This window comes from Loigolactobacillus binensis (assembly GCF_005405165.1).
Lineage (GTDB): Bacteria > Bacillota > Bacilli > Lactobacillales > Lactobacillaceae > Loigolactobacillus > Loigolactobacillus binensis.
In genome coordinates, this window is record NZ_BJDN01000003.1 from 57,672 (window position 1) to 163,012 (window position 105,341).

The 105,341-nt window shown below is 41.0% G+C and carries 95 protein-coding genes, 2 pseudogenes and 2 riboswitches (1 of these 99 only partly in view); of the genes and pseudogenes, 71 read left to right on the forward strand and 26 right to left on the reverse strand.

All coding sequences use genetic code 11. The annotated features are described in order from the left end of the window. From FFM78_RS02090 to FFM78_RS02145, 12 genes are all read left to right on the forward strand, one after another. Positions 1-1,914, forward strand: the 3' portion of a protein-coding gene (locus FFM78_RS02090) for a sigma-54-dependent transcriptional regulator (RefSeq protein ID WP_137636784.1). 909 nt of this gene lie to the left of the window's left edge; only the last 1,914 of its 2,823 coding nucleotides appear in the window; the start codon falls outside the window, past its left edge; it ends in the stop codon at positions 1,912-1,914. A 238-nt stretch (positions 1,915-2,152) separates the two neighbouring features. Beyond that, positions 2,153-2,551, forward strand: coding sequence for a PTS sugar transporter subunit IIA (locus FFM78_RS02095; protein ID WP_137636785.1), 399 nt, complete (start codon positions 2,153-2,155; stop codon positions 2,549-2,551). 18 nt (positions 2,552-2,569) lie between these two features. After that, the gene (locus tag FFM78_RS02100) at positions 2,570-3,073 is read left to right on the forward strand and encodes a PTS sugar transporter subunit IIB (protein ID WP_137636786.1); all 504 of its coding nucleotides are present in this window, start codon (positions 2,570-2,572) and stop codon (positions 3,071-3,073) included. 121 nt (positions 3,074-3,194) lie between these two features. Continuing rightward, positions 3,195-4,166: a mannose/fructose/sorbose PTS transporter subunit IIA gene (locus tag FFM78_RS02105; RefSeq protein WP_137636787.1), complete on the forward strand. Its 972-nt coding sequence runs from the start codon at positions 3,195-3,197 to the stop codon at positions 4,164-4,166. A 33-nt stretch (positions 4,167-4,199) separates the two neighbouring features. After that, on the forward strand, positions 4,200-5,006 hold the full coding sequence (locus FFM78_RS02110) for a PTS mannose/fructose/sorbose transporter subunit IIC (protein ID WP_137636788.1): 807 nt from the start codon (positions 4,200-4,202) through the stop codon (positions 5,004-5,006). 19 nt (positions 5,007-5,025) lie between these two features. After that, the gene (locus FFM78_RS02115) at positions 5,026-5,958 is read left to right on the forward strand and encodes a PTS system mannose/fructose/sorbose family transporter subunit IID (protein WP_137636789.1); all 933 of its coding nucleotides are present in this window, start codon (positions 5,026-5,028) and stop codon (positions 5,956-5,958) included. 104 nt (positions 5,959-6,062) lie between these two features. Then, a complete protein-coding gene (locus FFM78_RS02120; protein WP_137636790.1) occupies positions 6,063-6,458 on the forward strand; it encodes a DUF956 family protein in 396 nt (131 codons plus the stop codon). A 308-nt stretch (positions 6,459-6,766) separates the two neighbouring features. Then, positions 6,767-7,123 carry a DUF956 family protein gene (locus FFM78_RS02125; RefSeq protein ID WP_137636791.1) on the forward strand — a complete coding sequence of 119 codons (357 nt, stop codon included), beginning with the start codon at positions 6,767-6,769 and terminating at the stop codon, positions 7,121-7,123. A gap of 211 nt (positions 7,124-7,334) precedes the next feature. Further along, a complete protein-coding gene (locus tag FFM78_RS02130; RefSeq protein ID WP_137636792.1) occupies positions 7,335-8,039 on the forward strand; it encodes an MgtC/SapB family protein in 705 nt (234 codons plus the stop codon). A 17-nt stretch (positions 8,040-8,056) separates the two neighbouring features. Then, positions 8,057-9,004 carry a LacI family DNA-binding transcriptional regulator gene (locus tag FFM78_RS02135; protein ID WP_137636793.1) on the forward strand — a complete coding sequence of 316 codons (948 nt, stop codon included), beginning with the start codon at positions 8,057-8,059 and terminating at the stop codon, positions 9,002-9,004. A 103-nt stretch (positions 9,005-9,107) separates the two neighbouring features. Beyond that, positions 9,108-10,439: an SLC45 family MFS transporter gene (locus FFM78_RS02140; RefSeq protein ID WP_137636794.1), complete on the forward strand. Its 1,332-nt coding sequence runs from the start codon at positions 9,108-9,110 to the stop codon at positions 10,437-10,439. A 4-nt stretch (positions 10,440-10,443) separates the two neighbouring features. Next, on the forward strand, positions 10,444-12,123 hold the full coding sequence (locus tag FFM78_RS02145) for an alpha-glucosidase (protein ID WP_137636795.1): 1,680 nt from the start codon (positions 10,444-10,446) through the stop codon (positions 12,121-12,123). Between the two features lie 57 nt (positions 12,124-12,180). Here the strand turns inward: FFM78_RS02145 and FFM78_RS02150 are convergent, their stop codons facing one another. Continuing rightward, positions 12,181-12,696: a folate family ECF transporter S component gene (locus FFM78_RS02150; RefSeq protein WP_171001817.1), complete on the reverse strand. Its 516-nt coding sequence runs from the start codon at positions 12,694-12,696 to the stop codon at positions 12,181-12,183. 106 nt (positions 12,697-12,802) lie between these two features. Beyond that, positions 12,803-12,995: riboswitch (THF riboswitch) on the reverse strand. 149 nt (positions 12,996-13,144) lie between these two features. Here FFM78_RS02150 and FFM78_RS02155 point away from each other — a divergent pair. After that, on the forward strand, positions 13,145-13,774 hold the full coding sequence (locus FFM78_RS02155; protein ID WP_137636796.1) for an NAD(P)-dependent oxidoreductase: 630 nt from the start codon (positions 13,145-13,147) through the stop codon (positions 13,772-13,774). 151 nt (positions 13,775-13,925) lie between these two features. After that, positions 13,926-15,233: a C1 family peptidase gene (locus tag FFM78_RS02160; RefSeq protein WP_137636797.1), complete on the forward strand. Its 1,308-nt coding sequence runs from the start codon at positions 13,926-13,928 to the stop codon at positions 15,231-15,233. A gap of 174 nt (positions 15,234-15,407) precedes the next feature. Here FFM78_RS02160 and FFM78_RS02165 read toward each other — a convergent pair whose 3' ends face one another. The 4 genes from FFM78_RS02165 to acnA form a co-directional block, all read right to left on the reverse strand. Then, positions 15,408-17,345, reverse strand: a complete 1,938-nt coding sequence (locus FFM78_RS02165; RefSeq protein ID WP_137636798.1) for a M13 family metallopeptidase — start codon at positions 17,343-17,345, stop codon at positions 15,408-15,410. An 829-nt stretch (positions 17,346-18,174) separates the two neighbouring features. After that, positions 18,175-19,431, reverse strand: a complete 1,257-nt coding sequence (gene icd, locus FFM78_RS02170) for an NADP-dependent isocitrate dehydrogenase (RefSeq protein ID WP_137636799.1) — start codon at positions 19,429-19,431, stop codon at positions 18,175-18,177. Beyond that, positions 19,428-20,573, reverse strand: a complete 1,146-nt coding sequence (locus tag FFM78_RS02175; protein ID WP_137636800.1) for a citrate/2-methylcitrate synthase — start codon at positions 20,571-20,573, stop codon at positions 19,428-19,430. The genes icd and FFM78_RS02175 overlap by 4 nt, the downstream gene beginning before the upstream one ends. A 59-nt stretch (positions 20,574-20,632) precedes the next feature. Next, positions 20,633-23,245, reverse strand: coding sequence for an aconitate hydratase AcnA (gene acnA / locus FFM78_RS02180; protein WP_171001818.1), 2,613 nt, complete (start codon positions 23,243-23,245; stop codon positions 20,633-20,635). Between the two features lie 302 nt (positions 23,246-23,547). Here acnA and FFM78_RS02185 point away from each other — a divergent pair, with 302 nt between their 5' ends. Both FFM78_RS02185 and FFM78_RS02190 read left to right on the forward strand, forming a co-directional pair. After that, positions 23,548-24,228 carry a hypothetical protein gene (locus tag FFM78_RS02185; protein ID WP_223876981.1) on the forward strand — a complete coding sequence of 227 codons (681 nt, stop codon included), beginning with the start codon at positions 23,548-23,550 and terminating at the stop codon, positions 24,226-24,228. Positions 24,229-24,304: 76 nt separating this feature from the next. Further along, on the forward strand, positions 24,305-25,465 hold the full coding sequence (locus FFM78_RS02190) for a CynX/NimT family MFS transporter (RefSeq protein ID WP_137636802.1): 1,161 nt from the start codon (positions 24,305-24,307) through the stop codon (positions 25,463-25,465). 130 nt (positions 25,466-25,595) lie between these two features. On the opposite strand, the gene FFM78_RS02195 is transcribed toward FFM78_RS02190, so the two are convergent. Beyond that, positions 25,596-26,543 (reverse strand): L-lactate dehydrogenase, encoded by a 948-nt coding sequence (locus FFM78_RS02195; RefSeq protein WP_137636803.1) that lies wholly within the window; start codon positions 26,541-26,543, stop codon positions 25,596-25,598. A gap of 264 nt (positions 26,544-26,807) precedes the next feature. On the opposite strand from FFM78_RS02195, the gene FFM78_RS02200 reads away from it, so the two are divergent. Then, positions 26,808-28,658: a DUF2207 domain-containing protein gene (locus FFM78_RS02200; RefSeq protein ID WP_137636804.1), complete on the forward strand. Its 1,851-nt coding sequence runs from the start codon at positions 26,808-26,810 to the stop codon at positions 28,656-28,658. Between the two features lie 170 nt (positions 28,659-28,828). Here FFM78_RS02200 and FFM78_RS02205 read toward each other — a convergent pair whose 3' ends face one another. The 3 genes from FFM78_RS02205 to FFM78_RS02215 form a co-directional block, all read right to left on the reverse strand. Further along, complete coding sequence (locus FFM78_RS02205) at positions 28,829-31,576, reverse strand: cation-translocating P-type ATPase (protein WP_137636805.1); 2,748 nt, start codon at positions 31,574-31,576, stop codon at positions 28,829-28,831. A gap of 451 nt (positions 31,577-32,027) precedes the next feature. Beyond that, the gene (gene nrdI, locus FFM78_RS02210; RefSeq protein ID WP_137636806.1) at positions 32,028-32,492 is read right to left on the reverse strand and encodes a class Ib ribonucleoside-diphosphate reductase assembly flavoprotein NrdI; all 465 of its coding nucleotides are present in this window, start codon (positions 32,490-32,492) and stop codon (positions 32,028-32,030) included. Positions 32,493-32,567: 75 nt separating this feature from the next. Further along, positions 32,568-33,758: an MFS transporter gene (locus FFM78_RS02215; protein ID WP_137636807.1), complete on the reverse strand. Its 1,191-nt coding sequence runs from the start codon at positions 33,756-33,758 to the stop codon at positions 32,568-32,570. Between the two features lie 180 nt (positions 33,759-33,938). Here FFM78_RS02215 and FFM78_RS02220 point away from each other — a divergent pair, with 180 nt between their 5' ends. After that, on the forward strand, positions 33,939-34,316 hold the full coding sequence (locus FFM78_RS02220) for a winged helix-turn-helix transcriptional regulator (RefSeq protein WP_137636808.1): 378 nt from the start codon (positions 33,939-33,941) through the stop codon (positions 34,314-34,316). A 211-nt stretch (positions 34,317-34,527) separates the two neighbouring features. Further along, complete coding sequence (locus tag FFM78_RS02225) at positions 34,528-34,737, forward strand: DUF2187 domain-containing protein (RefSeq protein WP_137636809.1); 210 nt, start codon at positions 34,528-34,530, stop codon at positions 34,735-34,737. A gap of 116 nt (positions 34,738-34,853) precedes the next feature. On the opposite strand, the gene FFM78_RS02230 is transcribed toward FFM78_RS02225, so the two are convergent. Continuing rightward, on the reverse strand, positions 34,854-35,516 hold the full coding sequence (locus FFM78_RS02230; RefSeq protein WP_137636810.1) for a potassium channel family protein: 663 nt from the start codon (positions 35,514-35,516) through the stop codon (positions 34,854-34,856). Between the two features lie 194 nt (positions 35,517-35,710). Further along, positions 35,711-36,859: an RNA-guided endonuclease InsQ/TnpB family protein gene (locus FFM78_RS02235; RefSeq protein WP_137636811.1), complete on the reverse strand. Its 1,149-nt coding sequence runs from the start codon at positions 36,857-36,859 to the stop codon at positions 35,711-35,713. A gap of 422 nt (positions 36,860-37,281) precedes the next feature. Here FFM78_RS02235 and spx point away from each other — a divergent pair, with 422 nt between their 5' ends. After that, positions 37,282-37,683 (forward strand): transcriptional regulator Spx, encoded by a 402-nt coding sequence (spx, locus tag FFM78_RS02240; RefSeq protein ID WP_137636812.1) that lies wholly within the window; start codon positions 37,282-37,284, stop codon positions 37,681-37,683. 137 nt (positions 37,684-37,820) lie between these two features. Beyond that, complete coding sequence (locus tag FFM78_RS02245; RefSeq protein ID WP_137636813.1) at positions 37,821-38,063, forward strand: hypothetical protein; 243 nt, start codon at positions 37,821-37,823, stop codon at positions 38,061-38,063. Positions 38,064-38,112: 49 nt separating this feature from the next. Here the strand turns inward: FFM78_RS02245 and FFM78_RS02250 are convergent, their stop codons facing one another. After that, a complete protein-coding gene (locus tag FFM78_RS02250; RefSeq protein WP_137636814.1) occupies positions 38,113-38,538 on the reverse strand; it encodes an Hsp20/alpha crystallin family protein in 426 nt (141 codons plus the stop codon). 267 nt (positions 38,539-38,805) lie between these two features. Next, positions 38,806-40,578 (reverse strand): putative glycosyltransferase family protein, encoded by a 1,773-nt coding sequence (locus FFM78_RS02255; RefSeq protein WP_137636815.1) that lies wholly within the window; start codon positions 40,576-40,578, stop codon positions 38,806-38,808. A gap of 232 nt (positions 40,579-40,810) precedes the next feature. Between FFM78_RS02255 and FFM78_RS02260 the strand changes: the two genes are divergently transcribed. From FFM78_RS02260 to FFM78_RS02280, 5 genes are all read left to right on the forward strand, one after another. After that, on the forward strand, positions 40,811-42,244 hold the full coding sequence (locus FFM78_RS02260) for a C69 family dipeptidase (protein ID WP_137636816.1): 1,434 nt from the start codon (positions 40,811-40,813) through the stop codon (positions 42,242-42,244). 368 nt (positions 42,245-42,612) lie between these two features. After that, complete coding sequence (locus tag FFM78_RS02265) at positions 42,613-44,223, forward strand: peptide ABC transporter substrate-binding protein (protein WP_137636817.1); 1,611 nt, start codon at positions 42,613-42,615, stop codon at positions 44,221-44,223. Between the two features lie 54 nt (positions 44,224-44,277). Continuing rightward, positions 44,278-45,006: a gamma-glutamyl-gamma-aminobutyrate hydrolase family protein gene (locus tag FFM78_RS02270; protein ID WP_137636818.1), complete on the forward strand. Its 729-nt coding sequence runs from the start codon at positions 44,278-44,280 to the stop codon at positions 45,004-45,006. 315 nt (positions 45,007-45,321) lie between these two features. After that, positions 45,322-45,588: an AbrB/MazE/SpoVT family DNA-binding domain-containing protein gene (locus tag FFM78_RS02275; protein WP_137636819.1), complete on the forward strand. Its 267-nt coding sequence runs from the start codon at positions 45,322-45,324 to the stop codon at positions 45,586-45,588. An 84-nt stretch (positions 45,589-45,672) separates the two neighbouring features. Next, positions 45,673-45,903, forward strand: a complete 231-nt coding sequence (locus FFM78_RS02280; RefSeq protein WP_137636820.1) for an AbrB/MazE/SpoVT family DNA-binding domain-containing protein — start codon at positions 45,673-45,675, stop codon at positions 45,901-45,903. A 288-nt stretch (positions 45,904-46,191) separates the two neighbouring features. Here FFM78_RS02280 and FFM78_RS02285 read toward each other — a convergent pair whose 3' ends face one another. The 3 genes from FFM78_RS02285 to FFM78_RS02295 all read right to left on the reverse strand — a co-directional run bounded on the left by FFM78_RS02285 (position 46,192) and on the right by FFM78_RS02295 (position 50,249). Continuing rightward, positions 46,192-46,680 (reverse strand): glutathione peroxidase, encoded by a 489-nt coding sequence (locus tag FFM78_RS02285; RefSeq protein WP_137636821.1) that lies wholly within the window; start codon positions 46,678-46,680, stop codon positions 46,192-46,194. 266 nt (positions 46,681-46,946) lie between these two features. Beyond that, the gene (locus tag FFM78_RS02290; RefSeq protein ID WP_137636822.1) at positions 46,947-49,334 is read right to left on the reverse strand and encodes a phosphoketolase family protein; all 2,388 of its coding nucleotides are present in this window, start codon (positions 49,332-49,334) and stop codon (positions 46,947-46,949) included. A 120-nt stretch (positions 49,335-49,454) separates the two neighbouring features. Continuing rightward, entirely contained in the window at positions 49,455-50,249 is a 795-nt protein-coding gene (locus FFM78_RS02295; RefSeq protein WP_137636823.1) for a DeoR/GlpR family DNA-binding transcription regulator, read from the reverse strand. A gap of 300 nt (positions 50,250-50,549) precedes the next feature. Here FFM78_RS02295 and FFM78_RS02300 point away from each other — a divergent pair, with 300 nt between their 5' ends. The 10 genes from FFM78_RS02300 to FFM78_RS02345 all read left to right on the forward strand — a co-directional run bounded on the left by FFM78_RS02300 (position 50,550) and on the right by FFM78_RS02345 (position 58,756). Then, positions 50,550-51,020 carry a PTS sugar transporter subunit IIA gene (locus tag FFM78_RS02300; RefSeq protein ID WP_137636824.1) on the forward strand — a complete coding sequence of 157 codons (471 nt, stop codon included), beginning with the start codon at positions 50,550-50,552 and terminating at the stop codon, positions 51,018-51,020. Positions 51,021-51,037: 17 nt separating this feature from the next. After that, positions 51,038-51,337, forward strand: coding sequence for a PTS sugar transporter subunit IIB (locus tag FFM78_RS02305; protein WP_137636825.1), 300 nt, complete (start codon positions 51,038-51,040; stop codon positions 51,335-51,337). Positions 51,338-51,363: 26 nt separating this feature from the next. Continuing rightward, positions 51,364-52,632: a PTS galactitol transporter subunit IIC gene (locus tag FFM78_RS02310; protein ID WP_137636826.1), complete on the forward strand. Its 1,269-nt coding sequence runs from the start codon at positions 51,364-51,366 to the stop codon at positions 52,630-52,632. A 51-nt stretch (positions 52,633-52,683) separates the two neighbouring features. Next, entirely contained in the window at positions 52,684-53,742 is a 1,059-nt protein-coding gene (locus FFM78_RS02315) for a zinc-binding dehydrogenase (RefSeq protein ID WP_137636875.1), read from the forward strand. Between the two features lie 275 nt (positions 53,743-54,017). Then, positions 54,018-55,268 carry an NAD(P)H-dependent oxidoreductase gene (locus tag FFM78_RS02320; protein ID WP_137636827.1) on the forward strand — a complete coding sequence of 417 codons (1,251 nt, stop codon included), beginning with the start codon at positions 54,018-54,020 and terminating at the stop codon, positions 55,266-55,268. A gap of 143 nt (positions 55,269-55,411) precedes the next feature. Further along, positions 55,412-55,774 (forward strand): PTS glucitol/sorbitol transporter subunit IIA, encoded by a 363-nt coding sequence (locus FFM78_RS02325; protein WP_137636828.1) that lies wholly within the window; start codon positions 55,412-55,414, stop codon positions 55,772-55,774. 17 nt (positions 55,775-55,791) lie between these two features. Then, positions 55,792-56,376 (forward strand): PTS glucitol/sorbitol transporter subunit IIC, encoded by a 585-nt coding sequence (gene srlA, locus FFM78_RS02330; protein WP_137636829.1) that lies wholly within the window; start codon positions 55,792-55,794, stop codon positions 56,374-56,376. 2 nt (positions 56,377-56,378) lie between these two features. Then, a complete protein-coding gene (srlE, locus tag FFM78_RS02335; protein WP_171001819.1) occupies positions 56,379-57,401 on the forward strand; it encodes a PTS glucitol/sorbitol transporter subunit IIB in 1,023 nt (340 codons plus the stop codon). A 24-nt stretch (positions 57,402-57,425) separates the two neighbouring features. Next, positions 57,426-57,812 (forward strand): transcriptional regulator GutM, encoded by a 387-nt coding sequence (locus tag FFM78_RS02340; protein ID WP_137636831.1) that lies wholly within the window; start codon positions 57,426-57,428, stop codon positions 57,810-57,812. Next, on the forward strand, positions 57,812-58,756 hold the full coding sequence (locus tag FFM78_RS02345) for a sugar-binding transcriptional regulator (protein WP_137636832.1): 945 nt from the start codon (positions 57,812-57,814) through the stop codon (positions 58,754-58,756). Before FFM78_RS02340 ends, FFM78_RS02345 begins: the two co-directional genes overlap by 1 nt. 133 nt (positions 58,757-58,889) lie before the next feature. Here FFM78_RS02345 and FFM78_RS02350 read toward each other — a convergent pair whose 3' ends face one another. The 5 genes from FFM78_RS02350 to FFM78_RS02370 all read right to left on the reverse strand — a co-directional run bounded on the left by FFM78_RS02350 (position 58,890) and on the right by FFM78_RS02370 (position 64,702). Next, positions 58,890-59,588, reverse strand: coding sequence for an energy-coupling factor transporter transmembrane component T (locus FFM78_RS02350; RefSeq protein WP_137636833.1), 699 nt, complete (start codon positions 59,586-59,588; stop codon positions 58,890-58,892). Further along, the gene (locus tag FFM78_RS02355; RefSeq protein ID WP_137636834.1) at positions 59,515-60,924 is read right to left on the reverse strand and encodes an ATP-binding cassette domain-containing protein; all 1,410 of its coding nucleotides are present in this window, start codon (positions 60,922-60,924) and stop codon (positions 59,515-59,517) included. Before FFM78_RS02355 ends, FFM78_RS02350 begins: the two co-directional genes overlap by 74 nt. A gap of 2 nt (positions 60,925-60,926) precedes the next feature. Continuing rightward, positions 60,927-61,526, reverse strand: coding sequence for an ECF transporter S component (locus tag FFM78_RS02360; RefSeq protein ID WP_137636835.1), 600 nt, complete (start codon positions 61,524-61,526; stop codon positions 60,927-60,929). Beyond that, entirely contained in the window at positions 61,519-62,067 is a 549-nt protein-coding gene (locus FFM78_RS02365; RefSeq protein ID WP_223876982.1) for a YkoF family thiamine/hydroxymethylpyrimidine-binding protein, read from the reverse strand. Before FFM78_RS02365 ends, FFM78_RS02360 begins: the two co-directional genes overlap by 8 nt. Positions 62,068-62,225: 158 nt before the next feature. Beyond that, a riboswitch (TPP riboswitch) is annotated at positions 62,226-62,325 on the reverse strand. A gap of 436 nt (positions 62,326-62,761) precedes the next feature. Further along, positions 62,762-64,702: an NAD(P)/FAD-dependent oxidoreductase gene (locus FFM78_RS02370; protein WP_137636836.1), complete on the reverse strand. Its 1,941-nt coding sequence runs from the start codon at positions 64,700-64,702 to the stop codon at positions 62,762-62,764. A 131-nt stretch (positions 64,703-64,833) separates the two neighbouring features. Between FFM78_RS02370 and FFM78_RS02375 the strand changes: the two genes are divergently transcribed. From FFM78_RS02375 to FFM78_RS02460, 17 genes are all read left to right on the forward strand, one after another. Then, complete coding sequence (locus FFM78_RS02375; protein WP_137636837.1) at positions 64,834-66,048, forward strand: PucR family transcriptional regulator; 1,215 nt, start codon at positions 64,834-64,836, stop codon at positions 66,046-66,048. Positions 66,049-66,560: 512 nt separating this feature from the next. Continuing rightward, the gene (locus FFM78_RS02385) at positions 66,561-68,669 is read left to right on the forward strand and encodes a BglG family transcription antiterminator (protein WP_137636838.1); all 2,109 of its coding nucleotides are present in this window, start codon (positions 66,561-66,563) and stop codon (positions 68,667-68,669) included. Then, positions 68,670-68,972 carry a PTS sugar transporter subunit IIB gene (locus tag FFM78_RS02390; RefSeq protein WP_137636839.1) on the forward strand — a complete coding sequence of 101 codons (303 nt, stop codon included), beginning with the start codon at positions 68,670-68,672 and terminating at the stop codon, positions 68,970-68,972. It abuts the gene before it with no gap. A gap of 38 nt (positions 68,973-69,010) precedes the next feature. Next, a complete protein-coding gene (locus FFM78_RS02395; protein WP_137636840.1) occupies positions 69,011-70,294 on the forward strand; it encodes a PTS sugar transporter subunit IIC in 1,284 nt (427 codons plus the stop codon). Between the two features lie 21 nt (positions 70,295-70,315). Next, entirely contained in the window at positions 70,316-70,705 is a 390-nt protein-coding gene (locus FFM78_RS02400; protein ID WP_137636841.1) for a tetratricopeptide repeat protein, read from the forward strand. A 22-nt stretch (positions 70,706-70,727) separates the two neighbouring features. Next, positions 70,728-71,591, forward strand: a complete 864-nt coding sequence (locus FFM78_RS02405; RefSeq protein WP_137636842.1) for a class II fructose-bisphosphate aldolase — start codon at positions 70,728-70,730, stop codon at positions 71,589-71,591. Positions 71,592-71,610: 19 nt separating this feature from the next. Then, positions 71,611-72,240 carry a P-loop nucleotide/nucleoside kinase family protein gene (locus tag FFM78_RS02410; protein WP_137636843.1) on the forward strand — a complete coding sequence of 210 codons (630 nt, stop codon included), beginning with the start codon at positions 71,611-71,613 and terminating at the stop codon, positions 72,238-72,240. A gap of 90 nt (positions 72,241-72,330) precedes the next feature. Then, on the forward strand, positions 72,331-72,981 hold the full coding sequence (gene deoC / locus FFM78_RS02415) for a deoxyribose-phosphate aldolase (protein ID WP_137636844.1): 651 nt from the start codon (positions 72,331-72,333) through the stop codon (positions 72,979-72,981). 17 nt (positions 72,982-72,998) lie between these two features. Next, positions 72,999-73,643: a ribulose-phosphate 3-epimerase gene (gene rpe, locus FFM78_RS02420; protein ID WP_137636845.1), complete on the forward strand. Its 645-nt coding sequence runs from the start codon at positions 72,999-73,001 to the stop codon at positions 73,641-73,643. A gap of 202 nt (positions 73,644-73,845) precedes the next feature. After that, positions 73,846-74,649, forward strand: coding sequence for an SDR family oxidoreductase (locus FFM78_RS02425; protein ID WP_137636876.1), 804 nt, complete (start codon positions 73,846-73,848; stop codon positions 74,647-74,649). A 12-nt stretch (positions 74,650-74,661) separates the two neighbouring features. Then, the gene (locus tag FFM78_RS02430; protein ID WP_137636846.1) at positions 74,662-76,521 is read left to right on the forward strand and encodes a BglG family transcription antiterminator; all 1,860 of its coding nucleotides are present in this window, start codon (positions 74,662-74,664) and stop codon (positions 76,519-76,521) included. A 1-nt stretch (position 76,522) separates the two neighbouring features. Beyond that, entirely contained in the window at positions 76,523-77,029 is a 507-nt protein-coding gene (locus FFM78_RS02435) for a transcriptional regulator GutM (RefSeq protein WP_137636847.1), read from the forward strand. A 5-nt stretch (positions 77,030-77,034) separates the two neighbouring features. After that, positions 77,035-77,607 carry a PTS glucitol/sorbitol transporter subunit IIC gene (srlA, locus tag FFM78_RS02440; protein ID WP_137636848.1) on the forward strand — a complete coding sequence of 191 codons (573 nt, stop codon included), beginning with the start codon at positions 77,035-77,037 and terminating at the stop codon, positions 77,605-77,607. Positions 77,608-77,620: 13 nt separating this feature from the next. Beyond that, positions 77,621-78,649 (forward strand): PTS glucitol/sorbitol transporter subunit IIB, encoded by a 1,029-nt coding sequence (srlE, locus tag FFM78_RS02445; RefSeq protein WP_137636849.1) that lies wholly within the window; start codon positions 77,621-77,623, stop codon positions 78,647-78,649. A gap of 21 nt (positions 78,650-78,670) precedes the next feature. Further along, the gene (locus tag FFM78_RS02450) at positions 78,671-79,075 is read left to right on the forward strand and encodes a PTS glucitol/sorbitol transporter subunit IIA (protein WP_223876983.1); all 405 of its coding nucleotides are present in this window, start codon (positions 78,671-78,673) and stop codon (positions 79,073-79,075) included. Between the two features lie 12 nt (positions 79,076-79,087). Continuing rightward, positions 79,088-79,741: an HAD family hydrolase gene (locus FFM78_RS02455; protein ID WP_137636850.1), complete on the forward strand. Its 654-nt coding sequence runs from the start codon at positions 79,088-79,090 to the stop codon at positions 79,739-79,741. Between the two features lie 418 nt (positions 79,742-80,159). Continuing rightward, positions 80,160-80,918 carry a DeoR/GlpR family DNA-binding transcription regulator gene (locus tag FFM78_RS02460; RefSeq protein ID WP_171001820.1) on the forward strand — a complete coding sequence of 253 codons (759 nt, stop codon included), beginning with the start codon at positions 80,160-80,162 and terminating at the stop codon, positions 80,916-80,918. A gap of 244 nt (positions 80,919-81,162) precedes the next feature. On the opposite strand, the gene FFM78_RS02465 is transcribed toward FFM78_RS02460, so the two are convergent. Together FFM78_RS02465 and FFM78_RS02470 are read right to left on the reverse strand one after the other, a co-directional pair. Then, on the reverse strand, positions 81,163-81,453 hold the full coding sequence (locus FFM78_RS02465) for a PTS sugar transporter subunit IIB (RefSeq protein ID WP_137636852.1): 291 nt from the start codon (positions 81,451-81,453) through the stop codon (positions 81,163-81,165). A gap of 44 nt (positions 81,454-81,497) precedes the next feature. Continuing rightward, positions 81,498-81,968: a PTS sugar transporter subunit IIA gene (locus FFM78_RS02470; protein WP_137636853.1), complete on the reverse strand. Its 471-nt coding sequence runs from the start codon at positions 81,966-81,968 to the stop codon at positions 81,498-81,500. Between the two features lie 197 nt (positions 81,969-82,165). Between FFM78_RS02470 and FFM78_RS02475 the strand changes: the two genes are divergently transcribed. The 7 genes from FFM78_RS02475 to FFM78_RS02505 all read left to right on the forward strand — a co-directional run bounded on the left by FFM78_RS02475 (position 82,166) and on the right by FFM78_RS02505 (position 88,874). Next, a complete protein-coding gene (locus FFM78_RS02475) occupies positions 82,166-82,933 on the forward strand; it encodes a DeoR/GlpR family DNA-binding transcription regulator (protein ID WP_137636854.1) in 768 nt (255 codons plus the stop codon). Continuing rightward, a complete protein-coding gene (locus FFM78_RS02480; protein ID WP_137636855.1) occupies positions 82,934-84,289 on the forward strand; it encodes a PTS galactitol transporter subunit IIC in 1,356 nt (451 codons plus the stop codon). Between the two features lie 35 nt (positions 84,290-84,324). Further along, on the forward strand, positions 84,325-85,137 hold the full coding sequence (locus tag FFM78_RS02485) for an SDR family oxidoreductase (RefSeq protein WP_137636856.1): 813 nt from the start codon (positions 84,325-84,327) through the stop codon (positions 85,135-85,137). A 30-nt stretch (positions 85,138-85,167) separates the two neighbouring features. Then, positions 85,168-86,154 carry a tagatose 1,6-diphosphate aldolase gene (locus tag FFM78_RS02490; protein ID WP_137636857.1) on the forward strand — a complete coding sequence of 329 codons (987 nt, stop codon included), beginning with the start codon at positions 85,168-85,170 and terminating at the stop codon, positions 86,152-86,154. A 91-nt stretch (positions 86,155-86,245) separates the two neighbouring features. Then, positions 86,246-87,184: a hexose kinase gene (locus FFM78_RS02495; protein ID WP_137636858.1), complete on the forward strand. Its 939-nt coding sequence runs from the start codon at positions 86,246-86,248 to the stop codon at positions 87,182-87,184. After that, entirely contained in the window at positions 87,181-88,083 is a 903-nt protein-coding gene (locus FFM78_RS02500; RefSeq protein WP_137636859.1) for an aldose 1-epimerase family protein, read from the forward strand. The genes FFM78_RS02495 and FFM78_RS02500 overlap by 4 nt, the downstream gene beginning before the upstream one ends. Positions 88,084-88,232: 149 nt before the next feature. After that, positions 88,233-88,874, forward strand: a complete 642-nt coding sequence (locus tag FFM78_RS02505) for a histidine phosphatase family protein (protein ID WP_137636860.1) — start codon at positions 88,233-88,235, stop codon at positions 88,872-88,874. A gap of 112 nt (positions 88,875-88,986) precedes the next feature. Here FFM78_RS02505 and FFM78_RS02510 read toward each other — a convergent pair whose 3' ends face one another. Then, positions 88,987-89,322 carry a type II toxin-antitoxin system PemK/MazF family toxin gene (locus FFM78_RS02510; protein WP_137636861.1) on the reverse strand — a complete coding sequence of 112 codons (336 nt, stop codon included), beginning with the start codon at positions 89,320-89,322 and terminating at the stop codon, positions 88,987-88,989. Positions 89,323-89,351: 29 nt separating this feature from the next. Here FFM78_RS02510 and FFM78_RS02515 point away from each other — a divergent pair. The 10 genes and pseudogenes from FFM78_RS02515 to FFM78_RS02560 form a co-directional block, all read left to right on the forward strand. Further along, a pseudogene (locus FFM78_RS02515) lies at positions 89,352-89,720 on the forward strand (DnaB-like helicase C-terminal domain-containing protein); the annotation flags it as partial. An 87-nt stretch (positions 89,721-89,807) separates the two neighbouring features. Then, positions 89,808-90,032 carry a hypothetical protein gene (locus FFM78_RS02520; RefSeq protein WP_137636862.1) on the forward strand — a complete coding sequence of 75 codons (225 nt, stop codon included), beginning with the start codon at positions 89,808-89,810 and terminating at the stop codon, positions 90,030-90,032. Between the two features lie 694 nt (positions 90,033-90,726). Beyond that, on the forward strand, positions 90,727-92,787 hold the full coding sequence (locus FFM78_RS02525; protein WP_137636863.1) for a hydantoinase/oxoprolinase family protein: 2,061 nt from the start codon (positions 90,727-90,729) through the stop codon (positions 92,785-92,787). A 1-nt stretch (position 92,788) separates the two neighbouring features. Continuing rightward, positions 92,789-94,762 (forward strand): hydantoinase B/oxoprolinase family protein, encoded by a 1,974-nt coding sequence (locus FFM78_RS02530; protein ID WP_137636864.1) that lies wholly within the window; start codon positions 92,789-92,791, stop codon positions 94,760-94,762. Between the two features lie 29 nt (positions 94,763-94,791). Continuing rightward, positions 94,792-95,895: an ABC transporter substrate-binding protein gene (locus FFM78_RS02535; RefSeq protein ID WP_137636865.1), complete on the forward strand. Its 1,104-nt coding sequence runs from the start codon at positions 94,792-94,794 to the stop codon at positions 95,893-95,895. Next, the gene (locus FFM78_RS02540; RefSeq protein ID WP_137636866.1) at positions 95,895-96,971 is read left to right on the forward strand and encodes an ABC transporter ATP-binding protein; all 1,077 of its coding nucleotides are present in this window, start codon (positions 95,895-95,897) and stop codon (positions 96,969-96,971) included. The genes FFM78_RS02535 and FFM78_RS02540 overlap by 1 nt, the downstream gene beginning before the upstream one ends. Beyond that, complete coding sequence (locus FFM78_RS02545; protein ID WP_137636867.1) at positions 96,971-97,831, forward strand: ABC transporter permease; 861 nt, start codon at positions 96,971-96,973, stop codon at positions 97,829-97,831. The genes FFM78_RS02540 and FFM78_RS02545 overlap by 1 nt, the downstream gene beginning before the upstream one ends. Continuing rightward, entirely contained in the window at positions 97,821-98,627 is an 807-nt protein-coding gene (locus tag FFM78_RS02550) for an ABC transporter permease (RefSeq protein WP_137636868.1), read from the forward strand. Before FFM78_RS02545 ends, FFM78_RS02550 begins: the two co-directional genes overlap by 11 nt. A 17-nt stretch (positions 98,628-98,644) precedes the next feature. Continuing rightward, positions 98,645-99,673, forward strand: a complete 1,029-nt coding sequence (locus FFM78_RS02555) for a uroporphyrinogen decarboxylase family protein (protein ID WP_137636869.1) — start codon at positions 98,645-98,647, stop codon at positions 99,671-99,673. A 61-nt stretch (positions 99,674-99,734) separates the two neighbouring features. After that, positions 99,735-101,075 carry a M20/M25/M40 family metallo-hydrolase gene (locus FFM78_RS02560; protein ID WP_137636870.1) on the forward strand — a complete coding sequence of 447 codons (1,341 nt, stop codon included), beginning with the start codon at positions 99,735-99,737 and terminating at the stop codon, positions 101,073-101,075. Positions 101,076-101,339: 264 nt separating this feature from the next. Here the strand turns inward: FFM78_RS02560 and FFM78_RS02565 are convergent, their stop codons facing one another. Beyond that, positions 101,340-101,954 carry a TetR/AcrR family transcriptional regulator gene (locus tag FFM78_RS02565; protein ID WP_171001821.1) on the reverse strand — a complete coding sequence of 205 codons (615 nt, stop codon included), beginning with the start codon at positions 101,952-101,954 and terminating at the stop codon, positions 101,340-101,342. Between the two features lie 126 nt (positions 101,955-102,080). On the opposite strand from FFM78_RS02565, the gene FFM78_RS02570 reads away from it, so the two are divergent. Continuing rightward, the gene (locus FFM78_RS02570; RefSeq protein ID WP_223876984.1) at positions 102,081-103,991 is read left to right on the forward strand and encodes an oxidoreductase; all 1,911 of its coding nucleotides are present in this window, start codon (positions 102,081-102,083) and stop codon (positions 103,989-103,991) included. 261 nt (positions 103,992-104,252) lie between these two features. On the opposite strand, the pseudogene FFM78_RS02575 reads toward FFM78_RS02570, so the two are convergent. Then, positions 104,253-104,793, reverse strand: a pseudogene (locus FFM78_RS02575) (transposase); the annotation flags it as partial. Positions 104,794-105,341 lie beyond the last annotated feature (548 nt).

A 105,341-nucleotide genomic window follows, 5' to 3' on the forward strand; every position in this document is an offset into this window, starting at 1 on the left:
CAGGTACAGATCAGCGAAGATGTGGTCAAAGCACTGTTAGGCAGTGTCACTTATGGGAACGTTGGCCAGTTAAAATCGAATATTCAGTTGGTGTGTGCACAGGGTTTTTTACGCCATATGCAGTCCAATGATTCTATCATGATCACGGCGGAGGATCTGCCAGCCAGTATTCAATCTGGGATCGCAACGTTAGCGTCTAACCGAGAAGATCTTGGTGAAGTGACTAAGCTATTGGAGCCGGTGCTGGCCATTGGCCCTGACCAAACATCAGCAACGCTACAACAGGATGCCTATGAATTACCGTATAATTTATATGAAATTATTGGTGATAAGGCGGCGATTCTCAAATCAGAAGGCTTGGATCAAGATCACATCAATAATTTCATTACCACAGATATTAATTTACATCTAAAATCCTTTTATCATGAAACCGCGATTGATGAGCAGGCTGACAACAAGCTAGCCGAAATTGTTGATCGGGATATTATTGACCTCACTAAAGAGATTCAAGGGAAAGTGCAAGAATTATTAGGTTATACCTTTAAGCGGAATTTTGTATACGCGGTCAGTTTACACATCAGTTCCTTTGTTAAACGAATTCAGTCCGGTAAGTTAGTTCGGAACATCAGCGAGGATCTTAAAGGGATGGTGGCGGATTATCCTAAAGAGTTGGAAGCCGCGTCTATGATCAAGCAGGAGCTGGAGAATCATTATGATGCGCCGATCCCTAAATCAGAAGTGTATTACCTAACGATTTTATTGGCATCATTACGTTCAGTATCAGTTGCCGGTAAGGTTGGGGTCGTGGTGGCGGCTCACGGTAGTAGCACTGCATCCTCAATGGCTCAAGTTGTCAATAAGTTACTGTCAGCCGATAATTTGTTGGCCTATGACATGCCGATCGAAATGAGCCCGCAGATCGCTTATCAGGGAATCGTGGAGCGCGTGCGCCAGGCTGATAATGGTAATGGCGTCATTTTATTAGTCGATATGGGTTCGTTATCTACCTTTTCACAGCGCATTTATAAGGAAACCGGCATTCAGGTTAAAACCATTGATATGGTGACCACGGCGATGGTGCTGGAAGCGGTTCGGAAAACGGAATTGATTGACAACGACCTCAATATTATTTATAGCGAGTTAAAAGAGTTCCATGGTTATTCCAAAGTGAACGGTGATACACTACCGTCGGTCAAGGCTTTGGCCAATAAATCAGCGGCCACACAAAGTTTGCCGCGGGCAGTGGTGGCGATTTGTTCTACTGGCGAAGGCACCGCGATGCAGATCAAAAAAATCATTGAGCAACAGCTTAGTGAGCAACTGATTGATGATGTGACGGTGCTCCCGATTTCAGTGGTCAATATGCAGCAAACTCTGTATCAGTTAGGCCAGGAATACCATATCATTGCGGCGGCGGGCATTGTTAAGCCGGATCTACCCGTTCCTTTTGTTGATTTAGAACGATTGTTACAAGATGATGGCCATGACTTTTTTGAACAAGTTAGTGCTGCGATCGATCATGAAGAGCTACAGGCCAGCTCACCTAACTTAACGAAGGAATTGTGCGAGTCTTATATGAAGGATTATTTTTTGTATTTGAATCCCCACAAAATGATCGATATCCTTTGGCGCTATGCGGAAACGCTTAGCGATACACTGAAAACTAGTTTTACTGAAACTTTCCGGATCGGCTTGATTTTACATGTTGCTGGGGCCTTAGAGCGAACATTACTGCAACAAACGATCACTGCCAGCGCTGCTGAACGGGCAACGGTTAAACAATCCCCTTATTATCAGGGAATTCAGAAAAGTAACGCTGTTTTACAAGAACAATTACAGCTAAGGCTAAATGATGATGAAATTTATTATGTGGAACAGCTCTTTGATACACAAGCTCAAAAAAGTGTCTCTTAAAGAAAAATTAAGAAGCGATACACAATTATTACTGTGTATCACTTCTTTTTTATTTAAAATGATCCCCGCCATTTAAGCGTTTGTAAGCGATACACAAAAGTTGGCACGATATTTGCTTAATATATAAGTGTAGGACTTAGGACCTACGACTGAGTTGAAACATGCTGAAAAAAGTAGGTCACTGCGCCTAACTAAGTGACCTGAACGCTTTTTTCAGCACTCTGTGGGAGGTGACAATGTGATTGCAATCGTTGTTGCAAGCCACGGTAAGTTTTCTGAAGGTGTTTTACAATCTTCAAAAATGATTTTTGGCGATCAAGAGAAAGTTCAGGCGGTAACTTTTATGCCTAATGAAGGTCCTGCTGACTTAACGAAAAAGTTTAAGGCGGCGCTGGCGACTTTTGATCCCGACGATCAAGTTCTGTTTTTAGTTGATTTGTTTGGCGGATCACCGTTTAACGCAGCTAGCCGGATCGTTGCTGAAAACTTAGACAAGTATGCACTGATCACAGGCTTAAACTTGCCAATGCTTTTAGAAGCGTATACAGTTAGAGATAAGCCCGTTGCTGAAATCGTTTCCCACCTTGAGGAGACGGCTAAAGCAGGCGTTAAGCATTTGGAATTGACCGCGTTTTAATTAGGAGGCAAATAAGCGATGACGATGGAGATTTGTTTAGCTCGCGTCGATAGTCGCCTGTTACACGGCCAAATTGCTACGGTCTGGGCCAGAAGTGTTAAGCCTAATCGGATCTTGATCGTATCCGATGCAGTTGCGCATGATACCTTGCGCCGGACTTTGATCGTTCAGGCGGCACCGCCAGGTGTACGGGCCAACGTGATCACGTTGGCGAAAATGATTCAGATCTATCACGATCCGCGTTTTGATGTTTTTAAAACGTTATTACTGACGGAAACTGTGGAAGATATGGCCCGCTTGGTCAAAGGCGGTATTGATCTGACCCAGGTGGGTGTTGATGTTGGTAGCCTAGCATTTTTCGGTAATATGAAAATGATCACCGATTCAGTTGCTGTCGGCCCGCAACAAGCGGCCGCGATCCGTTATCTACATGATGACGCGGGACTGGAAGTCTATGCGCAAAAGGTACCCACTGATCGCAAGCAGAATTTAAACGATCTGCTTGGTAAAAATGGTTTTTAGGTAGAAGTAGGCGTGCACCTATTTTTATTTTAAACAATATTGACAGGGCTTTCCTGTCAAAGGGTAGGGGTAATTGCTACTCTAGCACTTATTATATTTTAATTTAGTAGGAGGTAAAAAGATGGTAGGAATTGTTATTGCCAGTCATGGTCAATTCGCCGATGGGATCTTGCAATCCGGAAATATGATTTTTGGAGAACAGGAAGATGTAAAAGCTGTTACATTAATGCCTAGCGAAGGACCAGATGACTTCAAGGCAAAGGCGCAAGCAGCAATTGCAACCTTCAGCGACCAAGATCAAGTTTTGTTCTTAGTCGATCTCTGGGGGGGCACACCGTTCAACCAAACGAACAACTTGTTCGAAGAGCATAAGGACAAGTGGGCGATCGTAGCTGGGTTGAACTTGCCAATGTTGATCGAAGCTTATGCATCACGGCTTTCGATGAACACAGCACATGAAATTGCGGCACATATTATCGAAACAGCTAAAGACGGGGTCAAGGTTAGACCAGAAGAATTAGCGCCTAAGGAAGCACCAAAGGCAGCTGCTAAAACTGGGGCTAGCGCAGGTTCTCCAGGTAGCTTAAAGTATGTTTTAGTGCGGGTCGATTCACGTTTATTGCATGGTCAAATTGCCACGGCTTGGACGAAATCAGTTAACCCAACTCGGATCATTGTTGTTTCCGATTCAGTTGCTAAAGATGACTTACGGAAGAACTTAATTCAACAGGCAGCGCCATCAGGGGTTAAAGCCCATGTGGTTCCCGTTGATCAAATGATCAAATTAGCTAAGGATGACCAGCATTTTGGTGGCCAACGTGCATTATTATTATTCGAAACACCAGAAGATGCATTGCGGGCTGTTGAAGGCGGTGTGCCATTCGATACGTTAAATATTGGCTCAATGGCACATTCAGTTGGGAAAGTTCAGCCCAACAAAGTTCTAGCTTTTGACCAAAAAGATATTGATACTTTTGGTGAATTGAAGGCCAAAGGAATCAAATTTGACGTTCGTAAAGTGCCAGGGGATTCTCCTGAAAACATGGATTCTATCCTGAAAAAAGCACAAGACGAATTACGCAAACAAGCTTAAACAAAAAAAGAAGGAAACGGAGGATTAATAGTCATGGATTTAAACTTTATTCAAGTGATATTAGTCATTATCGTAGCATTCTTTGCTGGTATGGAAGGTATTTTGGATGAATTCCATTTCCATCAGCCAGTTATTGCATGTACGTTAATCGGCTTAGTAACCGGACAGTTAGTACCTTGCATGATTTTAGGTGGTACTTTACAAATGATCGCCTTAGGCTGGTCCAACGTCGGTGCCGCAGTTGCACCTGACGCTGCCTTAGCCGCAGTCGCATCCGCTATTATTTTAGTATTAGGTGGTCAAGGTAAAGATGGTGTTTCATCAGCCATTGCCATTGCCGTACCTTTAGCCGTAGCCGGATTATTATTAACGATTCTTGCTCGGACAATCGCAACTGCTATTGTTCATATCATGGACCGTTATGCTGAAAAAGGTAGCTTCAGAGGAATTGAAACTTGGCATATTATCGCTATCTGTATGCAAGGTGTCCGGATCGCTATCCCTGCAGCATTGATCTTAGCTGTTGGTGCTGGCCCAGTGCGTGATATCTTAAATGCAATGCCTACTTGGTTAACTGATGGCTTATCCATTGGTGGTGGTATGGTCGTTGCCGTAGGTTATGCAATGGTTATCAACATGATGGCTACTGCTGAAGTATGGCCATTCTTCGCTATTGGTTTCGTATTAGCAACTGTTACTGATTTAACTTTAATCGGTCTTGGTGCTATTGGTATCTCCATGGCTTTGATCTACCTTAACCTTTCCGAAAAAGGTGGCTCAAGCAACGGTGGTCCATCTAATTCAGGTGACCCGCTCGGCGATATCATAGATAACTACTAACGAAAGGAGCGTATAAAAAATGGCAGATAATAAAATTGCACCAACAAAAAAAGTAGCCTTAACTAAAAGAGATCGTATCTCCGTTTGGTGGCGTTCAACGTTTATCCAGGGTTCATGGAACTACGAACGTATGCAAAATGGTGGCTGGGCTTACACGTTGATTCCAGCTTTGAAACGCCTCTATACAACTAAAGAAGACCGTGCTGCTGCATTGAAACGGCACATGGAATTCTTTAACACCCATCCATATTTAGCTTCACCGATCATCGGGGTTACGATGGCACTTGAAGAAGAACGTGCCAATGGCGCTCCTATCGATGACGTTGCTATCCAAGGGGTCAAAGTAGGTATGATGGGTCCTTTGGCTGGTGTCGGTGATCCAGTATTCTGGTTCACGGTTAAGCCAATCTTAGGTGCCTTAGCTGCATCATTGGCAATCAGTGGCAATATCATGGGTCCTATCTTGTACTTTGTTTTATGGAATGCAATTCGGATGGCCTTCATGTGGTATACACAAGAATTCGGCTACAAGGCCGGTGCTTCTATTTCTGATGATTTATCTGGTGGTCTGTTACAAAAAGTAACTAAGGGTGCTACTATCCTAGGTATGTTCATCTTAGGATCACTGATCAATCGTTGGGTTGTCGTTAAATTTACACCAGTTGTATCTTCGATCAAACAAGCAAAAGGGGCCTTCATTAACTGGGCTACTTTACCAAAAGGTGCTGCTGGTATCAAAGAAGCTTTGACCCAGCAAGCTGCTGGTTTGTCATTGGACAAATACAAAGTAACAACTTTGCAAGATAACTTAGATCAATTGATTCCAGGTTTAGCTGGCTTATTGGTTACTTTCTTGTGCATGTGGTTATTAAAGAAGAAAGTTTCCCCAATCATTATCATTCTTGGTTTGTTCGTAGTCGGTGTCGTATTACATGTATTGAAAATTATGTAATCGGTACTTCATTAAAGCCTGGGTCTTTGTACCCAGGCTTTTTTGATAAAATAGGCACAACCAAGTATAATTGAGTAAAATGAAAAAGAAATGGAGTTATCCTGATGGTACAATCAATCAACACGAAGGTCGATTTAGTTGTCGAAGCGACGTCCTTTATGGGTACAGCCCGTTATGGGAAAATTATGATCGGTGATAAAGGGTTTGAGTTTTTTAATAGCCGCAACGTTCGTGATTTCATTCAAGTCCCGTGGCCTGAAGTCGATTATGTGTTAGCCTCGGTTATGTTTAAGGGTAAGTGGATCCCACGTTTTGCAGTACGGACTAAACATAACGGTACGTACAGCTTTTCGGCTAAGAATACGAAGCAACTGCTTCGGGGCATCCGTGAACATGTTGATCCTAGCCATATGGTACGTTCATTAAGCTTTTTCGACGTGATCAAACGCAGCTTGGTGCGCCTATTCAACCGGATCACGCGCCGCGGCAGCAAATCATAGGATTCAGCTGAAAGGAAGAGTGTGACATAAGGCGCCCAGCTACTACTTCACAGTAGTAGTTGATTTTCATACTGAAAATCTTTGATGTTTCGGGCGTTGACCATTCTTATGGCACACATTTTAGCTATATTGTTCGGAAGTACAAAAAAGGAGTTGGACATAAATGACTTATGTTACGACTCTTTTTTTATTAGTTTTAAGTACGCTTAGTCAGTATGGTAACGCTTAAGTACCGCTGTAAATGGTATAATTAAAGTTAGATCAGGATCAGATAATCTTGTGAAATATTAAAAAAGTGGGGTAAACAAATGACTGAAGCGATTAATCATAAAATTGATCTACAGACGGCGGCCGTTTTCTACACGGGAACACCGCAGTCCGGGAAGGTTATTATTGGTGAAACAGGCTTTGAGTTTATTAATCAGAACAAGCAGCGGTTATCGTTACAATTGGTCTGGGCAAATATTGAACTAGTAACGGCTTCAGTTTCACTCCGCAAAAAGGTGGTTCGTTACTCGATTCAGACCCAGGATGGTTTGTTGTATAGTTTTTCTTCAAAAAATGCAAATGAGGTATTAAGGGCGATGCGGGTCTATATAGATGCGAAAAAATTAGTCAAAGCCAAAAGCGTGTTTGACGTTTTTCACGTACAACATAAAAGCTGAAGACCAGTGGCTGATTCTTGAAAAATTAGTTTCAAGCGCGATGTTCAGCGCGCTTAACTAACGCCATACCACGCGAAAGCTACTTGGCAATGCGGCGATCAGGCTGATTTGCTGAAGCAATATAAAAAAGAACAGTGACCGGGGTTTTAATAAGCTGGCGCGTTGTTCTTTAATTAACGGCCATGGTGGCTGAAAAGAAAGGGCGACGCCGATGGCACTCAAAGTCACAACTGTTGAAATTATCATCCGTTTACTGCTGGCAGTACTGATTGCCGGCGTGATCGGCTATGATCGCGAATATAAAAATCGTCCGGCCGGATTGCGGACGCATATTTTAGTCTGTGTCGGGGCCTGTGTGATCGCAATGATCCAACAAAAAATCGGGTTTCAGGCCATTCAATTTGCGCGGGCTTTTCCCCAGTATGCTGGGGTCGTGCGCGCTGATGAAGCACGCTTGATCGCGCAGGTGGTCAGTGGAATCGGTTTTCTCGGTGCGGGCACGATCATTGTGACCCGCCATTCAATTCTCGGGCTGACCACCGCTGCAAGTTTATGGGCGACAGCTAGTTTGGGCTTAGCGGTGGGAATGGGCTACTATGAAATTGCGATCATCAGCGCGCTGGTTGTGATCGGTGTGCTAACCTTTATGCAGAAGCTTATTCATGTCGATACCTTGAAAAAAATTGAAGTTAAATACCGCGACAAGCTGGCAACTAAAACGTATTTACAGCAATATTTTGCGACTAAGCACATTACGATCAATGATGTCAGTTTTAATACGGAACAAACAGCGCAAGGTGAAGTGTATATAAACGTCTATAAAATAAAAATACCACGTCAATTAGCTTATACGCAGATCGTGGAGGATATTTCGTTACGTTCGGATATTGTTAAGGTCCGGTTGATCAGTATTTAATTTAGAAGGGAAAAATTATGACTTTAAAGGATATTGCTAAGCAAACAGGTTATTCGGCGTCCACAGTATCGCGGGCTTTGAATCATGATCCTCGAATCAGTGCTGAAGCAACCCAGATCATTCAGAAGGTGGCAACAGCAACAGGTTATACCAAGGATTTTGCTGCCCTTAATTTGAATAATCGTGAATCCAATATTTTAGCGGTGGTTTTTCCACCGGAAAATTTGATGAACGTCAATAATCCGTTTTATGTCGAAATTATCAAACAAGCCAATTATATTGCTAGTAAGCATGGGTATATGGTTTCTGTGGTAATGGCCAAAAGTATGGCGGCTTTACAACGGGAGGTCAGTACCATGATCACCAGCGGTAAAGTGCGCAAATATATTTTGCTATATAATTTGCCCAAAGATCCGGTGACGCAGCATTTGAAAAAAAATGGTGTCCGGTTTGTCGTGATCGGTGACCCCCATGATGCAACGGTTACCTTTGTTGATAATGATAACTATGCCGTTGGTGTAGCAGTAGCTGAACAAAAATTTACGCAATTTCAACCGTTAGTGCCGGCCTACATCTACTCAAATCAGCGCTGGCAATACGAAGTCGATCGTTTAAAGGGGCTCAAGCATGTCTTTGCTAAGCGTGGGGTGGCGTTAACTGAGTTTACCTTTGACCAGCAAAATTTAGCGGCTGCTAGTCAGGCTTTTCGGCAACTACTTAGGCAGCATAATTTATTGATCATTTCCAGTGATGACTTGTTGATCCAGCTTTATGGGTTGTTACACCACCAACAGCCAGTACAGATCATCAGTTTCAATAATTCAGATTTTATTCAACCGATCAGCGAACATATTCAGTCGGTTGATCTGCAGCCGCAAAAAATGGGTGAAGTTGCGGCTAAAATTTTATTTAAGCCGGAAAATAAAAAAATTTCACAGGCGAATTACATTGACTTCAGGCTTTAGCATGAAGTTTTTTATTTTCTTTTTGTGCAATCGGTTGCACAAAAAGAAAACGTTTGCTATACTTTATTTTGCCGGCAACAATAATAAACAGGATGTGACAGAAATGGAAACAAAAGGATTACCAACATTACCTGCTAGTCGTATTTGGATGATGAACTTCGGCTTTCTGGGTGTTCAGGTTGCGTTTACATTACAAAGTTCACAAATGAGTCGAATTTTTCAAACCATTGGGGCTGATCCCAATAAATTAGGTTGGTTTTTTATTTTACCACCATTAGCAGGATTATTAGTGCAACCGCTTGTAGGTACATATTCTGATCGAACTTGGGCGCCTAAACTTGGTGGGCGGCGGTTACCGTATTTATTAGTTGGTGCGATTATGGCCGTGATCGTTATGTTATTGTTACCTAATTCGGGTAGCCTTGGCTTTGGTTATGGTTCACTGGCTGCCTTATTATTTGGTGCGATCACAGTCGCCTTTTTAGATGTTTCTTCTAATGTCGCAATGCAACCTTTTAAAATGATGGTCGGTGATATGGTCAACGATCAACAAAAAAGTTACGCGTACGGTATTCAAAGCTTTTTATCCAATTCCGGTTCCGTTTTAGCCGCTATTTTTCCGTTTATCCTGACCGCCATTGGTATTTCCAACGTCGCTAGTAAAGGCGTTGTGCCGAATTCAGTGGTTGTTTCCTTTTATATCGGAGCTGCTTTATTGATCGTCACGAGTTTGTTTAGTGTTTTTAAAGTAAAAGAGTATGATCCCCAAACGTATGCTAAATTTCATGGTATTACAGAAAATGACAACGCTTCCGGTGGTAATTGGCTGGAATTATTGAAGAAGGCGCCTAAGTCTTTCTGGACAGTTTCGTTGGTGCAATTCTTCAGTTGGATGGCTTTTCAATATTTATGGACTTACTCCGCCGGTGCGATCGCACAAAATGTTTGGCACACCAATGATGCCACTTCAGCTGGTTATCAAGCGGCGGGCAATTGGTACGGGGTTTTAGCTGCGGTTCAGGCGGTTGCCGCCGTTGCTTGGTCTTACTTATTAGCTAAATTACCACCGGCTAAAGCTAAAGTTGCTTATGCGACTAGCCTATTGTTAGGCGCGCTTGGGTTCTTATCGATCTTCTTGATCCACTCCCAATACTTACTGATCATTTCTTACATTTTAGTTGGTATTGCGTGGGCCGCGGTCAATACGTATCCGTTGACGATGGTGACTAATGATTTATCCGGTGTGCATATGGGCACCTACTTAGGCTTATTCAATGGTTCGATCTGCTTGCCCCAAATCGTCGCTTCACTGGCTTCCTTTGGCTTATTCCCATTATTAGGCGGTTCTCAAGTCAATATGTTCGTTCTAGCAGCAGTGATCATGGCGTGTGGTGCACTTTCAGTTGGTTTTATTCGTAACAAAAAGGAAGGTTAAGACAATGGTTAATACAAAATGGTGGAAAAATGAAGTGGTCTATCAAGTTTATCCGCGGTCATTTCAAGATACAAATAACGATGGTATCGGTGATCTAAATGGGATCACCCAACATTTGGATTATTTAAAGCAATTAGGGGTGACTATGCTTTGGATCTCGCCAGTTTATCGTTCACCGATGGTCGATATGGGTTACGACATTGCTGATTATCAAGCGATCGACCCTCAATTTGGGACGATGGCCGATTTTGATCATTTATTGGCGGAAGCTAAGAAGCGCGGTTTGAAGATCATTATGGATCTTGTCGTCAATCACACTTCTGACCAACATATGTGGTTCAAACAGGCCTTAGCTGATCCGCAAAGTAAATACCGGGATTATTATATTTTTAAAACCCCGGCTAATGGGCAAGTGCCAAATAATTGGCGTTCGATTTTTGGTGGTTCAACTTGGACTGAGGTGCCTGGTGAACCAGGCACCTACTATTTTCATACCTTTGCGCCGCAGCAACCGGATTTAAATTGGGAAAATCCCCAGTTGCGCAAGGCCATTTATCAGATGATCAATTGGTGGCTGGATAAAGGCATTAGCGGTTTTCGGGTTGATGCGATCACGCATTTGAAAAAAGATTTGGATTGGGCCAGTATCGAACCTGATGGCAAGGACGGTTTGGCCGCGGTGGTCAAGAAAGGCCAGAATCGACCGGGATTGGCTAAATTCTTGCTTGAGTTAAAGGCGCAAACTTTCGATAGATATGATGCGCTGACTGTGGGTGAAGCGTACGGGGTCGCCGCCGCTGATCTGCCTAAATTCATCGGTCCCAATGGTTATTTTTCAATGATGTTCGATTTTTCTTATTTGAATATCGAAATGAAAAATGTTGATGAATGGTACCGCGGCCGTTCTAACTGGACCGTGAAGGAATTAAAGACGACGATCTTTAATAGCCAACAAGCGACTAAAGCGGCCGGTGGATGGTCTGCCAATGTATTGGAAAGTCATGATCAACAACGAACGCTTTCAAAATTAGTACCAAACCCGAAATTTCAAACTCCGACGGCTGCTAAAGCATTGGCAACGATGTACTACTTCTTGCCAGGTGTACCTTTTATTTATCAAGGGCAAGAGCTAGGTATGAAAAATTTCCGGCGTCAGCGGATCGATCAATTTAAGGATATTTCCTCACTTAATAATTACCAAACGGGTATCAAGGAAGGATTATCTGCTACTGAGGCTTTGGCGATCGTTAACTTTAAGTCACGGGACAATGCACGAACCCCAATGCAATGGACAGATGCGACCTATGGCGGTTTCTCAACAACAACGCCTTGGTTGGAAATGGGTAATGATCGTGCTGGTATCAATGTGGCCGCCGAGGAACAAGATCCAGCTTCGGTTTTAAATTATTATCGGCAGATGGTGGCCTTACGTTTCCAGGCTCCTTATCAGGCAGTGATCGTTGACGGGGCTTTTGAACAAGTTACAAGTCCCGATAATGTTATCGCCTACCGCCGGCGGCAGGCTGAACAAGAATTAGTAATCGCAGTTAATTTAGGTGAAACTGCCGCAACGGTCACGCTACCTAAAGACTACCAGGTCGTTTTAAGTAATGTTGCCGTGACCGTCACGAATCAGCAAGTCGAACTACCGCCTTATGCTGCCGTTATTTTAACGACAAAATAAGCAAAAAAGCGCACCGCTTTGAAATAAAATTCAGACGGTACGCTTTTTTGCGCGTTGCTAGGCATATTTACGTAAAGTAGTGCGGACAATATTGATATTAAATAGCACCGTTAGTAAGCTGCTGTAGATCGGGAAGGTGATCAATTCTTGGACTAACCGACCGGATAGAAGAGGGAGCCACGGTGTTTGGTACATCAAGTGCAACCACAGGCTGTTTAGCCCCAAGTTCAACACCAGCGTAACGATCAAGCTGGCCCATAAAATTCGGCGTAAGCGTGGTGTTTTATGGTAAAAGGCGTAGCCAAAAACTAATCCCGTTAAAAAGGCGGTCAACACGAAGCCTGGGAAGAAAGTGAACTTAGGCATTAATAACATACCTAAAACATTGGCCAAGGCACTACTGCTAGCGGTGACCAGTGGTGGCACTAATGTCGCCATGATCGCGGTGATCAAGAAACTGAAGGAAATCTTGGTCAATAAGAATTGTAGTGAGAACATACTACCTAGGATCGTTTGCAAGGCGATCAAAACGCCAAGCAGCGCGATTTGACGCGCCTTTGAATGCTGTAACATGGCTATTACCCCCAAAACTATATTTGGCACTGCCAGTCATGAGCGTACTAAAAAAACCGCACGACCACTGGCTGCAACTGATTGTCGGACAAAAGCCACTGGTACGTGCGGCGAATGCGGACCCAAAACCGCAAATAAACAGCGTGTTTTTTCAAACACATTTAAACCGAATAAGATTTAAGCTTAAGTTGCCCATATTATTCGGTCAGCACCTATCCTTTCAGTGCCTGCAGTTCATTTTTCGTCCACCGCCCACATTCCGTTTCGGTGGCACTTAACGCTTTGGGTCCTACCCCGATAATTTAATTTCCATTATAGTTCAAGCCAGATCAATTTAAAAGGCTGAATCCTTAGGGTTAAGCGTTGAAAAATGGTACATTAGAAGTGTCATTAAAATACTGGTGTCCAGCCAGCACGGAAAATAAAATAAAGTTAGGGAGGTTTTTTCATGAAAATTGGGATTATTGGCGCCACAGGTAAAGCAGGCTCATTGATCGCTAGTGAAGCAGTTGAGCGCGGCTACCGGGTCACGGCTATCGTGCGCCATCCAGACAAACTCAAGCTTAAGGTGCCGGTTGTGGAGAAGGATCTATTTGCTTTAAGAACAGCTGATTTGACTGATTTTGACGTGATCGTTGACGCCTTTAATGCACCAGCAGGCCAAGAAGAACAACAGCAAACTTCGTTACAACATCTAGTTGAGCTATTACACGGTACTAAAGTGCGCTTATTGGTGGTTGGCGGCGCCGGTTCGCTGTTTGTGGATGATGCACAGACCACACGTTTGTATGAAACGCCTGATTTTAAGGCCGAGTGGAAACCAACTGCAGTCAATATGGGTAAGGCTCTGCTCAAGCTGCAACAAGTTACTGATGTTCAATGGAGTTACCTCAGCCCATCCGCTATTTTTCTACCTAATGGACCACGGACCGATCATTATACTTTAGGTCAGGATAATTTATTGACCAATGCCGCTGGTAAAAGTGAGGTCAGTTATGCCGATTTTGCGGCGGCCTTAGTTGATGAAATCGCTAAGCCGCAGCATGTGCAGCAACGTTTTACGGTGGTCAGTCAATAACTAGCGCCACGAATAAATAATGATCACTGCACCGTCGTGGGCCGAAAGTCTGCGGCGGTGTTTAAATTATAAGGTTGTAAACTAAATTAACTATGTTTTTTGGTTGTTATTAGCTTAAAATAAAGATATTAACTTTAGGGGATGATCACATATGAGTCAAGCAATCACGCCGGCCGCTCAGGCAAGCTTTAAAAAAGCATTTCAGGCGCAACCACAAGCAGCCGTTGTGCAGCGCGCAGTGATGAGCGTCGGCATTAACGCTGCCAGTGAGGATTCAACGGTACAAACTGACTTGGCGCGTACTTTTTCTGTAGAACTACCCACCGGTAAAGTGGCTAATCAAAAACACAGTGGCCGCTGCTGGTTATTTGCGACCTTAAATACCTTACGCCATGAAGTTGCGGTTAACTATAATGTGAAAGATTTTGAATTTTCGGAAAATTATTTATCGTTTTGGGATCGGTTTGAAAAAGCCAATGCCTTCTATGAAAATATTATCGCCACTGCTGAGCAAGCGGCTGACAGCCGGATCGTCACGTGGTTGCTGGATTCGCCTAATGGTGACGGTGGCCAGTGGGATAACGCCGCAGCCTTGATCAAAAAGTACGGTTTAGTGCCCAAGGCGGTAATGCCGGAAACTAAGGCCAGTGAGAACACGACTGAGTTTAATCAGGTGCTTAGCCTACGGTTGCGCAAGGATGCCGTTAAATTACGTGCGTTAGTGGCTGCCGGCGCTGACGTTGCCGCAGCAAAGACGGACATGTTGACGGTGATCTATCGCATGTGCGCCTATGCCTTCGGGACGCCAGTGGAACAGTTTACTTTCAGCTATCGTGATGATGATAAGAAGTATCACCGCGATGCTGACTTGACGCCGCAAAGTTTTGCCGCCAAATATTTAGGCCGCGACCTAGCTGACTACGTGACGGTGATCAATTCACCAGACAAGCCGTTCAATCAGCTTTATACTTTGCCGCGGGAAGATAATGTGGTCGGCGGGCAGCACGTGACGTTTTTAAACGTTGATCTGGCCACTTTTAAAGACTTGACCATTGCCCAATTGCAAGCCGGCGAGACGATCTGGTTCGGCAACGACGTTTTACAACAAATGAGCCGCTCGAAAGGACTGTTGGCTAGTCACTTATTCAATTACGATCAGTTATTTGCTACCGATCTACAATTAAGCAAAAAAGAACGGCTACAGTATCGCGAAGCCGTGGTCTCGCACGCGATGACCTTGACCGGCGTCGATCTAGTTGACGATCGACCAACCAAGTGGCAGGTCGAAAATAGCTGGGGTGAAAAAGTTGGCGCGGACGGTTACTTCGTGATGAGTGATCAATGGTTTGACGATTATGTTTATCATGTGGTGATCGATCAGAAGTTGCTCAGCGCAGAACTAAAACAAGTGTTGCAAAGTGAACCAACTGAATTAACGCCGTGGGATTCGATGGCGTAAGAAAATAGCGTTCTGTCAATGGACAGAACGCTATTTTTCCCACAAAAAAAGCAGCCACCAATGTAGTTGGTAGTGGCTGCTTGGCGTTCAATAAAGAACGCGGCGCGACTTATAAATGCGCGCGCAGACGCGAGGGTCTGCAGGTCTGGCACCTTAGTGGCCATTATAACATACTTACCAGATGCTGACACGCTTTTCCGGTGCTAAATACATACCGTCGCCGGGCCGAATGTTAAAGGTGCGGTGAAAATCAGCGAAGTTTTGCACCTGAACATTGGCGCGCAGTTTAGCCGGTGCGTGGACATCGATCGCCAACAATAATTGTTGATATTCTGGTTGCGCCTTGGTCCGCCAGATTTTAGCCCAATTAGTGAAGAAGGTGGTTAAATTAACATCTGGCTCACCTTTGGCGGCTTCTAAGGCACAACTCAAGCCACCAGCATCGGCAATGTTTTCCGAAACGGTGAGCTTGCCATTAACTTTGCTGCCAGCAAAAGGCAGACCATCAAACTCGGTGATCATCGCTTGGGCCAATGCCTTAAAATGTGCGGTATCCGCCGCAGTCCACCAGTTGTGTAAGTTACCAAATTCATCGAAAAGGGCCCCATTATTATCAAAAGCGTGGGAAATCTCGTGGGCGATCACGGCACCGATCCCGCCATAATTGGCGCTGGATGGTTGCTCTAAGCTATAAAATGGCGCCTGCAAAATCGCTGCTGGAAAAACAATGATATTGCGGAAAGGATGATAATAAGCGTTAACGGTGTTGGCGCTCATTTCCCATTCGGTTCGTTCCACCGGCTGATGCCATTTGCTGAAATTATCGGCAATGGCGATATGGGTGAAGCGCATTGCATTGACCAACAAGCTGGCGCCGGTGTTGACCGTGAATTTTTTGAATAAGGGCTTAATGGCATCAGGATAACCAACTTGAATGCCTAAATTATCCAACTTAACAATGGCCTTTTTACGTGTGTCCGCCGACAACCAATCATTATTTTGGAGCCGTTGCTTGTAAACACCGATCATTTTGATCACCATTTTATGGACATCAGCTTTAGCCGCCTCACCAAAGTATTTGTGGCCGTAATAATCGCCAACGACCTGATCGAATTGTCCGGCGGCTAAATAATAAGCACTTTTCTGAGGTTTCATTGCTTCCTTACTACCAGAAAGCGCGCGGCCGTAAATACCGCCAATTTCACGAAAATCATTACTCAGGTAACCACTCATGCTGCGCACTGTATTGACGATCAGCCAACTTTTCAGAAGATTGAAGTTTTCATTGGTAATGATCTCATCAAAGGCAGCGAAGAATTTCGGTTGAGAAACAATGATTTTTTCTGGCTGGGCACCGATCAATTCGGGAAGCAGACGGCCAAAATCAATTTGACTGCTATGTGCGGTGAATTCGCTGAAACTTTGGGGATTGTACATTTTACTATAATCGGCCGATTCTTCCGCACTTTTAACGTGGGGTGCTAAGCTTTTATCAAAAGCAATTGCTTGTTCTAAAATCAATTGTGCATCTGCAGCACTGTAGCCGGCCATTGTCAATAATTGCTGCATCATTTGCTGGAAGACTTGCAATAATTGTGGCCCGCTGGGATTGTCGGCCGCGTAATAAGTTTTATCCGGTAAAAACAGCCCCGGTGCGCCGGCAAAAAGTGCGTTGATCTTGGTATTTTTCATGTCGGCATCAACATCTAAAGCAAACGGCACCGGTAATCCGTCTAACAGCCAATCTTTAAGGTCGGCCTGCCAGTCCGCCAAATTATCGTACTTGGCGATCCGCCGTAAGTACGGTTGTAGTGGTGCGGCGGCTTGGACGTCCCGCTGCTTGAAGTCGGCCGCTAAAGTGTAATATTTGAGAAATTCATTTAATAATGGTTTATCTGGTGCGCCGGTGGCTTGCAGCGCTGCAAAATCGGCCATTAAAGTTTTTTCAATATTTTCCACTAGAACCTGGAACCCACCAGTGGCCGGCCGATCCGCTGGAATTTTGGCGGTTTTTAGCCAGGCAGCATTGATCGCGGCGTAAAAATCGTCTTGTAAACGGGTATTTTCATTGTGATCGCTGCTAGTACCAGCAGCAAATTGTAATTGTTTCATTTCAGCACCTCGTATTCTTAATACTGCCATCATACACTAACTTTTAGTGGTTGGTGTAGGATTAGTTTGTGTGCTGGCCAATTTTTAGTGACTACCACTGAAATGGAATGCGTGCGACTTGGACTAGCCGCTTTTTGACTTAGTCCAATCGACAGCGGAAAACGTGTTTTGCTTGGCAAATATGTTCAAATAACTGATACTTACTAAAATTAGTTATTAAGAATGAGCGCCAGTGATGCGCCAGCACCCCTGCCACTTTCTGGCTGTAGCTGAACATTGAAACGTTGTTTGTGAGCCAGTTATAGTGAAAGCATGCTGTCGCGCGCAGTAGAAAAATTTATTTCCAGTGTTGATTATAGTTAAGCTGTCACTTAACTTGAAAATTGCGAATTATTAAAGCCAGCAGACACACACCTGGTTGACTAACCAGACGATTAAATTGATCAATCATCAATGTTCTACCGTTGCCAAGGTGGAATGGAGGCGCTGGCGTATCAGCTGTGTCGAAGGTGCTTGATGACCGAATTGTGGTCATTTAGCACCTTGCGCGCTTGATAAGATCCATTTTCTTTTCCGACTGGTTTTTAATCGGAAAGAAAATTAGCTTGTCAATGCGCCACGCGTTCCATACGCCAGCGCCGGAATGGAACCCGTTCTGTCCTATTCTGACTAAACTGCAAATTCCTAAAAATTAGTTAAGACCTTTAACTGTGAGAGCTGCACGCCACTAACCGTACGTGAATCTAAGTTTTTGATCTGTGCTCAACTAGTAAGCGGCTAGGACAGTTGTCCTAGCCGCTTGATGTGGTTCATTAAATAATGCCTTAAGTTAAAGTTGCGTGATCAAGTAAGCACCAAAATCACTGGTACTCAGTTGGGTGGCGCCGGGAATTTTAGTGGCGAAGTCCCAAGTCACCTGTTTGTTTTTAATGGCCTTAGCGATCGTTTGCCGAATCTTGGCGGCAACTTCCGGCCAGCCAATGTAGTCAAACAGCAGTGCGCCAGATAAAATAAGCGACGTCGGATTTAATTTGTTTTGACCGGCAAATTGTGGCGCGGTGCCGTGGGTCGCTTCAAAAATGGCGGCGCCCGTTTCATAATTAATATTCGCACCAGGCGCGATGCCGATACCACCGACTTGAGCGGCTAAAGCATCGGAAATATAGTCCCCATTTAAGTTTGGCGTGGCCACAACAGCGAACTGTTCCGGTGCTAACAAGGCTTGCTGGAAGAAGTTATCGGTGATCACGTCTTTTATGATCAGTTTGCCGGCTTGTTGGGCCGCCTTGTAAGCGGCGTCGGCTGCAGCTTGGTCGTTCTTGGCCAGTTGGCGATACGTTTCCCAAGTGAAAACTTGATCGGCGTAGTCTGCAGCCACGGCGTATCCCCATTTTTTGAAGCCACCTTCAGTTAGTTTCATAATGTTACCTTTGTGGACCAAGGTAACGGACGGTAACTTTTGGGCTAACGCGTAGTCGATGGCACTTTTGACCAAGCGCTGGCTACCGCTTTTGGAGATCGGTTTTAGCGCAAAGGCACTTTCTGTGGGGAAACGAACCTTACTTAGTTGGTCATCGGCCGCTAAAAGCGCGCGTAATTTCTGGCTGGCTGCGCCTGGCGCATATTCAATGCCAGCGTAGATATCTTCGGTATTTTCCCGGAAAACGACCATTTCTGTTTTTTCTGGTTGTTTCAGTGGTGAGGGTGTACCGGCAAAATAATGAATCGGCCGGAAGCAAGCGTACAGATCGAGTTTTTGGCGTAAAGTCACGTTAAGGGAACGGTGACCGCCTCCGATCGGTGTTGTTAGGGGACCTTTGATCGCCACTAAATTTTCTTTTAATGCCGTCAAAGTAGCCGCCGGCAACCACTCACCAGTTGCCTTAAAGGCCGCCGCACCTGCCAGTAGTGGTAACCACTGAACGGCCTTAGTTGACCCATAAACACTGGCCACCGCGGCGTCAAATAGCGGTTGCGCAGCCGCCCAAATTTCTGGACCAATACCGTCACCAGCGATAAAAGGAATCAGTGGCTGCGCGGGAACTTTGAGCTGACCGTTTTGTTTAGTGATCGTTTGTGTTGTCATAGTGCGGCGCCACCTTCTTGTTTAAACGGCTGCGGTGCCAGATCGCTTAGTTGCAGTTCGCTGGGGATGGTTTGATCGTATTTGCCTGTATAGTGTGAGCTAGGGCGAATCAAATAACTGGCCGCTTTTTGTTCACGAATATGGGCTAACCAGCCGGCAGTGCGGCTAACCGCAAAGATCGGTGTGAAAATATCATGGGGCACACCTAGGCAATGGTAAATAATGGCGGCGTAGAAATCTACGTTAGGTTTTAATTTTTTAGCTTGCCACATGTAAGCCGCTACACTTTCGGCCAGGGTAAACATCGGCATCTGATCGTGCTGCTGCGCCATTGTTTGCGCATAATCATGCAGGTAATAGGCCCGGGGATCGCCATTTTTATAGATGCGGTGACCGAAGCCCATGATTTTTTCGTGGTTGGCGAGCCGAGCGGCTAAATAATCGGCTACCGGTTGGCCACTTTGACGGATCGCGTCTAATAATAGATAAACTTGTTCGTTGGCGCCACCATGTAGTGGACCTTTAAGCGTGCAAATGGCGGCGGTTAAGCAAGAATACTCGTCAGCGTTGGTCGAAGCAGCAACCCGCGCTGTAAAAGTCGATGCGTTGAATTCATGATCCGCATGTAGTAGGAGCACCTTGTTGAATAGATCGTTTTCTGCAGCAGTAGGCACTTTTCCAGTCAGCAAGTAAACAAAGTTACCAGCAAAGTCCAATTCGCGGCGCGCCTTTAATGGTTTTTTGCCCGCCCGCAAACGAACGATCATCGCAACAATCATCAAAACTTTTGCTTGAATGGCGGTCGCGTTACTTTCAGCTTTAGATTCCGTTGAACCTAGGAAAGAAACACTGGTTCGCAGTAAGCTCATTGGGTGCCGTTGAATTTTACTGATTTTTTTCAAAGTTGATAGAAAATCTGGCGCTAGTTCCATTTCGGCAAAAAGTGCGGCCCGAAAATTGCGCAATTCCTCTGCTGTGGGCAAACGTTGATGCCATAATAAGAAAACCACTGCTTCATAAGGCACGTTTTTGGCGATCAATTCGGTGATCGGATAACCAGCATAAGTTAACATATCATTTTTAGTCGAACTAATGGCAGTGTCCGCAATGACAACACCAGCTAAACCTTTAGGTAAATTCATATGGAACCTCCTTTACTAAGCAAGTAACGGTCAATTTTAAGTACATTATTTAGTAGTAACTAAGCCAGGTGCGCTTTGCGCCGCAAAACTAAAGGTAGAATCCCATCGTTTTCGTAATAAGTCATATCAGTGGGGGTATCAAAACGTAAGCGCGCGGTAAATTTGGTTTGGTGTCCAGCTGCATCTGTGGCGACAACGTGTGCGGTATGTTCGCTAAAGCTGATCGCAAAAGTTTCGCTGCCATTTAAGCCAAGCCTAGTGGCATTTTCACCAGCTTGAAATTGTAACGGCAATACGCCCATCATCACTAGGTTAGCCCGATGGATCCGTTCAAAACTTTCAGCGATCACGGCTTTAACGCCCAACAATTTCACACCTTTAGCGGCCCAATCACGGGATGACCCCATGCCGTAATCCTTACCAGCCAAGATCACTAAACCAGTTCCGGCGGCTTGATATTTAGTGGCGGCGTCGAAAATTGGGAGTTGTTCATTGGTTGGCCAGTAGCGCGTGTAGCCACCTTCCTTTTCCGGGGTGATCTGATTACGAATGCGAATATTAGCCAGGGTACCCCGCATCATAACGTGATGGTTACCGCGGCGCGAGCCATAGGAATTGAAATCCTTGGGGGCGACGTTTTGTGCCTGTAGGTATTTACCTGCTGGCGTATTTTGACCGATGAATCCGGCTGGAGAAATATGATCGGTGGTGATCGAGTCGCCAAACTTAGCTAAAACGCGTAACCCGGTCAATTCAGGCAGGCCTTGATGGTGGGTCAATTGCTGGAAAAACGGGGGCAAAGCAATATAAGTGGAATCGTTTTGCCAAGCGTAACTATTGCCAGTTGGGGCAATCAGAGCATTCCAAGTTTTGTTAGCCGTTAACAGCGAAGCGTATTCGCGTTTGAAAGTAGCTGCAGTCACATTTTGCTGGATCAAGGCACTAACAGCACTGGCGGCTGGCCATAAGTCCTTCAGAAAAACGGGTTGGCCGTCGTGATCATATCCTAATGGCTCTGTGGCTAAGTTGATCCGTAAAGTACCGGCCAAAGCATAGGCCAAAACTAACGGTGGCGACGCGAGGTAGGTATCTTTGACCAGCGGATTGACCCGGCCAGAAAAATTACGATTACCGGATTCGATCGCGGCAATTGGAAAATCAGTGGCAGCCACAGCAGCCTGCATTTCGGGCTTTAATTGCCCCGAATTACCAATACAAGTGGTACAGCCATACCCAACTAAATTGAAGCCAAGTTGATCTAGTGCTGACTGTAAGCCCGCCGCAGCGAGATAAGCAGTGACCACTTTTGAGCCGGGAGCAAAAGATGTTTTAACATAGGCTGGTACTTGTAAACCTGCTGCCACTGCCTTTTGGGCAATTAGCCCGGCAGTTAGTAATAAACTAGGATTAGAGGTGTTGGTGCAACTGGTGATGGCTGCGATTGCGAGATCACCACGCCGCAACTGAAAGTTTTGTTGATCAATGGTCACAGCCAAAGTTTCCGTGCTGGTAAATTGGTGTTTAAGTGCCGTTAGCGGTACTAAATCTTGTGGCCGGTTGGGTCCAGCTAAACTAGGTACGATCGTTGCTAAGTCGAGCGTTTCGGTTTCAGAATAATGACAATGTGCATCAGTTTCATGAAAAAGGTGATTCTGGTGGGCGTAGTCGCTGATCAATTGAATTTGTTCCGCACTCCGATTGGTCAACTTAAGGTAATTCAGAGTTTGTTGATCAATTGGGAAGAAGCTAGCTGTCGCGCCATATTCTGGCGCCATATTTGCAATGGTCGCGCGATCGGCAATTGACAATGCCGCCAAGCCAGGGCCATAGAACTCAACAAATTTACCGACTACGTTATGTGCGCGCAGTAATTTGGTGACGGTCAAAGCCAGATCTGTTGCGGTTGTGCCTTCAGGTAGTTGGTTGCTTAAGCGGACACCAACGACCTGCGGAATTTGCATAAAGGAGGCTTCACCAAGCATGCTGGCTTCGGCCTCAATACCACCAACTCCCCAACCCAATACACCCAGTGCGTTGACCATTGTGGTGTGTGAATCCGTACCAACTACTGTATCCGGAAAGGCCCAATGCGTACTGCCTTCAGTTGTTGTGCGAACCACACTGGCTAAGTATTCCAAGTTGATCTGGTGAATGATCCCAGTATCCGGCGGAACGATCCGTAGATTTTTGAAGGCTTGTTGGGCCCATTTGAGAAATTGATAGCGTTCATGATTACGGGCAAATTCTTTTTCAATATTAGTTTGAAATGCGGCGTCATCGCCGGCCCGATCAACTTGTACAGAGTGATCGATGATCAGATCAACGGGGACGTCAGGATTAATGGCCGCTGGATCACCACCAGTAGTAGCTAGTTGACTGCGCATGGCGGCTAGATCAACTAATGCAGGCACACCAGTAAAATCTTGTAGAATGACGCGCTCTGGTTTAAAGGCAATATCTGCTGCCGCTTGGGGCCAAGTGAGGAAAGGTGTTGGCGCCGCCTTTTGCTGGCGCAACGTCATTTCTAACAAAACCCGTAAACTATAGGGTAATTGGGTCACATCAAAGTGCTGTTCTTGTGCCCAAGCATTGATGTCATAATAGTGGTAAGTGGTTCCATTTGATGTAAAAGTTGCTTGATAAGCCGACACTAGCAAAACCCCCTGAATCATTTAATTTCGTAAGATTAAAAATAAATGAGTTATTGATTAATTAAGTCTAATTTAATCGGTTTCGGAAATAGAAGTCAATCAATATTATAAAATAGTTAGAAAATAAGCATATTCACATTTAAATTTAATTTAAATTAAAATTGAACCGCTAACTGTTGATTAAACTAAAGCAAGTTACTTAATTGATGTCACCAAGAATTTGTTGTGGCGGCCGCAATCAACGGTTAAATTATGCTAAAATGAATGCAACATACTTTAGGCGTGCAGGCTGAAGTTAATCAAAAGAAAGTATGAAGGAATCAATGATGCGATTGAAACGATTAAGTTGGCTGGTGGTTTTGTTAGGGTGCTTGTTATTACCGACGCCTAGTCAAGCCGCCACGAAAGTAGCTACGCAACAGGCACCATTTGCCGGAAAAATTGAGAATTATCGCTATCAGCAAAAAACTTACCGGATCCCGGCAGTTTATTTGCAATACAAACATAAAAAATTAGCGCTATTAACGGTCAGTAACGATCATAAGGGGCACGTCATGGTCGTCAGCTATATCGGTACTAGCGTTAGTACTGCTAAGTATTATCATTTTACGGGGCAGCTACGTTATTTTGCTAGTTTGTATTCACTGCAGGATTTTATGGCAGCTTATCAACAGCGAAAAGGGGACTACGTGGCTAAAACGATCTACGCGGCGACCCACGCCCAGCCGATCGTCAATCCGCAACAAAATTCCTTGCAATTCACCACGGCACCGCTGTTATATCAATTTGCCGGCATGAATTGGACGACTGGCCATGCGATCTATAAGGAAACGATTAAGGCTTATCGGGCCACCCGCCAAACTGCTTTAGTGAATTCAGCACTGGACTTACCGCAGGTCAATATGCTAAATACTGCCGGTGAAAATGCAGCGTTATATTATCAAACAGCTGATGTCAGTCAGATCGTGGTTGATCCATTAGGGATTTTTGTGCGGGTTGAGTAGTTAAATTAAGGTGCGACCAAATAGCTGGTGGCACCTTTTTCAAAAAATTAATTTTTGCGAAGTGGAGGGGTTGGAAGTGGAAAAGCGTTATCGTTGGTTATTGTTGGGCATTGTATTGGTCGGGACTTGTCTGCGGATGCCGATCACCTCAATACCACCGTTATTGGATATGATCCAACAAAGTTTTCAATTACCGGCTAGCTTATTAGGTAGTTTGACGACGATTCCGCTGCTTTGTTTTGCCCTATTGTCACCGTTAGCACCGCAGTTAGCGCGGCGCTGGGGTAATGAACTGACGATTTTAGTTGCCCTAGTTTTCTTGACGATTGGTGATTTTGTACGCGGATTCAGTGCTATTTGGTTGCTGATCGGCACGCTGTGCTTAGGGGTCGGCATTGCCGTCATGAATGTTTTGGTGCCAGCGGTGATCGCGGATCATTTTCCGCAGCGGATCGGTGGCGTCACCAGTATGTACACTTTTGCAATGACCTTATTTAGTGCGATCGGTGCTGGTTTCAGCGTTCCGTTAGCTAAACAGTTTGGGTGGCAACCTATTGTCCAGATCTTAGCGTTTATTGCTGGTGTGATCGCTTTATTGTGGGTGCCTAATTTACGCTTAAATCATCGGTTAGTCAAAAGCAAATTACAGCAAAGCCGTTCTGTTTGGCAAATGCGTGGTGCGTGGATCATGACGATCACCATGGGGATCCAATCCTTACTTTTTTATACGGTGCTGACCTGGCTACCTAAAATTATGACCAGCCGCGGGGTACCACAAACAACTTCTGGTCTGATGTTAGGTCTATTCCAGTTAGCGGCTTTACCGGCGGCCTATTTAGTGCCTAATATAGCGGCTAAAGCACAGCGTCAGAGCCGCTTGATCTGGGTGATCTGTATCACTTTTGCTTTAGGGTTAGCGGGATTGATCATTCCCAGTCGGTCATTATGGTATTTAGGATTACTCTGTATGCTATTGGGTTTGGCCAGCACCGGTGCTTTTGGTCTATGTATGACGTTATTCAGCCTGAAAACAACGACGGCTGCTGAAACGGCGGCTATTTCCGGTATGGCCCAAGCAGCGGGCTATTTATTAGCTGCAATCGGCCCCGTTTCCTTTGGTGTGATTTATGGTGCGTTACATTCGTGGACCTTGTTGCTAATTATTTTAATTATTTTGGATTTAGGGATGTTACTCGCTGGTCTAGCAGTGGAGCGGCGCAAAACGGTGTTTGATTAGATCAAATAGCGGCCGGCGTTGCTAAACTTTTGGGTTGATCAGCCTTAGCCTGATTGTAGAGTTTAATGCAGCGAAGAAGAAAAAACGTGTTCCCCAAGGTGGTTAACCTTAAGGAACACGTTTTTTATTGTTAGGCCGTTTTAACAGCCTTGGCCATGCCTGGCAAGGTTTCAAATCTTTCGCGGATCAAGTCTGCGGAACGTTTGAACTTGGCTTCTTCAGCGGCGGTCAATGGTAATTCAGTGACGCTAACGACACCTTCCTTACCGATAATGGCAGGTTGGCCAACGTAAGTATGGTATTTTTCACTATAAGCGGAGCACGGGCAAGCTAAGTTAGCATCAGCTAAAACAGCCTGACTGAGTTTGACCGCACAAGTGGCGATGGCGTAGCTCGTATAGCCTTTGCCAGAATGAACAGCCCAACCACCACGACGAGCAGCATCTTCTAATTCGCTGAGATCAACGTTTTGCTCAGCCGCTAATGCACGGATCGGTAGGCCGTTAACACGAACGGTCGACCAAGCAGAAAATTGCGATTCACCGTGTTCACCATAGACATAACCGGTGACGTTTTTAGGATCAACATCAAATTGATCACTAACGACTTTTTGCATGCGGGCGGTATCGAGAAAGGTTCCGGTACCTAATACGTGACTTTGGGGTAAACCTGTTGTTTGTTGTAAGTAATAAGTGATGCAATCACAGGGATTCATCACGTCGATCAAAACGCCTTTAAAGCCAGAGGCCTTGATTTTAGGTGCAATATCCTGAACGATTTCGCGAGTATAACTAAATTCGGCCCAACGATTGCCACTAGCGTTATCCAATGCATGAATATTACCAGCAGTGACAAATAATATATCAGCGTTAGCCAGTTCGGCGTAATCACCGACTTTGATACGAGTACGTGTATCCAAACGGGCCTGTGCATCTTCTAAATCTAATTTTTCGGCCATCGCTTTGGCCTCATTATGATCATCGAGGAGGATGAGTTCGTCCGCAATTCCTTTGGTCACCAAAGTATAAGCAGTTGTGGCGCCAACATGGCCCACACCAATAATTCCGTATTTACGCATTCAATCACTCCTCATTTTTTTATCATTTAATTTTAATTTATGTAGCTTATTTTAGGACGGTAATAAACGAATGTCAACCCAATTTATGATAAAAAATAAGATTTATGCAAACATTTATGGCTATTTAATTAAATAAATACGTTTGAAACTTTATTTAATTAAATAAGTAGCAATAGGTAATTAAGTTACCTAAAGTATTTTTTTGTGACGTTTGTTGGACCATGGTAAAATAAAGATTAAATAGATCGTGAAGGGGGTTAGATGATGCGGCAACGATTAAATTGGCTATGGTTATTAGCTGGAGCGTTAGTCTTCTTAGTTTGGGCACCGGTGGTACAAGCAAAAAGTTATACTATTACGGATTACGCCATGGCAATTGATGTAGCTAAAGATGGTAGTGCAACAGTTGTGCAGAAAATTCGCTATGATTTTGATGGTGATTTTAACGGTGTTTACTATAATCAGGATTTGGCGGGAATCGGTGGTATGAGCCAAACATCAGTGGGGGTCGTTAATAGCAGTGGCCATTTGCAAACGCTGACTGCCAGTAACAACGAAACGGCCGGGACATACACGACGACTAATAGTGATGACCAGCAGCAATTAAAGGTCTTTTATCCGATCAGCGATGATACGGCAACGTTTATTTACCGGTACCGGCTTAACGGCGTGGTGACAAATTACCGTGATACCGCCGAGCTAAACTGGAAAGTGATCGGTACTGGCTGGGATGTACCCTTGAATAATGTTAAGGTGACCATTCAATTGCCGGCAAAAAACGTGTCGCAGTTGCAGGCGTGGACGCACGGACAATTATCCGGTCATACGAAAGTACAACGAAAGGCTGGACGGGTAGTGATCACGTTGGCAAAGAATCCGGCTAACACTTATGTTGAAAGCCATTTACTTTTTCCCACCACCGTTACCGCAGCCAATCAGAAAACCAGCACCAAAGCACGGAAGAAAGCAGTGCAGCAGCAGGAGGCCAAGTTTGCGGCTGAGGCCAATGCGCAGCGGCAGCGAGCGCAATTGATCCCAGGTTTGATCGCTGGTGTGAGTCTGCTTCTAGGTGGCGTGATCTTGATCAGTCAAATTATCTGGTTACGCCGTCATCCGGCACAGCGCTATCCAGCGCCAGTACCGGTCAAGCACTGGTACGATCTTCCTGAGTATCCGCCGGCGGTCGCGCAACGCTTACTCAATGCCTTTGGCCCAAATAAAAAGGCCTTTACGGCGACGTTAATGGATCTGGCGGTGGCTAAGCAGATCACCATCACGCCAGTTAAAGTTGGTCACAAGGATACCTTTGAATTGGCACCAACGGCTAACTTCACGCATAATGAACGGATTTTTAAGCTACTATTTGAAACGGTACCGCGGCGCGATCATGATGGTGGGGTGTCCTTACTCGATATTAAGAATTACGGGCGGACAGATAAAAATGGCCGGCTTAATCGCGCTTATGAGGACTGGGAAATGCGCGTTCGTGGTGCTGCAGATGAATTGCATTACGAAAACACGCTTAATGGGCAGATTCGTAATCGGCTTTGGATCGTTGCTGTTGCGGCGCTTGTCTTTGCACTAGGTGCTAGTGCTGCAGCGTTTTTCACTTTTCCTAATGTGCGGCTGCCGTTATGGATCATTGCTGCGTTGTTGGTGATTATTAGTTGGTTATTATTGGTGATCAAAAAACATGATCTACCACGCTACACACAATTAGGAGCGCAAAAAATCAATGAGTTGCAAGGTTTCAAACAAATGTTAACCGATGTTGGTCATTTTGATATGGCGCAGGTCGGTGATTTGATTTTATGGGATCGAATTCTGCCTTATGCTGTGGCCTTTGGGGTTGCCGATAAAGTTGTTGCTGCGTTGAAACTTAACTTTAGTGAAGCGCAACTGGCCACAGGAATGCCGATCAATTACCCGCTATTTATTTATGGCTATGGTGGTTTTGGTGGCCAGGCCGATTTTGGCGAAGCTTTTACTAGCGGTTTCGGCAGCAGCCTTTCGGCAAGTCACAGCGCTAGTTCTAGTGGTAGTGGGGGTTCTGGCGGCTTTTCCGGCGGGAATTCTGGCGGCTTTGGTGGTGGTTCCGGTGGTGGTGCCTTTTAACGGCGCGCACAATTAATTTAAAAATTTTTTGTGTCTTTAAGGTTAGTTTAAGCTGCTGCCTTTATATTGTTCATATACCCCAAACCCCAAACTTCATCTAATTTCACTGAAAAACAAATACGGACTGACAGCCAAAATAGTTGTCAATCCGTATTTGTTTGTGCTTATTTTTAACGATCTGCCGCTGCGTGGCGGCGTAAGCCATACTTGCGGGCTTCTTCGATCAACACCAATGGAATTGGGATCGCCAACAGATAAAGCCATTCACCACCGCGCAGTGGTGCTGTATTGAAAATAACTTGCAATTCGGGAATGTACATTAAAGCAAATAATAAAAATACTTCAAAAATAATCCCGCCAATAATTTTGCGATTACTGAACAGACCAACTTTGAGTACTGAAGAACGTTGGGTGCGGCAATTCAGAGCCGCGGCAATTTGACAGAAAATAATCGTGGCCAAAGTCATGGTCGTGGCCTGGCGATAATCGAAGCCACTGGCCGCTAATGCTGCTTGGGGCCAACCATTAAGGTGGTTGGTCACGAAGTAACCGCCGGTGGATAAAATAGCCGCAATCAAACCGTACCAACCAAAAGCTTTCCAAATGATCCGCCGGTTAAGCAAGTGGGCATTGTGCGCCCGCGGTGGCTGCTCCATAATGCCTGGCTCACTACGTTCTGCGCCTAACCCCAATGCGGGTAGCATGTCGGTGCCTAAGTCAACGGTCAAAATTTGCATGACGGTCAGTGGCAATGGTACGAAGCCGCGACTGAAAAGAAAGACGACTGACGGTGCCGCTTCCGGTAAATTACTATTTAAAATATAAAGCAGAAACTTTTGAATATTACTATAAACGGTGCGGCCTTCTTCAATTGCGGCAACAATTGAAGCAAAGTTATCATCGGTTAAAATCATGTCGGCAGCGTCTTTGGCAACGTCGGTACCAGTCATACCCATCGCCACACCGATATCGGCTTTTTTTAGCGCCGGTGCATCGTTGACGCCGTCGCCAGTTGAGGCCACAACTTCGCCCATGCTTTGTAACATGGTGACCACCCGGTATTTTTGTTCAGGTGCTACCCGAGCGAAGATCAGTTCAGCGCTTAAGGCCGTTTTCAGGTCAGCATCGGACATTTGTGCTAATTCAGTACCGGTAACCACCCGGGCTTGGTCACTGGTGATGCCGATTTTGGTAGCAATACTTTTGGCAGTTAGTGCACTATCACCAGTGACCATGATGATCCGAATATTGGCCGCATGACATTTGGCCACTGCAGCATAGATTTCTGGCCGTGGTGGATCGGCCATAACGGTAAGGCCAACAAAGGTCAGTTGCTGTTCAACGCTGGCCTGATCGCTGGCGGCTTGAGCGTCTAGTTTGCGGTAGGCCATTGCCAGAGAACGTAAACCCTTAGCCGCAAACTGCTTATCGGCGGCGAGAATGTTTTGTTGATCGGCAGCGGTCAGCGGCCGAACTTGACCGTGATCTAAAATCGTGGTGCTGATGGCCAGTAAGCCATCCAACGCACCTTTAACATAGGCAACTGTCTGGCCGTGATCACGGTGGATCGTGGTCATCCGTTTGCGTTCCGAATCAAAAGGAAACTCTTGTTGCCGCGGCAATTTTGCTTGCAAACTTGGTAAGTCTAGCTGCGCTTTTTCTGCTAAGATGATCAAAGCCGCTTCGGTTGGCGTGCCTAAAATCTTAGCCTGTTGGCCGGCACTAGCTGGTGCTTTAACGGTGGTATTATTATTGAGCACACTGATCTGCAATAGTAGATCTAGATCAGCAGCTTGGCCAAAAGTATAGTTTTCGATTTGACCATTGTTAACGTAGCCTTGCCCACTAACGGTGTATTCACGACTGGGCAACCAAATATGATTGACCGTCATTTGATTTTGAGTCAGGGTACCAGTTTTGTCAGAACAGATCACCGTAGTTTCGCCTAAAGTTTCCACACTGGCTAGGTCTTTGACCAACGCATGCTTTTTGGCCATCCGTTGAACACCTTGAGCCAGTGACAGGGTAACTGTTGGCAGTAAGCCTTCAGGAATAAAGGCAACGATCATACCTAAAGCGAAAATAAAGGATTTAGCCACGGGATAGTGAACAAAGAAAATGGCTAAAATGAAAAACAGCACCCCGACTAAAATAGCCAACAAAGAAATTTGTTGGGTCAAATGATTCAGTTCCTTTTGCAACGGACTAATATTTGGCCGTTGGTTTTGGGTCAACTGAGCAATTTGACCAAATTCAGTGGCCATTCCGGTATTTAAGGCCACGGCTTGAGCGTTGCCACTGGCGGCCATGGTACCTGCATAAACAATGTTGGTTTCAGCAAATTTACCATCGCCAGGCTGATAAGCTACTGTTTTCGACTCGGGTACTGATTCACCGGTCAACGCGGATTCATCGACTTGAAGGCCAGTGGCACTCAATAAGCGAGCATCGGCCGAAATACTGTTGCCGGCTTGGATCGTAAAAATATCACCTGGTACTAATTCTGCCGCGTCAATGCGTTGTTGCTGACCATCGCGCAAAACCTGAGTATATGCCGGTAGCATTTGCCGTAAAGAGTCTGTCGCCTTTTGGGCCGCATGTTCTTGCCAAAAACTGAAGCAGCCGTTGATCAAGTTGACCGCCCAAATCGCGATGGCCAATTCTAACATACCAGCGAATAAGGCGATCACCCCGCTGACCCACAGGAGCAGCGCCATTAAACTAGTAAAATTTTTGATGAATAATTTGAATTGTGATTGTCGCTGGCCACGTTGAATCGTGTTAGGGCCATAAGTGGTCAAACGCGTTTGGGCCTCATGACTACTTAAACCAGCAGCACTAGTTTTAAATTGCTGATAGACCTGCTTTAAAGGTTGCTCAGCATACATACCGGCTGCTTTAATTTTTTGTTGCGCCATCACATATCACTCCCTATTTTTTTGAACCGCTACGCTACTTTTAACGCCAGTATAGTGCTAAAAAGTAGAAAAAACAAAAAAGGAGCAACTCCACCGAATTACCGAAGTAGTGAACGGCCATAAGCAGAGCACCTAGTTGATCCGCTGCGGTGGTGTACCTGACTTTAGCCGTGTGCTATTTTCAATTTGAAGTTAAAATCAGGAAATAAATAGCACCAGTAAAAGTAGTTTTGCGCTACCTTTACTGGTGCTATTAACCGTATCTGTTGGCGGCTTATTTTTCAAGATCAGCATCACTAAAGTAGCAAGCTGCTTTTTAAAGCCTTAAAGCTTGCTTGCAACCCAACATCGGTGACCCGCGAAACTTTGGCCCCGTCCGCTAACTGACTTTGTTCACATGTACTTTAGTGGTCAAACTGCAAAACGCTTGTTTTAGGGCACCCACTAAAGCTTAATGAGTAGCAGCGATTTGCTGCAATGTGGCGTAAATTCGCTTAACATCGGTTGACGTTCCGCGCAACTCGTAATCGCCGATAAAGGGGAAGCCATAGTCGCGGGCATAGCGCTTAGCAGTCAAACAATACTGTTCGTTGAAATTACGGTTGCCAGAACCGACAACTCCCAGGCAGTATTTACGATTAGTGTGGTAGGCAATGTATTCGCCAAGAACGGTGGTCAATAATTCTTTAACACCGTTATCAATGCCATTACCCCCATCTAAATAAGTGGGTACAAAAGCAAAATAAGGAACAGTCTCATCAACTAATGGACTGGCTTCAGAGATTTCTTTCAGCGTGATCAGCGGTTGGTCGGCTGCAATTTGATGTTGCTGTTCCGCAAATTCTTGTAGATCTTCAACAAAGGAACGGGTATTACCAGAAATGGAAATATATAAAATATTAATTGGTGCAGGCATTGTGGCCACCTCTTCTATTCAGTAGTATTTCCATGGTACCACAAAATATCGTGGCACTAAAGAGCGCCTGCTACCTTATTTAGTGCTTGTGGCCATTACAGCCTGGCGTAACAGTAAGCCAACTAAAATAAGACTTGCACCGACCATCAACGCGCCGAAAAGTGGTGTCGCGGCCAAACCAATTTTAGCGGTGACTTGGCCACCGATCAAAGAGCCTAAAGCAATACCAATATTGAACGCGGGAATATTCAATGATGACGCTAAGGTAATGTCATTTGGGGTATACATTTCCGCTAAGTTAACAATATATAATTGTAAGCCCGGAACATTCATGAAGGCGAACAGCCCCATCACTAAAACGGTCAATAAACCTAGAATGTGCATTTGTGCTGTGAACGCTAAAACCACTAGTGTTAAGGCTAAACCAACGAACATTTTCAATAATGCCTTTAGTGGCTGTAAATTAGCCCAGCGTCCACCTAATGTGTTGCCTAAAGCAACCATTAAGCCGTAGATCACTAAGATAATGACAACGGCAGATGTGGACCAACCCATTTTTGTTTCCAATAGTGGGCTTAAGAAAGTGTAAACCGTGAAAGTACCACCGTAACCTAAAGCAGTGATCAATAACGCTGTTAGCAGCCATGGGTTTAATAGAATGCGCAACAAGCCGCGTGGATCCGTTTTGCCAGGGCGGGGGAGATTGCGGGGAATTAATAATAAATTGGCGATCAGGCCGATCACGCCAATGGCACTAATAAATAGAAACGACATGTGCCAAGAAGCGATTTGGCCAATGAAAGTTCCCAACGGCACCCCGGTTACCGTAGCAACAGTTAATCCGGTAAACATAACGGCGATGGCGGAGGCACGTTTTGCTGGCGCAACCACATCCGCAGCGATCACGGAAGCGACTGACATGAATAAACCGTGGGCAAAGGCGGCCAATACGCGGGCGACTAATAAAACGGCAAAGGTCGGGGCAACGGCGGCCAATAAATTACTGGCCACGAATAAAGTCATGATTCCGATCATCAGCTGTTTACGGTCAAATTGACCAGTGAGCAACGTTAATAATGGGGCACCAACAGTGATCCCTAGCGCGTAAATGGAAACGGTCCAGCCAGCCTGGCTGACGGTGATCCCGAAACTTTTAACTAGTAGGGGCATTAAACCGACACTAATAAATTCAGTTGAGCCGATGGCAAAAGCACTGATGGCTAAAGCAAGCAACGTCCAGGTCGGGGCAATTTGTTTTTGGGTCATTCTGTACACTCCTCATATAATAAAATTTTGTGCTGCTGCCCGTTTCGTGGCAGCAACTTGATTGGCCACGGACTTGAAGTCGTGGTACAATTTGCTATTATACGTGGTGGTTTCAAAAAAACAATTACGCACTATTTTGTACCATAGGGACTAAAAAGTACCTATAGAAAGGAGCAAATAATGGCTAAAACTTATAATATTGGCGTTGAAGCAACGATGGAAGTGATTGGTGGTAAATGGAAGCCGATCATTCTCTGCCATTTACGTAAAGGTGTTTTGCGAACTGGCGAATTACGTCGCGCGATCCCTAAAATTACACAGAAAATGTTGACTCAGCAGTTGCGGGAATTAGAAGCTGCTAATATTGTTTGCCGCACAGTTTATCAGCAAGTGCCGCCAAAAGTAGAATACAGCCTAACTGATTATGGGGAAAGTTTGGAAGACATTTTGCATCAGTTGTGCGTTTGGGGTGAAGAAAACGTTGACCGGCGGCAAGCGCAAGGCGAAGCCGTTAAGCTTTTACAATGGGATGACGTTGCCGCAAGTTCACAGCAGTAGCTAGGCACCGCAGCCAGTATTAGCGCCAGGGCAGGGCCGGTTATTAAGTTGGTATTTGCCGATTTTGTGCTGGCGGGCTAACAACCTTTGGTGGCACTTTCTAATTTTATCTAAAGACTTTTTTTGGTAGCTGATATTTTACTTGCATTCTTGTTATAGACGCGGTAATATATGCGCTATATTATCAGCTATACGAGATGGAGGAAGCGCTATGGACATTCAAATAGGCAACACTGTACGCTGCAAGGCCAACGGTAATATGGAAGCAGATTTTTCTGGTGTGATCGAAAAAGTTTATGAAAACTCCGCATTAGTTAACATTACCGACTACGACGCTAAAACCGATAGTATGAACATCCAAGATTTGCAAAATAAAGCTGTGATCAGTTTCGGTAAAATGAAACTAGTTGCTGCTAAATAAACTAAAAGAGCAAAATCGTGATCGCGATTTTGCTCTTTTTTAATTTAAAGCAGGTTGGTCGTCTTCAGTTAGTGTTAGAATTACTTGCGTTACTTATTTACGGTCATTGATTGCGATCATTTTGTCATCTGATCGTTTAATTTATCAACGGCTTTGGTCGGCCCGACTACTGACAGCTCATCGTTAAGTTGGACGACGTCACTGCCAGCTGGAGAGACTGTGACCTGATCGCCGTGTTGGATCGCGATCACAGTGAGGCCAAAGCGCTGATGAAAACTGAGCTCGGTTAAGCTTTTACCGACAAATTCAGGGCTGGTCATTTTGACTTCGGCCATTGTAACATCATCATTGATCGCTAAATAGTTTAAAATATTCGGTGACAACAAGTGGTGTGCTACCCGAGCGCCCATGTCACGTTCGGGGTGAACCACTTGATCAGCGCCGATCCGTTTTAACACCCGTGCGTGGGTATCATTTTCCGCCTTAGCCGTGATATCAGGCACGCCTAGTTCTTTGACGATCAAGGTCACCAAAATATTAGCCTGAATATTTTTACCAATAGCAACGATGACGTGATCGAATTTACCGATCTCCAGTGAGCGCAGGGTTTCTTCATCCTGCGCATCAGCGACAATTGCCTGAGTAGTCACAGCGGCCAGCGTATTGACCCGTTCTTCGTTAACGTCGATCGCCAATACATCTTGTTCTTCAGCGGCCAGTACGCGGCAAATACTGGTACCAAAACGACCTAAACCGATCACGGCAAAATTTTGTTTCATTAGTAAGTTAGCCTGCTATGCAAAATATAGAGTAATGTAGGTAATCGTTACGAATTACCACATTTAGAAAGATTGCATTTTTCCTTTCATTATTTTACTCGCTGCCGTTAAGACGCTGGTATTCCGATAGGCCACCAGGGCGTAATCACATTGACCAACTAGGACAGCATCAGGGCAAAGCCTGCCCCTTTGTTTTAGATTAATGCTAATAAATTAGTCACGGCATTCTCATTGCGTTCAAGTGTCGCGCCACAGTGATAACAAACATATTCGTGGTGCTTGGTTTTGTGCGCGATATTTCCTTGCAAAGTAATTTTATCGTTGCCGGACTTGATATAGCCGCATTTTGAGCAACGTTGGGTTGACGGATAATGCTTATCAGCCAAAATCAACACTTTACCATACCACTCACACTTGTAGCTCAATGTTTGGCGGAAATAGCCAAACATCGACCGTTGCAGGCCTTTTGAAGCCACATGTGTCATCTGCATTTTTTTAACTGATAGATCTTCAATGACTATTCTGTCGTAATCAGTCACTAACTGAGTCGTGAACTTCTGCATGATATCATGCTGGATATTGGTCACCTTGCGATAATCCCGTTGCAACTTGGCTCTCGTTGCTTGGTAATTATTGCTTTTAGTTGCCTGTTTGCCATTCACGACCCGTTTGCGGGCTAAGCGTTTCTGATAAAATTTAATGCGCTGATACAATCTTTGCAAGCGCGTAGGTAGCGTGTTGACCACGCCGGCTGTGTAGTTCAGATGGCCAACATTAACATCAACTGCCGAACTTTTGCCCGTTTTAGGCTTAGCTTCAACCGCAACTTCAAACGGTAAACTAGCCCAATATTGGCCATTTTCACGGTAAATACTAACCACTTTGAGTACACCGGTTAAATCAACATGTCTGTTAATCCGGATGTCATACCAAACTTTAACGTCACGCGGTCTATCCAACCGCAGCTTACCATTTATAATTTTAGCGCGATCCGTTTTAAAACCTTGCCGTGGCGCGCGCTTTGACTTAAATCTCGGCTTACCCCAATCAGGCAGGCTTTTATCAAAAAAATTCTGCCAAGACTTCCCAAGATCAGCTATTGCCAACTGTAAAGTTCTTGCCGACAACCCATATTGCCAATCAGCTTTAGCGGCCACCAGCTCATTGCGCACAGAATAAGCGCTCGGTCGGAGACTACTATGCTCAATTGTGTGTAAATCGTACATGTCGTTCCAAGTTGCTAGACCTTGATTCCAACAATAACGGCGATAATCGCAAAGACTATCGAGAACTTTTACCATATGCCGGTTGGGATAAAGTCTAACCTTTTGTGCCCGCAGCATTCGTTGCACCACCAATCAAATCGGCGCTGTTTTTCGTTTCTTCCTTATACACATCATATCATCAGATTAAATAATAGTCATGCTGTTCAGCTTCATATTTACTTTTATGAATAGCGGCTTACTTTTCTATTTATTTCTGCTTTATTACATATTTTTTCTAATGATTGTTTCCTCCTGCAAAAAAGGTTAAAAAGTTACTTCTATCATAGCATGCTTGCCCTAGAAACGCAGTCAAAGCGCCTGATGTTGTGCGAAAGTCAATTACTGGTCGTTTTAGTTAACTTATGTTAAAATAAAAAATTAAAAAATTTTGCGCAACCTATTGTATTTAGATCCGATTATTGTTATAATTTACTTACAAATAATAAGTTATGAATTATTTGTGTTGTCGTACAAAAATTTTTGACAAAGGGGCGTTTTAAATGACCGTACAACTTTACACGTCATCAAGCAATGCATCCAGCCGCAAGGCCCGCGCTTGGTTCCGCGACCACGAAATTCCATTTATGGAACGGAATATCATGGCGCAACCACTAAGTCAGGATGAAGTTAAACGCCTGTTGCGTCTGACTGAGAATGGTACCGAAGATATTATCTCGACACGAGCAAAGATTTTCGGCAAATTGCATATTGATTTGGACACCATCTCAACTAGTGAATTAATCAAATTAATTGCGCAACACCCAGACTTACTGAAACGGCCGATCATGTTTGATGATAAACGATTGCAAATTGGCTACAATGAAGAAGAAATTCGGCGCTTCTTACCACGCAAGACCCGCCAACTAGAAATGGAAAAAGTCCGTGCGCGTTTAGCAATCTAGAGTGGATTGAAAAAGCGTCTAGGCTAAATTTGTTGATCAAATTAGTGCAGCATAGATTACCAAGTACCAAGCTTCTTACCGTGATCTTTATGGTAAGGGGCTTTTTTTGTTAAAATGAAAAAAGGGGGTGCGTTATAATGCACGTTAGGACAAAACAAACGGGCACTGAGGTTGTCATACCAGTTCCAGCAGAATTTAGAATTGCCGCTGATATGACTTATGCTGTTGAAAAATTGGCTGACGGCACACTGCAGTACCGGCCCCAACCAATTTTTCCAAAAATTTGGCAGGATCCAGCATCTGAGCTCGCCCAGTTTAATAAAATGATTGGGGCGCAGGATGATGGCCAAAATTATGGTCGCGAGCATGTTGCCGACTGAAAAAGGCCGCTAACGTAGTAATTGCGCTAGCGGCCTTTCCTGTATTTACCTATTCGATTTCAATGTGGCTAGCTGGGCTGTCAGGCCGTTTGGGCAAAGTAATGGTTAAAATACCATTATCATTTTTAGCCGTAATACCGTGAGGGTCCACGTTGGGTAGCCGGTAACTTCTGCTCATGCGGCCATAGTGGCGTTCGGACATCAGTAAGTTGCCGTCCTTGTCCTCATGATCGCCGAAACTGTCTTTGCGGACGCCGATGCTTAAAGTGTCGTTGTCATAATTGAGGTGGATGTCTTTCTTGTCGATGCCAGGAACATCAATGGCAACCACGTAATCATGGTCACGTTCTTTGATATCAGTTTTCAAAACTTTGTCACTGAAGGTTGACGGGTAATTAGGAAATAGTTGCCGGTACAGCCGCTCAAATGGATCCAACCGCCGATCATTTGCCTCGTTTGTCACTTCGTTCGTCATAGCATAAGACTCCCTTTCCATATGATTTAGCACGCTTCTCGCGTTCTTTTATTATAACGTGGTCATTTGGGCATGTTAAATCTTATGCATGGCTTAAAAAGTGAGTTATAGCTAGCTCCGGGAGAAAATAGCGCCGCTCAAAATAATTTGTTTAGCTGGTTCAATGCGCTAGCAGAAGTGCAGTTGACCAAGCAAAACATAATCAGTGACCGCTTTGCAGCCATAGTGCCCAGCGACTTTTGGTTAGTAGCTGTTGTTCTTGACTGCTTAGTTGTGCCTAGATTTTAGTCGTGCGCGCCGCCTGCTGCGACTTAATTGTGCTAGGAGTACGCCTAACCAAGTCAGCACGGTCAACACCGCCGCCCCAATAACGGGTAGCCCAGGGACATATTTCAAGGTCAGTACATTGGTTCCTTTTTTAGCTGGAACGGAAAGCGCACCAATGTTGGAAGTCTTCATTTGGTGGCCAGCGAGCCGTTGTCCGTTTAAGGTCACGGCGGAATGGGCATATTTGATCAGTGGTAATTGAACCCACTTTTGCTTAGCACTGGTCCAGGTTACCTGTAAGGTATGGTGGTCGATGACTTTGCGGGTCAGCTTAAGCTTGTTGCGGATCACCTGCTTGGAATAGATACCATAGGGATCTTGCCGTGCGTAGTGCTTAAATTTAGTACCATCAATCGTTCTAGTTGGCAAATAATCGGGGCTGGCCTTGACGATCAACTTTAGGCCCCAATCTAACTGCCGACTTTTAAAAGCCCGGCGAATAAAGTGCTTATCTTGGGTCATATACTGTACACTACCTGCGTAGGAAACGACTTGCTTGGATGCCCACCAACCTGCGCTTTGGCTGGTCATTTGGTTAACGTTTAAGCCGAGCAACAGGACGACGGTTGCGCCGATCGTCAAAACAAGGCGTTTAAGTTGGTGCTGCTGGGCAAGCAAACGATTAATATTCAGCCCTAAACCAGCTAACAGTAAAATATTGGCGATCACCGCAAACCGTTCGGGAAATTGTAAGAAGGTTCGCAGCATGGGAAAAGTAAGTTGACTGATACGCCAGGGAAAAAGCCCGGTTGATAAGATCAGAAATAGGGCACCAGTTAAATTAAGCACCTTTTCCGTTCCCGCCAATTTATGCCAATAAAAAACCGTTAACATACATTGGGCGATGAAGAGAAGCGAAAAATACAAACCAAAGTCAGTAAAGGCCAATGAATTAGTGGAAAATTTCATTACCGAAGCGGTTAAATCGTTGGGAAAGGGCGAGATGAGTTTATTGGTGAACATCACGTCGATGACTGCGCCCCAAATATTACCGGTTAAACCGACGACCAAAAGAATCGCGCCGCCAAGCTTTTGCAACATTTTAGATCTATTTGCAGCGGTCATTAGGCCAGCAATGAGAAAAGGAACTAACGCTAACACCCCGATCAAGCCGCTGAGTAAATGAATCTGCAGTAAAATCGCTACTGGTAGGGCTAACCCTAAAATCGTCAGTGGGCGTTTATGATCGGTGGTCATTCGCAGGCCAGCACGAAGTACAAACGGCAAAACCGCCGCGCCAATTGCGGTGAAGTTTTGACTGATCCCCCAATAGATCGAAGTGGTGGCGGTCATGTAAAGCATGGCAATGAGGGTGGCCACTGCAGTGCGCATTTTTAGCGTTTTAGCGAGGTAAAACATGCTGCTGCCAGCAACGACAAAAACTAGCAAATCGGTTACCAGCTGGAATTTGTACCAACTGCCTAATAGCAGCAACAGCAAGCCCATTAGGTAAGTGAAAAGTGGCCCGTATAAAGCATTAACGACCCTACCCGTTTGTTGAAACCCATACAACATTTGGAAGTAACTGAAGTTGCCCGTTTTGATTTGCTGGTAGGTTTCGTAAAAACGATTCATATGAAATAATGAATCAGCGCCTAGAATCAGCGAATGATCGTAAATCTGTGGTGCAATTAAAAAAATAGCGTACAAAATGAAGCAAAGATAGGGGCCAAACTTCCTTAACCCGTGCCGATCACTAAACTTAATCACCATAATGCCTCACTTTTCATGTTTTTTGCCCAATAATTGATGATGTTACGTTGCACGTAAAAGTGCCCACGCCTATTATCGTTGAAAAATAGGCTATCAGCAAGGCTGATGGAAAAATGCTTATGTGATCTTAATGTAAAAGCGGGCGCGTATTTATAATTTCGACCCCTTAATTCGTCCTCCGCCAGCCCTAGCGGTATAATAACAAGGACAACAAAAAATGGAGGTCGAGCAAATGACAGAAACAGAGCGTATCGAACTTTCCGCCTGCACGTCGATCATGGTGGGGAAAAAGGCGTCGTTGGATGGGGCCACTTATATTTCACGGAACGAGGACCGGGTGGTGGCGATCCACCCGAAACGCTTTTGTGTGCAGCCGGCAGTAAGTGGGCGCCAGGCAACCTATACGTCACCGTATAACGGTTTGACGGTACCGTTGCCGGCGTCTGGTTATCGCTACACCGCAACGCCGAATGTGGATACCAGCGCGGGTCCCAATGAAGAGGACGGCTTTAATGAAAAAAACGTTGGTGAAAGTGCTACGGAAAGTGTCTACGCCAACGAGCGGGTGTTGGCTTACGATCCGTACGTTAAAAATGGTTTGGCGGAAGATTCGTTGACCACACTAGTGTTACCGTTTATTGATTCTGCCCGTGACGGGGTGCGTTATTTAGGTGACTTAGTCGCAAAATATGGTTCGGCTGAAGGTAACGGAATTCAATTTAATGATGCGACTGAGGTGTGGTACATGGAGATCGTCACTGGTCACCAATGGGTCGCGGTGCGCATCCCGGATGATTGCTATGCGGTGGCGGCCAATCAGATCGCAATTCAGGACATTGATTTCAATGATCCGAAAAATTACATGTGGGCGGCTGGCATTCAACAGTTTGTCACGACTAATCAATTGAACCCGGATGCTAATCGGTGGAATTTCCGCCATATTTTTGGCACGGATACGGAAAAGGATCATCATTATAATACGCCGCGGGTCTGGTTTGCCCAGCGTTATTTAAATCCAGAAATCCAGCAGGATCCTGAGTCAGCGGAGTTACCGTTTATCCGCAAGGCCAACCGTAAAATTGCCGTTGAGGATATTCAGTATATTTTGAAATCGCATTACAACGAGACCCAGTACGATCCGTTAGGTCATGGCAGTGAACACGATAAGAAAACTTACCGGGCGATCGCTTTGTCGCGGACGGCTAATTCACATATTCTCCAGATGCGGGCCGCTAACAAAGGCGCAGCGGCCGGCGTGCAGTGGTTAGGCTATGGTGTGCCAAGCTTCTGCCCCCACGTTCCTTTCTTCATCAATGTGACCGATACCGACGCCAGCTATCGCGAAGTGACGCCTAACTTGACGCTGACCAGTGCCTACTGGTTGTATGAAACGTTGGCGATGATCGTGGAAGCGCACTACGCGGAATTTATTCAGGCTGATCTGGATTATCAGAAGGAATTAGCGGTGTGGGCGCGGCAAAAGATCGCGGCCGTTGACGCGCAGGTTGCGACTTTACCGGCCGAGCAAGTGCCTGCTTATTTGACGGCGCAAAATCACGCGATCGCCAGTCATTACAACGCAGCAACTAAAAAGCTATTGGCTGCTCTAGTCATGCAAGGCGCTGAATTATCCCAGTTGACCTTTAAAATGGATCCTAATTTATAGCCTACCCTAAATTTAGCCTTGACAGTCGTTTCTAAAAGGCTTAAAGTTATCCCAATCATTAAAATTAAATAATAATGTGATGAAGAGAAGAGTAAGCAAACTAATCTATTAAGCGAGTATCGTTTGGTGTAAGGGTACGAGATCAGTTGGCCGAAGATGAGCTTGGAGCATGCCTACTGAATGAAAAGTAGGCCGGAAGTCACCTGTTAGCGTGACCCAGTTTAATTGGTGCTTAAGCCAACGGAACTGATGACGGTCGTTATCGTAAGGTAGCGGCGAATGATGGTGGTAACACGGGTAATAACTCGTCCTGACGGATATACGTTAGGGCGTTTTTTTGTACATAATTATTTTTTGGGGGGATCTGTATGCATTATCGACGTGGAATTGTTTTAGGCGCTTTAGCTTTTTTGTTGGCGGCAGGAACCGCACTGAGTCCAGTAGCGGCTAAAAGTGAGGTGTTCCACAGTACCAGCAACGCAACGATCGAGAGTTTGGACAGCACAAAGTATGCCTTAGCTGTCAGCACCGAGGCCATCAAGGCTTATGCCGAAGGGTTATACACGTATGGCGAAAATAATCAGGTCACAGCGGGCATGGTCAAGGGGGAGCCCCAAGTCAATGCGGCAAAAACGGTTTATACGTTTACCTTGCGGGACGCTAAATGGTCGAATGGTGCGGCGGTCACCGCAGACGACTTTGTTTACGCTTGGCAACGGTTGGCGAATCCGAAAACCGCTTCCAGTAACGCCTACCAGATCGACTTGATCAAAAATGGGGCGGCGGTCCGGGAAGGGAAAAAGCCGGTTAGCGACTTAGGGGTCAAAGCTTTAAGCGCGCACAAATTACAGGTGACCTTAACGCAGCCGGCACCGTATTTGAAGCAGTATTTGACCGGGGCGCCGTTTGTGCCGATCAACCGGAAATATGCGGAAGCCCAAGGTAGCAAGTACGGCACTTCGGCTAAACATGTGTTGGCTAACGGACCGTTCATCGTTAAAGGTTGGACTGGGACCAACGATAGCTGGGAATATGTCCGCAACCCTAATTATTGGGATGCTAAGCACGTGAAGTTAACTAAGGCCACCGTACAAGTGGTCAAAGAATCCGCAACTGCCGCCAACTTGTTTGACGATAAGAAAATTGATTATGCGGTGTTAGGTGACAGTAACCTACAACGTTACACCGGCAAGCAAGTCTTACATCAAGAAACAACGCCGACCATTGGGTATATCAGCGTTAACAACCAACGCTCATTGACTAAAAATCGGCATTTGCGCCTGGCTTTGGCCCAAGCCTTTAACAAAAAGTCATTGACTAAAAACGTTTTAAAGGATGGCTCCGTGCCACTTAACGGCCTGATCCCAACTAACTTTGCCAAGTCACCAAGTGGGCAAGATTATCGTAAAGCCACTGGTCAACTTTTAACTTATTCACCAGCGAAAGCTAAAAAGAATTGGCAATTAGCGCAAAAAGAATTAAATAAAAAGAAAGTCACACTCGAATTATTAGTTGCGGATACGCCACAAGCTAAAAATGTTGGTGAATACTTACAAGGCCAGATCGAAAAACATTTAGCTGGCGTAACGATCACCATCAAGTCAGTACCTGTAGCGCAACGGATCGCAGCTGAAAAAGCGGGCAAGTACGACTTGGCCTTTGGCACTTGGGCACCAGATTACGCGGATCCGATCGACTTCTTATCCTTGTATCGTTCCAGCAGTGATCTGAACTTTTCGAAGTACACCAACGGCAGCTATGACAAGCAGTTGACCGCGATCAACACCAGCTTAGCCACGAAGGAAACCCAACGTTGGCAAGCAATGCAAGCTGCCGAAAAGCAGTTGATCCAGCAAGACGCTGCTTTGGCGCCGGTTTACCAAGCAGGGGTCAGCTACTTGCAACGGACTAACGTTAAAGGTTTGCATTTATCACCATTTGGCTCGATCGTCAATTATAAATACGTGACCGTTAAATAGAAACCGCGGGTTTAGCCGCAGGTCGGTTCAGCTTGAATTGAAGGAAGTGACGGTATGACTAAACCACTGATCGCCATTGTTGCGAATCAATATGAATATGCGGAGACGGTATTTCATCATCATCCGGCCAGCTACGTGCCGCAATTTTTTCTCACGGCGATCCATGCAGCCGGCGGTGTACCGGTGATTTTGCCGCTGGTGGATCGGGAAGCGATTCCCCGTTATGTGGCGCTATATGATGGTTTCTTATTGACGGGTGGGCAAGGGGTTTCGCCCTTTCTCTACGGTGAAGAACCGCAGCCGAAGTTAGGAACGACGTTGTTAACGCGCGATCTGTTTGAACTTGAGCTGGTCAAAGCCGTTGCGCAAACGCACAAGCCGCTGTTAGGCGTTTGCCGCGGGATGCAGATTTTAAATGTTGCGCTTGGCGGCACGTTGTACCAGGACCTTGCCTACCGCGGCCAACCTAGCCTGAAGCACATGCAGATTCCGTCGCCGGACACACAACCAACGCACGCTATTCAGTTGTCCGCTGGTACGATCCTAGCCAAAACTTTTGGCGCGTCAGTATTGGTCAATTCACTGCACCAACAGGCGGTGAAGCAGGTCGCGCAAACGCTAGAGGTGGTTGCGCGCAGCAATGATCAAGTGGTGGAGGCCATTCAAAGCATTGCTGGCACAACCCCGCAATTTCTCGGCGTGCAGTGGCATCCAGAAATGTTGCTTGCTTATGATCCCCGCCAGTTAGCGGTGTTTGAAGACTTAGTTCAAAAGGCAGAATAGCCAAGTCTGTGCAGTTTAAAAATTAAATGCACCTGCTTAAAGGGCAGTGCAGCTGGCTACAGCGCTTGGCAAATGGCGTTACTATCTGTATCGTGCCCGATCTAATCCAATGGATCGGTTAATCAATTAATTGTGCCGATAAAAAACGACTATTTTAACTTAATAGTCGTTTTTTTTGAGTCTAATGTGCTGGACCAATTTTAAATATGATTTAGATTTGCCAGCCAGTGTTGGTTCAATTGGGAATACATGTTTATCATGCTACTAGCTGTTGCACCATAAATGCGTTAGAGTAAGAGGAAGGGGGGCTAGAACATGATGAACACAACAATTAAAATGTCTTCAAAAGGTCAAGTTGTTATTCCGGCCGCTATGCGGGTTAAATTGGGATTGGATAGCGGTAGTGAATTAATTGCTATTCTTAATGAGAATAATGAAATTGTGCTGCGAAAGGTACCTTCTAGCGCTGAATGGTCCAGCTTAATGAGCAAAATTCCACATGAGCGAATTGCGTTTGATGAGAATGGTCATTATGATCCTAAGGCGCATCCTAGCTTTGATGAGTGGGTACGTAAGGGCTAAAGATTGATGCTCATTCAGTCATTTAGTTAGTAGCTAAGTGAATATTGTGTTGTTCTAAAGCCGCACAAATTAAGGGGCTAGAATATGAAAGTAAAAGTTAGGACTGTTGGCAACGCCAATATACTGACGATTCCCAAAGCTTTTAATGTTACACCGGGAACCGAATTTGAAGTTGAGCAACAAAGTGATGGTGATGGTATGATCGTCTTTAAGCCTAGGCACCGTAATCCATTTGAAGGAAATTGGTTTAATACTGATCTTAAGCAAATAGACATTACGCTTGAGAGGGCGGAATTAGGCCATGAGTGGCATTGACGGCTAACGCATAAAGTAGTGATTCTTCCTGACATGGGTTAGAGCGAAACAAAAGAAGTTAACTTCTGGCTAGTGCATGCCAAATTTAGTGGTGCAGCCGGCACCGATCATTACCTAGTTTGTACGCAAAAATGCTAGTAAAAACAGATTTAATTGTTTTTACTAGCATTTTGTTTGGCAAAAAGCTGCTTGATTTTAAAATTGCGAATTACCGAGCTCGAACACCTAGCCGCACCAGTTAGACTAATTATTCAGTGCACTGCCAAGGTGTTGGTGTAGCAGTTATATTTAAGCTTCCGTAACGGCTTGGTTGGCTAACGCCGCGACTACTGCGTCTTCAAAAGATTGCGGCGTGGTCGTTGGCGCATAGCGGTGGATCAATTGGCCAGTGCGGTCGACCAAAAATTTGGTGTAGTTCCACTTGATGCGACCGTGACCGGAGGCTTCCTTCAAGTAATTGAACAGCGGATCAGTTTCGTCACCGTTAACGGCGATCCGTTTGGTCATGAGAAAAGTAACGCCATAATGGACTTGGCAGTATTCACTGGCAGCTTCATCGGAATCCAATTCTTGTCGGAATTGATTAGACGGTAAGCCGATCACAACCAATCCTTTATCCGCATACTTTTTGTGCAGGTCTTCTAACCCTTTTAACTGCGGGGCGAGGCCGCATTTGCTGGCGGTATTGACGATCAACAGAACTTTGCCGCGAAAACGGTCAAGGCCAAAAGTTTCGCCTTCCATACTGGTGATTGAAAAATCATAAACTGATGTCATAGATGCTTTCCTCCTTAAACTGATTGAAAACTGATTGAAGATGCTGACTAAGCATGTCGGGGTGCATAGAAAAAACGCCAATAAGTCTTGTTTGCTTCAGTATAGCAGACAAGTGGTTGCAACTGGGGGCTTAAACCTCACCGCTAATATAACGCGTTGCGGCCCGGTATTCAATCAGTACGCGACTGAATTTGACCAGATAAAAACGGACCGCAGTTTAAGCTGCAGTCCGTTTTTTGTGGGCTAAAAAGGAGGAAACTAGGTCATTATTTTAGTGGTTGCCATTTCCAATCTTCAACTTCTGGCAGATCAGTACCTTCAGCACGGATAAAGGCGTTGTGCTTAGCCACCATGTTGTCCATATCTTGGATCAGGTGAGCCCCTTTATTTTCGTAGCCTTTGGCAACTTGCATAGCTGCTTTGGTTAAGTGGAAACGATCAAGGCCGTTACGAACACGCATATCAAATGGTGTCGTAATGTCGCCTTCTTCACGGTAACCATGAACGTGAACGTTATGGTTATGGCGATCGAAGAAGATCGTCTTGATTAAGTCATCGTAGCCATGATAAGCGAAGATAACTGGTTTGTCAGTGGTGAAGTAAGTGTCAAATTCACGATCAGACAAGCCCCGTGGATCGTCCTTCTTCAAGCGTAACAAGTCAACAACGTTTACGAAGCGGATCTTCAATTCAGGCACATTCTTGTGCAAGATCGAAATTGCGGCTAGACTTTCCAAAGTTGGTTCGGAACCAGCGGCAGCGAAAACCACGTCAGGTTCTTCACCGTTATCGGTGCTGGCCCAATCAATGATGCTTAAGCCATTATCCACTAATTCTTTTGCTTCTGAAGCCTGGAACCATTGTGGCCGTGGGTGCTTGCTGGCAACAACCAAGTTGATCACTTGCTTTGTTTGCAAAGCTTTGTTGAAGACGGCGACCAAAGTATTGGCATCAGCTGGCAAATATTCGCGAATATATTGCGTTTTCTTTTCAGCTAAATGAGTGATGACACCAGGATCTTGATGAGAATAACCATTATGATCTTGCTGAAAAGCAGTTGAGGTTGCGATCACGTTCAATGAAGGCACATCTTCCCGCCAAGGTGTTTCTTCATGCGAATTACGTAGCCACTTGAAGTGCTGTGTCAACATAGAATCGACAACTCGCAAGAATGATTCATAACTTGAGAAGAAGCCATGCCGACCAGTTAAGTTATAAGTTTCCAACAAACCTTCGTCAACATGTTCAGATAACATGGAATCGATCATCCGACCTTCAGGTGCAAGAAGGGCGTCATTGTTCTTCTTAACCGGTTCCATCCATTGCCGGTCAGTCTTTTCAAAGACTGCGTTTAAACGGTTGGACAAGGTTTCATCAGGGCCGAAACCACGGAAGTTTTTGTTCTTATCATTTAAAGCGAAGACGTCGCGAATGAATTCACCTAAAACCGTCATATCTTGTGCTTCATTGGCACCACGTTCCGTGTTGTCTAAAGCATAATCCTTAACGTCAGGTAAGATCAATTCCTTCGTCAAACGACCACCGTTAGTAATCGGGTTAGCAGCCATCCGTTGATCACCTTTAGGCGTCAAAGCGGCAATTTCTGGTTTCAAAGTCCCGTTTTCATCGAATAATTCGTCCGGTTTGTATGATTTCAACCAGCCGACTAATTCATCAATATCTTCGGTATGGTTACGATCAACTGCGATCGGAATCTGATGAGCACGGAATGAACCTTCGATCGGCGCATCAGCTGGGCCTTTAGGACCTTTCCAGCCTTTAGGTGCGCGGAAGACGATCATTGGCCATACAGGGCGTGATTCGTCATTAGTTGCTTTAGCATGTTCCCGGATCGCTTTGATCTCTTCAATTACTGTGTCCAAGGTCTCAGCCATTAATGGATGCATCTTTTCAGGATCAGTACCTTCAACAAAATGTGGTTTCCAGCCTAAGCCCTTGAAGTAGCTACCTAATTCTTCATCAGAAAGCCGAGATAGAATCGTTGGGTTAGAGATCTTGAAACCATTTAAGTTTAAGATCGGTAAAACAGTCCCATCGGTGATCGGGTTCAAGAATTTGTTAACATGCCAAGAAGTTGCCAAAGGACCAGTTTCAGATTCGCCATCACCAACAACCGTTGCGGCGATCAAACCAGGGTTGTCTAAAACAGCACCGGCACCATGAAGAATGGAATAACCTAATTCGCCACCTTCGTGAATTGAACCAGGTGTTTTAGGATCAGCATGAGAAGCGACCCCACCAGGGAAGGAGAATTGTTTGAATAATTTCTTCATACCTGCTGTATCTTGAGTAATTGAAGGGTAAGTTTCCGTATAACTACCATCTAGGTAAGAATTGGAAACCATTACTTGGCCACCATGACCGGGGCCTTCAATGTAGAACATATTCAAGTTGTACTTATTGATGACCCGGTTTAAATGCGCGTAGATGAAGTTCTGACCAGAAATCGTGCCCCAATGGCCGATCGGATGAACTTTCAGATCTGCGGCGGTTAATTCTTTTCTCAATAATGGATTGTTTAATAGATATAATTGTCCAACTGATACGTAATCGGCAGCGCGCCAATAGGCATCAACCTTCTCTAAGTATTCAGTGGAAGAATAGTCGGGATCTTTTACTGATGTTTGACTCATGTTGGCAATCTCCTTTGCAAATGTTTGCTTTATATTTCATTACACCTATATGATATCGGTTTCAAGATAAAAGTCAAGCGTATTTTTAAAAATTGCCAATATATTGCAAATTTTAGCTTGTCAATTACTCGTTAATTTCTCAGAAACGGATTCACCATTAATAAATGAAATATCTGCTAAACGCATATTTTTAGCAGTTTGCGGATTGATTTCATTATCAGTAATGATGACATCAATATCTTTAATATCAGCAGTTTTATATAAAGCTGTTTTTTCGAACTTAGTATGATCAGCTAACACAATCTTGATCCGGCAGTGAGCCATCATCCGTTTTGAGACTTCTACTTCCCCAAAATAATGATTAGTAATACCGGCGGTTAGGTTAACACCGCCACTACCGAAAAAGCCGACATCGGCGTAAATATTATCGATATTATCTAGTGTTAGGGGCCCGGAAACTGAACCTTCATCACCACGGACACTGCCACCGAGAAAAATCATATCAATTTTTTGTTCATATAATAGCGTGGAAAGTACAGTAGTAGAATTAGTGATTACCGTAATATTTTTTAGCTGACTGTGCTTGATGGCTTCAGCAACTTCAAAAGCAGTTGTGCCATAATCAAGAAAAATAGAATCACCATCACGAATAAAACGAATAGCGTTTTTAGCGATTTTTTGCTTTTCGGGAATATTAAGAGCCGTACGATGACCATATTTAGTGCCACTAACAGTATCAGAGGCGGTTGCACCACCACGCACAGCTTGAATGATACCTTGCTTGTCTAATGTATAAATGTCTTTTCGAATCGTTTCTCTGGTGATATCCAGTTCTTGGCTGATATCGGAGATACGTACAGTACCTTGAGCCTTAACCTTATCAATGATATATTGACGTCTTTGATTGATATCCATGATCAATGCCTCCTAGCAATTTAGCATTTACCTTTGCATAATTATAATTAACGAAGTGTGTATTTGCTATTGCCAATATAACACTTTGCAAAAAATAATTCTATAAAAAGTTCAGAAATTCACTAATTGCTTTTAAAACGGCAATGAAGACGTTTTACATGGAAACACTTATTTTGCGTGTATATAAACATATTCTTTGCAAAAAAAGATTTTAAAAACTCTTGCAAAATAAATGCAAACTGATATACTTAATTTTGTTGAAAGCGTTTGCTAACATTGCAAAAAGAAAGGGTGATAAATTTGAGTGATAACACAACGCTAAAAGTCAGTGATTATTTAAGAGAACCATTAATTCTGTTAAACACTAATTTTAATAGTACCGATGAATTATTTAACGGTGTAAATGATATCGCTTTCGCTGAAGGCTTTGTAACCGATCAGTTCTTACCTAAAATCAAGGCTAGAGAGGCGACATTTCCAACTGGATTACAATTAGAAGATCGTGGTGTGGCTATTCCACATACAGATGCTGATACGATTAACAAGGAGTTCGTTGCTGTGGTTGTCAATCAACAACCAATTTCCTTTAAACGAATGGACGATCCAGATTCAACCACACCGGTTAAGGTAGCGTTTGTTTTAGGATTAAATCAACCACATGCGCAACTCGAAATGTTGCAATCGTTGATGGGCATCATTCAAGATAGTTCAATTTTAGATAAATTGGAAGCGGCTACAGACCAAAAAGATATCCAACAAATACTCAACTAATAGAGAGGGTTTTTAAAATGAACAAAAAGATTAATGTACTTGTCGCTTGTGGCGCCGGAATTGCTACTTCAACTGTTGTTATGAAGAAAGTTGAAGATTTATTCAAAGAAAATAATATTGAGGCCAACTTGATTCAGATCAAAATTGCTGAGGCTGCTTCAAAACAAGATGACGCTGATATGTTGATTTCAACAACTGTTTTGCCAACTCAATATAAAATTCCTGCGATCAAAGCGATGGGCTTCTTAACTGGTTTAGGTGTTGACAAAGTTAAGGCCGAAATTCTTGATACAGTTAAACAAATTCAATCAGCATAGTTGCTTAGATTAGGAGGATATAATCAATGGATATTCTATCTAATGTGGTGCAAAGCATTATCGGGGTCGGCCCTAGTGTAATGTTGCCAATCATTATTTTCATTGTTGGGTTAATTTTTAGAGTTAAACCTGGTAAAGCTTTGGTTTCTGGTATTACTGTTGGTATCGGTATGATCGGTATTAATTTAGTTATTAATTTATTGACAACTAGTGTTGGTCCAGCCGCTCAAGCAATGGTAAAGCGTTTTGGCTTCCACTTGACAATCATTGATGCTGGCTGGCCAGCTGTTTCTGCTGGGACTTGGGCACAACCCATTGCAGCAATTATGATTCCAATTATTTTAGTTGTTAATATTGGTCTTATTTTAATCAAATTCACTAAGACTTTAGATATTGATATTTGGAACTATTGGCATATGATTGCCGCTTCATCAACAGCCTATGTTATTACAAAGAGCTGGTGGTTCAGTATTCTTTGTGGGATCATCTACGAAGCCGCAGTTCTGATCATTGCTGATAAGACTGCACCGAAAGTACAAGAATATTATGGCCTGGAAGGGATCAGTTTCCCAACTGGTTCTGCCGCTGCCTATGGACTACTTGGTATTCCTGTAGGCTGGGTCGTTAGTAAAATTCCTGGGATCAGTAAGTTAGATGTTGACCCAGAAACAATTCAAAAACGTTTCGGTATTTTCGGTGAACCAATGGTTATGGGAATCATCATCGGCGCCTTGTTGGCTGCTTTGGGTGGTTACTCTGTACCTAATATTCTTAAATTAGGAATGGCCATGGGTGGGGTTATGTTCTTAATGCCACGGATGGTCAAAATCTTGATGGAAGGTTTAATCCCAATTCAAGAAGGTGCGCAATCATTATTGCAAAGTAAGTATGGCAATCGTGAAATCTATTTAGGTATGGATGCCGCTTTATCAACTGGTGCACCAGCAACCTTGGCAACTGGTTTGTTAATGGTACCAATCACTTTATTCTTGGCAATTATTTTACCTGGTAACCGTGTTTTACCATTTGGTGATTTAGCAACTATTCCATTCTTTGTTGCCTTGATCGTACCAAGTCGTAAAGGGAATATTGTTCATTCTGTAATTTCGTGCACGATCGTTATGGCTGTTGGTTTATTAATGGCAACAGACTTTGGCCCAACCTTAACAACTATGATGCACGGGATCGTTAAATTCCCACATGGTGCTGCTGAAGTAAGTAACTTGGATACTGGTGGTAACGTTTTAAACTGGTTAGTTCTTAAGTTCTCACAATTAGTTAAGCCATTATTCTAAATTAATTTGATTTAAAGGAGATAATTTTTCATGAGTGATGTAGCAAAAACAATGGAAGCAGTTGTTAAAAGTGAAGCTGGATACGATAACATGTCGATCCAAGAAGTTCCAGTACCAGAAGTAACGGGTGATCGTGTTTTACTTAAAGTTGCTTATACAGGTATCTGTGGCACTGATATCCATACTTTTAAGGGACAGTATGCCAATGCAGTAACCCCCTTAGTATTAGGTCATGAATTTTCTGGTAAGGTCGTTGCTGTCGGCCCTGACGTAACTAAGGTTAAGCCTGGCGATCGGGTTACTTCCGAAACGACCTTTAATACTTGTGGTAAATGTGTTTACTGTCAAGCTGGCGAATATAATCTTTGTGAAAATCGTGAAGGTATCGGCACTAAGGCTAATGGTAGTATGGCTAATTATGTGCTTACTCGTGATGAAAGTTGCCATATTTTACCAGATAATGTTAGCTATAAAATGGCAGCGATGTCAGAACCTTTAGCTTCATGTGTCCATGCGATGTACCAAAAGACACCATTCACATTGCATGACACTTTGCTGATCATGGGACCTGGACCAATGGGCTTACTTTCATTGCAAATTGCTAAAGAAATTGGTGCCTTCACTATCGTTACTGGTATTACTAAGGACCAAGAACGGTTGGATATTGCCAAAGAATTAGGTGCTGACCTAATTGTTAATACACAAACCGAAGATTTAGCCAAGGTTGTCATGGATGCTACTAATGGTGTTGGTGTGACTAAGGTCTATGATTGTTCTGGTGCCGTACCAGCTGTTAATGCAGCTTTACCATTGATTCGTAAAGGTGGCACTTTCCAACAAGTTGGCTTGTTTGCTAAACCAATGAACGAATTGGATGAACGCTCAATTATTCAACATGAGATCACTTATCGTGGTTCACGTTCGCAAAACCCATATGACTGGCCAATTGCATTACACCTTGAAAGTAAAGGTGCGATTGATCAGGAGAAGATGGTCACTAAAGTATTCGATCTTGAACACTGGCGTGATGCCTTCGAAGCGATGATGGCCGGTCAAGAATTGAAAGTATTGATTGCTTCCAATCCTGACGATCCTGATTTAGCTGACTAGTTTTAGTCAAATCAACAGAGTATAGTAACGCCCAGTTAAAAGTCTGCAGAATTAGAGTGAAAACTCTGATTGTGTAGGCTTTTTTTGTATAAATAATCGCCTCCTTAAAGGTAGATTAGACGTGCTAAGAGTTAACTCGATAGACTCATCATACGTCATATTGAACAAATGTCAACACTAAAAACAAATGTAAATAAAATTGTTGACAAAATAATGAAAGCGATGTTATTATACATTTGTTCAATAAACAAACATTTGTTAGGGAGGAAATAATAATGACATTATATCAACAATTACAACAACGTGAGGCAGAGGAAAATCCAATTAGAGTTGGCGTTATCGGGGCCGGACAGATGGGATTTGGTATGATTTCGCAGATTGCTGGAATTCCAGGGATGGTTGTAACGGGTATCAGCGATATTAATATTGCTAATGCTGAGAAGGCAAAAGAATCATTTAATAAGAACTCAAAAACACCGGTGGATATTTTGACCTCAACTGATTTTAAAGAAATAGTTCACTCTGATCGAGTTGAAGTACTTGTTGATGCAACAGGGGTAACAGAAGTTGGCGCACAATTAGCTTTAGAAACATTAATTGCTAAAAAACACTTAGTATTATTGAATGTTGAAATTGATGTGACTATCGGACCGTTGATGAAAAAATTATATGATGCTGGGAACTTAGTTTATACCGGTTCTGATGGTGATGAACCTGCAGTAACGACTGGTTTATTCGAATTTGCAAAATCAATGGGTATGAAAGTATTAGTTGCCGGTAAGGGTAAGAATAATAAGATTCGTCTAGAAGCTAATCCAGATACCGCAAAAGCAGAAGCTGATGGGAAACATATGTCACCTCATATGTTGGCTGCTTTTCAGGATGGAACTAAAACTATGGCAGAAATGACATTATTATCTAATGCCACTGGATTATTACCAGATATCACCGGTATGCATGGCATCAAAGCCGATTTAGATGGTACTGTCGAACAACTTGATTTGAAAAAAGACGGCGGCGTATTAGATAACTTTGGTGTCGTTGAATATGTTGATGGAATTGCACCAGGGGTCTTCGTTATTGTTGAGGGGCAAAACAAAGGTGTTGCCAACGAAATGAATTACTTACTAAAGAAGGGTGATAGAAAACACCATATTCTTTATCGGCCATTCCATTTAGCTAGCTTGGAAACACCACTAACAATTGCTAAAGCAGTTTTAAATCATGATCATGCAATTGTACCAATTGGAGCACCTGTTTCAGAAACAATCGCTGTTGCTAAGCGTGATATTAAAGCTGGTGAAACAATTGATGGTATCGGCGGCTATTCTGTACGTGGTGTAATTGAAGCGCATACAGAATTTATTAAAAATGAACATGTTCCAGTTGGTTGTATCACAGGGAAATCAATTGCTAAACGTGACATCAAAAATGGTGAGGCACTGACCAAAGACAGTATTGAACTCGATGAGACGACTACAGTTGTCAAATTACGTCAATTACAAGATAGTGTTTTTGACAAATAATTAATTTATAAGTTTGAGCACATTTGTTACTTAATAGATACTTTTGTTTTATAATAAGCAAGAAAATACTAGAAAAATAGCAATGTATTTTTCTAGTATTTTTAATATAAAATGTAAACGCTAACAGAAAAGAGGAAATAGATATGGAAACTAAAGTAATTTCAATCGGAGAAGAAGTACAAGAATTATTGGATGGTAAGGTATTGATCATGTTTAATCCCAATGCTCCTCAGGAACTAAAAGATGTGGCAGTTCTCCACGAAAAACAGTCTACTGCAACAAACGTTTTGAATGTAGGAGGAACGGTCACATTTGGCGACCAAGCCTTTAACATTGATTTTGTTGGTAGTGAAGCAAATAAGAATTTTGATGAACTCGGTCATCTATCAATTTATTTCAATAATACTGATGAAGATATGGACAAATTACCCGGATCAATTTTTGTATCTTCAGTAAGTCAATCTGCACCAACAATCGATTTAGATCAAGTAATTTCATTCCAATAAGGTGAGGAGGAATTGATGTGGATTTTTTAACAGATGCTGCCTCAGGATTCATTGGGCTATTTAATGCGGGTGGTAAAGTTTTTATGGGCTATATGACTGGCATTATTCCGCTATTGATCACATTGATTACAGCCATTAATGCATTAGTAAAATTTATTGGTGAAGATCGGGTTAATAGTTTTATGTCTAGACTGACTAAATTTGCCGTTTTGCGTTATACTTTGCTACCTATTCTAGGTGTTTTCTTCTTTACCAATCCAATGTGCTATACAGCTGGCCGGTTCTTGCCAGAAAAATATAAGCCAGCCTATTATGATTCGTGTGTTTCCTTCTTACATCCGGTAACTGGATTATTTCCTCACGCTAACTCGGCCGAACTGTTTGTATTCTTAGGTATTGCAAATGGTTTTGCTAAGGCGGGTGGTGATCAAACAAGGTTGGCATTACTTTATGCTGTAACTGGGATTGTTGTCATTTTGTTGCGCGGAATTATCACAGAAAAACTTAGCTTTTATTTCTTCAAACGCAATGGGAATACTGCAATTTTGGCGAAAAATACCGATGTTAATGATTTGAAAAAAACCAATGCACAGGAGGCGTAATCATGAAGGGTAAAAGTGTTAAAATCTCAAAAGGTAATCATGGTTGGGGTGGACCACTAACCGTTAAACCAGATGATAAGAAAAAATATGTTATCAGCGTTACTGGTGGTGGAATTGATCCCGTGGCCCAAAAAATTGCTGATATTACTGGTGCCCCAGTTGTCGATGCCTTTGCAGACCCAGTACCTAAAGAAGAAACTTTTGTCGCAGTGATCAACTGCGGCGGAACGGCCCGTAGTGGTGTATACCCCAAAATGGGAATTCCAACAATTAATACCGTTGCGATCACACCAGCAGGACCGTTAGCTAAATACATTAAAGAAGACATTTTTGTTTCGGGTGTAACAGCGGCCGATATTGAAGCAACTGATCAAAATGACGAAACAGAAACTAAAACAGCCGAAGCCAACACTAAAGTAGAAGATTCTGCAAGCGCTGATCAATCCAAAGTACAGGATACGGTAACCGCTAGTGTAGATAATTCTTCTGAAGGAGTGCTTTTAAAGATTATTGATAAGGTCGGTAAAGTTGCCGGTGAATTTGTTAATACATTTTATCAAGCCGGTCGGGATACAATTGATACCCTGATTAAAAATGTTTTACCTTTCATGGCCTTTGTAGCCACTTTAGTTGGTATTATTAATTATTCAGGTATAGGCAAAATCTTGGCCAATATTCTAAGCCCATTAGCTGGTAATATTGTTGGCTTAGTTGTGTTAAGCATCATTTGTGCACTGCCATTTTTATCACCAATTCTTGGTCCTGCAGGGGTGATCGCAGCAGTAGTTGGTACCTTGATCGGTCAACAAATTGCTACTGGAGTTGTTCCAATGTACTTGGCCTTACCGGCATTATTTGCCATTGATGCTCAGGCAGGCTGTGATTTTATTCCTGTTGGTTTAACTTTAGGGGAGGCCGAACCCGAAACCATCACCTCGGGAACACCCGCCATTTTATTTTCTCGCTTGATTACTGCGCCACTTGCCGTATTAATCGCTTTTGGCTTTTCATTTATGTTAAGATAAATCTAAAATAAGGAGTTGTTCACGATGAGTGGTGCTGGACTAATCATATTTTTATTGATTATTATCGTGCTTAAGCAGTTTACTAGTATATTAAATAGTAAACTTTATGTACGCGAATATAAGGATATTATTAAAAATAATTCGCATGGTTATTTTGGAGTCGGCACTTTTCAACCTAAATTAGGTATTGGACAGGTCTGCTTGATTGTGATCGATGATCAAAATATTATTCGTGAATGCCGATTGATCAATGGTTTATCTATTTTTGCTAAATTTCATCAATATGTACCAGTAATTGATCAGTCAACTGAATCAGAAGCTGTTTTGAATGATAAACATCGTAAAGTACTTTATCAGGCCGTTCAAAATGCGAGCAATGCCCGAACTAAAAGTCAGCGAGGTTCCAGTTAATGACTAATGAAATTGTAGATCATGAATTATTGTTAAAGGCGGCAATTCTGTACTATGAGCAGAACATGAATCAAGAACAAGTTGCAAAGGCGATTGGTGTTTCACGGCCTAGAGTATCCAAAGTTCTTCAGATTGCAAAGCAAGAACACCTTGTAGAATTCTTTGTTAAAGATGTCAATAAGGATGTTGTTGAACTTGAATTAGCATTACAACAACGATATGCGCTTAATGATGTAAAGGTTGTTTCTACTCGGTATGACCGCTCTGAGGAGGCAGTGAGTAATCAGGTTGGTTTATTATCGGCCCGGTATATGCGAAAAATCTTGGATCAAGTCAAAACCATCGGTATTGGTTGGGGGAATGCCGTCTCCCACTTTGTGGCAGAGACTAATTACTTAATTGCCAATGACGTGACTATTGTGCCGTTAGTAGGCGGTTTAGGCTTGGTTAATTTAGATGTTCATGCCAATCGTCTTGTTTCTGAACTGGCTATTAAACTACGTTCCCAATACTGCACTTTTTATGCACCAGTAATTGCAGAATCAGCTCAGGTTGCACAAGAATTAAAAAATTCGACGTTAGTTTCGTCGGCCCTAAAAGCAGCGCGAGATGTTGATGTTGCCTTTATTGGGGTTGGTAATGAAGTTCGTGATTCTACTTGGCATAAATTAAATTACATCACCGAAGCTGAAACTGAAGAATTAGAGGAAGCCGGCGCTGTTGGTGACGTGGTTGCCAATTTCTTTGATGCAGAAGGGAATACAATTAAAAATGATTTTGCAGATCGTCTGATTGGGATCACAATTGAAGAACTAAAAGAAATCCCGAATGTTGTTTTAATGGCGGTTGGAAAACAAAAAGCGCGCAATGTTAAAATTATGTTGGATAACCATATTGTTAATACCCTATTTATTGATCAAAGCATTGCAGAAAAAATTATTTAATTGATGCCAGATTTATTAAAAACGTACTTGTTAAAGGTCTTAAACTAAGCCTTTAATAGGTACGTTTTTAATTAAAAGTAACTAATCGCAATCACTGATTATGCGCAGATGCTAACAACTTTCCAAAAGTAAATCACTTAAATAAATTATCCCCATGAAAAATAGTTAATAGCAGACCCAAACCGAGTAGGCCTGCGCAAAATAACCAATCCGGCCAATTGATTACATAATGTTGAGAATAGGTTCGGGTTTCATCGCTTGAAAAGCCGCGTGAAGTCATTGCAGTAGCTAATAATTCTGACCAGCGAATTGTTTTGACTAATAATGGTGTGACTATTTTAATTGAAAAATAGTTGTTGGTAATTCCGCGTGACCTTAAACTATTGATTGTATTACGGTATTCATGTGGAATCATTGGCGCCATATGAAAGGCGGCCATTAAACCATAGGCAAAAATTGCTGGCAAATGTAATTGCTGCTGTAGCGAATAAATGAAGGCTGTCATGGACGTGGTGGCGGCAAATAGGCTACCGGTAAAGCCAAAACAATAAATTCTTGAAGCCAAACCAATTGCATATTGTAGAGAAGAAATGTTGGTTGTTCCGTGCTGGTTATCGCGATAAAAAATCAGTCCCGTGAAGAAAACGCCGGCTGCAGCTAAAGTCAGAAATACTGAAAGTAACAACAATTTTTTCACTGGTAGGTAGTAACTGACTAACAATAAAAAAAGTACGGCTAGAACAGTGTTAAGTAATACATTATTTTGAAAAGAAACGAGCAAGGCCAGCGCCAAAATGGTGCCGAACTTTACGGTTGGATTCAGTTTTTTCATTGGCCGTCTCCTTTACAAATTGATTGAAATTAAGTGTATAGTCGCAAAAATCATTTAATAACCGATCATCGTGGCTAACAATTAAAATTAATGTTCCAGTAGCGGCCTTTTCACTAAGCAAAGTCATTAATTGCCAGGCGTTACGCAGATCTTGACCATAAGTTGGTTCATCGACTAACAAAATAGGAATCGGTCGCTCAAGTAAGCAGGCTACTGCCAAGCGGCGTTGTTGTCCTTGACTCAATAAAAATGGTGATAAATCACATTTTGTCAGCAGGCCCAATTTGCTCAGTTTATTAGTTGTTACGGGTGCATGGTTACCATTTGCTAATTCTCTGGCTACGCTGGCTTCAATAAACTGATCTTGGGGATTTTGCATGATCCAACTCATTTTGCTAAAGGCCGCGTGTTTAGTTAATAGGTGATCTTTAAAATAAATCTTCCCCGCATATTTTTCTTGCTGCAGTATGGCCCGAAAGAAAGTGGATTTGCCAAGCCCGCTTTTGCCGGAGATACCGATCATTTCGCCAGCATAAAAAGTGTAGTTAGGCAGATTGATAGCGTAGTCGCGAATCGGTAATTGAAAATGGTCAAAATATAAAAGTGGGCTTCCTTTTTTAGTTGATTTGGATCGATGTGGTAAAGTAGCGCGGAGCCGATTTTCTTGTTTCAGCAATTCTTCTGTAGAAACAACATGAAAATTATCTTGTAAGACTAACCATTCATGAATCCAAGTATTTACCAGATCTAAGCGATGATCGATCAACAAGATACCAACTTGTTTGTTTTTTTGTAAGATTTTAAGTTTTGTCAGTAGAAAGTCGATTGTCGCCTGATCAAGATTGGCAAAAGGCTCATCGAGTAGTAAGTATTTGCTTTCTAAAACGACGCAACAAGCTAAGGCAACAAGTTGTTTCTCCCCACCGGACAGTGTGGTTAACGCTTGGTTTGCTAAATGCAGAATACCGCAAAAGGCCAAAGCGTCATGAACCATTAAGGCCATCTTCGATACTGGCACAGCACGGTTTTCCAGGCAAAAAAGTAATTCTTCCCGTGGCGTTTCCATGCAAAACTGTGTATCAGGATTTTGAAACATTAAACTGACAAAGGGGATGCGACCTTTGGGAGTTAAATCAACCATATTTTTGCCATCAATCAAGCAGTTGCCGGTATCAAAACTGGTTTCAGCTAAACCGGCTAGCAAATGGAATAAAGTGCTTTTACCTGATCCGGAAGGGCCATAGATACCTTTAACTTGTCCCGGTGTCAACTCAAATGAAGCACAAATAGGCTGATCATCTATGGTGAAAACACCAGAATTGACGATTAGGCTCATTATTACACCCCGCTTGCCTGTTTGGAATGGTTGTTCTGAGCAATTGGATAGCTATTAAGAATGCCCATAGTATTCAAATGATCACAGATCAGCTTAACTGCTACCGCTGAAAATAATAGAGCGGAAAGCAAGCGGATCACAAAAATAGCCAGCAGTAACTGCCATTTTAAATCAACAAAGTCTGATCGAACGATACCCCAAATAAAGCTGGTAATGGTTGCGCCGACAGCACCAATAATCAATGAGGACCAACCAAATTTATGATAACGCGTAGCGGCAAAACCAGCTTCGGTCCCGATACCCTGGACGAAGCCGCTGACAAAGATAATTGGGCCGTAAAAATTACCCATGAAAACTTCTAACAAGGCAGCAATCATTTCAGTTATTGTCGCTGCACCAGGTTTACGTAAAATATAACCGGCAAAGGCTGCCGCCATAAACCATACCCCAAAAATAAATTCATTAGCCAAAACGGACAAACCTAATGGTGTCAACAAGGTTCCCAATAAAACACCTAATTGAACGGCACCAATATAGATCACGCCGAAAACTAAGGAGGCAATACCTACCATAATAACGTCTTTTAATTCCCACTTAAACATGTGCATTCTCCTTTAGCGATGGACTATTAACAGAAACCGTTGCTTCGATAATATAATGAGCCAAATTTTCATGTGCATAAGCTAAGGCAGCTTCAAAATAAGCAAATAATTGATTAGCCGTGCCAGTTAACACGGTTGCATAGTGAATTGATTTTGGTTTTAGTCCCATTTTTTCAGCCAAATTAACGATGTGCTCAATTTCTGGCATATAGCGGCCTTGGCCAAAAGTATAGAACGCATATTTGCAGTCTACGCGAAAGTTGCCATTTTTAACATTGTTGGTCTGATTAGGACGAGTTGGTTGATCAGTCAAAAAATTGTCGCCGGCTGTGTCACCGGGACAACCCTTAGAGAATGTAAATTCACCTACCATATGGGTAGTGGGGTCATAGGCGTTAATAAATAAACCACTTGCAGCGTCAATAACACTTTCCGGTTCGCCGCGATAGAGTGTACTAAATAGGTCGGTTTGGCTCCAAACTGCCTCAGTGTTTGTTTGTTGGACACTGCTAATTATTTGTTCTGCAAAGTTGTCTTTCATCGGGAATAAACTAACTCGACACCCGTAATATCAAAATGACCAATATCACAATTTTCCATTTTTATCATCCTTTCGTCTTCTTTTTATTTTCTTGCAAAATAATAAAAAAACGTCCCCTCCTTTTTATCCACTCGTAGATAAAAAATCAGGAACGCAAATTAATAGCGTTGACACTTTCCTACGTTGGTATTAACCAAATCAGGTTCAAAGGGACAAGACAATTGTCTATCTCAGCATAATGCGCCCCTAGTGGATAATTATTAAGTTATATTACAATGTGAGTGTAGCATATGAAAAATGAAATGACAACGCTTAATCTGGAGAAAGTATACTAGCTGTTGATGGATTGTTTAAAATAGATAAGTACAGCACCCGTTTAATTATAGAAATAGAGAGCGTATTTATTTTCTAAGCAATTTTGAAATTCAATAAGTGTAGCTATTTTGTAAGCACTTAAATAATAAATCGGTTTTAAATACAAATTTGATTTATAACATAAATAGCTTTTATGAAACAAGGTTATTGGTCGATTTGTATCCGTTATGTTATTGAGTGTTTACTATCTATTTGGTAGTAATGTTATTTAATTAGCCATTATTGCTGATAAAGTAGTGATGAAATATCAAATTAATTAAATTTAAGACATAAAAAATTGAGTAATGATGTACTACTCAATTTTTTATTATGGTTATGATCAGAGCTGATTAGCTAATGCCATTGCCGCTTCTGTTGCATTATTAGCTTGCCCAGGTTTATTTGCATCACCAATCGTATAAACTTGTGTATCAGTATGGGTCAAGGCATCTTTTAGCGGATTGTATGATCTAACCCCCATTGCAAGAATAATATCGTCAAAGCCACCAATACATTTCTCTACACCATTTTGTTCATAAATGACATCATTATTATCGTTTCCGGTAAATTTTTTGACAGTTGCACCTAAAATGAATTCTGTATGACCATTTTCCAATCGGTTTAATAGATGATCATGTACGCCAAGAATCGTGTCACTGGCAATGGTAGATTTTAATTCGATAATAGTTGCTTGGCGATTATGCTCACGCAAGAAATCGGCTGTTTCAGCACCAACCATTCCGCCACCAACGATCAAGCAATTTTTGCCAACAGTTTGTTTGGCGTCAATAACATCAATCGCATTCTTAAAAGTGGAATTATGAATGCCCGTAATATTGGGAATAAGCGGTGTTCCACCAGTAGCGATGATAGTGATGTCAGGATTTTCCTGTGTTAATAGCGCTTGATCGACTGGACAATTCAAGTGATAGTTAACGCCATATTTTGCGCCCATTGTCAGATAGTATTTAATGGCACTGTTCAATAAACTTTTAGCAGGCGGGATGGCACCAATTCTAAATTGACCACCAAGTTGGAAACCTTTTTCATATAAGTTTACTTTATGGCCACGTTTGGCTAAAATCCAGGCACTTAAGAGTCCTGCAGGGCCGCCGCCAACAATCATAATCTTTTTCGGTGTAGTTGTTGGTGTGAATTTATATTGACCCTCGTGTCCCGTACGTGGATTAACTAAACATGATATTTTTAATTTATTCGGATCCATTAAATAACCGACGCAAGATTGTAGACAAGAGATACAAGGTGAAATTTCATCTAAATTACCAGCTTTAACTTTGTCAGGAAAGTGCGGATCAGCAATGGATTCGCGACCAAGGGCAACAAAATCAGCTTGATGATTATCGACAACTTCTTTTTGAATTTCAGGTGTGTTAAGCCGACCAACTGCAATGACCGGAATATTGACTACTTGCTTGATTTGATGCGCATTTTCTACATTGAAACCGGACGGTGTATCTTGGGGCATAAACATGTAATCTAAGCTTGCATAAGTACAAATGGAAACGTTGATCGCATCAGCACCGGCTTCTTCTAAATAGCTTGAAATCTGCTTGGTTTGGGAAATATCTAAACCACCAGGAATTTTTTCGGTGCCACTGATTCTAAAAATGACCGGGAAATCAGCGCCACACTTTTGCTTAATATTATGAATGATATCACACGCAAATTTTGCTCGACCCCGGATAGATCCGCCATATTCATCAGTCCGTTTATTGACTTGAGGTGACAAGAATTGAGCAACTAAATAGCCATGTGCACCATGAATTTCAACTGCATCAAAGCCGTTATTCTTAGCACGTTTAGCTGCATCACCAAATTTTTCAATCAAATCCAGTATTTCTGGTTTAGTGAGTGCACGGGGAACTTCGTCAAATACTGGACAGGCAATGGCAGAAGATGATACAGGTTGGTGGCCGATTAATTGGGCGCTTGTTTGACGACCGGAATGCTGAAGTTGAACGGCGATCTTTGCTCCATTTTGGTGTACGCTATTCGTCAATTTGTGCCACGAAGAATCAAACTCATTATTCCATAAACCTAATTGGCCTGGAGTGCAGATGCCATCCTTCGTGACTGCAGTTACTTCAACGATGATCAAACCAAATCCACCACTAGCACGTTCGGTATAATAGTCAATTGATTGTTGTGAAGGTTCACCAGATAGATTACCATAGCTTGTGCCCATTGCTGGCATGACATAGCGATTTTTGATTTCTAGGGTACCAATTTTTTTACTTTCAAAGAGATTAGTGAAATTCATAATAAGATTTCCTCCTTTATTTACAGTACTAATTCTAGATTACCAATCAAATAATTATAATATGTGATATGATGAACTTTATAGAATGAATTTGTGCATTAAGCACAATAAGAGATTGGGTAGTGATCATTATGGCGACTAAATCTAGTGGTGAAATATTTTTTGATGCGGTTTACGAAGGAACTGATACAGCAAAGCTAATCAATCTAGCCTATGAATTATTAAATAACCCAATTATGGTGACTGACGAAACCTTTCATGCGCTATGTTTGAAGCGTGATAAACCGGTGAATGATCCAGTTTGGCTTGACGTTGAACAAAAAGGATACTGTAGTGAAGATTATGTATTGAGTTTTCGAGCAGACCCAGTTTCGACAATGCTTTTTCAACAAACTCAAGCGATAATATATAAAACAGGTTTGGCAATAAAAATGCCCCGGATCTTGTGTCGTATTAATAACCGAGAAAAAACGCTAGGCTATGTGATTCTTTTTGCTGCAGAGCGAAAACTTGTAGAAGACGATCGTTTAGTTGTTATGAATTTGGCTAAAGCGCTAAGTTTAATTTTACGAGGTAAAGGCGGGCTCACTCAGATGAATAATTCGCGAGATATTGCATTATTATTACGCGATTTAATCCTTAAGCCGGCCATATCTCCAGAAGAATTGGCCGAAAAAAAGCGCGCATTGCCACACTTGAAAACCTATTTTCAAGTTGTTGTTTTAGATAGCATTCAAAAGCGCTATGTAGCGTATTTAGAACGGAGTATTACCTCAATCTTGAACGTGCTCTGTGTGTTGCATGCCAGCGATGATCAACTTATTATTGTGATAAATACTGATACAGCAATCACCGATTTAACTAACATAGAGAGAATTTGTACTAAATACGCTATTACTGCTGGTATTAGCTGGAAGTTTAAAAATTTAGCGCTTGCTCGAGACTACTATAATCAGGCTTGTCGTGCCATCGATTTTGGCTTATCTGGGCAGCTTAACGATTATGACCATTATTATTTGCTGCATATTTTGAGTTATATTCCGACACCATTATTGAATACAATGATCTACCCAAGCTATCGTAAATTGCGAGAATACGATATAAAAAATGCTAGCAGCTACTGTCAGACTCTGATCAATTATTTTGAAACTGGACTAAGTGTCAATGAAACGGCTAATCGGTTGCATATTCATCGAAATACGATGAAATATCGGATAGATAAAGCTGAAGTAATTGGTGAGTGTGATCTGAACGATGAAAATACGCTTTTAAAAATATATTTATCGAGCTTGATCTATGCCTGCTTGGAGCAAGGGCAATTAAAGTTAAACATTGGCCATGGATAAAAATCATAAATTAGAAAAACGTACCGATAGAAGTTTTGCAAAAACTTTTATCAGGTACGTTTTTTAGCGTCAGTTTTAGCGTCAGTTTTAGCGTCAGTTTTAGCGTCAGTTTTAGCGTCAGTTTTAGCGTCAGTTTTAGCGTCAGTTTTAGCGTCAGTTTTAGCGTCAGTTTTAGCGTCAGTTTTAGCGTCAGTTTTAGCGTCAGTTTTAGCGTCAACTTTAGCGTCAACTTTAGCTTAGTCGTTTTAAGTGACAGATATGGAATGATTCATGACTGTTTTTGTAGTGGAATATTCCGTTAGATTGGTGTATCAAGCAGTTATTTAACTTTCATCCTTTAGTTATTAAAATAGATAAGTAAAATACACCCTCAATTTTAAATAGAGGGTGTATTTATTTTCTAATCAACTTTGAAATTCAATAAGTGTAGCTATTTCCGAATGAAGGAAGAAACAAGATGTACTTTTTTTAATGTAATCGGTTACTTATCATTAAAGTGCGGGGTGAGATAAATGCGTGAAAGATTAGTGGATCTTTTAAGTAAATTAATTAAAACTGATTCGGAATCAATTAACAACTTGTCCAGTGAATTAAATGTAACAACCAGAACAATTCGAAATGAGATACGAGAACTTAATGAGATGCTGGCCAGCAATCAATTATCGCAATTTTCGATTAGTAAGGGGATTGTCTATAATAATTTAGAAAAAATACAACAAAAAACTTTGGTTAGAACCTTTGTTTTATCAGATATCGAACAAAGCTATCTCAGCCCACAACAGAGAATGCTGTACTTATTGCTAGAATTCCTAACTGCTAAAACCCCGGTGTTTATCGTTGACATTCAAGCAAAGTTAGAAATTAGCAAAAGTACAATGGATGGTGATATGCGCGATTTTAGAGCGTTATTACAAGAATATAGTTTACGTTTGATTACTGATCCCAAGCTTGGGGCCCGTGTTGTTGGTAATGAACGTACGATCAGGATGATGTTTTGTGATCTGATCATTCAACAGGCAAATATGAATGAACTTATTACTGGCAGTTTCTTTACTGACAACATTCTAACCCAGAAGCTAAAGGCAATTTTTAAACCTGATGATCTTAGCTTTATTGATGGATCAATCAGAACTATTTTTAAGAACAGCAATTTAGCTTCAAATGATAATTATCGGTATCAAGCAATTATGCTGACGGTGATCTGGTTGGTACGTACACAAAACAATTATTACATCAGCGAAGATTCTGATACCGAAGATATTGATCTAAATGCTAAGCAGTCACAATTTATTAATGCTTTAATCATTAAGTTTGATTTGGAGATCACCATCAATGCCGAAATAAAATATTTGGCCTTTATTATCGGGAGCTTTGATAAAAATGAAGAAGCAGCACTTGATAATTGGGTGCAAGCACAAATGATCAGTGTTTCTCTGATTGAATGGATGGAAGGAAGTTTAGGTTTTCCATTTTCACAAAGCGAGAATCTATTTGAAGAAGTTTATTATCATGTTTCCAGCCTCTTAAGGCGGTCGGAGCAGCATATAAATGTATTTAATCCACTGAAAAATACGATCAAACAAGGTTATCCAGAAATATTTAATGCGGTTAGTGAATTCACCAATGTATTTAAGGATAAGTATCATTTGAATTTATCTGATGACGAAAAAGGTTATCTGTCTATGTATTTTTCGGCGGCTAAAGTTGAAATTCAGAAAAAGCAGGATTTCAAATATCGAATAGCCGTTGTTTGTAACTATGGCATGGCTACTGGTAAATTATTGGCCGCTAAATTAGAGGAAAATTTTAACGTTGATGTTATCGCTGTTCTTAGTGTTGTTGAAATCGGAATATTAAAGAAACTACGGGTTGATTTAGTGTTTAAAACAATTGATGTTGAAATTGAAGGTGTACCAAGCATTAAATTAAACCCAATTCCATCAAATACAGATCTAAAGTTTGTAAAACAGTTTTTGGCAGAGCATGCAGAATTGTCGCGATATGAAGGAAATTCATTTGAACCAACCCGATTATTTAATGGCATTTTAACGCTCCTTAAGAATAAGAAAATACCCGTAGGTAAAGATTTGGTATTTGATTTACAACGTGTGTTTTATGCCAATCATCTAAATATTAACGAAAGGGAGGTTCAACCAATGTTAAAGGACCTTATCAATGATAATCAAATCCAACTTAATCAGGCTGTAAAAGATTGGAAAGAGGCAATTAAACTTTCGGCCCAACCTTTATTAAAGCAAGGTTTTATCACTCAATCCTATATTGAAGCGATGATCAATTCTGTAGAAGAATATGGTCCTTATATTGTCATCGGTCCCTCAATTGCATTAGCTCATGCTCGCCCCGAAGATGGTGCTAATAAATTAGGGGTATCAATTACAACCTTGAGTAAACCAGTAAATTTTGGTAATCCCGAAAATGATCCAGTCCACATTGTTTTTTGTTTAGCCGCGATCGATAACTATTCACATTTAAATGTGATGAAGGCAATCGTACAGCTGATCAATGATCCTAAGAAGATCGAGCAACTTAGTAAAGAAACTGATGTTAATGAATTTAAACGCGTTTTATTTAACGAAGTCAATACAAAGGAGACGATTTAAATGAGTAAAAAGTTAAAGATCTATTTCATCTGTGGTGCTGGCTTAGGCAGCTCACTAGCTAGCCAAATGGTGGCAGAAGATGTACTAAATAGTTTGAATCTGGACGAAAGTTTAGAACACGAAGCGATTTCGTCTGCACCAGGATTACGAACTGATATTATTGTTTCTGCTGAAAATTTTAAATCGCAATTTGAAAAGTATGAATTAGATCCAGCCATTAAATTTGTCTTTCTACACAATATTGTCGACCCAAAGGAAATTGAGGACAAGCTAGTTCCTGTTATTAACGCGCTTTCTAATTAGTTATTACAAGCTAAAGCAAGAATAGGAGGATAAGTGTCATGGGTGTAATCGACTTTATCATTAATAATATTTTAACTCAGGCAGCAATAACCATTGCATTGATTGCAATGTTAGGACTAGTTCTTCAACGTAAATCGGCCGGATCAGTTCTGACAGGGACATTTAAAACTTTACTCGGTTTTCAGGTTTTATCTGCAGGTTCAGCCATTATTGTAAGTAGTTTAACTTATTTTGGTAAAATTTTTCAGCACGCCTTTCATTTAAATGGAGTGGTTCCAAGTATTGAGGCTATCAATGGTCAAGCGATGAACACTTTGGGATTAGGTAATGAAATTGCCTTTACATTCTTAGGTATTTTTATTGTTAATATCTTAATTGCGCGTTTTTCGCCTTGGAAATATATCTTCTTAACTGGTCAAGCCTTACTATGGATGGCCACAATGACCGTTGTTGGTGGAAAATTAGCAGGATTGAGTAGTTTTGTGACCGTCCTTTTAGGTAGTATCATTGGTGGTATTTTTGCGGTTGCCATGCCAGCTGTTGCACAGCCTTTTGTCCGTAAGATCACAGGTAATGATGCTATAGCCTTGGGCCATTTCTGTACGATCGGTTATATGGTTGAGGCGGGTGCAGCCTATGTTTTTGGTGAACATGGCGAAAATAAACATTCTGTTGAAGATATTAAGTTACCTAAATCAATGGAATTTTTACAAGATACGTATTTATCAGTTGCCGTAATTATGGTACCGCTTTATATGATCACAGCAGCATTTGCTGGGCCTAAATGGGCGGGAACGGAAACGACCAATTATATTATGAATGCCTTTATGCAAGGTATTCAATTTGTAGTTGGTGTATATGTCCTATTAGCAGGGGTACGTTTGTTATTAGGCGAAATTGTTCCGGCCTTCCGGGGAATTGCAATGAAATTAGTTCCTAATGCTAAGCCTGCTTTGGATTGCCCAGTACTTTTTCCCTACGCACCTAATTCAGTTATTCTTGGCTTTATCACAACAACGATTGGGACTGTTCTCGGTATGTTTTTAATGCCTGTGTTCGGTTTAGCAGTGATTTTACCAGGGATGTTAACTAATTTCTTCGCCGGCGGTACGGCTGGTATTTTCGGTAACGTTGTTGGCGGACGTCGTGGGGCGATTATTGGTGGTGTTATCCATGGTTTATTCATTACACTTTTACCAGCGTTATTAGTTACCGCCTTAACTGGTCTTGGTTTTGTCAATGCTTCGGCAACTGATTCAGATACAATCGTCGCCGCTTTGATGTATGCCTGGATTTTGGCCCCAATTCTTAAAGCAGTTTAATTCTTTAGAGGTGATTAAATAATGTTTAAAAAATTCTTTAAAAATAAAGTAACCACTGAACCAGTGGAACAGAAACTGACTACTGAGGAACGGTTGGCCTTACAACAAGAAAATGAGCAGTTGAATCAGGATATTGAAGTCACTGAAGGAGATGGTTTAATTAAGAAATACGATCAGCTTGGTGAAAATTATACACAGTTAGGTGAAACAGATTCTGCGATCACTGCTTTCGAAGCAAGTTTGAAGGTTCAAGAACGTTTTGGTGCTGCCTATAATGGCCTGCTTAATTTATATGAAATTAAACGTAAAGAAGCTGCTGAACAGAAAAATAATGATGAAATTCAAAAATGGGTCACCAAAACAGATGAATTATTGAATCTTTCAAAACGGGTTATGCGGTCAAACTTTTAATTTAGAGAGGAAATTGATATTTATGTATAAAAATCTTAAAACAGTTTTATCTGAAGCACAAAAATTGGATTACACGGTAGGGGCGTTTAATGCGCACAACTTAGAAATGGTTCCTGATATGATTCGTGCTGCTAAAGATGCCGGCTCGCCAATCATCATTCAAACTAGTGTTTCAACTGCTCAATATGTTGGCATGAAGAATTTTGTAACCGTTTGTAAAACAATGGCCGCTGATCTTTTAGTTGATGTTGTTTTACACCTTGATCATGCTAAATCATTCGATGACATTAAAGAAGCAATCGATGCTGGCTACTCATCGGTTATGTTTGATGGCTCGGCGTTACCACTCAAAGAAAATATTGAAAAATCATTACGCGTTATAGATTATGCTCATGAGCGGAATGTTTCTGTTGAATGTGAAATTGGGACAATTGGTGGTACAGAAGAAGGGGTTACTGTTGCGGAAGGAGTTTATACCGATCCTAAACAAGCGCTTGCCTTTCTAGAGGATGTTGATGTTGATGCTTTGGCAGTGGGCGTTGGAACACATCACGGTCAATTCCAATCGAAAACAAAACTAAACTTTCCGTTGATTGAAGAATTACATGCTCAAATTTCTAAACCTCTGGTCATTCACGGCGGTACTGGTGTCAATGAAGAAGATTACACACGTTTAACTGAGAATGGTATTCGTAAATTCAATGTTGGTACGGAATTGTTAGTTGCTTGGACGCGGGCTGCTAAAGCACAATTTAATGAAACCGAACTTAACAATTCGTTACGGAATAATATTATTCCATGTAATCAAGCTGTTTATGATGTTGTCTATCATAAAATTGGGCTTTTTTTAAACAAAAAGGGCACTGTTCCGGTTGGTGCTAAATAGTAAAAACGTGGTGAAGAAGATGCAAGCTCAAACGCATACAATGATTTTATTAGCAGGTGCTCCTGGTACTGGTAAAACCTATACCGGTAATATTATAAAACAATCTTTTTCAGGGTTTGTAGAACTACCTTTGGATTTAATCAAGGAACATATTTATGATGAGATTGGGTTTGATGATCCTACAGAAAAACGTGCCTTAGATGATGCTGCATATGAGCGCTTTTATCAAGCCGTTGCATTCTTGATGCGCCATGATAAACCGATCATGGCGGATTATCCATTTAGCTATCGCCAAAAAAATGCTTTAGAAAAGTTGGCCGCTAAATATCAATATCATGTGATCACGATCAGACTTGAGGCTGATCTAAAGGTACTTTATCAACGAGCAATCAAACGCGATATTGAAGAACCACGTCATCTTGGATTAATGATGAATCATTATCATAGAGGTGATTCATTACTAGACAAAAAGTCAGCCGATGGGTTACCTAGTTTTACAGTTTTTAAGAATAGAGCTGAGGAACGAGGATACCAAACTTTTGTAGTGGGTTCTCTAATTACATTAAATGTTAATGATTATGCTCAAGTTGATTATGTTCAGTTTATTGAAGAATTGCAATATAAAATGAATAGTAATTCGGCCTCTTAGCTAATAAAAATAGCCACTAATACATGACACTGTGATTAGTGGTTATTTTAAGTTAAGTGCAACTTGTTGAAAATAAGGGAGTTAAGTGACATGAAATTTGAAAAGTACATTGACCATACTTTGTTGAAACCTGATGCTACAGAATCTCAAATTGCGATTTTGATACAAGAAGCTCAGAACAACCATTTTGCAACGGTCATGGTCAATCCTTACTGGGTTGCTTATGCGCATAAGCAATTGCAGGGTAGTGATGTTAAGGTTGCAACCGTGATCGGTTTTCCCTTAGGCGCTAATACGACAGCAGTTAAAATAGCCGAAGCAAAACAAGCGATTAGTGACGATGCACAAGAAATTGATATGGTTCAAAATATTGGTGAATTAAAAGCAGGTCATTTAGATCGTGTGGCGGCTGATATTGCCGCAGTAGTAACTACAGCTCATGATCAAAATATATTAGTCAAAGTTATTATCGAAACTGCTTTATTAACGGAAGATGAAATTGTGAGTGCTAGTAAAATCGTTGCTAAAGTAGGTGCAGATTTTGTTAAAACATCAACGGGTTTTTCAACGCGTGGGGCTAGTGTCCGCGATATAGAATTGATGTACGGTGCCGTTGGTGATCAGATTAAAGTAAAGGCTGCAGGTGGCATTCATACTGCTGCCGATGCCAAGGCGTTGATCAGTGCTGGTGCGTCTAGATTAGGTACAAGTTCAAGTATGCAAATTATTACTGTAAAATAATAACAAAGGAGAATGCTATGATAATTGCGCCATCTATTTTGAGTGCTGATTTTGGTCATTTAGAGCGTGATATTAAATTAGTTGAAAACGAGGTCAAGTATCTACATGTTGACGTTATGGATGGACATTTTGTGCCTAATATTACCTTTGGACCGGATATGGTCGCAGCCATTCATAAATTTACAAATTTGACGTTGGACTGTCATTTAATGATAGATAATCCGGCAGACTATGTTGAACAGTTTGCGGCTGCTGGTGGCGATATTTTGACCGTCCATATAGAAAGCACGGTGCACATTGATCGTGTTTTGCAACAGATCAAAAATAAAGGGGTTAAAGCAGGAATTGTGCTGAATCCAGGGACATCAGTTACTGCTCTGAGTGAAGTCTTACCAACAGTTGATCAAGTTTTAGTGATGACGGTCAATCCAGGGTTTGGTGGACAAACCTTCATTCCACGCACTTTGCAAAAAATTGCGGAATTAGCTAAACTTCGCGAAGCTAATGGCTATCATTATGATATTGAGGTTGACGGTGGTGTAAATGAAACGACGATCAAACAATGTAGTGATGCCGGGGCAAACGTGTTTGTGGCAGGGTCATATATTTATGGTCATATTGATCCCATTGCGCAGATCAAAAAACTAGAAGCAGCTATATAATTTAATGATTCAAAAATAGTTTGGCTTAGGCCAAGCTATTTTTTTGTGCCTAATAGCAAATAAAATTTTGAACAGGCAGCATTAAACCTATTAGTACTACGAATTACCACCGGCAGAGAAAATAACGATATTAATCTTAGCTAGCGCTTACATTATGCTGTAAATGTAATCAAATCAAACAGTTGAAGGGTGTAATGCAATGATGACAAAAAGTTGGTTGGATTTAGAAGATAAAGTAATAATCGTAACGGGGGGATCATCTGGTATTGGTGCAGCGATCGTTAAAGAATTATTGAACCAAGGCGCCTATGTTTATAACGCTGATTTAAAAGCAGGGATAGAACAAAGTGAAAAGTTAACGTTCATACCAACTGATGTTACTGCTGCAGATAAAGTGAACGAATTAGTTCAGCAAGTAATTGCTAAGCACCACCGCATTGATGGTTTAGTTAATAACGCTGGGATTAATTTGCCAAGATTATTAGTTGATGCGAAAGAACCTGAGAGCCAATATGAATTCTCTGAAAACGAATTTGATAAAATGTTTAGTGTCAATGTTAAGAGTGTTTTTCTGATGTCACAGGCGGTTGCGCGGGAAATGGCTAAGCAAAAATATGGTGTGATCGTTAATATGTCATCTGAAGCTGGTTTAGAAGGTTCGCAGGGGCAAAGTATTTATTCGGCCACTAAAGGTGCCATTAATGGCTTAACGCGTTCTTGGGCAAAAGAGTTAGGTGAATTTAACATTCGCGTTGTTGGGGTAGCTCCAGGCATTATGGAAGCAACTGGTTTACGAACACCAGCATATGAAGAAGCATTGGCGTATACACGGCATAAGACGGTGGCAGATATTCGGGCAGGTTATAAGAGTAAGAGTACAACGCCGCTAGGGCGAAGTGGTCATTTATCTGAAGTTGCCGATTTAGTTGCCTATTTCTTATCCCAACGTGCAGGCTATATTACTGGTGTCACAACGAATGTAGCTGGAGGAAAATCACGCGGTTAAGGGAATGATGGTATGGATGGGCAGGAATATCGTTTGCTGAAATATTTTATTGCAAACGATTCACTAACAGTAACCGAATTAACAGCACAGTTTCAAGTCTCAAAAAGAACTATGCAAAAATATATTAAGGAATTGAATGCTGATCTAGAAGGAATTGCAGAGGTACGTGATAATCAGCAACGTTTTTATTTGAAAATATATGACTATAATCGGCTAACTTCCCTCCAAACTGGATTTCTTAAACAATCACTTGATTTTAACGATCCACAAAAACGGCAAGCGTTTATCATATTAAAATTAATTCAAGCTGATGATTTTATTATCTTAGACGATTTAGCCGAACAGTTAGTTATTAGTAAAGGGACTTTGAATCGCGATATTCGTGATTTAAAGCAAAGCTTGGTGAAATATCATGCGAGAATCACCTCAATAACCAATAAAGGAATTCGTTTGGTCGTCAAATATGATTATGATTACGGATTATTGTTGCTTAATTTTGTTTATGATTACTATCCATTATCAACGGTGCTGGCAGATGAGCGTGATAAGTTTGTGATCGAAGGATTGATTCGGCGATTGGATGCCACAGAGCATACAGTAACTTTGATTGAAAAGAATCTGATTATTTTAGCGGTGCTTTTTGAACATAAACGACGCTTAAAAATGCCGATTCCCCTGTATCAAGAACTGATTAGTACAAAAAAATTGGCACCGTTGATCCAACAAGCAGAAAAATTATTAAAAACGGCGTTGACGGAAACTGAAAAGGCCTTTCTCTGTTATCCCTTAAATATTAAATTGACTAATGTAACGGACAAAGAAAGGTTAAATCAACGTTTGGAATGGATTCAGCACTTATTTGCTAATGTCCAACAAACGATTCAACAGACGTTAAATAGTCACTTGAACTTTGATCATGTTTTTATTCAGATCAGGTATCATCTTTTATTCATGGTTAATCGGATTATTTTTAAGGCGCAAACGGAGAATTTATTAAGCAACGAAGTGATCGAGAAGTATCCAGTAGCGCTTGAATTAGCTTTGTTGACCGCGCGAAGCTTAGAACAACAGCTGCATTTAAAAATTCCTGAAGTTGAAAGTAATTATTTGACGATCTATTACCAGATGGAAATTGAGGAGCAGCACCATCGCCAAGTTAATAAAAAAGCAGCAATCGTTGGACCAGTCAGTCGAAGTATTAAAAAATTCATCATGCATCAATTGAATGATCTGTTTCAGGATACGATTGAGATCGTCACCTTTATGAGTGTGCTGGAGTTACAACAAACACAGGAACATTATTTAATTGTTTTTTCGAATCAACCGATTCAGCTTGATGATCCTTCTACTCCGATCGTACGTTTGAATAGTGCGTTTCGCACTGATGAATTATTGAGTAAAGTACAAACCGCACAAGTAGAAGAAGCTATCAATCAAGGCTGGTGCCACTTCAGAATTACGCGTTTGAATGCACAATTAGGCTATTTGAAAGGCACCGAAACCTTGATCAAACAAGAAATAGCACGCGGGCAATTAAATGCAACGTTTTTAACCGATTGGTATCAACGTGAAAAACAAACTAATAATATTTTTGAAAATAAAATTGCGATTCCACATATGATCGATCATTCTGGTGCCAAACGAATTTTATTAACGGTGGGTATTTTTGATAAGATTGTTGCCTATCAACAACGCCAGGTGCAGTTGATTTTTCTAATTGGTATTCCAAGTCAATTGGATCCCCAGATCAATCGGGCGTTATCGCAAGTTTATGATTTGATTTTCACCATATCGCGGCATCAAAATATTTACAGCAATTTATTGAACTACAACGATCAACAATCGCTTGCGCAGATAACGGAGGGGATTTAATATGCTAATAATCGGTCTTTTCCTAGTGAGCGCGTTTTTATTACAAGGTGCATTAGGATTTATCCAAATTAAGAATTTCACCAAAAATTTTAGTGAACTTAGAAAACAAGGGCGTGTTCTCATCGGCAAAAATCCTAAAAGATTTAATTCGGGGAGTTTGATGCTAATTTCAATTGATGATCAGGGTCTGATCAAGGAAGCACGCATCATGAAGGGGGTCACGATTTTTGCTAAATTTAAATCATTACCTCAGTTAGCAGGTAGCTATTTGCCAGTAGTGGCTGCTGATTATGATGAATTACATCATTTTGATCGTTTGACACGGCAATGTTTATTGAATGCATATCGCAATTATATTGATTTTAAAGCAGGCAAACTTTCTTCAGATGCTTATGATACCAGTGTTAATGTCTTTTCAATGCCACTTTTTGTAAAGATTCAACAAGTTGGGCTTAATGTGACAACAACGGTTAAACAACGTTATAAAACTTTTAGAAATGGGGATTGAAATTAATGAAGTATATTACTGATTTTGCCTCAGGATTCATGGGGCTCTTCCAAACTGGTGGTAAAACCTTTATTGGTTGGATGTCATCAATCGTACCAGTTGTGCTGTTATTATTGGTTTTAATGAATACGATCATTGCCTTTTTAGGTGAAGAACGTATGAATAAGTTGGCGCGGGCCTCGTCACGTAATGTGGTGACCAGATACCTGATTTTACCATTTCTGTCGGCTTTTATGCTTGGTAATCCGATGGCCTTTACCATGGCGCGCTTTTTACCTGAATTTTATAAGCCGAGTTATTATGCGGCGCAAGCACAATTCTGTCATACCAGTAATGGGGTTTTCCCGCATATCAATCCTGGTGAATTATTTATTTGGTTAGGAATTGCGCAAGGAGTTCAGAAATTAGGCTTAAATAGTATGGATCTGGCGATTCGCTACATGTTAGTCGGTATTGTTATGAACTTTATTGGTGGTTGGGTAACTGACTATACAACGGCTTATGTTTGCAAGACTAGCGGTGTTGAATTATCTAAAGAAATTAAATTAACGACTAACGCTGACGAAGCGGCAGCGTAATGGAGGGATAATAATGACGACTTGGAATAGTATTCGGATTGAAAAAGGTTCTGGCGGTTGGGGCGGCCCATTGATCATTACGCCAACAGAACAAAAGCATAAATTTATTTACGTGACGGGTGGCAATCGTCCAGCAGTAGTTGACAAAATTGAAAAATTAACTGGGATGAAGGCGGTCGATGGTTTTAAAACTTCTATTCCAGATAATGAAACCGCTTTAGCAATCATTGATTGTGGAGGCACCCTACGTTGTGGAATTTATCCTAAAAAAGGTATTTTAACTGCTAATGTTTTGCCAACTGGTAAAAGTGGCCCCTTAGCTAAGTACATTACACCTGAATTATATGTTTCGGCAGTTGGTGAGAACCAAGTTAGTGCTATTGGCGCAACTGAAGCTGCACAAGGACTTGAAGAAAATGCGGCTAAGACAGCCGAAGAGGATGAGGCCACTCAAGCGACTGAAGCAAAATATGATAGTAGCAAAACGATCACACAACAGCTAAATCACACAAGCTTTATCGCTAAGATCGGTATCGGTGCCGGCAAGGTCGTTGCTACCTTCAACCAGGCAGCCAAGGATTCTGTACAAACAGTTATTAACACAATTATTCCGTTTATGGCCTTTGTTGCTTTACTAATTGGTATTATTCAAGGCTCTGGTATCGGTAAGGTTTTTGCCAAAGTAATGTCCCCATTGGCCGGTAATGTTTGGGGGTTAATGGTCATTGGCTTTATCTGTTCGTTACCATTCCTCTCACCATTACTAGGACCTGGAGCGGTTATCGGTCAAATTATTGGGACTTTAATTGGGGTTGAAATTGGCAAAGGCAATATTTCACCACAATATGCCTTACCAGCATTATTTGCGATTAATACGCAAAATGCTTGTGACTTTATTCCAGTTGGCTTAGGACTTGAAGAAGCTGAGTCTAAAACGGTTGAGGTTGGGGTGCCATCGGTGCTGTATTCTAGGTTCATTAACGGGGTTCCACGGGTTTTTGTTGCTTGGCTAGCAAGCTTTGGCCTTTACGCGGGCAAATAAGCGTCATAAGAGAAATTGATTATGCGGGGTGAATTTGATATGGTTCAAGATATTAATCAGAAAATTGTATTTGCAACAACGGTTCAAGAAATTGGTCAGGAAGCAAGGGACTTTAGTGAAATAAAAATGGCGATATTATTTGGTGATGAGGCTCCGGATGCCTTACGCTCATCCTGCTATATTATTAAGGTAAAGCCAGTTCAAACGCAGATCACTGCGCAAATGCTTTTGCAAATCGACGATGAGTGTTATCCGATCACTGCGGTAGGTAATGAAGTACAGACCAATTTAAATAATTTAGGTCATATTGCCATTAGCTTTACTGGTGCCGTAAATGCTGAACTACCAGGAACATTATATGTTGCGGATCGGCCCTATCCAGATATTCAAGTTGGTAGTAAAATTTACATTAAACAAGTAAATTGACGAGGTTTTAATATGAATATACAGGCAGTTATTTTCGATATGGATGGGGTTATTTTAGATTCAGAGCCCCAGATCATTGAGGCTAAACAACAGGTTTTGCATAAGTATGGCATCGATCAACCTGAAACTTACCATTACAAGTTTATGGGGATGTCCTTCCAAGCTATCTGGCAGCAGATTCAACGCGAATTAAATTTACCAGTGACTTGGCAGGAATTGTTGGATGATTATTTTGCTAAGTATCAAGCCTTGATTGCCCAATCTGCACAGCACCCAATTACGGGTAGTGTTGAGTTGGTGAAATCACTGAATCACGCCGGTTACAAATTAGCGTTAGCCTCATCGTCACCAATCGCTGATATTCAACGAACATTAGATAATTTTGGTATTACGGATTGTTTTGCGACAGTTATTTCAGGTTATACGTTAGCACATCCGAAGCCGGCACCAGATATTTTTCAAATGGCCATGCAGCAATTAAATGTTATGCCTGAAAACAGCATTGTGGTGGAAGATTCAATGAATGGTATCAAGGCTGGTCTGGCAGCTGGTGCACAAGTGATTGGTTATAATGATCCGCGCTACTATGCGCAGCGTAAAGTAGCTGATGTGCGGTTAGTCACTAAAATGCAACAGATACAAGAATTATTGTTACCACGGGAATAATACTTGACTGGGACCGATATAATAGTTGAGGCTGTGGTCGTTGGCCGTTCTAGTAATAAAACCAGAATTTATTCTGGCGAGTCAATAATTAGTTCGTTGACGGAATAGAACTCAATGTAGGCAAATTGAATAGTTTAGGTGAAGAGATCTACTAAATAGAATTTTATTTAGTAGGTCTTTTCCTATAGAAAAATTTGGTTGGGCTAGATGTTCGCTAAAATTATTTAGAGGCCTTAAATGAAGTGTGCTATTATTATTTCGAGTTGTCATTATTAAAAATGAAACATAGTCGGAAATTGGTAAAGTCGATTATCCCCCTAGGCTACACACTCGGCTAAAGCGTGTTATGGACGTAACATGAAAACGTTTGTATGCTAAGGTAGATATATAACAAACGATAATGGAAGCGGTGATTATTATGGATGCAACTGCAAGACAGATGGCGATTATTGAGATTATGAAAGTAGAACATTCCGTTAAAATTTCATTATTAGCAGATAAAATGAATGTTACGCGTGAGACTATTCGAAGAGATCTAAATCTTTTAGAAGAACGTAAAATGGTTAGGCTTGTACGTGGTGGGGCAATACTGAATATTCCTAAAAATGAAACCTCGTACGAGAAAAGATTACGTGTTCAGAGCAAACAAAAAGAAGAAATTGCGGCCACATTTTGTAATTACATAGAGGAAGGGGATACGATCTATTTGGATTTTGGCTCAACTTGCTTAGCGGTTGCCAAAAAAATCAAGCAATTTAAACATTTGACAGTCATTACCAATTCCCTGCCTATCATTAATGAGCTCTACAAGTCTAAAAACATTCAGTTGTTTGTTCTTGGTGGAATGGTCAAACGAAATGAAGGCTCTTTTTTTGGCAAAGAGGCGCAGAATAATTTAAGCTCATTCAACATTAACGTTGGTTTTTTTAGTGGTAGTGGAATTGATGTAAATTTTGGTTTGTCTAACCACAGTATGGGTGAATCGGACTTATCACGGGAAGTTATTAAGCATTGTCAGACTGTTGTCGTTGGCATCGACCATACTAAATTTGGCACTGTACTACCGCAACGAATAATTTTGATTGAAAACATTGATTTGCTCATTACGGACTTTGTAGCGGATGATAAAGTACTTGAGCAGCTGAAGAACAAAACACGCCTGGTACTAACTGAGTAAGAAAAATAGTGGCTGCTTATGGAACGTAGGCAGTTGTTGATCTAAAAATAATGATTCTAATTAAGCTTATCCTTGACGAAATATTGAGGATAAGCTTTTTTTATAGGCTCGATAGTCTTAATAATTAAATACTAAAAAAGTTTCCAAATAGCAGGTCAAATATTTATGGCCCTGGCAAATGGAAATAATGTTTTTAAAAGTTATATCACGTACATAAATAAATCTATATAGCTAACCTAAAAGTTCATTCTAAATCAAGTGCTTTGATCACTTTATCAATAACTGCATCTTCACCAATATTTGTTAAAAATGGGAGCCCATTAATAACGGGAACACCAACATCTTCAGTATATTTTGCGGTTGTAATAATCAAATCGTATTCAGATGCAATGGAAGGAATCTGGGGAATGGAAGTCTGGGTAAAAGATAATTCTTTTAAATTGATACCACGATCTTTTAAATCATCTTCTAATGACGTCCGTGCAACTGTTGATGTAGCAATTCCTGATCCACAAGCGACTAAAATTTTTTTCATAATAATTATCCTCTCTAAAAGTGACTGTGTAATTAACGATTGATCTAATTTAAAACAACATCCTTAAAAGTATCCGTTAGATCCGCATATAGATCGGCCTTGCTCGTATAAGTGAGCATTTTGTTGAGATGGTGCTGATCCTGGACGATACTCATTAATTTTTGCAACATTGTGACTTGGCCATGGGGCTCTGCAATTGCCAACATAATTATGATGGAAACTTTTAAGGTCGTAGTGGGATCGCCCATATTATGGAACTCAACTGGAGAAGCCAGCGTCATGACACCTAGTGTTGAGGTATTAACATGTTCTGAATCAGCGTGGGGAATAGCAATCTCAATGTCACCAGTAGGAAGTCCAGTTGGATAGATTTTTTCACGTGCTAAAACGGCGTCTTTAAAGCTATCCTTAACGAAATTATGATTGGCTAATTGATCTGCCAAAAAAGATAATGCGCTTTCATTATTTTGAAAAGATTTGTTTTGAAAAATTAAATCGTGATGAATAAGTGTCATCGTTATACATCTCCCAAAAAACTTAATTTACTGACAAATCAATATTAACCTAATCAGCTTATTAATGCAACATTTAAACTAAGATAAATAAGCGTTTAAACGATAAATGCAAAAAATATTAGACAATTATATTGCAAAACGATTTTTTTGTGTTATTGTATGAATGTAGCAAGCGCTAGTATGGGTGGTGAATCAGGATGGATGCGACAGCAAGAAAAATAGCAATTATTGAAATTATGAAAGAACAACGTTCTGTAAAAATTTCATTATTAGCGGAAAAAATGGATGTTACTAGAGAGACTATTCGGCGGGATCTAAGCAGCTTAGAACAACGTAAATTGATACGTTTGATTCGGGGTGGGGCAACATTGAATATACCCACAAATGAAACTTCATATGAAAGACGATTACGTATTCAAAGCAAACAAAAAGAAAAAATTGCTGCCGCATTTTGTGAATATTTAAAGGAAGGAGACACGGTGTACTTAGATTTTGGTTCAACTTGCTTAGCAGTTGCCAAAAAAATTAAGCAATTTAAGCACCTAACTGTAATTACCAATTCATTGCCTATTATTAACGAACTATATAAATCTGAAAATATTCAGCTATTTGTTTTAGGTGGACTAGCTAGGAAAAATGAAGGGTCCTTTTTTGGCAAAGAAGCACAGAACAACTTGAAAGCTTTCAGTATTAATATTGGATTCTTCAGTGGGAGCGGCATCGATACAAGATTCGGCCTATCCAATCATAATATGAATGAATCTGATCTATCAAGAGAAGCAATCAAACATTGCCAGACAATTGCAGTAGGTGTAGATCATACGAAATTTGGAACGGTATTACCACAACGAATGATAGCTATTGAGAATATTGATTTATTGATCAGTGATGTTGCTGATAAACAAATAATTACAGATTTATGTAGTAGGACAGCGTTAATACAAACAAAAAATGAGGTGAGTTAGATGCAAGTTATACAATATATTGTCAATCTCGGTGCTCCAGTTATGATCCCAATTGTTATTTTTATTGTAGGACTTTTATTCGGTAATGGCATTGGTAAGTCGCTGCGCTCAGGTATTTCAATTGGTATTGGTTTTACTGGGATTAATTTGGTTATTTCACTATTGACTAATAATTTGGGTAAGGCGGCCGAAGCAATGGCCAGTAACTTTCACATGGGATTGAGTGTCATTGATATTGGGTGGCCTGGTACTTCGCCAATGGCGTGGGCTTCTAATATGGGATTGATTGCGATTCCGATTGCTATTTTAGTTAATGTGGTGATGTTAGTAACACGTATGACTAAAGTTGTAAACGTTGACATTTGGAATATTTGGCACATGGCCTTTACTGGTGCGATCGTTCAAATTGCAACTGGCAGTTATGTTTGGGGAATTGTTGGTATTTGTGTTCATGCCGCGATCGCTTATAAACTAGGTGACATCTTTAAGCCGGTTACGGATGGTTTCTTTGGACTTGAGGGGATCTCTATCCCGCATGGGACTTCAGCCTATATGGGTATTTTCGCCAAACCAATTGATGATCTCATCGAAAAGATCCCTGGTATTAATAAAATTAATATCACTGCAGATGTTATTGAAAAGCGTTTTGGTGTTTTGGGACAGCCCTCGATTATTGGTGCATTTTTAGGCTTCATCATTGGTTTGTTAGCTAAATTTGGTGTTGCCAAATCACTACAATTAGCCATTCAAATGGCCGCAGTAATGGTCTTAATGCCAGTTGTTGTTAAGTTTATTATGGAAGGGCTCATTCCGATCTCACAGTCGGCTAAGAAAATCATGGATAAAAGGTTTAAAAATAGTGATTTTACCATTGGGATGGATCCAGCCTTACTTTTAGGTAATTCTGATGTTATTGCTGCTGGTTTGTTATTTGTTCCAATTACTTTGTTGGTGGCAATGATTGTGCCAGGTAATAAAATTTTACCGTTTGGTGATTTAGCAACTATTGGCTTCTTTATCGCGATTGCCACGGCTGTTCATAAGGGAAATATTTTTCGAGTATTGATTTCTGGATCAGTTATCATGTTCATTACAATTTGGATCTCAAATCAAATGTGGACGATTCAAGATAAACTTGGTCGTGCAACTGGCTTGTTAAAGGCTGGTAAGAAAGTTTCATCGTTGGATCAAGCAGGTAGTCCGATCACTTATTTATTAACTAAGGGTATCTCAATGAAAATGACGATCGGTTTCTTCGTTATCTTGATTCTTTTTGTAGGTGCGTTTGCTTATACCTATGTTGCCTACAAGCGGAACAGATTATATGTCGAAGATACTGAAGAATCTAAAAAATAGTAAAAAATTGTAAGCGCTATAAGGGGTGTAATTTTATGTCAGTAGAAAAAACAAATTGGTTAGAAATTGCAGGTAAAGTTTATATTGTAACTGGTGGCTCTTCGGGTATCGGTAAAGCAATTGTTGATGAATTATTAGCTGATGGCGCAAAAGTTGTTAACGCTGATTTGAATGATGACGAACGTCAAAATGATAATTATCTTTTTGTGAAAACGGATGTCACTAATAAAACGGATGTTGCAAATGTTGTCGCTAAAGCTAAAGCGCATTTTGGCACAATTGATGGCTTAGTTAACAATGCTGGAATCAACATCCCTCGTATTTTGGTTGATCCGGTTGACCCTACTGGTAAGTATGTTATCAGTGAAGAAAATTATGACAAGATGTTTACTGTTAACGTGAAGAGTGTGTTTCTAATGTCTTCTGCAGTTGCTAAAGTGTTAGTCGAAAAGAAACATGGCACGATCGTAAACATGTCATCTGAATCAGGATTAGAAGGTTCGCAAGGTGCCAGCATTTATTCAGGAACTAAAGGGGCAATCAATGGCTTTACTAGAGCGTGGGCTAAAGAATTAGGTCAGTATAATGTGCGTTGTATTGGTGTCGCTCCAGGTGTTTTAGAAGCAACCGGATTAAGAACTTTATCATATGAAGAGGGCCTAGCCTATTCGCGGCATAAAACCGTTGAACAATTACGTGCGGGTTATGCTAATACTTCAACGATCCCGTTAGGTCGCAGTGGTAAATTAGCCGAAATTGCAAATTTAGTTGCTTATTTCTTGTCCGATCGTGCAGGGTACATGACTGGGCAAACAGTCAATGTTTCTGGCGGGAAATCACGTGGCTAATTACTAAAACTTAAGGGAGTCTAAGGAAATATGAATAAAGAAAAATACAATCATTTAGAAGCTTTATCAACAAAGGATGGCATTATTGATGCGTTAGCAATCGATCAGCGCGGATCACTTAAAAAAATGCTGGCGGCCGGGAATCCAGATACTAAGGCTAATGGTTATGATATTATCAAGTTCAAAACCGCTATTTCGGAAGAGCTAACGCCTTATGCTTCAGCTATTCTTTTGGATCCTGAGTACGGGTTACCAGCTGCTAAAGCGCGGCATAAGAATGCAGGTCTGTTAATGTCATACGAGAAGACGGGCTATGATACAACACAGCCGGGACGTTTTCCGGATCTTTTGGAAGATTGGTCGGTTCGCCGACTAAAGGAATTAGGTGTCGATGCGGTTAAATTTTTACTTTATTATGATCCAGACGAAGCCGAAGAAATCAATAATCGTAAACAGGCATTTGTTGAGCGAGTCGGAGCAGAAGCTGCACAATATAATTTACCCTTTTTCTTGGAATTAGTTTCTTATGATGCCAATATTGAGGATGCCAAAAGTGAAAAATACGCAAAAGTAAAGCCGCATAAAGTCATTGAGTTGACCAAAGAATTCTCTGATCCTAAATATGATGTAACCGTGCTTAAAGTTGAAGTTCCGGTGAATATGGCATTTGTAGAAGGCTATACCAGTACAGGGGTAATTCCACTTTATACTAGAGCAGAAGCACTTAAATACTATAAAGATCAAAGCGATGCAACTGCGCTACCATTTATCTTTCTCAGTGCTGGTGTAAGTAATGAATTATTTTTGAAGGAATTGAATTTTGCTAAGGAAGCTGGCTCTACATTCAATGGTGTTCTATGTGGTCGTGCGACTTGGAAGCCTGGGGTGGTTCCTTTTGCCAAAGATGGTGAACAAGCTGGTCGTGATTGGATGAAGACTGAGGGCAAGAAGAACATTGAACGTTTAAATGAAGTTCTTGCTAAAACAGCTTCTTCTTGGAAAGAAAAAATCAAATAATAATCGTGAGTGTCATAATATTGCCATATTCAACCTGATTTAAAATGTTGATATTGTGGGATATATGGCACTTTTTTTGGAGGCCAAAATAATGATATTAACGGTGACAATGAACCCTTCGATCGATGTATCTTATCCACTTAACCATTTAAAAATAGATGATGTTAACCGGACTACAGAAGTCAGTAAAACTGCGGGCGGTAAGGGCTTAAATGTTTCGCGAGTTATTCAGCAATTAGGAACCAAGATACTGGCGACAGGAATAATTGGTGGTTTCTTTGGACAATTTATTGAAACTAAATTATCTGAGGATCATATTGAGCATAATTTTTATAAAATTGATCAGGAATCTAGAGAATGTATTGCGATTTTACATGATGGTGGCAATCAAACAGAGATACTGGAGTCAGGCCCTGTTCTTAGTGAAGAAGAAAAGAATGCTTTCTTAAATCACTATAATGATTTATTGGCGCAGTCCTCATTAGTGACTATTTCAGGCAGTTTGCCAAGCGGAGTCAATCCAAATTTTTATGCCCTAATGGTTCGATTGGCCCATGGAAAAGGAAAAAAAGTGTTACTAGATACATCTGGTGAGTCCCTAAAAACGGCATTATTAAGTCAGGAAAAACCAGATTTAATCAAGCCAAACGAAGAGGAACTTCAGCAATTAATTCCCATTGAGCTAAATATTCATAATCCCGAATCATTAAAGGCAGCCCTTTCCACACCGGATCTAAAAGATGTAGAATGGATTTGTGTTTCTTTAGGGAAGGCAGGTGCTTTTGTTAAACATGGTTCCACTTTCTATTCGGTCAGCATTCCAGCCATTAACGTGGTCAATCCCGTTGGTTCTGGCGACGCAACCTTAGCGGGTTTAGCAGTGGCCATTGATTCGCATCAAAGCGATGAAGTGATTTTAAAAACGGCAATGACGACCGGAATGTTGAATACGATGGAAAGGCAAACTGGCTTTATTGATTCAGATAAATTTGATGAATACTTTAAGAAAGTTCTGGTGACACAGGTATGAGTGAAGAAGATGCGACTTTGGTACAAATTGAAAATGATGATCTAAGCGTAACGATTTCAACCTTAGGGGCTGAATTACAACGTATTTACAGTAAGAAATATGCCTTTGACTATTTATGGAACGATAACAAGCGCGGTTATTGGAAACGGCACGCACCGATCCTTTTTCCATTCATTGGTCGTTCAAATCAAGATCAGTATTTAGTTAATGGGGCAACGTACCCGATGTCACAGCATGGTTTCATTCGTGATCACGTTTTTTCTGTTGTTGAAAAGGGTAGCGACTACGCAGTATTAAAATTTGCGGCAACAACCGAAACGAAAAAAATATATCCTTTTGCATTCAGTTTTTCAGTTCGTTATACTTTGAGTGGCAGTGGGCTGCAAGAGACCTTCACTGTCGCTAACGATGATGATAAGCCATTATCATTTTCATTAGGGTCTCATCCTGGGTTTAACGTCGAAAACGATCTTGCGCAATATCAACTAATGGTTACTAAGACTGATACGAACACGCCATTAAAACAATTTGAAATCGGCCCTGTTCCTTTTCGTGACGGTAAAGTCGTGCCGTTTGCGGCGGCCACTGCTAATAATGAGATCGATCTGAGCCATCAGTTATTAGATGATGGTCTGATCATATTGGCCAACCAGGATATTCAACAAATCAAATTACAATCAACTTCGACGAAGCGGCGGGTTACGCTGTCATTGGCGGACTTTCCTTACATTGCACTTTGGAGCCCAGAGAAGAAAAATGCACCATTCGTCTGTATCGAACCATTTGCAGGATTACCCGATGAATATGGCCAACCAGGCGATATTTTCAAAAAGTTAGGCAATAATACACTAGCTGCAGGTAAAAATCAGCAGTTTAGTTATCAGCTTACCTTTGAATAATCTAGGCTGTGTTTGGGAAATAATGCAGGGTCGATTTCAGCCTAAATATGGTTGAAAAAACTTTGCAGTGCTGCAAGCAAAATTATGATCAATCAGTAAACGCGACCATTCTCTAATTGGGAAATTGCTAAATATGAGGGGGATAAATAATGACCGAGTTTTTTTTCATTCGCCATGGCCAAACCATTACTAATCAAGAAGGACGAATCAATGGTGCCCATATTGATACACCATTGACCACGGCCGGAATTAGTGGTGCGCAAGCCGCTGGCAAAGTACTGCAACAGGTTCATTTTAATCAAGTTTTTGTTAGCCCACAAAAGCGCGCGCAAAAAACGGCGCAATTGGTATTGGCAAACAATATGACTAAAAAACTACAAATAGTTGATCTACTGCAGGAATTAAACTTTGGTGATTGGGAAGGTCGCTTAATTGCCGACGGTAAACTTGATCCTGCTGTTAGTCGTTTCTTTAATGATCCAGAAAATTATGATCCTAGTAGTTTTCATGGTGAAACTTTTTCAGAAGTAGTCGCGCGGGGACAACATTTTTTGCAGCAGGTGATGACTAAATTTCCAACGCAGCGCGTTTTAGTAGTTGGCCACGGGACAATGTTGACCTTGATGATTCGTTCGGCATTGGGTGCAAGTATTGGTGAAATTATGACCCAACCCAAGCTCAGTAATGACAGTATTAGTGTGATGCGTGGTGGGATAGACACTGATTTTGTGTTGGAACGCTGGAATGATACTAGCTTTTTACCTGCTATGACTAAAGCCGCTGACTATTAGTGTTAACGGGAAAAAGTGTTTAATTTAGTACTAAATGAAGCATTGAAAGAGGCAAGTGTGTTCACAGTGAGTGAATAGACCTGCCTCTTTTAATGGACCTGTTATTGTTCGGTTAAAAATCAAAAATATCTTTGATTGCTGCTAACGTTAATTGCACTAATTTCTGGTTTGCTGCACCAATAATCTCACCATGGCGACTTCGAAAGTCGAAACCATGTAATTGTTGAAAAAGTAACATTCCTTTTACATCTAATTTGGGGTCAATGATTTGTTGGCGAAACAAGTCATTTTTTCGAATGGTACTGGTGATCGGGATAACCTGAACCAAAGGTGTTGCTTGATTATATTCTGTAGCGCTAACAACGAGATAAGGGCGCCGAATATTATTTGTTTTGGGATCATGGCCACCCGTTTCATGACCTGAATGGGGTTCAAAGTCTAGCCAAATGAGATCGCCTTGCCGCCCGCAATGATCGCCGCCAAGAGATCGAGACCATCACCCGCGAACTCAAATTACTGACTAACGAGCTAGATATTCCGATCATCTTATTTTCGCAGCTGAACCGGGAGCTGGAGAAGTGCCTTGATCGTACACCGCAGCTAGCCGATTTGCGCGAATCTGGCAGCATTGAACAGGATTCCAATGCCGTCAGCTTTTTATACCCTGTAAGTAATGATGAAGCATCCAAAAACGTGCGGCATTTAAACCTGATTTTCCGGAAAAACCGTTCCGGCCGTTTAACTGAGTTGGCCTTCAATTTCATTCCCGCCAAAATGCGTTTTGTGCCGCAGTTAGTCATGGAGACACCAGTGGCCATTATTGATCCGCAATATGCGCACCAATGATTGCGTTGTAGTGTTAGCAGCGCATAAGTGGCGTGGTAAATTAGAGCAATTGCTTGATTGTGATATATCAATTTAGGAGATAGTTAAATGGCAGCATTCAATGGGCCACTGTTCGGCCCATTACCACATGAATTAGTTCAGCTTGATTTTTTAGGTCGGCTCCTACAAGGTACCGAAAATAGTTATTGCTTAGGAAAGTTTCGATATTACGCCAATGATGCAGCTGAGTTTCTGCAGCTTCTACAATTTCTTTGTCAGAATCAGGCCAGCGCGCCGGGTATCCTGCGGCTATTGGGTGCAAAAAGGATTTAAGAACGGGGGGTGAATGAAAAGTGAAAATTGCTCAGGCAGGGATAGAAAGTGGGGTTTAATAAATCTAAAAATATAACTTTTCTTAGTTTAGGCAAGTCATGCACTAATCAATTAAATAATATTTAGTTTGGAATATCAGTGATAAAATTGATGACAAAGAATTTGGTTATCCTTTTAGATGGTGATTCTGGTTTATCATTAATTCGATAAGAACGTAAAAAATCAGATTAAGGAAAGCTATTATCCATGATTTAAAAAATTATGTAAAATGGCGTTTTATTGTTAAAATGGTGATTATTATTTCGTGTGTAGATCAGATAATTCAAAAATATATGCTTGACTTATTAAAAAAATACGCTACTATACTAAGATATAAGCACTTTAGATTAATATAAGATTAAAATTTAAGGGAAGAGTAGTCTTTTAACAACGTTAGACAGCAACCATTGATGATGAGAGAATGGAACGGTAATTTAGACGAATATGAACCCTATGTAATTAATGTTCAGTGCAAGCTGATCATTCGTAAGGATACGTTATAATTCCAGACATTATTTGTGTTGATGAGGTGTGAGTGGCAATACTCACATAAAAGAGGATGGTACCACGAAAGGCTTCGTTCCTGTTAAATCAGGAGCGGAGTCTTTTTGTTTGTACTTAGTTCTTTAAATTACTATAAGATGAGGCGATTGCTTTGGTAGAACAAAAAAAGCGGTATTGGTTGGGAATTGATATTGGTGGAACGTTTACAGACTTTGCATTATATGATTCAGCATCACAGCAAACCTACGACCAAAAAATTCTTACTAATACAGAAAATCCAGCCAATGGGATTATAGATGGATTAAAAAAATATGAAAAAATGGGTATTGATTTATCAAAAGTAGATTATTTTATTCATGGTATGACAATTGGACTCAATACTTTACTTCAGCGTAATGGTTCGAAACTTGCGCTATTTGTCAGCAAAGGGTTTCGCGATATTTTAAATATCCAGAGATTACGTTTACCTGTGCCCTATAATTTTTATTCACGTTTACCAGATGCACTTATTCCTAGAAGAAATGTTTTTCCAATTAAAGAACGTATTTTAGCAGATGGAACGGAAAAAGATAAAGTTAATTTTGATGAGGTAGATGTTGCGATGAAACAAATACAATTATCTAACTTAAATGGTGTAGTAATCAGTTTTCTACATAGTTATTTAGAACCTAAACATGAGTTAGCTGTAAAACAATATATAAATAAATATTATCCGGATATTGACGTGGAATTGTCGTCAGATATTAGCAATGAGATTGGTGAATATGAGCGGACAATATTAGCTTGTATTAATCTTTACATTAAAAATAGCGTCCAAAAGTATTTAAACACTTTAACTCAAAAAATTGAGCAAGAATCAATCGCCACCATACCTCTAATTACCAAGTCTAATAGTGGTATTACAAATGTGAGCAATGCAATCAATCGTCCTGTTGAAACTCTATTTTCGGGGCCTGCTGCAGGAATACTTGGTGCCAGTAAAATAATTAAAAACGCTCGTGATCTTAATGCAATTACGGTAGATATTGGCGGGACAAGTGCGGATATTTCAATAATCGAAAAAGGGAACACTATTTTAACAACAAGTAATGAAATTAACGGTTTCCCGATTAATTCACCAGCAGTCTTATTGTATTCAATTGGTGCTGGTGGCGGGTCATATGCTTGGTTAGATAATGGCGGTATGCTGAAGGTGGGCCCCTCTTCGGCTGGCTCTACTCCTGGACCAGCTGCATATGGAACGGGAATGAAGCCTACACTTACGGATGCATTTATCGTTTCGAACTATCTTAATCTGGATTCTTTTGCAGGTGGTGGAATCAAACTTGATGTAAATCGATCAATTAATGCAATTAACAGTATTGCAAAAAAATTGAAGATTCAAACGAAATCTGCTGCAAGTAAAATTGTTGATGTTGTAATTGCTAATATGACAACCGAGTTAAGCAGCATTCTAAGCCAACGCGGAATTGATCCACGTGATTTTTCACTTATATCTTATGGGGGTGCGGGACCTGTCCTTGCCAATTACTTGGCCGAAGAATTGGACTTGAAAAATGTTATTTTACCTAAATCACCAGGAACATTATGTGCATTTGGGGCTCTGTATGCTGATTATGTTTTTAATGATAGTGCAGTATATTTTAAACGCCTAAACATAATAGATAAATCTATTAAAAATATACTTGATAAGCTAAAGATTAATGCAAAAAAATGGTTAATCAAGCAAAACGATCAACGTTTGCAACAACCTGAATTAAAATATTTTATTAGTGCTCGTTATGTAGGACAAACACTACAAATTGAGGTACCAATAGATACTATGTGGGTTGAGCAGACTGATTTATTTAAAAATAAAGTTACTACTCTATTTAATCAAATATATTTAAAAACATACAATCATAACTTACCAGAAGAAGATATTGAATTAACAAAAATCTCCGTTATTCTTCGTGGGCGTACACCTAAACCGAATATTAATAAGACCAATAAGAATGGAGTGTGGAACTCTGAGAATATAGGTAAGCGAAGTATTACCCTAAAAAACAAAGAAATTTCTGTCGATATCTACAATCGTGATCAGCTTACTGTTGGTCAAAGTATTAGTGGCCCAGCTGTTATTGATCAAAATGATACCACAATATTAATTCTTCCATTATGGAAAGGGACTGTTGATGCACAATTAAACTTAATTCTAGAAAGGAAATTATAAAATGGCCGTAAATGATGCAGCGCAACTCGAAATTCTTAGAAATTATTTTAATTCAGCCGTAACGAATATGGGAAATGTAATTGAACGTACTGCTTTTTCAACTTATGTACGAGAATCTGCAGATTTTGCTACAGCGTTAGCTTCGCCTACTGGTGAATTTTATTCATATCCGACTACTGTCGGTGTGACTATTTTTCTAGGTTTAAGTCTTGAACGAGCGATTAAAGAGGTTGGAAAAATAGAAGAAGGGGATATTATCATTACTAATGATCCCTATAGGAGTAATGGATTAGCAACTCATTTAGTGGATATCAATGTTTTCAAACCTATATTTTATCATCATCAGTTAGTATCGTATTCTTGGACATTTGTTAATGTCAGTGATGTTGGTGGTAGTGTACCCTCAAGTTTATCTCCAAATTTAACTTCAATTTTTCAAGAGGGGTTTCGTATTCCCCCGATGAAACTTTATCATAAGGGAGTTCCTGATCAGAATGTATTGAAATTATTGGCTGCAAATACTCGCACTCCGCGTTTGAATTTAGGAGATATTGATGCGATGGTTTCAGCCGTCAATACGGGTGAAAAATTGCTACTTAATATTATTGATAAATTTGGTGAAGTTTCAGTACTCCAGGGTATGAATGATTTGATGAATCAAGCAGAGAATCGATCAAAAAGCGTGATAAGCGAAATAAATGATGGCGTATATGAATTTTCGGATTATATTGGCGATGATTTTGAATCCAATGTGCCAGTCAGATTAGCAGTGACAACAACAATTCATGAAGGAAAAATTGATCTCGATTTCTCTAATTGTGATCCCCAAGTGAAAACTGCGTTTAATATTATGACGAATGGTGAGAAGAATTCATTTTTATTGCAAGGATTAATCAATTTTATTATTAGTAAGGATCCATACATTCCAATAAATGGTGGGATCATGCGGCCTATAACTGTTAATATGCCAAAAGGGACACTTGTTAATCCCAATTTTCCTGCACCAGTTGGAATTAGACATACGATTGCAATGCGCATGTATAATGTGATTTTGGGATCACTACTGGAGGCAGGCGTTAAAGCAATTCCTGCGGCCGGTGCAGGTCAGGCTGCCATTGTGGTTCTTCACAATAATTCGACCTCATCAACTCGAAAAAATAAGATGGCCGTTGTGGAACCAATTGGTGGTGGCGGTGGTGCAACCTCGATAAGTGATGGCATTGATGGTATTGATCATGCTTCTGGATTTTTAAAAAATACACCAATTGAAGTACTCGAACAAAACATGGATATTCTTGTACATGAATATGAATATATTGAAAATACTGCTGGCGTTGGACAATATCGTGGAGGTAATGCAATTTCTTTAAAATTTGAGATTGTTCAGCCGGCGGCCGTTATAACTGCTCGTGGCATAGATAGAATGAAATTTCAGCCATGGGGTGTTTTTGGTGGTCACGCTGGGCAAATAGGCAAACTATTTTTAAATGAGAATGGTCAAAATAAAAGAATTGAAAAAATCAGTGTTTTACCGGTTAAACAGGGAAATATCATCAGTGTTGTTTCTCCGTCAGGTGGTGGATACGGAAATCCATATCGGCGTGCAATTAATGAAGTTCTTGCAGATGTTGCAAATGATTTGTTAACAGTCAATAATGCTCGAGAATGGTATGGTGTTGTAATTGAAAAACAGGCTAGTGGTTATGAGATAGATGTTGATGAGACTAAGAAAATTAGGAATAAGATTATCTTGGATGATAGCGACATAATCTGGGAGTTTGGTCAATATCGAGACCAATATGAAAAGCGTTGGACTTCATCCATAAGTAGCTATACTGCTGTTGCCTTACGGACAAGAGTTCCTGTTGAATTAATCTCTGATATCAAACACGAGATGCATAATTTTTTTCAGAATCAAAAGAATCCGCTGTCAATTGATTCGATTGATAAGTATTTAGCGAATAAAGGATTTTAAAATTAGAAGTGATAGGTGGGCTTATATCAATGAAATTATTTAAAAAGCATTTATGGGCAGTACCAATTTTAGTAACTATATTACTGATTACGGCCGGTTGTTCAAACAATAAATCAAAAAAAGTTGCGGATGCTCAAAATAACGATAAAGAGTTAACTGTTGCAGTCTATAGTGGTGATTGGGCTAAGAGTATTAAAAAAGCGGCATTAACTGCGTTTACTAAAAAAACAGGTATCAAAGTTAATATAGTTGAAGGTGCCGATGCAGAATGGATTACAAAACTAAACGCAAATAAGGGTAAAACCGCGCCTTATGACTTACTTATTTTACAACCAGATTCGATTCAAAAGGCGGCTGACGCACAACTGCTTGAACCGCTTAAATCAGACTGTGCTAAAAATTTAAATGATCTTTATCCTGCAATTCAAAATAAACTTACATTTAATAATAAACTGTACGCCGCAGGGTTCTCAGTTGGTCAATTGGGATTGGCCTATCGCAAAGATTTAGTCAAAAATGTACCCGAAAAATGGTCAGATCTTTGGAACAATGAATATAAGGGACATATTGCAATTTCGCCATTAACATATTCGGCTGGGCTTCAGACTTTCTCAGGTATCATTAATGCTCAAGGGGGGAAAGAATCTAATTCTAAAAATGTGCAAAGGGCATTTAATAGTTTAAAGACGTTAAAATCTAGCGTTACTTCATATCCAGATAATCCAGGATCTATTCAGACCTTGTTACAGCGTGGAGACACATGGGTTGTTCCATTTTGGGATGGACGAGTGTTTGCACTGCAACAATCGGGAATGAAATTAGGCTTTTCATATCCTAAAGATGGCGCGGTTGCAGCAGTTGCATCTTGGTCAATTGCCAAAGATAGTGCACATAAAAATAACGCGTATAAACTATTAAATTATCTATCTTCACCGACTGTACAAAAAAAGTTTTCTGATACATCGTATTACGGAATGTCCAATAAGAATGTGAAATATTCACCAGAGGTAAAATCAAAAATTAAAACTGGTAATAAAGAACTTTCGACCTTGAAATGGGTTGACTATAAAACTGCTGATAAACAACTTTCAAATTGGACAACTCAATGGACTAATGTATTGGGGGGAAACTAATGGCTAGGATTATTTTCGAAAATGTTGATTATGGTTATAAGGACACTAACATATTAAATAATATTAATTTAGAAGTAGCTAATGGTGAACTTTTCTCCTTAGTTGGTCCAAGCGGAGCAGGTAAGTCAACATTATTAAATCTCTTAGCTGGATTTCTTTATCCGAAAAAAGGTCGCATTCTGATTGATAATCAAAACATTACTGAATTACCGCCTTATAAGAGAAATGTTGGTTTAGTTTTTCAAAGCTATGCATTATTTCCGAATATGAATGTATTCAATAATGTGGCCTATGGTTTAAAAATAAAGAAAGTAAACAGATCAGAAATTAAAGAACGCGTGATTAAGGCCTTGTCAATGGTAAATTTGGAACAATATATCAAAAGAATGCCTAGAGAATTAAGTGGTGGACAACAACAACGTGTTGCCATTGCACGGGCACTTGTTATTCGACCACAGGTACTGTTACTTGATGAACCTTTAAGCGGATTAGATGCTAAGTTACGTCAAAAAATGCGTAGTGTTATTAGAGAATTACAACAGCGAGTTGGAATAACCACTATTTTAGTAACTCATGATCAAAGTGAAGCATTAAGTATTTCAGACCAAATAGCTGTTTTGGGTGAAGGCAAAATACAACAGGTAGGGACTCCCGAAGCAATATATAATCGTCCCGTTAACGCATATGTAGCTGAGTTTATTGGCTCGACGAACTTGTTAAATACAGTATCTACGACAAATGAAATTAAAGTGTCATTGACAGATATTAATGAAAAAACAATCAAATTTTTAACTCGACCGAGTAAAAATTTCAAAGGGCTTAAATTCATGATTCGTCCTGAAAATATCCGCTTAGTTGAACATGCAGAACCGGAGACATTGCAAGGAATACTTACTAAAATTGAATATCTCGGTAATGCAGAAAAAGGATGGATTCAACTTAAGACAGATGAATTAGTTTTTTATCGTTCAATTAATCATGATAAAAAAAGACTACAAACTGGTTCTGTGATTAACTTTTCTATTGATCCAGAATTGATTGTTAGTATAAACCAGAATGGATCGGGGAGGTTTTAATGATTAGAAAAGATAAAACAAATTTTTTCTTAATATTACCAGCAATCCTATTTCTAACAGCCTTCTTAATACTGCCCTTAATCATTCTTTTGTTGATGGCATTCAGGTCGAGTGGAAATTCAATTGTTATTGATGATACGCTTACAATTAATAACTTCATTAGCATTTTTAAAAATCAATCTTTTTATAGTGGTATTCTTAATACTTTAAAATTATCTGCTATTGTCTCAATTGTATGTATTGTTCTAGCCTATTTTCCAGCACTTACCTTGGTGAAGACTAAAGGTAATACTAAGACCTTACTTTATGTGGTTCTTCTATCGCCAATGCTCACGAGCGTAGTTATTCGAGTATATTCTTGGATTGTAATCCTTTCTAGCAATGGAATTATTAATCAGAGTTTAATGAAATTACACTTGATTAAATCGCCGTTATCACTGATGTGGAACAGTACTTCCCTAGTTATTGCGTTTGTACAAGTATTATTACCTTATGCAATAATATTTATTTCCAATTCATTAACAAAAATCGACAATAATTTATTTCGTGCTTCAAATAGTCTTGGTGCTAGTGCATTATATACTTTTTTTCATGTTATTCTTCCTTTAACTATTCCAGGAATATTAAGTTCATTCACCTTGATTTTTTCGCTAACTGCTGGAAGTTATATTACACCCATGTTGATTGCTGGACATCAAAAGCAGGTAATGGCCTTGACTATTTATCAACAGGCAATGCAGATCATGAATTTACCGATGGCTGCCGCCTTATCAGTAGTTCTTTTACTGGTTGTTATTCTAACTATCGTAATAACTAATTATCTTGGGCGATTATGGGAGGTAAGAGTTTATGGCAAATAAAAGAGACTATTCAATTGGCAAAATAATATTTAGATCTATAACTGCGATAATTTTTATTTTTTTACTTTTACCAACTCTTATTATTGTTCTCTCAGCATTCAGTCCGACTGAGTATGCGACATTTCCACCACAAGGTTTTTCACTTAGATGGTTTACGGCCGTATTTACAGATCAGGCATGGGTACTTGCAATAGAAAATAGTTTAAAAATTGCAGTTGTTACGATACCAATAGCTACTATTATTGGTACGTTGGCAGCATACGGTATCTATGCATCTAATTTTCATTGGAAGTCGGGATTACAGGCATTTGTATTATCGCCAATAATGTTACCGGCAATTATATTAGGAATTTCATTTTTATATTTGGCGACAGCTTTTGGGTTATTAGGTTCGTATACAATCATTGCTGCTGGCCATATTATAGTTGCAATCCCTTACGTTTTTCGATCGGTTACAAATGTGTTAGTGGGATTGAATAAAGATATACAGCGTGCGTCAATGATTCTTGGAGCAACTCCGTTTAAAACGTTCCTAAAAGTTGTTATGCCAAATATCATTAGTGGCGTTTTTTTAGGGGCAGTATTTGCCGGAATTACATCATTGGGAGAAGTTTCAATAAGTCTGTTGGTGTCTTCATCACAGACGGTAACTATTCCGGTGCAAACAATGAATTATATTGACCAAACCTTTGATCCTTCAGTCAATGCGGTAGCAGTTATATTTATTATAATCGCAATAGTATTAATTACGATATTGGAAAAAGTTGCGGAAAAAAATAAAATTGATGTTTTTTGAAAGAAGCGAACAAGTAAATGTTATCAAAACGTGAACGATTCCAAAGAATATTATTGAGACAACCTGTTGATCGTTCTTTGTATAGTGCGTGGTATCATTTTATAAAAACAGAGGCAGATCCTAGAAAATTGGCAGATGCGACTATAGAGATGCAAAGGAAATATAATTGGGACTGGCTTAAGGTAAACCCAAGTGTTATACATTTAGCACAAGTATTTGGTAATGAATATGATTATTCTCAGTATCAAGGAGTCTATCCACTACAAACCAAACAAATTATTCAGACTGCGGATGATTTAGGAAAGGTTCAGTTTACTACAGTAAAAAGATCGAGAACTCTTAGAGAACACACAGAAATGATTGATAAAATTATACGAACTTTTCCTGAATTGCCAGTAGTAGCAACAATATTCTCACCGTTGAGTATTCTTTTTTTGCTTTTAGGTTGCTCACCTTATGTCCATCAAAATATATATGGAAGTAATACCAAGTTAAACGTGATTCAGATATTAAAAGAGTATCCTAAAGAAGCGCAGCAGGCACTTTTGAATATTACAAAAACATTAATTGATTATATAAATGTATTAGAACAAGGTAACATAGATGGTATATTTTATGCGGTCACAGGAACCGGTAATCGTTTTGTTGTGCCTAAAGACATATTTGAAGAATTTTCTATGCCTTATGACATTAAAATATTGAAGGCAACAAAAAAATCAACGCGAATAATTTTGCATACTTGTAAAGACTATTCAAATCCAAAATATTTTGATCAAACCTATCCAATAGACGGTATTAGTTGGGACAGTCATCAAGACCATAATCCAAGAGTGGATGATACATTTTTACACACAATCGTTGGCGGAATTGATCATAAAAATATTTCAAAATTAACTTCAAGGATATTAGTTGAGAAATTTAAAAGTTTAAAGTATAAACTGGGAGACGGTAACTATATGATTTCGCCGGAGTGTATAATTCCAGAGTCAACCTCTTCGATGATTTTAAATAGTTTTAATGATAATTGGGAAAAGGGTAATAGTTAAGTATAAAATTATTTTTTAAATAAAATTGTGTGCTTCAAATAGTGGAGGGGGCATCAATGAAATGAACAGCACTAAAGAAATAGATATAGATAATTCTCTATCTATTCTTGATAGGTATCTTAGAATCCCATCCTTTTTAGGTAACCAATTAGCAATACAGGATATCATTAAGTTTTTAAAAAAAATAATCATCGAAAATAATGGGAAATTTAAATTAATTAGTAATTTAGAAAATCGGCCAATTGTATATGCTTTGTTCGAAAGTGACTATCCGAAAAGCAAGACACTTTTATTTTATGATCATTACGATGTTTTAGATGGGGGGAATGTCGACGAATGGAATAGCAATCCTTTTATACCCTTAGTTAAGGATGATATACTTTATGCGCGCGGAGTAGCAGACAATAAGGGAAGTTTGATTCAACGATTAACAGCAGTTACTTACCTAAAACGACAACATAAATTACATTGTAATGTTAAATTTTTAATTGAAGGTGAAGAGGAGTTAGGTAGTCAGCATATTGAAAGTTGCTTAATTAATCATCATGATCTTTTTAAATGTGATGCGTGTATTTGGGAATTTGGTTCAAGGGATATTGATGATGATGTAGAAATATTTGCAGGTGTCAAGGGGTTAATTGCCTTAGAACTAACTTGTAAAACTGCCTTATTTGATATTCATGCTATGTATGGTGGAGTGATTGAAGGCGCCGCAGAACGGTTAGGTCGTGCATTAAGCACCCTTAAAAATAATGATGGACATATTCAAATTGATGGTTTTTATAATGATTTAATCGATTGTCAAGATAAAGAGTATCAATCGGTGATCAATCAATTGTCTTTATCGCGAGTACAAATGTCTAAAATATACGGATTGGTTAGACAACCTCAGGCAAAAACAGATGCCGAACTAAAACAAAAACTTTCAATTAATCCATCTATTACCATTAGCGGATTTGATAGTGGGTATACTGGAATTGGTACCAAGGCTATTATCCCCTCTAAAGCAAAGGCCAAGGTTGATATTCGTCTGGGCTTAGGTCAAGATCCTGAGTTTATTTTAAAAAAAATAAAACTTCATTTTATCAAAAACGGGTTCTCGGATATTAAAATTAAGGTTACTGAGTCTTTACCAGGTAGTGAGATAAATAGTCTTAATGATTCATTTTTAAAATTGGTTTTACAAACGGCCGAAAATGTTTATCATGCAAAAACTAAGCTATATCCGGTTTCTTTTGGAACAGGTCCAATTTATTTATTTAAAAAACATTTGAAAGTGCCTGTGGTTAGTACCGGTGTTGGCTGGATTAATTCAAATGCTCATGGCCCAAATGAATCTATTAGAATTGAAGATTATAGATTAGGCATTTACCATCTTGTCAAGATTTTACAAATATTTTAAATTTGAGTACTTGTTTAAGTGTATTGCTTTCGGGTTATTGAAGATGGTCACGTAGGGCTATCACTTCAGGTATAAAATTGCTCTTTTCTTTTAAGAAGACACAACCTCAAAAAAAATTATGATGATCGAGCAAGTTCCAAAAATTGACGGCTTCTTTGGTGCCTATTCAATCGAACGTCTAGCTTCCGAATGTAGTAATGACTGCACAAGCTGCAACTTCAAAGCCATTATTAAATAATATCGTTTAAATAAATACCTCCTCGGTCAGCCGTCCTGATCGGGGAGGTATTTGTTATGTAATAAGTTAGTCGTACTTTCATAATGACTAAATTCTGGTGCAACGTCGAATAGGACTTCTAAAGAAGATAATACGTTTTTGATTTGATCAAAGTCATCATTTTTGATCGCCCAATAAACTTCATAGCCAGTAAAAAGAAAAGCTGAAGTGATGAACAGATTTTTAGGTCTTTGATGTGTGCGGACTTGACCAGTGGCTTGCGCCTGAGTGATCAATTCAATACAAATATCGGCGAATTTTTGAATGAAGTCAAATGATCCTTTGTCTACAGTTAGATTGGTGATAAATAATTGACTGATCATGTCGGGACCAAGTTTGATGCTAGCTTGAACTAACTCGGTGAAATAAGTTAGATATTGGTGCCAATAATCGACTGTTTTAGTATCGATATTTAAACTTAAGGTTTCGACAACGCGTTTGTAGTAATGGATCAATAATTCTGATTTAGAAGAAAAATGATAATAAAAGGCAGGCTTTGTTAGGTTACAAGCCGTGCAAATATCCGTAATACTGACTTCCTGATAAGAGCGCGCTTGAAAAAGCTGATAGGCGGTTGTTAAAATCAATTGTTTTGTGTCCACGACGATCCCTCCAATAATATTCAGTTTACCATATTTTTATTAAGAAAAGGCTTGCACAATTGTGAAAAACATGATAATCTTTACTCTAGTAAAGATTGTGAATATTTTAATTTAGGAGGAGCTATCATGGATCTATTTAAGCGCGGGCGCATCGGCAATGTTAGATTAAAGAATCGTATTATTATGGCACCAATGGGAACTAAGCCTGAATCTGACGGCAGTTATTCGACTAATTCAATCAATTATTTTGAAGAACGTGCCAAAGGTGGTGCCGGTTTAATTATTACAGGGGCTAATATTGTCAGTACAAAATACGAAGAACGACCAGAAAATGAATTGTCGGATTTTCACAATGTTGAAAAATTAGCTGTTTTGATCGAACGTTGCCACCATCATGGCACTAAAGTATTTGTTCAGATCACGCCTGGCTTAGGGCGAATGGTTTACGCTGATCCTTACACACCACCCTATTCAGCTAGTGACCAAGCTTATTCATTTTGGTTCCCGAATTTAAAGTGCCGCATGTTATCCGTTGATGATATTCATTATTTAACTGAACGAATGGCTTATTCAGCTAGTTTAGCGAAAGCTGCAGGAGCTGATGGTATCGAGATCCATGGTTATGGTGGTTATTTGTTAGATCAATTTCATTCGCGCTTGTGGAATAAACGTACTGATGAGTATGGTGGCACACTTGAAAATCGTTTACGTTTTACGACCGAAATTATCACAGCGATCAAACAAACTTGTGGTACTGATTTTCCGATTTCAATGAAGTTTACTGCTTATCATGGCATTGAAGGTGGGCGCGAATTGGATGAAGGGGTCGCAATGGCTCAGTTATTTGAAAAAGCGGGGGTTAGTGCCCTCCACGTTGATGTTGGCTGTTATGAAGTTTGGTACAAGGCCATCACCACTGTATATGAAAAGCCAATGCATCAACTTTTTGCGGCACGAGCGGTTAAACAGGCGGTTTCGCTACCAGTGATCATGCAGGGTAAATTAAATGATCCTAAAGATGCCGAAAGTGTACTGAAAAATAACGATGCGGATTTTGTCGCCTTGGCTCACCAGATGCTAGCCGATCCTTATTGGCCCGCCAAGGTCAAAGCAGGTGAATTTGATCGGATCACACCGTGTATTGGCTGCAACGAATGCTTATTAGGCGGTTTTTCCGGTAAGCATTACTATTGCACAGTCAATCCGTTATGTTATGCTGAAAAAGATTATCAATTAACTCCGGCGCCAACGACTAAACGGATCTTGGTGATCGGTGGTGGCCCTGGCGGGATGGAAGCAGCGATCACAGCGGCTAAGCGTGGCTTTTACGTTGAGTTATGGGAAAAAGGGACAGCTTTAGGAGGTAATATGTTTGTTGCAGGCGCACCGGACTTCAAGCACGATGTGATGAAATATGTTGATTATCTCAAGCGGGAAGTAATGCGCCATAATGTGATCGTTCGTTACGATCATGCAGCGACTGCTGTCACAGTACTGGCGGCTAAATTTGATAAGGTTATTTTAGCGACCGGTTCCAAGAGCAAGTTACCACCAATTAAAGGGATTGAAAATGCCGCACAAGCTGAAGATTATTTAGTCGCCAAAAAAACACCGGGTGATAATGTTGTTGTGATCGGTGGTGGCCTGGTTGGTTGTGAAGCGGCATTGGATTTAAGTGAAAAGTCAAAAAATGTGACAATCGTTGAAATTCTTGATGATATTTTAGTAACGGCGATCCATTCTAAAAATAATGATTTGTCATTACGGGATCACTTAAAGGCAGCTAATGTTAAATTGGTTACTGGAGCGAAGGTTGAAGAAATTAAACCGGGTATGATCTTGTTCAGTCAAGGTGAACAAAAAGAAGAACTTAAATGCGATACGGCCGTCGTTGCAGCTGGGTATTCCGCAGTTGATTCATTGGAAGCTGAATTAGAAGATAAGGTTGATCTAACGACAATCGGTGATGCTGCTGCACCACGTAAAATTATGAATGCCGTTCATGAAGCCTATCATGCTGTACGTATTTTTGAATAGTTTTACTGACCGTTGACCAGCTGTAAAAGCAAGTGAATGGAAAATGATCCATGTGGCAGAAAACGGGAAAGTGACGTTGAACTATTGAGGGTGGGTGACCGGGTGGCCGCTACTCATGTTACACATATTGTGTAAGTACTCCAACTGACTAAGCTAATACCTGTATTCTCATTAATACCTAACCAAAGGTTGAAAGTATCAAAACAGACCGTAACCATTGATGTCAAACGGTTATGGCACGTTATATTACTAATTTTCACTTCATTGAGCATTACCGAGTAGCCGGTCAAGGCTATGCGGTAATGCTTTTATAAATTCGTCAAAAATAATAGTTAATGTTTCAACCGCCATGTCGAGTTTTTCACCTAGACCAGTAATTGTTTGTATCAACCAATTCAATGTACTTACTAACTTAATATCGGGCAACGGTTGCCCATTTTTCGCGTTGTGCTAATGTAAGGACGTCATAGCTTAACATGACTATTGCTAGACGACCGCAGAGCTCATCGTAGCCTTGGACTTGAGCCTGATCAAATTGCAGGTATTGTTTAGCGACCTTAAAATAACATTCGATCTGCCAACGCTGACCGTACATCTGAATGATTGCTTCTGGTCTTAGCGCAGTCATGGTGGTCGCCAACACAAAACATTGATCAGCCTGGCCACGTGTGGTTACGAAGACTAACTTCATTGGGATTTTTTCGCCATCAACTTCAAATGTGACGATTGGGCTGTATAGATAGCTATCCTTAATTGGCCATTTACTGTGCCGTAAGTTAGCGTATAAGGTCTTAATATCCATTGGATCGCTAATAGCTGAACCAGCCGTTGCCAATTAATATGCGGGTCATTTAGGCAATTGCGAACAGTTCGTTTTGAAAAATCGTTAGCCTTTTCTGCTCTGAAAATGGAGTAGCGATTAAAGATGGTGGCAATAGTGGTAAGTGCCATGTTAGCTGTACATAACGGCTTCCGTGGAGCAAACGGGTAGTTATTTAGAATATGATGATCCAAAATCATGCATGCAATATAGGTTTTCAATTGTTAGAGTACTTTTTTAATAAGGGTTGCATAAGCGAATATTTTGCTGTTTAATTACAGGTAGGTACTATTATCCTTAGAGAATACTAAGGCGAAGGGTGGCGTACGGTAAAATAGCACAAAAAAATCGAATAAAAAAACACCATAGCAAACGCTATGGTGAAAAAAGTAGTAGTTGTAGTAAGGTGTTGGCGCACCAAATTACAATTCGAGAGTGTCAAGAATTTTGTGTAAATGAGTAACTCTTGTTTGCACGATTAAATGACCAATTTCAAAACATTGATTCTAATGTATCTTGACATTGTTTGA

Excerpts from the sequence above, each read along its gene's own strand:
- rpe (WP_137636845.1), top strand. The coding sequence starts at position 72,999 with ATGATAATTGCGCCATCTATTTTGAGTGCTGATTTTGGTCATTTAGAG.
- FFM78_RS02430 (WP_137636846.1), top strand. The coding sequence starts at position 74,662 with ATGGATGGGCAGGAATATCGTTTGCTGAAATATTTTATTGCAAACGAT.
- FFM78_RS02270 (WP_137636818.1), top strand. The coding sequence starts at position 44,278 with ATGACTAAACCACTGATCGCCATTGTTGCGAATCAATATGAATATGCG.
- FFM78_RS02215 (WP_137636807.1), bottom strand. The coding sequence starts at position 33,758 with ATGACCCAAAAACAAATTGCCCCGACCTGGACGTTGCTTGCTTTAGCC.
- FFM78_RS02570 (WP_223876984.1), top strand. The coding sequence starts at position 102,081 with ATGGATCTATTTAAGCGCGGGCGCATCGGCAATGTTAGATTAAAGAAT.
- FFM78_RS02185 (WP_223876981.1), top strand. The coding sequence starts at position 23,548 with ATGATGCGATTGAAACGATTAAGTTGGCTGGTGGTTTTGTTAGGGTGC.
- FFM78_RS02345 (WP_137636832.1), top strand. The coding sequence starts at position 57,812 with ATGACTAATGAAATTGTAGATCATGAATTATTGTTAAAGGCGGCAATT.
- FFM78_RS02450 (WP_223876983.1), top strand. The coding sequence starts at position 78,671 with ATGCGGGGTGAATTTGATATGGTTCAAGATATTAATCAGAAAATTGTA.
- FFM78_RS02540 (WP_137636866.1), top strand. The coding sequence starts at position 95,895 with ATGGCTAGGATTATTTTCGAAAATGTTGATTATGGTTATAAGGACACT.
- FFM78_RS02175 (WP_137636800.1), bottom strand. The coding sequence starts at position 20,573 with ATGAATTTACCTAAAGGTTTAGCTGGTGTTGTCATTGCGGACACTGCC.
- FFM78_RS02480 (WP_137636855.1), top strand. The coding sequence starts at position 82,934 with ATGCAAGTTATACAATATATTGTCAATCTCGGTGCTCCAGTTATGATC.
- FFM78_RS02555 (WP_137636869.1), top strand. The coding sequence starts at position 98,645 with ATGTTATCAAAACGTGAACGATTCCAAAGAATATTATTGAGACAACCT.
- FFM78_RS02470 (WP_137636853.1), bottom strand. The coding sequence starts at position 81,968 with ATGACACTTATTCATCACGATTTAATTTTTCAAAACAAATCTTTTCAA.
- FFM78_RS02535 (WP_137636865.1), top strand. The coding sequence starts at position 94,792 with ATGAAATTATTTAAAAAGCATTTATGGGCAGTACCAATTTTAGTAACT.
- FFM78_RS02155 (WP_137636796.1), top strand. The coding sequence starts at position 13,145 with ATGAAAATTGGGATTATTGGCGCCACAGGTAAAGCAGGCTCATTGATC.
- FFM78_RS02320 (WP_137636827.1), top strand. The coding sequence starts at position 54,018 with ATGACATTATATCAACAATTACAACAACGTGAGGCAGAGGAAAATCCA.
- FFM78_RS02425 (WP_137636876.1), top strand. The coding sequence starts at position 73,846 with ATGACAAAAAGTTGGTTGGATTTAGAAGATAAAGTAATAATCGTAACG.
- FFM78_RS02350 (WP_137636833.1), bottom strand. The coding sequence starts at position 59,588 with ATGAAAAAACTGAATCCAACCGTAAAGTTCGGCACCATTTTGGCGCTG.
- FFM78_RS02135 (WP_137636793.1), top strand. The coding sequence starts at position 8,057 with ATGACTTTAAAGGATATTGCTAAGCAAACAGGTTATTCGGCGTCCACA.
- FFM78_RS02205 (WP_137636805.1), bottom strand. The coding sequence starts at position 31,576 with ATGGCGCAACAAAAAATTAAAGCAGCCGGTATGTATGCTGAGCAACCT.
- FFM78_RS02390 (WP_137636839.1), top strand. The coding sequence starts at position 68,670 with ATGAGTAAAAAGTTAAAGATCTATTTCATCTGTGGTGCTGGCTTAGGC.
- FFM78_RS02395 (WP_137636840.1), top strand. The coding sequence starts at position 69,011 with ATGGGTGTAATCGACTTTATCATTAATAATATTTTAACTCAGGCAGCA.
- FFM78_RS02360 (WP_137636835.1), bottom strand. The coding sequence starts at position 61,526 with ATGTTTAAGTGGGAATTAAAAGACGTTATTATGGTAGGTATTGCCTCC.
- FFM78_RS02125 (WP_137636791.1), top strand. The coding sequence starts at position 6,767 with ATGACTGAAGCGATTAATCATAAAATTGATCTACAGACGGCGGCCGTT.
- srlE (WP_171001819.1), top strand. The coding sequence starts at position 56,379 with ATGAAGGGTAAAAGTGTTAAAATCTCAAAAGGTAATCATGGTTGGGGT.
- FFM78_RS02255 (WP_137636815.1), bottom strand. The coding sequence starts at position 40,578 with ATGGTGATTAAGTTTAGTGATCGGCACGGGTTAAGGAAGTTTGGCCCC.
- FFM78_RS02130 (WP_137636792.1), top strand. The coding sequence starts at position 7,335 with ATGGCACTCAAAGTCACAACTGTTGAAATTATCATCCGTTTACTGCTG.
- FFM78_RS02140 (WP_137636794.1), top strand. The coding sequence starts at position 9,108 with ATGGAAACAAAAGGATTACCAACATTACCTGCTAGTCGTATTTGGATG.
- FFM78_RS02490 (WP_137636857.1), top strand. The coding sequence starts at position 85,168 with ATGAATAAAGAAAAATACAATCATTTAGAAGCTTTATCAACAAAGGAT.
- FFM78_RS02280 (WP_137636820.1), top strand. The coding sequence starts at position 45,673 with ATGAAAGTAAAAGTTAGGACTGTTGGCAACGCCAATATACTGACGATT.
- FFM78_RS02460 (WP_171001820.1), top strand. The coding sequence starts at position 80,160 with ATGGATGCAACTGCAAGACAGATGGCGATTATTGAGATTATGAAAGTA.
- FFM78_RS02340 (WP_137636831.1), top strand. The coding sequence starts at position 57,426 with ATGAGTGGTGCTGGACTAATCATATTTTTATTGATTATTATCGTGCTT.
- FFM78_RS02235 (WP_137636811.1), bottom strand. The coding sequence starts at position 36,859 with ATGCTGCGGGCACAAAAGGTTAGACTTTATCCCAACCGGCATATGGTA.
- FFM78_RS02310 (WP_137636826.1), top strand. The coding sequence starts at position 51,364 with ATGGATATTCTATCTAATGTGGTGCAAAGCATTATCGGGGTCGGCCCT.
- FFM78_RS02225 (WP_137636809.1), top strand. The coding sequence starts at position 34,528 with ATGGACATTCAAATAGGCAACACTGTACGCTGCAAGGCCAACGGTAAT.
- srlE (WP_137636849.1), top strand. The coding sequence starts at position 77,621 with ATGACGACTTGGAATAGTATTCGGATTGAAAAAGGTTCTGGCGGTTGG.
- nrdI (WP_137636806.1), bottom strand. The coding sequence starts at position 32,492 with ATGCCTGCACCAATTAATATTTTATATATTTCCATTTCTGGTAATACC.
- FFM78_RS02375 (WP_137636837.1), top strand. The coding sequence starts at position 64,834 with ATGGCGACTAAATCTAGTGGTGAAATATTTTTTGATGCGGTTTACGAA.
- FFM78_RS02545 (WP_137636867.1), top strand. The coding sequence starts at position 96,971 with ATGATTAGAAAAGATAAAACAAATTTTTTCTTAATATTACCAGCAATC.
- srlA (WP_137636848.1), top strand. The coding sequence starts at position 77,035 with ATGAAGTATATTACTGATTTTGCCTCAGGATTCATGGGGCTCTTCCAA.
- FFM78_RS02305 (WP_137636825.1), top strand. The coding sequence starts at position 51,038 with ATGAACAAAAAGATTAATGTACTTGTCGCTTGTGGCGCCGGAATTGCT.
- FFM78_RS02220 (WP_137636808.1), top strand. The coding sequence starts at position 33,939 with ATGGCTAAAACTTATAATATTGGCGTTGAAGCAACGATGGAAGTGATT.
- FFM78_RS02285 (WP_137636821.1), bottom strand. The coding sequence starts at position 46,680 with ATGACATCAGTTTATGATTTTTCAATCACCAGTATGGAAGGCGAAACT.
- FFM78_RS02275 (WP_137636819.1), top strand. The coding sequence starts at position 45,322 with ATGATGAACACAACAATTAAAATGTCTTCAAAAGGTCAAGTTGTTATT.
- FFM78_RS02560 (WP_137636870.1), top strand. The coding sequence starts at position 99,735 with ATGAACAGCACTAAAGAAATAGATATAGATAATTCTCTATCTATTCTT.
- FFM78_RS02465 (WP_137636852.1), bottom strand. The coding sequence starts at position 81,453 with ATGAAAAAAATTTTAGTCGCTTGTGGATCAGGAATTGCTACATCAACA.
- FFM78_RS02260 (WP_137636816.1), top strand. The coding sequence starts at position 40,811 with ATGACAGAAACAGAGCGTATCGAACTTTCCGCCTGCACGTCGATCATG.
- FFM78_RS02145 (WP_137636795.1), top strand. The coding sequence starts at position 10,444 with ATGGTTAATACAAAATGGTGGAAAAATGAAGTGGTCTATCAAGTTTAT.
- deoC (WP_137636844.1), top strand. The coding sequence starts at position 72,331 with ATGAAATTTGAAAAGTACATTGACCATACTTTGTTGAAACCTGATGCT.
- FFM78_RS02500 (WP_137636859.1), top strand. The coding sequence starts at position 87,181 with ATGAGTGAAGAAGATGCGACTTTGGTACAAATTGAAAATGATGATCTA.
- FFM78_RS02495 (WP_137636858.1), top strand. The coding sequence starts at position 86,246 with ATGATATTAACGGTGACAATGAACCCTTCGATCGATGTATCTTATCCA.
- FFM78_RS02520 (WP_137636862.1), top strand. The coding sequence starts at position 89,808 with ATGGCAGCATTCAATGGGCCACTGTTCGGCCCATTACCACATGAATTA.
- FFM78_RS02200 (WP_137636804.1), top strand. The coding sequence starts at position 26,808 with ATGCGGCAACGATTAAATTGGCTATGGTTATTAGCTGGAGCGTTAGTC.
- FFM78_RS02435 (WP_137636847.1), top strand. The coding sequence starts at position 76,523 with ATGCTAATAATCGGTCTTTTCCTAGTGAGCGCGTTTTTATTACAAGGT.
- FFM78_RS02405 (WP_137636842.1), top strand. The coding sequence starts at position 70,728 with ATGTATAAAAATCTTAAAACAGTTTTATCTGAAGCACAAAAATTGGAT.
- FFM78_RS02370 (WP_137636836.1), bottom strand. The coding sequence starts at position 64,702 with ATGAATTTCACTAATCTCTTTGAAAGTAAAAAAATTGGTACCCTAGAA.
- FFM78_RS02550 (WP_137636868.1), top strand. The coding sequence starts at position 97,821 with ATGGCAAATAAAAGAGACTATTCAATTGGCAAAATAATATTTAGATCT.
- FFM78_RS02325 (WP_137636828.1), top strand. The coding sequence starts at position 55,412 with ATGGAAACTAAAGTAATTTCAATCGGAGAAGAAGTACAAGAATTATTG.
- FFM78_RS02315 (WP_137636875.1), top strand. The coding sequence starts at position 52,684 with ATGGAAGCAGTTGTTAAAAGTGAAGCTGGATACGATAACATGTCGATC.
- FFM78_RS02105 (WP_137636787.1), top strand. The coding sequence starts at position 3,195 with ATGGTAGGAATTGTTATTGCCAGTCATGGTCAATTCGCCGATGGGATC.
- FFM78_RS02355 (WP_137636834.1), bottom strand. The coding sequence starts at position 60,924 with ATGAGCCTAATCGTCAATTCTGGTGTTTTCACCATAGATGATCAGCCT.
- FFM78_RS02385 (WP_137636838.1), top strand. The coding sequence starts at position 66,561 with ATGCGTGAAAGATTAGTGGATCTTTTAAGTAAATTAATTAAAACTGAT.
- acnA (WP_171001818.1), bottom strand. The coding sequence starts at position 23,245 with ATGATTCAGGGGGTTTTGCTAGTGTCGGCTTATCAAGCAACTTTTACA.
- FFM78_RS02165 (WP_137636798.1), bottom strand. The coding sequence starts at position 17,345 with ATGAAACAATTACAATTTGCTGCTGGTACTAGCAGCGATCACAATGAA.
- FFM78_RS02245 (WP_137636813.1), top strand. The coding sequence starts at position 37,821 with ATGCACGTTAGGACAAAACAAACGGGCACTGAGGTTGTCATACCAGTT.
- FFM78_RS02530 (WP_137636864.1), top strand. The coding sequence starts at position 92,789 with ATGGCCGTAAATGATGCAGCGCAACTCGAAATTCTTAGAAATTATTTT.
- FFM78_RS02475 (WP_137636854.1), top strand. The coding sequence starts at position 82,166 with ATGGATGCGACAGCAAGAAAAATAGCAATTATTGAAATTATGAAAGAA.
- FFM78_RS02230 (WP_137636810.1), bottom strand. The coding sequence starts at position 35,516 with ATGAAACAAAATTTTGCCGTGATCGGTTTAGGTCGTTTTGGTACCAGT.
- FFM78_RS02120 (WP_137636790.1), top strand. The coding sequence starts at position 6,063 with ATGGTACAATCAATCAACACGAAGGTCGATTTAGTTGTCGAAGCGACG.
- FFM78_RS02455 (WP_137636850.1), top strand. The coding sequence starts at position 79,088 with ATGAATATACAGGCAGTTATTTTCGATATGGATGGGGTTATTTTAGAT.
- icd (WP_137636799.1), bottom strand. The coding sequence starts at position 19,431 with ATGACAACACAAACGATCACTAAACAAAACGGTCAGCTCAAAGTTCCC.
- FFM78_RS02365 (WP_223876982.1), bottom strand. The coding sequence starts at position 62,067 with ATGAAAGACAACTTTGCAGAACAAATAATTAGCAGTGTCCAACAAACA.
- FFM78_RS02100 (WP_137636786.1), top strand. The coding sequence starts at position 2,570 with ATGACGATGGAGATTTGTTTAGCTCGCGTCGATAGTCGCCTGTTACAC.
- FFM78_RS02150 (WP_171001817.1), bottom strand. The coding sequence starts at position 12,696 with ATGTTACAGCATTCAAAGGCGCGTCAAATCGCGCTGCTTGGCGTTTTG.
- FFM78_RS02115 (WP_137636789.1), top strand. The coding sequence starts at position 5,026 with ATGGCAGATAATAAAATTGCACCAACAAAAAAAGTAGCCTTAACTAAA.
- FFM78_RS02195 (WP_137636803.1), bottom strand. The coding sequence starts at position 26,543 with ATGCGTAAATACGGAATTATTGGTGTGGGCCATGTTGGCGCCACAACT.
- FFM78_RS02290 (WP_137636822.1), bottom strand. The coding sequence starts at position 49,334 with ATGAGTCAAACATCAGTAAAAGATCCCGACTATTCTTCCACTGAATAC.
- spx (WP_137636812.1), top strand. The coding sequence starts at position 37,282 with ATGACCGTACAACTTTACACGTCATCAAGCAATGCATCCAGCCGCAAG.
- FFM78_RS02410 (WP_137636843.1), top strand. The coding sequence starts at position 71,611 with ATGCAAGCTCAAACGCATACAATGATTTTATTAGCAGGTGCTCCTGGT.
- FFM78_RS02505 (WP_137636860.1), top strand. The coding sequence starts at position 88,233 with ATGACCGAGTTTTTTTTCATTCGCCATGGCCAAACCATTACTAATCAA.
- FFM78_RS02400 (WP_137636841.1), top strand. The coding sequence starts at position 70,316 with ATGTTTAAAAAATTCTTTAAAAATAAAGTAACCACTGAACCAGTGGAA.
- FFM78_RS02250 (WP_137636814.1), bottom strand. The coding sequence starts at position 38,538 with ATGACGAACGAAGTGACAAACGAGGCAAATGATCGGCGGTTGGATCCA.
- FFM78_RS02295 (WP_137636823.1), bottom strand. The coding sequence starts at position 50,249 with ATGGATATCAATCAAAGACGTCAATATATCATTGATAAGGTTAAGGCT.
- FFM78_RS02110 (WP_137636788.1), top strand. The coding sequence starts at position 4,200 with ATGGATTTAAACTTTATTCAAGTGATATTAGTCATTATCGTAGCATTC.
- FFM78_RS02160 (WP_137636797.1), top strand. The coding sequence starts at position 13,926 with ATGAGTCAAGCAATCACGCCGGCCGCTCAGGCAAGCTTTAAAAAAGCA.
- FFM78_RS02485 (WP_137636856.1), top strand. The coding sequence starts at position 84,325 with ATGTCAGTAGAAAAAACAAATTGGTTAGAAATTGCAGGTAAAGTTTAT.
- FFM78_RS02265 (WP_137636817.1), top strand. The coding sequence starts at position 42,613 with ATGCATTATCGACGTGGAATTGTTTTAGGCGCTTTAGCTTTTTTGTTG.